Origin of the sequence: Cypionkella sinensis, from assembly GCF_042646385.1 — a bacterium.
Classification (GTDB): domain Bacteria; phylum Pseudomonadota; class Alphaproteobacteria; order Rhodobacterales; family Rhodobacteraceae; genus Cypionkella; species Cypionkella sinensis.
Genome location: NZ_JBHRTO010000001.1, coordinates 676,355 through 788,137, shown reverse-complemented (window position 1 = coordinate 788,137; position 111,783 = coordinate 676,355). Strand labels below are relative to the sequence as shown.

Annotated in this window: 112 protein-coding genes, 2 tRNA genes and 1 pseudogene (2 of these 115 only partly in view); 49 read left to right on the top strand and 66 right to left on the bottom strand. The window is 61.0% G+C overall.

The window, feature by feature from the left end; genetic code table 11:
• Together ppk2 and ACFOGH_RS03930 are read left to right on the top strand one after the other, a co-directional pair.
• Positions 1-827, top strand: partial view of a polyphosphate kinase 2 gene (gene ppk2 / locus ACFOGH_RS03935; RefSeq protein ID WP_380071765.1) — the 3' portion only. Its footprint begins 46 nt before the window's first position; only the last 827 of its 873 coding nucleotides appear in the window; the start codon falls outside the window, past its left edge; its stop codon occupies positions 825-827.
• Positions 824-1,438, top strand: a complete 615-nt coding sequence (locus ACFOGH_RS03930) for a TetR/AcrR family transcriptional regulator (protein WP_380071764.1) — start codon at positions 824-826, stop codon at positions 1,436-1,438. The genes ppk2 and ACFOGH_RS03930 overlap by 4 nt, the downstream gene beginning before the upstream one ends.
• 3 nt (positions 1,439-1,441) lie before the next feature.
• Here ACFOGH_RS03930 and ACFOGH_RS03925 read toward each other — a convergent pair whose 3' ends face one another.
• The 6 genes from ACFOGH_RS03925 to ACFOGH_RS03900 form a co-directional block, all read right to left on the bottom strand.
• Positions 1,442-2,467 (bottom strand): capsular polysaccharide export protein, LipB/KpsS family, encoded by a 1,026-nt coding sequence (locus ACFOGH_RS03925; RefSeq protein WP_380071763.1) that lies wholly within the window; start codon positions 2,465-2,467, stop codon positions 1,442-1,444.
• The gene (locus ACFOGH_RS03920; protein ID WP_380071762.1) at positions 2,434-3,510 is read right to left on the bottom strand and encodes an ABC transporter ATP-binding protein; all 1,077 of its coding nucleotides are present in this window, start codon (positions 3,508-3,510) and stop codon (positions 2,434-2,436) included. The genes ACFOGH_RS03925 and ACFOGH_RS03920 overlap by 34 nt, the downstream gene beginning before the upstream one ends.
• Positions 3,511-3,527: 17 nt before the next feature.
• Positions 3,528-4,334: an ABC transporter permease gene (locus tag ACFOGH_RS03915; protein WP_380071761.1), complete on the bottom strand. Its 807-nt coding sequence runs from the start codon at positions 4,332-4,334 to the stop codon at positions 3,528-3,530.
• Positions 4,331-5,278 (bottom strand): ABC transporter permease, encoded by a 948-nt coding sequence (locus ACFOGH_RS03910; protein ID WP_380071760.1) that lies wholly within the window; start codon positions 5,276-5,278, stop codon positions 4,331-4,333. Before ACFOGH_RS03910 ends, ACFOGH_RS03915 begins: the two co-directional genes overlap by 4 nt.
• 152 nt (positions 5,279-5,430) lie before the next feature.
• Positions 5,431-5,682 (bottom strand): hypothetical protein, encoded by a 252-nt coding sequence (locus tag ACFOGH_RS03905; protein ID WP_380071759.1) that lies wholly within the window; start codon positions 5,680-5,682, stop codon positions 5,431-5,433.
• 269 nt (positions 5,683-5,951) lie between these two features.
• Positions 5,952-7,352: an aminotransferase-like domain-containing protein gene (locus ACFOGH_RS03900; protein ID WP_380071758.1), complete on the bottom strand. Its 1,401-nt coding sequence runs from the start codon at positions 7,350-7,352 to the stop codon at positions 5,952-5,954.
• 89 nt (positions 7,353-7,441) lie between these two features.
• Between ACFOGH_RS03900 and ACFOGH_RS03895 the strand changes: the two genes are divergently transcribed.
• Positions 7,442-7,654, top strand: a complete 213-nt coding sequence (locus tag ACFOGH_RS03895) for a DUF1127 domain-containing protein (RefSeq protein ID WP_380071757.1) — start codon at positions 7,442-7,444, stop codon at positions 7,652-7,654.
• A 215-nt stretch (positions 7,655-7,869) separates the two neighbouring features.
• Here the strand turns inward: ACFOGH_RS03895 and rpsI are convergent, their stop codons facing one another.
• The 3 genes from rpsI to ACFOGH_RS03880 form a co-directional block, all read right to left on the bottom strand.
• Positions 7,870-8,352, bottom strand: coding sequence for a 30S ribosomal protein S9 (gene rpsI, locus ACFOGH_RS03890; RefSeq protein ID WP_380071756.1), 483 nt, complete (start codon positions 8,350-8,352; stop codon positions 7,870-7,872).
• Positions 8,353-8,354: 2 nt separating this feature from the next.
• The gene (rplM, locus tag ACFOGH_RS03885; RefSeq protein WP_380071755.1) at positions 8,355-8,819 is read right to left on the bottom strand and encodes a 50S ribosomal protein L13; all 465 of its coding nucleotides are present in this window, start codon (positions 8,817-8,819) and stop codon (positions 8,355-8,357) included.
• A 238-nt stretch (positions 8,820-9,057) separates the two neighbouring features.
• The gene (locus tag ACFOGH_RS03880) at positions 9,058-9,834 is read right to left on the bottom strand and encodes an SseB family protein (protein WP_380071754.1); all 777 of its coding nucleotides are present in this window, start codon (positions 9,832-9,834) and stop codon (positions 9,058-9,060) included.
• Between the two features lie 131 nt (positions 9,835-9,965).
• Here ACFOGH_RS03880 and ACFOGH_RS03875 point away from each other — a divergent pair, with 131 nt between their 5' ends.
• The 4 genes from ACFOGH_RS03875 (at position 9,966) to kdsA (ending at position 14,557) form a co-directional block, all read left to right on the top strand.
• On the top strand, positions 9,966-11,207 hold the full coding sequence (locus tag ACFOGH_RS03875; RefSeq protein WP_380071753.1) for a Na+/H+ antiporter NhaA: 1,242 nt from the start codon (positions 9,966-9,968) through the stop codon (positions 11,205-11,207).
• Positions 11,208-11,413: 206 nt separating this feature from the next.
• On the top strand, positions 11,414-12,067 hold the full coding sequence (locus ACFOGH_RS03870; protein ID WP_380071752.1) for an ABC transporter ATP-binding protein: 654 nt from the start codon (positions 11,414-11,416) through the stop codon (positions 12,065-12,067).
• Positions 12,051-13,730: a capsule biosynthesis protein gene (locus ACFOGH_RS03865; RefSeq protein ID WP_380071751.1), complete on the top strand. Its 1,680-nt coding sequence runs from the start codon at positions 12,051-12,053 to the stop codon at positions 13,728-13,730. Before ACFOGH_RS03870 ends, ACFOGH_RS03865 begins: the two co-directional genes overlap by 17 nt.
• Positions 13,727-14,557 (top strand): 3-deoxy-8-phosphooctulonate synthase, encoded by an 831-nt coding sequence (kdsA, locus tag ACFOGH_RS03860; protein WP_380071750.1) that lies wholly within the window; start codon positions 13,727-13,729, stop codon positions 14,555-14,557. Before ACFOGH_RS03865 ends, kdsA begins: the two co-directional genes overlap by 4 nt.
• Positions 14,558-14,744: 187 nt before the next feature.
• Here the strand turns inward: kdsA and ACFOGH_RS03855 are convergent, their stop codons facing one another.
• On the bottom strand, positions 14,745-15,923 hold the full coding sequence (locus tag ACFOGH_RS03855; protein WP_380071749.1) for a BaiN/RdsA family NAD(P)/FAD-dependent oxidoreductase: 1,179 nt from the start codon (positions 15,921-15,923) through the stop codon (positions 14,745-14,747).
• Positions 15,924-16,025: 102 nt separating this feature from the next.
• Between ACFOGH_RS03855 and ACFOGH_RS03850 the strand changes: the two genes are divergently transcribed.
• Positions 16,026-16,100 (top strand) — tRNA-Gln (locus ACFOGH_RS03850).
• A gap of 656 nt (positions 16,101-16,756) precedes the next feature.
• Here the strand turns inward: ACFOGH_RS03850 and ACFOGH_RS03845 are convergent.
• From ACFOGH_RS03845 to ACFOGH_RS03835, 3 genes are all read right to left on the bottom strand, one after another.
• Positions 16,757-17,263, bottom strand: a complete 507-nt coding sequence (locus tag ACFOGH_RS03845) for an ImmA/IrrE family metallo-endopeptidase (protein ID WP_380071748.1) — start codon at positions 17,261-17,263, stop codon at positions 16,757-16,759.
• Between the two features lie 116 nt (positions 17,264-17,379).
• The gene (locus ACFOGH_RS03840; RefSeq protein WP_380071747.1) at positions 17,380-21,072 is read right to left on the bottom strand and encodes a vitamin B12-dependent ribonucleotide reductase; all 3,693 of its coding nucleotides are present in this window, start codon (positions 21,070-21,072) and stop codon (positions 17,380-17,382) included.
• A 442-nt stretch (positions 21,073-21,514) separates the two neighbouring features.
• Positions 21,515-22,390 carry a DMT family transporter gene (locus ACFOGH_RS03835; protein WP_380071746.1) on the bottom strand — a complete coding sequence of 292 codons (876 nt, stop codon included), beginning with the start codon at positions 22,388-22,390 and terminating at the stop codon, positions 21,515-21,517.
• 128 nt (positions 22,391-22,518) lie between these two features.
• Here ACFOGH_RS03835 and ACFOGH_RS03830 point away from each other — a divergent pair, with 128 nt between their 5' ends.
• Genes ACFOGH_RS03830 through eno form a run of 3 tightly spaced genes read left to right on the top strand, consistent with a single transcriptional unit; the run spans position 22,519 to position 25,147 of the window.
• On the top strand, positions 22,519-22,929 hold the full coding sequence (locus ACFOGH_RS03830) for a Fur family transcriptional regulator (RefSeq protein ID WP_380071745.1): 411 nt from the start codon (positions 22,519-22,521) through the stop codon (positions 22,927-22,929).
• Between the two features lie 3 nt (positions 22,930-22,932).
• Positions 22,933-23,826, top strand: a complete 894-nt coding sequence (locus tag ACFOGH_RS03825) for a DMT family transporter (RefSeq protein ID WP_380071744.1) — start codon at positions 22,933-22,935, stop codon at positions 23,824-23,826.
• A gap of 43 nt (positions 23,827-23,869) precedes the next feature.
• Complete coding sequence (gene eno, locus ACFOGH_RS03820; RefSeq protein WP_380071743.1) at positions 23,870-25,147, top strand: phosphopyruvate hydratase; 1,278 nt, start codon at positions 23,870-23,872, stop codon at positions 25,145-25,147.
• A gap of 157 nt (positions 25,148-25,304) precedes the next feature.
• Here the strand turns inward: eno and ACFOGH_RS03815 are convergent, their stop codons facing one another.
• Complete coding sequence (locus ACFOGH_RS03815; protein ID WP_380071742.1) at positions 25,305-26,375, bottom strand: NAD(P)/FAD-dependent oxidoreductase; 1,071 nt, start codon at positions 26,373-26,375, stop codon at positions 25,305-25,307.
• A 102-nt stretch (positions 26,376-26,477) separates the two neighbouring features.
• On the opposite strand from ACFOGH_RS03815, the gene ACFOGH_RS03810 reads away from it, so the two are divergent.
• Both ACFOGH_RS03810 and rarD read left to right on the top strand, forming a co-directional pair.
• The gene (locus ACFOGH_RS03810; RefSeq protein ID WP_380071741.1) at positions 26,478-27,362 is read left to right on the top strand and encodes a fatty acid desaturase; all 885 of its coding nucleotides are present in this window, start codon (positions 26,478-26,480) and stop codon (positions 27,360-27,362) included.
• Between the two features lie 60 nt (positions 27,363-27,422).
• The gene (gene rarD, locus ACFOGH_RS03805) at positions 27,423-28,319 is read left to right on the top strand and encodes an EamA family transporter RarD (protein ID WP_380071740.1); all 897 of its coding nucleotides are present in this window, start codon (positions 27,423-27,425) and stop codon (positions 28,317-28,319) included.
• A 62-nt stretch (positions 28,320-28,381) separates the two neighbouring features.
• On the opposite strand, the gene ACFOGH_RS03800 is transcribed toward rarD, so the two are convergent.
• Complete coding sequence (locus tag ACFOGH_RS03800) at positions 28,382-29,476, bottom strand: anhydro-N-acetylmuramic acid kinase (protein WP_380071739.1); 1,095 nt, start codon at positions 29,474-29,476, stop codon at positions 28,382-28,384.
• A gap of 57 nt (positions 29,477-29,533) precedes the next feature.
• On the opposite strand from ACFOGH_RS03800, the gene tyrS reads away from it, so the two are divergent.
• Positions 29,534-30,784: a tyrosine--tRNA ligase gene (tyrS, locus tag ACFOGH_RS03795; RefSeq protein WP_380071738.1), complete on the top strand. Its 1,251-nt coding sequence runs from the start codon at positions 29,534-29,536 to the stop codon at positions 30,782-30,784.
• A gap of 82 nt (positions 30,785-30,866) precedes the next feature.
• Here tyrS and ACFOGH_RS03790 read toward each other — a convergent pair whose 3' ends face one another.
• Positions 30,867-31,418 carry a peptidylprolyl isomerase gene (locus ACFOGH_RS03790; RefSeq protein WP_380071737.1) on the bottom strand — a complete coding sequence of 184 codons (552 nt, stop codon included), beginning with the start codon at positions 31,416-31,418 and terminating at the stop codon, positions 30,867-30,869.
• A complete protein-coding gene (locus ACFOGH_RS03785; protein ID WP_380071736.1) occupies positions 31,408-31,917 on the bottom strand; it encodes a peptidylprolyl isomerase in 510 nt (169 codons plus the stop codon). The genes ACFOGH_RS03790 and ACFOGH_RS03785 overlap by 11 nt, the downstream gene beginning before the upstream one ends.
• 139 nt (positions 31,918-32,056) lie before the next feature.
• Here ACFOGH_RS03785 and ACFOGH_RS03780 point away from each other — a divergent pair, with 139 nt between their 5' ends.
• From ACFOGH_RS03780 to ACFOGH_RS03745, 8 genes are all read left to right on the top strand, one after another.
• Positions 32,057-33,244, top strand: coding sequence for a phosphoglycerate kinase (locus ACFOGH_RS03780; RefSeq protein ID WP_380071735.1), 1,188 nt, complete (start codon positions 32,057-32,059; stop codon positions 33,242-33,244).
• Between the two features lie 133 nt (positions 33,245-33,377).
• Positions 33,378-34,160 carry an SDR family NAD(P)-dependent oxidoreductase gene (locus tag ACFOGH_RS03775; RefSeq protein ID WP_380071734.1) on the top strand — a complete coding sequence of 261 codons (783 nt, stop codon included), beginning with the start codon at positions 33,378-33,380 and terminating at the stop codon, positions 34,158-34,160.
• 81 nt (positions 34,161-34,241) lie between these two features.
• Complete coding sequence (locus ACFOGH_RS03770; protein WP_380071733.1) at positions 34,242-35,171, top strand: class I fructose-bisphosphate aldolase; 930 nt, start codon at positions 34,242-34,244, stop codon at positions 35,169-35,171.
• Positions 35,171-35,749, top strand: coding sequence for a hypothetical protein (locus ACFOGH_RS03765; protein ID WP_380071732.1), 579 nt, complete (start codon positions 35,171-35,173; stop codon positions 35,747-35,749). Before ACFOGH_RS03770 ends, ACFOGH_RS03765 begins: the two co-directional genes overlap by 1 nt.
• A 96-nt stretch (positions 35,750-35,845) precedes the next feature.
• A complete protein-coding gene (locus ACFOGH_RS03760) occupies positions 35,846-36,148 on the top strand; it encodes an FtsB family cell division protein (RefSeq protein WP_380071731.1) in 303 nt (100 codons plus the stop codon).
• A 226-nt stretch (positions 36,149-36,374) separates the two neighbouring features.
• Entirely contained in the window at positions 36,375-37,364 is a 990-nt protein-coding gene (gene pdhA, locus ACFOGH_RS03755) for a pyruvate dehydrogenase (acetyl-transferring) E1 component subunit alpha (protein ID WP_380071730.1), read from the top strand.
• 12 nt (positions 37,365-37,376) lie between these two features.
• The gene (locus ACFOGH_RS03750) at positions 37,377-38,738 is read left to right on the top strand and encodes a pyruvate dehydrogenase complex E1 component subunit beta (RefSeq protein ID WP_380071729.1); all 1,362 of its coding nucleotides are present in this window, start codon (positions 37,377-37,379) and stop codon (positions 38,736-38,738) included.
• A gap of 10 nt (positions 38,739-38,748) precedes the next feature.
• Positions 38,749-40,035: a pyruvate dehydrogenase complex dihydrolipoamide acetyltransferase gene (locus ACFOGH_RS03745; RefSeq protein ID WP_380071728.1), complete on the top strand. Its 1,287-nt coding sequence runs from the start codon at positions 38,749-38,751 to the stop codon at positions 40,033-40,035.
• Between the two features lie 165 nt (positions 40,036-40,200).
• Here the strand turns inward: ACFOGH_RS03745 and cysE are convergent, their stop codons facing one another.
• From cysE to ACFOGH_RS03635, 22 genes and pseudogenes are all read right to left on the bottom strand, one after another.
• Positions 40,201-41,010 (bottom strand): serine O-acetyltransferase, encoded by an 810-nt coding sequence (gene cysE, locus ACFOGH_RS03740; protein ID WP_380071727.1) that lies wholly within the window; start codon positions 41,008-41,010, stop codon positions 40,201-40,203.
• Between the two features lie 70 nt (positions 41,011-41,080).
• On the bottom strand, positions 41,081-41,371 hold the full coding sequence (locus ACFOGH_RS03735) for a DUF7742 family protein (protein WP_380071726.1): 291 nt from the start codon (positions 41,369-41,371) through the stop codon (positions 41,081-41,083).
• Positions 41,372-41,373: 2 nt separating this feature from the next.
• On the bottom strand, positions 41,374-45,270 hold the full coding sequence (locus ACFOGH_RS03730) for a baseplate multidomain protein megatron (RefSeq protein WP_380071725.1): 3,897 nt from the start codon (positions 45,268-45,270) through the stop codon (positions 41,374-41,376).
• Between the two features lie 2 nt (positions 45,271-45,272).
• Complete coding sequence (locus ACFOGH_RS03725; RefSeq protein WP_380071724.1) at positions 45,273-45,710, bottom strand: NlpC/P60 family protein; 438 nt, start codon at positions 45,708-45,710, stop codon at positions 45,273-45,275.
• Complete coding sequence (locus ACFOGH_RS03720) at positions 45,707-46,594, bottom strand: DUF2163 domain-containing protein (protein WP_380071723.1); 888 nt, start codon at positions 46,592-46,594, stop codon at positions 45,707-45,709. The genes ACFOGH_RS03725 and ACFOGH_RS03720 overlap by 4 nt, the downstream gene beginning before the upstream one ends.
• Positions 46,591-47,223 carry a phage distal tail protein, Rcc01695 family gene (locus ACFOGH_RS03715; protein WP_380071722.1) on the bottom strand — a complete coding sequence of 211 codons (633 nt, stop codon included), beginning with the start codon at positions 47,221-47,223 and terminating at the stop codon, positions 46,591-46,593. Before ACFOGH_RS03715 ends, ACFOGH_RS03720 begins: the two co-directional genes overlap by 4 nt.
• Positions 47,224-47,232: 9 nt before the next feature.
• A complete protein-coding gene (locus ACFOGH_RS03710; RefSeq protein WP_380071721.1) occupies positions 47,233-47,886 on the bottom strand; it encodes a phage tail tape measure protein in 654 nt (217 codons plus the stop codon).
• Entirely contained in the window at positions 47,843-48,091 is a 249-nt protein-coding gene (locus ACFOGH_RS03705; RefSeq protein ID WP_380071720.1) for a rcc01693 family protein, read from the bottom strand. The genes ACFOGH_RS03710 and ACFOGH_RS03705 overlap by 44 nt, the downstream gene beginning before the upstream one ends.
• Positions 48,088-48,408 (bottom strand): gene transfer agent family protein, encoded by a 321-nt coding sequence (locus ACFOGH_RS03700; protein WP_380071719.1) that lies wholly within the window; start codon positions 48,406-48,408, stop codon positions 48,088-48,090. Before ACFOGH_RS03700 ends, ACFOGH_RS03705 begins: the two co-directional genes overlap by 4 nt.
• A complete protein-coding gene (locus tag ACFOGH_RS03695; protein ID WP_380071718.1) occupies positions 48,408-48,821 on the bottom strand; it encodes a phage major tail protein, TP901-1 family in 414 nt (137 codons plus the stop codon). The genes ACFOGH_RS03700 and ACFOGH_RS03695 overlap by 1 nt, the downstream gene beginning before the upstream one ends.
• A 33-nt stretch (positions 48,822-48,854) precedes the next feature.
• Positions 48,855-49,253 carry a DUF3168 domain-containing protein gene (locus ACFOGH_RS03690; protein WP_380071717.1) on the bottom strand — a complete coding sequence of 133 codons (399 nt, stop codon included), beginning with the start codon at positions 49,251-49,253 and terminating at the stop codon, positions 48,855-48,857.
• Positions 49,250-49,588, bottom strand: coding sequence for a head-tail adaptor protein (locus tag ACFOGH_RS03685; protein WP_380071716.1), 339 nt, complete (start codon positions 49,586-49,588; stop codon positions 49,250-49,252). The genes ACFOGH_RS03690 and ACFOGH_RS03685 overlap by 4 nt, the downstream gene beginning before the upstream one ends.
• Positions 49,585-50,184 (bottom strand): head-tail connector protein, encoded by a 600-nt coding sequence (locus ACFOGH_RS03680; protein ID WP_380071715.1) that lies wholly within the window; start codon positions 50,182-50,184, stop codon positions 49,585-49,587. Before ACFOGH_RS03680 ends, ACFOGH_RS03685 begins: the two co-directional genes overlap by 4 nt.
• A gap of 150 nt (positions 50,185-50,334) precedes the next feature.
• A complete protein-coding gene (locus tag ACFOGH_RS03675; RefSeq protein ID WP_380071714.1) occupies positions 50,335-51,567 on the bottom strand; it encodes a phage major capsid protein in 1,233 nt (410 codons plus the stop codon).
• Positions 51,568-51,600: 33 nt separating this feature from the next.
• Positions 51,601-52,164 carry an HK97 family phage prohead protease gene (locus ACFOGH_RS03670; protein WP_380071713.1) on the bottom strand — a complete coding sequence of 188 codons (564 nt, stop codon included), beginning with the start codon at positions 52,162-52,164 and terminating at the stop codon, positions 51,601-51,603.
• 27 nt (positions 52,165-52,191) lie between these two features.
• A complete protein-coding gene (locus ACFOGH_RS03665) occupies positions 52,192-52,440 on the bottom strand; it encodes a GTA head formation protein, RCAP_rcc01685 family (RefSeq protein WP_380071712.1) in 249 nt (82 codons plus the stop codon).
• Positions 52,437-53,609, bottom strand: a complete 1,173-nt coding sequence (locus ACFOGH_RS03660) for a phage portal protein (RefSeq protein WP_380071711.1) — start codon at positions 53,607-53,609, stop codon at positions 52,437-52,439. The genes ACFOGH_RS03665 and ACFOGH_RS03660 overlap by 4 nt, the downstream gene beginning before the upstream one ends.
• A 132-nt stretch (positions 53,610-53,741) precedes the next feature.
• A pseudogene (locus ACFOGH_RS03655) lies at positions 53,742-55,084 on the bottom strand (DNA-packaging protein).
• Positions 55,035-55,358, bottom strand: coding sequence for a hypothetical protein (locus ACFOGH_RS03650; RefSeq protein WP_380071710.1), 324 nt, complete (start codon positions 55,356-55,358; stop codon positions 55,035-55,037). The pseudogene ACFOGH_RS03655 and the gene ACFOGH_RS03650 overlap by 50 nt, the downstream one beginning before the upstream one ends.
• Before the next feature lie 645 nt (positions 55,359-56,003).
• A complete protein-coding gene (locus tag ACFOGH_RS03645; protein WP_380071709.1) occupies positions 56,004-56,621 on the bottom strand; it encodes a hypothetical protein in 618 nt (205 codons plus the stop codon).
• Positions 56,622-57,494, bottom strand: a complete 873-nt coding sequence (locus ACFOGH_RS03640; protein ID WP_380071708.1) for a M91 family zinc metallopeptidase — start codon at positions 57,492-57,494, stop codon at positions 56,622-56,624. It abuts the gene before it with no gap.
• Positions 57,495-57,648: 154 nt separating this feature from the next.
• A complete protein-coding gene (locus ACFOGH_RS03635; protein ID WP_380071707.1) occupies positions 57,649-58,299 on the bottom strand; it encodes a GntR family transcriptional regulator in 651 nt (216 codons plus the stop codon).
• Positions 58,300-58,408: 109 nt separating this feature from the next.
• Between ACFOGH_RS03635 and ACFOGH_RS03630 the strand changes: the two genes are divergently transcribed.
• Together ACFOGH_RS03630 and ACFOGH_RS03625 are read left to right on the top strand one after the other, a co-directional pair.
• Entirely contained in the window at positions 58,409-59,062 is a 654-nt protein-coding gene (locus ACFOGH_RS03630) for a flavin reductase family protein (protein ID WP_380071705.1), read from the top strand.
• Positions 59,063-59,369: 307 nt separating this feature from the next.
• The gene (locus ACFOGH_RS03625) at positions 59,370-60,443 is read left to right on the top strand and encodes an acyltransferase family protein (protein WP_380071703.1); all 1,074 of its coding nucleotides are present in this window, start codon (positions 59,370-59,372) and stop codon (positions 60,441-60,443) included.
• Positions 60,444-60,500: 57 nt separating this feature from the next.
• Here the strand turns inward: ACFOGH_RS03625 and mltG are convergent, their stop codons facing one another.
• Both mltG and fabF read right to left on the bottom strand, forming a co-directional pair.
• Positions 60,501-61,676: an endolytic transglycosylase MltG gene (mltG, locus tag ACFOGH_RS03620; protein WP_380071702.1), complete on the bottom strand. Its 1,176-nt coding sequence runs from the start codon at positions 61,674-61,676 to the stop codon at positions 60,501-60,503.
• Positions 61,676-62,938, bottom strand: a complete 1,263-nt coding sequence (gene fabF, locus ACFOGH_RS03615; protein ID WP_380071701.1) for a beta-ketoacyl-ACP synthase II — start codon at positions 62,936-62,938, stop codon at positions 61,676-61,678. The genes mltG and fabF overlap by 1 nt, the downstream gene beginning before the upstream one ends.
• Positions 62,939-63,117: 179 nt before the next feature.
• Between fabF and ACFOGH_RS03610 the strand changes: the two genes are divergently transcribed.
• Genes ACFOGH_RS03610 through ACFOGH_RS03600 form a run of 3 tightly spaced genes read left to right on the top strand, consistent with a single transcriptional unit; the run spans position 63,118 to position 68,293 of the window.
• Positions 63,118-63,759 (top strand): TetR/AcrR family transcriptional regulator, encoded by a 642-nt coding sequence (locus ACFOGH_RS03610; protein ID WP_380071700.1) that lies wholly within the window; start codon positions 63,118-63,120, stop codon positions 63,757-63,759.
• 9 nt (positions 63,760-63,768) lie between these two features.
• Positions 63,769-64,968 carry an efflux RND transporter periplasmic adaptor subunit gene (locus ACFOGH_RS03605; protein WP_380071699.1) on the top strand — a complete coding sequence of 400 codons (1,200 nt, stop codon included), beginning with the start codon at positions 63,769-63,771 and terminating at the stop codon, positions 64,966-64,968.
• Positions 64,969-64,978: 10 nt separating this feature from the next.
• Positions 64,979-68,293, top strand: a complete 3,315-nt coding sequence (locus ACFOGH_RS03600) for an efflux RND transporter permease subunit (RefSeq protein WP_380071698.1) — start codon at positions 64,979-64,981, stop codon at positions 68,291-68,293.
• Between the two features lie 285 nt (positions 68,294-68,578).
• Here ACFOGH_RS03600 and ACFOGH_RS03595 read toward each other — a convergent pair whose 3' ends face one another.
• From ACFOGH_RS03595 to fabD, 3 genes are all read right to left on the bottom strand, one after another.
• On the bottom strand, positions 68,579-68,812 hold the full coding sequence (locus tag ACFOGH_RS03595) for an acyl carrier protein (protein WP_054008607.1): 234 nt from the start codon (positions 68,810-68,812) through the stop codon (positions 68,579-68,581).
• A gap of 157 nt (positions 68,813-68,969) precedes the next feature.
• Entirely contained in the window at positions 68,970-69,707 is a 738-nt protein-coding gene (gene fabG, locus ACFOGH_RS03590; protein ID WP_380071697.1) for a 3-oxoacyl-[acyl-carrier-protein] reductase, read from the bottom strand.
• 103 nt (positions 69,708-69,810) lie between these two features.
• Complete coding sequence (gene fabD / locus ACFOGH_RS03585; RefSeq protein ID WP_380071696.1) at positions 69,811-70,740, bottom strand: ACP S-malonyltransferase; 930 nt, start codon at positions 70,738-70,740, stop codon at positions 69,811-69,813.
• 102 nt (positions 70,741-70,842) lie between these two features.
• Here fabD and ACFOGH_RS03580 point away from each other — a divergent pair, with 102 nt between their 5' ends.
• From ACFOGH_RS03580 to ACFOGH_RS03555, 6 genes are all read left to right on the top strand, one after another.
• Positions 70,843-71,262 carry a PACE efflux transporter gene (locus ACFOGH_RS03580; protein WP_380071695.1) on the top strand — a complete coding sequence of 140 codons (420 nt, stop codon included), beginning with the start codon at positions 70,843-70,845 and terminating at the stop codon, positions 71,260-71,262.
• Between the two features lie 356 nt (positions 71,263-71,618).
• Complete coding sequence (rpsF, locus tag ACFOGH_RS03575) at positions 71,619-72,062, top strand: 30S ribosomal protein S6 (RefSeq protein ID WP_284325533.1); 444 nt, start codon at positions 71,619-71,621, stop codon at positions 72,060-72,062.
• Between the two features lie 29 nt (positions 72,063-72,091).
• The gene (gene rpsR / locus ACFOGH_RS03570; protein WP_054008603.1) at positions 72,092-72,319 is read left to right on the top strand and encodes a 30S ribosomal protein S18; all 228 of its coding nucleotides are present in this window, start codon (positions 72,092-72,094) and stop codon (positions 72,317-72,319) included.
• A gap of 12 nt (positions 72,320-72,331) precedes the next feature.
• On the top strand, positions 72,332-72,916 hold the full coding sequence (gene rplI, locus ACFOGH_RS03565) for a 50S ribosomal protein L9 (RefSeq protein ID WP_380071692.1): 585 nt from the start codon (positions 72,332-72,334) through the stop codon (positions 72,914-72,916).
• A gap of 215 nt (positions 72,917-73,131) precedes the next feature.
• Positions 73,132-74,514 (top strand): calcium-binding protein, encoded by a 1,383-nt coding sequence (locus ACFOGH_RS03560; RefSeq protein WP_380071691.1) that lies wholly within the window; start codon positions 73,132-73,134, stop codon positions 74,512-74,514.
• A 128-nt stretch (positions 74,515-74,642) separates the two neighbouring features.
• A complete protein-coding gene (locus ACFOGH_RS03555) occupies positions 74,643-75,584 on the top strand; it encodes a DMT family transporter (RefSeq protein WP_380071690.1) in 942 nt (313 codons plus the stop codon).
• Here the strand turns inward: ACFOGH_RS03555 and ACFOGH_RS03550 are convergent.
• From ACFOGH_RS03550 to ACFOGH_RS03540, 3 genes are all read right to left on the bottom strand, one after another.
• Positions 75,555-76,301, bottom strand: a complete 747-nt coding sequence (locus ACFOGH_RS03550; protein WP_380071689.1) for a hypothetical protein — start codon at positions 76,299-76,301, stop codon at positions 75,555-75,557. The two genes, ACFOGH_RS03555 and ACFOGH_RS03550, sit on opposite strands and share 30 nt — an antisense overlap.
• A 73-nt stretch (positions 76,302-76,374) precedes the next feature.
• The gene (gene tig / locus ACFOGH_RS03545) at positions 76,375-77,709 is read right to left on the bottom strand and encodes a trigger factor (protein ID WP_380071687.1); all 1,335 of its coding nucleotides are present in this window, start codon (positions 77,707-77,709) and stop codon (positions 76,375-76,377) included.
• A gap of 23 nt (positions 77,710-77,732) precedes the next feature.
• A tRNA-Leu gene (locus ACFOGH_RS03540) sits at positions 77,733-77,817 on the bottom strand.
• Positions 77,818-78,023: 206 nt separating this feature from the next.
• Here ACFOGH_RS03540 and ACFOGH_RS03535 point away from each other — a divergent pair.
• Entirely contained in the window at positions 78,024-78,497 is a 474-nt protein-coding gene (locus ACFOGH_RS03535; protein WP_380071685.1) for a Hint domain-containing protein, read from the top strand.
• 49 nt (positions 78,498-78,546) lie between these two features.
• On the opposite strand, the gene ACFOGH_RS03530 is transcribed toward ACFOGH_RS03535, so the two are convergent.
• Complete coding sequence (locus tag ACFOGH_RS03530; protein WP_380071683.1) at positions 78,547-80,199, bottom strand: NAD(P)H-hydrate dehydratase; 1,653 nt, start codon at positions 80,197-80,199, stop codon at positions 78,547-78,549.
• Between the two features lie 198 nt (positions 80,200-80,397).
• Here ACFOGH_RS03530 and ACFOGH_RS03525 point away from each other — a divergent pair, with 198 nt between their 5' ends.
• The 3 genes from ACFOGH_RS03525 (at position 80,398) to ACFOGH_RS03515 (ending at position 83,256) form a co-directional block, all read left to right on the top strand.
• On the top strand, positions 80,398-80,736 hold the full coding sequence (locus ACFOGH_RS03525) for a P-II family nitrogen regulator (RefSeq protein ID WP_380071681.1): 339 nt from the start codon (positions 80,398-80,400) through the stop codon (positions 80,734-80,736).
• A gap of 66 nt (positions 80,737-80,802) precedes the next feature.
• Entirely contained in the window at positions 80,803-82,212 is a 1,410-nt protein-coding gene (gene glnA, locus ACFOGH_RS03520; RefSeq protein WP_380071679.1) for a type I glutamate--ammonia ligase, read from the top strand.
• A gap of 213 nt (positions 82,213-82,425) precedes the next feature.
• On the top strand, positions 82,426-83,256 hold the full coding sequence (locus ACFOGH_RS03515) for a hypothetical protein (RefSeq protein ID WP_380071678.1): 831 nt from the start codon (positions 82,426-82,428) through the stop codon (positions 83,254-83,256).
• Here ACFOGH_RS03515 and ACFOGH_RS03510 read toward each other — a convergent pair.
• On the bottom strand, positions 83,253-84,044 hold the full coding sequence (locus ACFOGH_RS03510) for a heme-dependent oxidative N-demethylase family protein (RefSeq protein ID WP_380071677.1): 792 nt from the start codon (positions 84,042-84,044) through the stop codon (positions 83,253-83,255). The genes ACFOGH_RS03515 and ACFOGH_RS03510 overlap by 4 nt on opposite strands.
• 133 nt (positions 84,045-84,177) lie before the next feature.
• On the opposite strand from ACFOGH_RS03510, the gene dddP reads away from it, so the two are divergent.
• Complete coding sequence (gene dddP / locus ACFOGH_RS03505; protein WP_380071676.1) at positions 84,178-85,518, top strand: dimethylsulfonioproprionate lyase DddP; 1,341 nt, start codon at positions 84,178-84,180, stop codon at positions 85,516-85,518.
• 148 nt (positions 85,519-85,666) lie between these two features.
• Here dddP and ACFOGH_RS03500 read toward each other — a convergent pair whose 3' ends face one another.
• On the bottom strand, positions 85,667-86,305 hold the full coding sequence (locus ACFOGH_RS03500; RefSeq protein ID WP_380071675.1) for a CDGSH iron-sulfur domain-containing protein: 639 nt from the start codon (positions 86,303-86,305) through the stop codon (positions 85,667-85,669).
• Between the two features lie 56 nt (positions 86,306-86,361).
• A complete protein-coding gene (locus ACFOGH_RS03495; protein ID WP_380071674.1) occupies positions 86,362-86,694 on the bottom strand; it encodes a hypothetical protein in 333 nt (110 codons plus the stop codon).
• A gap of 142 nt (positions 86,695-86,836) precedes the next feature.
• Here ACFOGH_RS03495 and purB point away from each other — a divergent pair, with 142 nt between their 5' ends.
• The 4 genes from purB to ACFOGH_RS03475 all read left to right on the top strand — a co-directional run bounded on the left by purB (position 86,837) and on the right by ACFOGH_RS03475 (position 91,057).
• Positions 86,837-88,141 carry an adenylosuccinate lyase gene (gene purB, locus ACFOGH_RS03490; RefSeq protein ID WP_380071673.1) on the top strand — a complete coding sequence of 435 codons (1,305 nt, stop codon included), beginning with the start codon at positions 86,837-86,839 and terminating at the stop codon, positions 88,139-88,141.
• 62 nt (positions 88,142-88,203) lie between these two features.
• Positions 88,204-89,262, top strand: a complete 1,059-nt coding sequence (locus ACFOGH_RS03485; RefSeq protein ID WP_380071672.1) for a flagellar motor switch protein FliG — start codon at positions 88,204-88,206, stop codon at positions 89,260-89,262.
• 46 nt (positions 89,263-89,308) lie between these two features.
• Positions 89,309-90,190 (top strand): DMT family transporter, encoded by an 882-nt coding sequence (locus ACFOGH_RS03480; protein WP_380071670.1) that lies wholly within the window; start codon positions 89,309-89,311, stop codon positions 90,188-90,190.
• 3 nt (positions 90,191-90,193) lie between these two features.
• Complete coding sequence (locus ACFOGH_RS03475) at positions 90,194-91,057, top strand: lysophospholipid acyltransferase family protein (protein WP_380071669.1); 864 nt, start codon at positions 90,194-90,196, stop codon at positions 91,055-91,057.
• Here ACFOGH_RS03475 and ACFOGH_RS03470 read toward each other — a convergent pair whose 3' ends face one another.
• Entirely contained in the window at positions 91,058-91,780 is a 723-nt protein-coding gene (locus ACFOGH_RS03470) for a DUF1223 domain-containing protein (protein WP_380071668.1), read from the bottom strand.
• 266 nt (positions 91,781-92,046) lie between these two features.
• On the opposite strand from ACFOGH_RS03470, the gene acnA reads away from it, so the two are divergent.
• Positions 92,047-94,731 (top strand): aconitate hydratase AcnA, encoded by a 2,685-nt coding sequence (gene acnA, locus ACFOGH_RS03465; RefSeq protein ID WP_380071666.1) that lies wholly within the window; start codon positions 92,047-92,049, stop codon positions 94,729-94,731.
• Positions 94,732-95,421: 690 nt separating this feature from the next.
• Positions 95,422-95,559: a hypothetical protein gene (locus ACFOGH_RS03460; RefSeq protein WP_380071665.1), complete on the top strand. Its 138-nt coding sequence runs from the start codon at positions 95,422-95,424 to the stop codon at positions 95,557-95,559.
• Here the strand turns inward: ACFOGH_RS03460 and ACFOGH_RS03455 are convergent, their stop codons facing one another.
• Genes ACFOGH_RS03455 through ccmA form a run of 6 tightly spaced genes read right to left on the bottom strand, consistent with a single transcriptional unit; the run spans position 95,560 to position 98,691 of the window.
• A complete protein-coding gene (locus tag ACFOGH_RS03455; protein ID WP_380071664.1) occupies positions 95,560-95,949 on the bottom strand; it encodes a hypothetical protein in 390 nt (129 codons plus the stop codon).
• Complete coding sequence (locus ACFOGH_RS03450; protein WP_380071663.1) at positions 95,946-96,479, bottom strand: DsbE family thiol:disulfide interchange protein; 534 nt, start codon at positions 96,477-96,479, stop codon at positions 95,946-95,948. Before ACFOGH_RS03450 ends, ACFOGH_RS03455 begins: the two co-directional genes overlap by 4 nt.
• Complete coding sequence (ccmD, locus tag ACFOGH_RS03445) at positions 96,479-96,658, bottom strand: heme exporter protein CcmD (protein ID WP_380071662.1); 180 nt, start codon at positions 96,656-96,658, stop codon at positions 96,479-96,481. The genes ACFOGH_RS03450 and ccmD overlap by 1 nt, the downstream gene beginning before the upstream one ends.
• Positions 96,655-97,383 (bottom strand): heme ABC transporter permease, encoded by a 729-nt coding sequence (locus ACFOGH_RS03440; RefSeq protein WP_380071660.1) that lies wholly within the window; start codon positions 97,381-97,383, stop codon positions 96,655-96,657. The genes ccmD and ACFOGH_RS03440 overlap by 4 nt, the downstream gene beginning before the upstream one ends.
• A 19-nt stretch (positions 97,384-97,402) precedes the next feature.
• Positions 97,403-98,059, bottom strand: a complete 657-nt coding sequence (gene ccmB, locus ACFOGH_RS03435; RefSeq protein WP_380071658.1) for a heme exporter protein CcmB — start codon at positions 98,057-98,059, stop codon at positions 97,403-97,405.
• The gene (ccmA, locus tag ACFOGH_RS03430; RefSeq protein ID WP_380071656.1) at positions 98,056-98,691 is read right to left on the bottom strand and encodes a heme ABC exporter ATP-binding protein CcmA; all 636 of its coding nucleotides are present in this window, start codon (positions 98,689-98,691) and stop codon (positions 98,056-98,058) included. The genes ccmB and ccmA overlap by 4 nt, the downstream gene beginning before the upstream one ends.
• A gap of 99 nt (positions 98,692-98,790) precedes the next feature.
• Between ccmA and ACFOGH_RS03425 the strand changes: the two genes are divergently transcribed.
• Complete coding sequence (locus ACFOGH_RS03425; RefSeq protein ID WP_380071655.1) at positions 98,791-99,783, top strand: aldo/keto reductase; 993 nt, start codon at positions 98,791-98,793, stop codon at positions 99,781-99,783.
• 39 nt (positions 99,784-99,822) lie between these two features.
• Here ACFOGH_RS03425 and ACFOGH_RS03420 read toward each other — a convergent pair whose 3' ends face one another.
• From ACFOGH_RS03420 to yajC, 4 genes are read right to left on the bottom strand one after another with little or no spacing between them, the layout of a single operon-like run.
• Positions 99,823-100,176: an Mth938-like domain-containing protein gene (locus ACFOGH_RS03420; RefSeq protein ID WP_380073961.1), complete on the bottom strand. Its 354-nt coding sequence runs from the start codon at positions 100,174-100,176 to the stop codon at positions 99,823-99,825.
• A gap of 1 nt (position 100,177) precedes the next feature.
• Entirely contained in the window at positions 100,178-101,155 is a 978-nt protein-coding gene (secF, locus tag ACFOGH_RS03415; RefSeq protein WP_380071653.1) for a protein translocase subunit SecF, read from the bottom strand.
• An 11-nt stretch (positions 101,156-101,166) separates the two neighbouring features.
• Positions 101,167-102,834, bottom strand: coding sequence for a protein translocase subunit SecD (secD, locus tag ACFOGH_RS03410; RefSeq protein WP_380071652.1), 1,668 nt, complete (start codon positions 102,832-102,834; stop codon positions 101,167-101,169).
• Between the two features lie 57 nt (positions 102,835-102,891).
• The gene (gene yajC, locus ACFOGH_RS03405) at positions 102,892-103,224 is read right to left on the bottom strand and encodes a preprotein translocase subunit YajC (RefSeq protein ID WP_380071651.1); all 333 of its coding nucleotides are present in this window, start codon (positions 103,222-103,224) and stop codon (positions 102,892-102,894) included.
• Between the two features lie 215 nt (positions 103,225-103,439).
• Here yajC and ACFOGH_RS03400 point away from each other — a divergent pair, with 215 nt between their 5' ends.
• A complete protein-coding gene (locus tag ACFOGH_RS03400; protein WP_380071650.1) occupies positions 103,440-103,679 on the top strand; it encodes a tautomerase family protein in 240 nt (79 codons plus the stop codon).
• On the opposite strand, the gene ACFOGH_RS03395 is transcribed toward ACFOGH_RS03400, so the two are convergent.
• Positions 103,663-104,583, bottom strand: coding sequence for an acyltransferase family protein (locus tag ACFOGH_RS03395; protein WP_380071649.1), 921 nt, complete (start codon positions 104,581-104,583; stop codon positions 103,663-103,665). The genes ACFOGH_RS03400 and ACFOGH_RS03395 overlap by 17 nt on opposite strands.
• Positions 104,584-104,876: 293 nt before the next feature.
• Between ACFOGH_RS03395 and serS the strand changes: the two genes are divergently transcribed.
• Positions 104,877-106,166 carry a serine--tRNA ligase gene (gene serS / locus ACFOGH_RS03390; RefSeq protein ID WP_380071648.1) on the top strand — a complete coding sequence of 430 codons (1,290 nt, stop codon included), beginning with the start codon at positions 104,877-104,879 and terminating at the stop codon, positions 106,164-106,166.
• A 30-nt stretch (positions 106,167-106,196) separates the two neighbouring features.
• Positions 106,197-106,910, top strand: coding sequence for a hypothetical protein (locus ACFOGH_RS03385; protein ID WP_380071647.1), 714 nt, complete (start codon positions 106,197-106,199; stop codon positions 106,908-106,910).
• 215 nt (positions 106,911-107,125) lie between these two features.
• Here ACFOGH_RS03385 and der read toward each other — a convergent pair whose 3' ends face one another.
• The 3 genes from der to ACFOGH_RS03370 are packed head-to-tail and all read right to left on the bottom strand — an operon-like array spanning position 107,126 to position 110,717.
• Positions 107,126-108,595 (bottom strand): ribosome biogenesis GTPase Der, encoded by a 1,470-nt coding sequence (gene der, locus ACFOGH_RS03380; RefSeq protein ID WP_380071646.1) that lies wholly within the window; start codon positions 108,593-108,595, stop codon positions 107,126-107,128.
• A gap of 48 nt (positions 108,596-108,643) precedes the next feature.
• Positions 108,644-109,990 carry an outer membrane protein assembly factor BamB family protein gene (locus ACFOGH_RS03375; protein WP_380071645.1) on the bottom strand — a complete coding sequence of 449 codons (1,347 nt, stop codon included), beginning with the start codon at positions 109,988-109,990 and terminating at the stop codon, positions 108,644-108,646.
• A 46-nt stretch (positions 109,991-110,036) separates the two neighbouring features.
• Positions 110,037-110,717 (bottom strand): hypothetical protein, encoded by a 681-nt coding sequence (locus tag ACFOGH_RS03370; RefSeq protein WP_380071644.1) that lies wholly within the window; start codon positions 110,715-110,717, stop codon positions 110,037-110,039.
• 263 nt (positions 110,718-110,980) lie between these two features.
• Here ACFOGH_RS03370 and ACFOGH_RS03365 point away from each other — a divergent pair, with 263 nt between their 5' ends.
• Positions 110,981-111,783, top strand: partial view of a calcium-binding protein gene (locus tag ACFOGH_RS03365; protein ID WP_380071643.1) — the 5' end (the start) only. 880 nt of this gene lie beyond the right edge of the window; the window shows 803 of its 1,683 coding nt (coding positions 1-803); the start codon lies at positions 110,981-110,983; its stop codon lies beyond the right edge, outside the window.

The window sequence follows — 111,783 nt, the reverse complement described above, 5'->3', positions numbered from 1 at the left end:
CCGCCCCGAAAGAGGTGCGCAAGACCATCGAAAAGGCCAGCAAGGACGAAATCCTGTGGAAGGAATATCCCTACCGCGAGGAAATGAAGAAATCCGACTACAAGACGCATATGGAGGCGCTTCAGGTGCAACTCGCGCGCATGGCCGCCGACATCAAGGCCACCGGCAAGCGCATGGTGGTGGTGTTCGAAGGCCGAGACGCCGCAGGCAAGGGCGGTGCGATTTCTGCCGCACACGAAAACCTCAACCCCCGCGTCGCCAGCATCGTCGCCCTGTCAAAACCGACCGAGCGCGAGGCCGCGCAATGGTATTTCCAGCGCTATGTCGATTGGCTGCCCGCCGCAGGCGAAATCGCCTTCTTCGACCGTTCGTGGTATAACCGCGGCATTGTCGAGCATGTGTTCGGCTTTTGCACCCCCGAACAGCGCGCGAAGTTCTTCCGGCAACTGCCTGAATTTGAACGCATGTTGGTGGATGAGGGCATCGTCCTTGTCAAACTTTGGCTTGAGGTTGGCCAGGCCGAACAATTGCAGCGGTTTCTCGACCGCGAGCAAGACCCGCTGAAGCAATGGAAGCTGTCCCAGATCGACATTGATGGCTTGGCGAAATGGCAGGAATATTGCGCGGCGATAGATGAAACTTTCGCGCAAAGCCATTTCAAATACGCGCCTTGGACGGTGATCTTGTCGGACGACAAACTGCGCACCCGCATCTGCGCCATCCAGAACATCCTGCTGTCGGTCGATTACAAGGGCAAGGATATGGCGGTGATCGGCGAGATTGACAAGAACATCTGCGGCGGCCCCAAAATCCGGCCAAAAGGGTGAAACGTGGCTACCATCACGGCAATCTGCGGCAAGCCTTGGTCGAAGCAGCCCTGACGCTGATCGCAGACCAAGGCCCGAACGGCTTTACCCTGTCCGAAGCCGCCAAGGCCGCCGATGTCACCCCCGCCGCCGTCTATCGCCATTTCGCCGGCCGCGATGATCTGATCGCCGAGGTAGCGCGGCAGGGCTACGACATTTTCGCAGCCCTGATGGAGTTCGCCTATAACAACGGCCAGCCCACCGCTTTGGCGGCGTTTGAGGCCACGGGCCGCGCCTATCTGGCATTCGCGCGCAAATACCCCGGTCATTACATGGCGATGTTCGAATCCGGCCTTAGCCTGCAAGCCCACCCCGACCTGGCCATCGTGGCACAAAAAGCCCGCGCGGTGCTGGAACAGGCTGCCGAGAAACTCTCGCAACACCTGCCTGCCGACAAACGCCCGCCCTCCAGCATGTTCTCGGCGCATATCTGGGCGATGAGCCACGGCGTGGTGGAGCTTTACATGCGCGGCGCCCCCGGTGCCAAAAGCCCGTTTCCGCCGGAAGACTTGCTTGAGGCTGGCATCGGCATCTACCTGCGCGGCCTTGGCCTGCTGCGCCCCGACGCCTGAGCGCTAGAAATACCCCCGCCCCGCAGCATCGCCCAACGCATAGCCACGCTGATGCAGACGGGCGAGCAAGCGCGGCAAATCCTCGGGCTTATCCTCAAGACACATCTGCTGCAAATACCAGTGCAGAAACCCGGCATAGGGCCAATCCCGCGCCATCGCCGTAGCTATCGCACCCGCCATCTGCGCAGGCTCGGTCAGCGTGATCGCGTTCTGCCAAAAATCCACCTGACCGCCCAGCACCACGGGTTTGCGGTGCAAGAACGCCTCAAACCCCACCGCCGAACTCAGCGTCAACGCGCAATCGCACGCCGCCAGCAAATCGTGGATCGAGGCCGTCACCACATGCACCCCGGCTTCGGGCGCATGATACCGGCTTAAGATTTCCAATTCGTCAAAACTCTGGTTCGGATGCGGCTTGATATACAAAGCCCGCCGCCCCTTGGCCGCAATCGCCGCCTCGATCATCTGCGGCACGGTCAGATAATGCGCGTGATGCTTCGGCGGTTTGAAATCCTGTGCGAAAAACGCCAGACACCCCGGCGCAATCGCCTCGGCCCCGCGCGGCATCTGCTCGAACTTGCTGCGGTTCTGGCCAACAAACTCGGCCTCCAGCTTGGCCAGAAACCGCTCGGCCTTGCGGCGCGGCACGGCTTCGGCATCAAACAGCGCCAATCTTGCCAGACTGTTGTTGCGGGTGCCGATCTGATCGAAAAACCAATAGCCGCGCAAATAGCTGGGCACGCAATGAAACAGATTGCGCGCGTAAAACGGACGGTCTTCCATGAACACATGCAGATGCTGCGGATAAGCCGCTGCAACCTCGTGCTGGCCCGCAGCACCGTCCAACACCTCCACCCGCCAACCCTGCCCGCGCGCGTGATCGGCAAAAGCGGTCAGCAGTTTGAAATGCCGCTTTTCCAGCGCCTGCGCCAGTTTGGCGCGGGCGTGAAAGAACAGCGTCGGCGGCAAATCTGCCAGCCGCTCGGATGTCAGCATCAGCGGAACAGCACCAGCGCCCCCGGAGACCATGCCACCCGTGTCTGCGTGCCAATGTCCAGCACCGGCCGCCCGAACACGTTGCGCATCGACAGCCGCATCGGCTCAGTCGTGCCTTCCAGCCGGATGTCGTAATAGGTCATGTCGCCGTAGTAGACGACCTCAACCACCTCAGCGCGGCTTTCGCGGTCCGTCGCGGTCTGACCATCAAACAGAATGGTTAGCGTCTCGGGCCGGAAGCCAATCGACGCGCTTGAGCTGCCCGGTGCCACCGAAACCTGATCGGCATCCAGCGTCAGGCGGCCAAAGCCCTTGGCATCAACCTCAACCTTGCCGTCAATCTCGGACAGAATCTCGGCGGGCAGGAAGTTCATCGTGCCGATGAAATCCGCCACCTTGCGGCTGTTGGGGCGGCGATACAACGTCTCGGGGTCGGCCAGTTGCGCGATCTCACCTTCAAACATCACCGCAATCCGGTCAGACATCACCAAGGCTTCTTCCTGATCGTGTGTGACCAGAATGAAGGTGATGCCAACCTGCCGTTGCAGCTTGATCAACTCCATCTGCATCTGCTCGCGCATCTTCTTGTCCAGCGCTGACAAGGGTTCATCCAGCAACAGAACCTTCGGCTTCAGGATCAGCGCCCGCGCCAGCGCCACCCGCTGCCGCTGCCCGCCTGAAAGCGCGTGCGCCGCGCGCGCGCCGTAACCCTTTAGCCCGACCATCTCCAACGCCTCGGCCACTGCCGCGTCCTTCTCTGCCTTGGAGCGCGGGTCTTTGCGCAAGCCAAAGCCGACATTCTGCGCCACCGTCAGATGCGGAAAGATCGCATAGGATTGGAACACCATATTGGTCGGCCGCACATTGGCAGGCACATTCGCCATATCCTTGCCGTCGATCATCACCACGCCCGAGGAAATCCCCTCAAACCCGGCAATGGTGCGGAGCAGCGTGGTCTTGCCACAGCCCGACGGCCCCAGCAGGCTGAAAAACTCGCCCGCCTTGATCGTGGCGGTGATCCCGCGCAGGGCGTGGTAATCGCCATAATACTTATGAACGTCCTTGAACTCGATCATTGTGGGTTTTTCAGACGTCACAGGAAGCCTCCAGTATCCTTACCACCGGTTTTGGCGATGCCACGGCGGCGGAAATATTCTGCGGTTGCGAGAAGCGCGATGGACAGACAGACCAGAATCGTCCCCAGCGCCAGAATGACAGGCACGTTCTGCGGAAAGCGGAACTGGCCAAAGATATAGACCGGCAGGGTGTTTTCATTGCCCGCCAGAAAGAACGCCATGATGAATTCATCAAGGCTGATGGTGAAGGTGATCAACAGGCTGGAAATGATCCCCGGCAGCACCAGCGGCAAAATCACCAGCCGGAACGCCGAAATCGGCGTCTCACCCAGATCATAGGCCGCCTCTTCCAGCGACTGATCCAAGCTTTGAAACGCCGCCGACAGAATCGCAATCGAGAACGGCGTGCAGACCAGCACATGCCCCAGGATCACCGTGAACAGGCTCAGCGGCACCCCGATGCCCAAAAGCACCGTCAGCAGCGCCACCGCGAGGATGATATCCGGCATCACCAACGGCAGCATGATCAGCCCCATCAGCGGAGTCTTGAACGGGAACGCATAGCGGCTGGACGCACGCGAGGCGAAAATTCCCAAACAGGTCGAGATCACCGCCGCACTGCACCCGATGATCAGCGAGTTTTTCAGCGCATGATGCAGCGCCGGATCATCCCACAGCTTGCCAAACCACGCCGTCGTAAAGCCGTTCAGCGGAAACGCCACCGTTGTGGCATTGTTGAAGGCAAACACCGGCAGCAACACGATGGGGGCGTAAAGGAAGATCAGATAAAAGATCGTATAGCCCCGAAACCAACCGCCCTTCATCGCTTATTCCCCTTCAAGAACCGCCGGTTCATAAACAAAAACAACAGACTGACCGCCATCACCAAGGCCATCGACGACACCGCAAGTGCCGATCCCAATGGGTAATTGTCCAGCTTTTTGTAGTTCAACTCGACAAGGTTCGCGACCATCTTGCCCTCAGGCCCGCCCACCAGACTGGGCGTCACATAATCGCCAATCGTCGGAATGAACACGATCAGCACCGAGGAAATCACCCCCGGCATCGCCAAGGGCAGCGTCACCCGCCAGAACGTCATCAACGGGCTTTCCCCCAGATCGCGCCCGGCCTCAAGGAACGACCGGTCGATCTTTTCCAGACTGACGAAAATCGGCAAGATCGCAAACGGCGCATAGGCATGCGCCAGCGTGATCACCACCGAATTGACGTTATACAAAAGCCAAGTGATCGGTTCCTGAATAAGCCCCAGTTCCAGCAGACCAAAGTTGATCGGCCCGCCGGTGCCCAAAATCACCTTCCACAAAAACACCCGGATCAGATAGCTGGTCCAGAACGGAATGGTGATCAGAAACAGCCACAGCGACTTTTTCGACGGGCTGACATAAAAGCTGACGTAGTAAGCCACCGGAAACGCCAGCAGCACCGTCACCGCCGTCACCACCATCGAGATCAGCAACGACCGCCACATCAGCGTCAGCGCCAGCGGGTCCGACCACACGCCCTTGTAGGCTTGCGACTCTGTCATCACCCCGTTGACGTCTTTATACGAGTGACACTCGCCAATGTAGTTACACAACTGAAAATGCGGGATAATCTTCAGATATCCATCGGTCATGAAGCTATAGGCAAGGATCATCGCCAGCGGAGCCGCAAGCAGCAGTATCGCATAAATCGCGGTGGGGCTGATCATAAACAGCCCGTTGGCGGCTTCTGATCCCCAGAAGCGCACCTTTGGTTTCGATTGCATCCCGTTCCCCCTGTTGCGCCTTGGCTGGCACAGCTTTGCGTCTTTTGATCAAATTAAGCCGATCCCGCAAAATCGCGCAAGCTTTATGTGATCCCACATCTTCTCTGATCATCACCGCCAAGGGTCAGGCGCGCAAGCGAAACAGGCAGCCGTCAGATGCGTTCGATCTGAATCGCCCGCTTTTTAAGCTCGTCATACAGGCTTGCCAGCACCCGCTGCGCACCGACCGCCGCCTGCAGCGCGTCCGAGATCACCTCATCGCCCGCGCCATCGGCAACCCGCCAGATCAGCCGCTGCTTTGCACCGTCGTCATAAACGATCTCGGTCGAGCCTGCGCGCGATTTGCGCATACCCAGAAAATCGGCGCCTGCACCCGGCGCATGAAACGTGGTTTGAAGTCCCATTGTTCGGGCCTTTCTGATCTGCTCTGACCCTTTTCGCGGGCCTTAAGCGGAATCTTGCGCGTGAGGCGGCCTTCGGTCAATTCGCCAGCGCAAGATTGTGTCGCACAGAGTCCAGAAAGCCACACATTCAGACAGTCATAGCGAACAAAGGCAACCTTGAGCGTCCATTATAGCGGTGATACCAAGGGCCTGCCCGGTCACGTCAGGAATGCACGATGACGTGCTTGGAGATGGCTCGTTCGAAATCCGCATCTGCCGGGTAAGATTGATTACACCGCCATATCATTCGGCGGGCGCGGCAGCATATAGCCCATCGCCGCCAATCCGGCATCAAGCTGCTGGCGCGGAATCCCCCCCGCAATCGCCAGCCGCACGGCATTCGGCGCGCGGCCATTGCTCATTGCATATTGGTCGGCGGCGCGCAGCAAAACGCCTTGTTCTTCGGCCATGCGGGTAAACGTATAGGCCCGCCACCCCTGCGGCAGCCGCAGCCAGGCAAAGGGAATCCCCTTCTGCCACGCCAGATCAAATGCACCCAGACGGTTGACAACCATTTGCAAACGATCCGAAAATTCCGCCTCGACCAGACGGCGGATCTCGGTCGCAGCCCCCGAGTTGAACAACTCCAGCGCAAATTCCGCCAAGGGTTTCGACAGCGCAAAGAACGCATGTTGCGCCGCCAGCCGCCCGGTTGGCCCCATGCCGGTCGGGCAGATCACATAGCCAAAGCGCAGCGCCGCCGAGACCGATTTTGACAGACTGCCCGCATACCACACCCGCTCTGGTGCCAGTGCCCGCAACGCAGGGTCCGGCGCGCCCGAGTAGAAATAGCACTCATCCTCGATGATCTGCAGATCGTAACGCCGCGCGATGGATACAATCTGTGCCTGTCGTTCCGGGCTCATCCGCGCCGTGGTCGGGTTTTGTGCGCTTGGGGTCAGACACAATACCTGCGCGCCATAGCGTTTGCAGGCGACCTCCAACGCATCGGGGCGGATGCCTTCATCGTCCAACTCGATGCTCACCACCTCGGCCCGCGCCGCGCGCGCGGCATAGCGAAAGCCCGGATAGGCCAGATCTTCGATCAGCACCACCGGGCGATCGCCGCGCAAACAGCAATCCAGCACCAGACCAATGCCGCTTTGCCCGCCGTGGGTCAGCATCACATCATCCTCGCTGATCGGCCCCAACACCCGGCCGCTCAGCCAGCCCACCACCGCCTCGCGCAGTGGGCGTTCACCACTTTGATGTGTGTAATCAAGCCATTCCGCACCAATGTTCAGCGATGCTTTGCGCAGAATATCGCCAAAAACCGTCACTTGCCCGACATCAGGCAGTTGCGGCGACCGCAGATCAACCCGACCTTCATCGACGCCGGCATCGCGGTCGGTGAACAGGCTTTGCGTGGGGCCCAGCCGCGGCTTGCGCGCCGCCACAAAGGTGCCGCGCCCCACCGTGGCCTCTAGCAGACCCTCTTGCGTCGCAATCTGATAGGCCCGGCTGACTGTGCCCGGCGTCACCGCCAACCGATAAGCCAGGTCGCGCACCGTCGGTAATTGTGTGCCTTGCGGCAGCGTCGCCGTGCGGATTGCCTCGCGCAAGGCGCGTGCCAGCGATAAATACTTCGGCCCCTCGTCGCCAGACAGGTCCGGCACCCAGATTGTATTCATGACAATGTTCCTCTGGCGATTCGCTGGCGGGGATTGTATCAATACTAGCAGAATATTGCATCTTGTATCAATACAATCGGATGAAGCTCATGTCGTATAACCAAGCCCTCGCTCTGAACGCCCAACCCTTGCCGCCGATTTCGCGCGTGCTGGTGTCGCTGGCGCTGACCGTCGCGGCATGGGAGCTGCGCCATCGCACCCGAAAGCAGTTGGCACAGATGCCCAAGCACATGCTGCGCGACATCGGCCTTTCGGAAAGCCATGCCGAGCATGAGGCCGAAAAGCCGTTCTGGCGCGCCTGATTACCTCCCGCTGTTCCCCAACCTCGGGCCGGTTTTCCGGCCCGTTTTTTTTATGGCGAGGCTTAAGAAGCGCCCACGACCCACAACATATTGTGGAAATCTGCCTGAAACAGATCAGAAAACACAAGTGCATCCCAGATGGGAAGACCGCCGGAACCAAAACAAAAGGCCCGTGGAACACCACGGGCCTTTTGCCGAAATCCAGATGGTAAAGCTTAGCGCTTCGAGAACTGGAACGATTTACGGGCTTTCGCCTTGCCGTATTTCTTCCGTTCCACCACACGGCTGTCGCGGGTCAGGAAGCCAGCGGCTTTCAGCGCCCCACGCAGACCGGGTTCATAAAGCTGCAGCGCTTTCGACACGCCATGCTTCACAGCACCGGCTTGGCCCGAAAGACCGCCGCCAGCAACCGTTGCCATCACGTCGAACTGGCCTTCAACGCCAGCAACGGTGAACGGCTGACGCAGGATCATTTGCAGCACCGGACGCGCGAAATAAACCGCCATCTCTTTGCCGTTCACAACCACTTTGCCCGAGCCCGGTTTGATCCAGACGCGTGCAACGGCGTTCTTGCGCTTGCCGGTTGCATAAGCCCGGCCCAGCTTGTCACGCACCGGGGTGCGCACAACAGCCGCCGGAGCCGGAGCAGCCGCGCCAACGGCCGATTTCAGATCGTCGAGAGATTTGATATCGGACATGATTACGCGCTCCGGGTGTTTTTCGGGTTCAGGGCCGCAAGGTCCAGAACGGTGGGCTGCTGTGCCTCATGCGGATGCTCAGCCGAGGCGTAAACGCGCAGGTTGGTCATCTGAACGCGGCCCAGACGGTTGCGGGTGATCATACGCTCAACAGCCTTGATCACGACGCGCTCGGGATGTGCGCCTTCCAGAACTTGCTTGGCAGTGCGCTGCTTGATGCCGCCCGGATGGCCAGTGTGCCAGTAATAGACTTTGTCGTTGCGCTTGTTGCCGGTCATCTGCACCTTGTCGGCGTTGATGACGATCACGTTGTCACCCATATCCATGTGGGGGGTGAAGGTCGGCTTGTTCTTGCCGCGCAGGATGTTTGCCACGATCGTTGCAAGACGGCCCAGAACGATGCCTTCGGCGTCGATCAGGATCCATTTCTTGTCAATATCCGCAGGCGTAGCGGAGAAGGTTTTCATCTTGAACCCATAAAGCAGGGGCGAGAGTCACCCCTCGCATTTCGGATGGCGGCTTATCGCGCAAGGCGGATGCAGCGTCAAGCGCTAGACCAAAGATAATACCAAGTGATTTCATATGGTTGAAATATACGGTATCATGATACCCCAAGGAAATTCCAAACAACGCGACTAAAGTTGCCATCCCCTGCGCGCAAATATCCCACAGGGGTCTGGGGGTGTGAAACCCCGAGCTTCAACCTTACCGCAAACGCGGCGGCTGATCGCCCATCCCCGGCGCCGCCCGCTCTGCCTTCGCCTCGGCCACCCGTTCGGGCACCTCAAACACCACCGCGACCCGAGCAAGTTCCGCCACCGCGGCATCGCCTGCCGCCAAGAAAGTCACATCCAACTCGCCCGCCTCCAGCCCCGAGAACACCAAAGCCTCGCCCAACGCCCGCGCAAGCGCCTCCTCGGCTCCCGATACCGCGTCAATCACCGCCAGCATATGCCCCAACCGCCCGTCGCTGTAACGCACCCCCGCCAGCAGCGCGGCGCGCGCCAGCCCCGCAGCTCCGCCCAGTGTAAAGGTCAGCGCATCGCTCAGCGCATCCGGCAAACCCTGCGGCGCGAAGAACTGCGACGGCACCGCCTCGACTTCGGCAGGCGTGGCATCAAGCATCTCGCAAAGCCAACGCAAAGCCTCGGGCGGCAGCAACACCTCGGACGCAGCACCCGTGCCAAGGTTCAGCCCCAAAGACAGCCCCTGCCCCAGCATCTGCTGCGCAATTAACCGCCCCGGCAGGGCGGCATAAGGCAAGGGGCCATCGCCCATCACCGCCAGCCGATCTTCGGAATCAAACGCCAGCAGCACCGGCCCCTCGGCCAGATCAAACACCCGTGGATCAACCCGGCTGCCCTCGGCCTCGCGCTCCAGCAGCAGAAATAGCGTCGCATCCGCCAGCAGTCGGTAGAACCGCAGCCCCGCCGCTTCATCCCCCGCCTGCATCGCCGCATAAGCCTGATCGAGATCGCGCATGGCATCCTCCGTTTGCCCCATCGCTACCCCGATCACGACAGCGCTGCAACACTTGCACAGTTCCGGCAAATCCAGATTGTGAGCCGACTGCCCCCCATATATTGAAAGATCATCGCCGCCTTCCCCGGATTATGACTATGTATCGTGTCTCGCCTTTCATGCGCCATTTTGCCCTCGCCTTGGGGCTTGGCATCCTGTGTGCGACGCTTTGGCTTAATCTGGATGCGGCGGGTTACTATGATTTCATCGAATGGCGGCTGGCCGATCTGCACGCTCCCGAGTTCCTGCCCGCAGGCTTGACTCAATGGGTGGCGCAAAGCCCGGCGTTGACCCCGGCCTCGCTGACCTCGCATGGCTTGATGGCCTTGTTCATGTTCTTTGTTGGCAAAGAGTTGTGGGAAGCCGTGGTGCTGGAGCGTGGCGCGCTGTCTGGCCCGCAATCGCTGGTGCCTTTGGGCGGGGTGATCGGCGCGGCCCTTGGCGGCGCGCTGATCTGGATCATCACCGGCGCACTGATTGAGACAGCGCAGGAAGCCAGCTTTGCGATCGGCTGGCAGGTGCCGATGGGCTCGGATGTGGTGCTGGGCTACGTGCTGGGCCGCCGGGTGTTCGGACCCAACCATCCGGCGCTGCATGTGCTGCTGCTTGTCACCATCGCCTGCGATTTCTTGGGGTTGCTGGTGCTGGGCCTTTCCTATCCCAGCGGTGGACTATTCCGTTTGGGCTGGCTGGCACTGCCACTGATCGCCAGTGTTGGCGTCTGGGCGCTTTACGGCCGCCGCCAGCGCCTGCACGCGTCCGAGGCCGCGCGCCGCCAAGGCCTGATGCTCTGGCCCTATGTGCTTGCCGGAGCGATCTCGTTCATCGGCGTCGCCGCCGCAGGCCTGCCGCCCGCTTTGGGTCTACTGCCCGTTATCCCCGCAATCCCCCATGCCGAGCGGTCTTTCGGCTTCTTTGCCGAGGCCGAGAATTTCCTGCATGATCCGCTGAACCGCTTGGCGCATCTGCTGGTGCGCCCCTTGGCGCTTGTGCTGTTCCTGTTCGGCCTCACCCGTGGCGGCATTGATCTGGCGGCCTTCGCCCCCACCACCTTCACCACGCTGGCCGCGTTCTGGGTCGGCAAGCCGCTGGGCTTCCTTCTGGGCTGCATGATCGCCGCCCAAATCACCGGACGCAGCCTGCCACAAGGCATTCGCCTGCGCGAACTGCTGTTGATCGCCCTGCTGCTCGGCGTCGGCTTCACCGTCCCGGTGCTTGCCCTCGACACGGCCTTGCCCGGCGGCGGCATGGCCGAAGCCGCAAGGCTGGGTCTCGCACTGTCGCTGCTGGCCGGAGCGGCCGCGCTACTGCTGGCGCGCGCAACCCGGCGCTGATCGCTCACATCCGCGTGTGCAGACAATTTCCCGCGCCACCTTGCGCCATTGTCCATGGATGCGACATAATGATGCCTCAAAGCCGGGATAGGTCCGCTTATGGCTCTTGTGGTCTGACAGGAACCAAGCGTTAACACTTTCTCGGTTAGGCTGGCATCCCTGGCCACACCGTTTGCACAGGCAGGAGGCAGGCCCACCGGGCAGCCATGATCGCGTTTGAGAATGTCAGTAAGTCCTTCTGGACAGGTAAGTCGCGCAAGGTGATCCTTGACCGCGCGTCGTTCAGCGTTGAAGTCGGCAATTCGTTGGGCATCCTCGCCAAGAACGGCACCGGCAAGACCACGATCATCAACATGATGGCAGGTCTGGAAAAACCGGATGAGGGCAAGATCACCCGCACCTCGCGCATCTCGTTTCCGCTGGGGTTCATGGGCGGCATCCTGTCGAAACACACCGCCACCGAAAACGCCCGCTACATCGCGCGGCTCTATGGGCTGGACCCGGACTATATCGAAAGCTTCTGCCGCTGGCTGGCCAATATCGACGAATACTTCGACCAGCCGGTTGGCAAATACTCCTCAGGCATGCGCTCGCGGTTTTCCTTTGCGCTGATGCTGGCGCTGGAGTTTGATATTTACCTCATCGACGAAGGCATGCCGTCTTCGACCGATGTGGAATTCAACCGCAAGGCGGGGCAAGTGCTGCGCCAGCGGCTGAAGAACGCCACCGTGGTGGTGGTGTCGCACCAGCCCTCGACGCTGGAAAAGTTCTGCCGTTCCGCCGCCGTGTTGCGCAATGGTCAGTTGTATATGTTTGAAACTCTTGAAGAGGCGAAGCGGCTTTATGACTACCAAACTTAGCGTTCAACGCTTCCGCACCCGCCGCCCCGACCCGATTGAGGCGCCTGCGCCGCTGCCTGAAACCAGGGCCGCCGCCAAGGCACCCCCAGCCACGCCCCCCGCCCAACCGCAACTCGGCGACCGCGCCTTCTTCCCGACCGAGGCTGAAGACGGCTTTGCTGGCATGACCTTTCCGGGCGCCGAAAAACCCGGCCCCAACTCTGCCCCCGCCGATATTGACACCATCCGGCAAGAGGGGTTGACGGGCCGCCAGTTGCGCATGGCCCGCCGCTTGGCGCAAAAGCACGGCCTGCCCGCGACTTCCGATTTCGACGCCGTGCGCCTGCTGCGCAACGCCGGGATTGATCCGTTCCAAGCCAATTCCGTGCTGGAGCTGGTCTCCTCTGGCGATGGCCCGCCGATGCCGCCCACAGGCTCGCGCGCGCTGACGGTCACGCCCGGCGGCGATGGCGTGCAACTGCCGCAAACCATCAAACCAATTCAACTGCCCTCGACCGAAGAGCAGATTGAACGCGCGCATCTGGCCGAGGTTGGCAAGATCCAGCGCGATATCGTCGCCCGCCGCCGCAAGAAATCCCTGCTGCTGGCCGCGCGCCTGTTCGTGTTCGTCGGCCTGCCGACGCTGCTGGCGGCGATCTACTATTACACCATCGCCACGCCACTCTATTCCAGCCGTACCGAATTCGTCATCCAGCAGAACGATGCCGCACCTTCGGGCCTCAGCTCGATGCTGAAAGGCTCGGCGATGGCGACATCGCAGGATTCGATCACCGTGCAGGGCTACCTGCAAAGCCAGGACGCGATGGAACGCCTTGACCATGATCTTGGCTTTCGCGCGCATTTCTCTGGCCCAAACATCGACCCGCTGCAACGTTTGGCCCCCGATGCCACACAAGGCGCGGCCTACAAGCTTTACCATAAATTCGTGAAAATCTCCTACGACCCCACCGAAGGCGTCGTGAAGATGGAGGTGATTGCCGCCGATCCGCAAACGGCAGTGAAATTCTCGCAAGCCTTGCTGGGCTATGCGGAAGAGCGCGTCGATATGATGACAGCGCGGGTGCGCGACGATCAGATGCAGGGCGCGCGTGAAAGCTATGATGACGCCGAAGCCAAGCTGAAAGAAGCCAATGAGCGTGTGGTCTCCTTGCAGGAGAAGACCAAGGTGCTGTCGTCAGAGGTCGAAATTTCGCTTGTCACCGCGCAAATCGGCCAGTTGGACACGCAACTGACCACAGAAAAGCTGTCGCTGGCGCAGATGGAGGCAAACTCCAATCCCAATCAGGCCCGGATGGAACCTGTCAAACGCCGCATCGCCACGCTGGAAGAACAAATTGCGCAACTGCGCGCCAAACTGACCGAGAATGACATGAACGGTCAGTCACTGGCGCGCGTGCAGTCCGAGCTTTTGGTAGCGCAGGCCGAGGTGCAGACCCGGCAGTTGATGCTGGCGCAATCGTTGCAAGCCACCGAACTCGCCCGGAATGAGGCGAACCGTCAGACCCGTTATCTATCGGTGTCGGTCAACCCGGTTGCCGCCGATGAGGCCGCCTATCCGCGCGCCTTCGAATCCACGCTGGTGGTGATGCTGATCCTGATCGGCATCTATCTGATGATCACCATGACCATCGCCATCCTTTATGAACAGGTCACGTCCGGATGAAACAGGTTCCTATTGGCGGCCTGCGCGTTGGCAACGATCAGCCCCTGCTGGTGATCGCAGGCCCCTGCCAGTTGGAAAGCCTCGACCACGCCCAGATGATCGCTGGGGTGATGGCAGAGGCTTGTGCGGCGGCGGGGGCGCAATATGTATTCAAGGCCAGCTATGACAAGGCCAACCGCACCTCGCTCTCGGGTCGGCGTGGCATGGGCATGGAAGCTGGCCTAAAAGTGCTAGAGACTGTGCGCGCCAGCGGCATCCCCGTGCTGACCGATGTGCATGATATTGCGCAAGCGCGCGAAGCCGCAAAGGTGGTCGATGTCATCCAGATCCCGGCCTTCCTGTGCCGCCAGACCGACCTTTTGCTGGCTGCGGGCGAAACCGGCGCGGTGGTCAACATCAAGAAGGGCCAGTTTCTCGCCCCTTGGGATATGGCCAATGTCGCCGAAAAGGTCGCCTCAACCGGCAACGAGAACATCCTGCTGACCGAGCGTGGCGCAAGTTTCGGCTACAACACGCTTGTCACCGATATGCGCAGCCTGCCGATCATGGCGCGCACCGGCTATCCGGTGATCATGGACGCGACGCATTCCGTGCAACAACCCGGCGGCCTTGGCGGATCAAGCGGTGGTCAGCGCGAATTCGCCCCAGTGATGGCCCGCGCTGCAGTATCTTTGGGCATTGCAGGGGTGTTCATAGAAACCCACGAGGCCCCTGACACCGCCCCCTCCGACGGCCCCAACATGATTCCGCTCGACAAAATGGCGGCGTTGATCGCCAGTCTGATGGCGTTTGACCGTCTTGCCAAAGCCGACCCGCTGCACGTGTGACACCGTCAAAACCCGAACAATTTGCCTAAAATTGTCATCCTCTGCGCCTAAATATCCTGGGGGTGCGGGGGCGAGTCCCCGCTCCGCCCGAAGGCAAAAAAAGCCGAAAGTATTAAAAATTCGTTAAATCCGCCACTCTAAGATATTGATAATAAACTACATTAAAAGGTCCCGAGTTGGGACCGTGTCAGGCAACCTGCCCTGCTGCCCATCCCGACGACCACGCCCATTGGAAATTGTATCCCCCAAGCCAGCCCGTCACATCCACCACCTCGCCGACAAAGAACAACCCCGGCACCCCCCGCGCCATCATCGTCCGCCCATCCAACCCATCGGTATCAACGCCCCCCAGCGTCACCTCGGCGGTCCTGTATCCCTCCGACCCCACCGGCCGCAGCCGCCAATCCCGCAGTGCTTGCGCCACCCGCTCTAGGTCGCCGCGCCCCAGTTCCGCCATCGGCGCGGTGATGCCCAAGCTGGTCTCAATATGCCGCGCCAGCTTCTCCGGCAGACTGCGCCCCAGCACCGTCCGTAGCGCCAGCTTCCCCTGCCCCCGCTTCGCCTCAGAAAGTTCCGCCGCGACATCCCGCCCCGGCGCCAGATTGACCGCGATCTCCTCCCCCTCACGCCAGTAACTCGACGCCTGCAGCACCGCAGGCCCCGACAGCCCGCGATGGGTGAACAACACCGCCTCATCAAACCCGGTTTTACCCACCGATACCCGCCCCTGCACCGCCACCCCGGCCAGCGGCACCATCCAGTCCAACTCCTGCGCGGCGAAGGTCAGCGGCACCAGCCCTGGCCGTGTCTCGACCACGGCCAGCCCGAACTGTTCAGCCACCTGATAGCCAAACCCGCTGGCCCCCATCTTCGGGATAGACTTGCCGCCCGTCGCCACGATCACCGACTCGGCCCGCACCGCACCCCGAGCAGTCTCAACCACGAAACCCTGGCCATCGCGCGTTATCGCGCCAACCGTGCAGCCCAACCACAGCCCCACGCCAGCCCGCGCTATATCGCCCAGCAGCAGATCCACCACCTGTTTGGCCGAGCCATCACAAAACAACTGTCCCAAGGTCTTTTCGTGCCAGCCGATCCCAGCCGCATCCATCCGCGCAATGAAATCCCATTGCGTGAACCGCTTCAAAGCCGACAGGGCGAACCGTGGATTGCGCGAGATAAAGCGATCCAGCGCGATTCCCAGATTGGTGAAATTGCAGCGCCCCCCGCCCGAGATGCGAATCTTCTCGCCAGCCGCCTTGGCGTGATCGACGACGAATACCCGCCGCCCGCGCCGCCCGGCCTCGATTGCCGCAAACATCCCCGCCGCACCGGCGCCTAAAACGATGACATCAACTTGTTCCATGCCCCCTCTTACGCCGCCAAACACAAGTCTGACAACCACATGAAGATTTTCGCGAAATCCCCCTTGCACCCCCCGAACGCCTTCGCTAAACACCGCCGCAGTTGGGGCGTCGCCAAGCGGTAAGGCATCGGTTTTTGGTACCGACATACGGAGGTTCGATCCCTCCCGCCCCAGCCAACTCTCTCAGATGAGATATCCCAGATTGCAGGCGATTGCTGTGACATTGCCGGTTCTGCTTTGCGGCCAAAGGCTTATCGGCAGTTCCGCCGCCACGCCCACCTCTACGTTTCAAGCCGACCATGGGGCAGTAGTTTGCGGAACCGCCCCAAGCGCTGCCCCAGTCCGGGTAGAACGGGCGGCGAGGTTTGGTGTCGGCGGGGGCCAGTGGAACGGCTGTCATAGCAGACTGAAATCCACCCCATTCACCGCGAACTCCCGCTCATCGTGAAGGTTATCCCCCCGCGACCCAGGCCCCAGATGGTCAGGATTTATGCAACGGCGATTTTTGCAGCGATGGCGGGCCACATCATCATAACCCGCCGAGACCCCATTCAGGATTCAGAAGACGAAGCGATAGGCCGCCATCTGCCGCCCCTTAAACCGCACCTTTCGGGCATCGAGCGTTGGTGTCCCAATGCAGCCCGCCTCCGTCTTCGTGTCTTCCGCGATTAAAGAAAAGGCCCGTGAACGGGCATCCTCCAAGTCAGTTGGCATCACAGCCTAGAACCGACTGCGCTTCATTTCCGTCTCGTTCATTGAAGAACAGACTATCCTCAAAGTGTGGACATTTCAGGGGAGCGCGTCACCATCTGCAAGATACATCTATCAATCATCTACAGCACAACCCGTCCACGGCTGGCACTCGGCTTGTGCAACGCTCTTTGAAAAACCTCTAGCCGGACAATGGCTTGCGCCTTCGTCACATACAGCAAATCAGAACAGGCACGCTCTGCGAGCCGACTAGCCGACCAGAGTATATCTTCAAGCAAAATCCCGCATTGAAAGAAGACTGCGGCATAGTTCGCCTCCAGTTCTTCCAAGGTTGGGGGAATGTTTGCCATCATACCATTCGGCCCACTGAAAAGCTGAAAATTTTTCGTCACTAGATTTCGTGCGTGATGGTCAAGAGCTACATGACCTAACTCATGAGCCAGAATGAAGTTGGAGAACTTACAGCCTTCGCTGGCTTTTTCTAACAAACCGTTGTCTACCGTGAGCGTCACCTTTTCACCAAAGGCAATTACACCAGCCTTTCGCTTATATGCTTCAATCTGGTTGGCCGGGTAGCGTTTGATGGTCCATCGCTCCCCGTCACAAAGTTCTTCCCAAACATCGGGCATTTTGAAGAATTCGTCGTCTGCGAAATACTCGCGCCGACAACTAACCATTTCACGCTATATCTGAGCAGCCCGAGACGTCGTAAGAAACGCAGCCTTCTTCATATACCCCCCCTCTCTCAGCTACAGCCACTCGTTCCGCCACAAGTGTTGCACTTCATGCAGGTGCCGTTGCGCACCAGCGTGTAGTTGCCGCATTCGCCGCAGGGATCGCCCTCGTAGCCCTGCATCTTGGCTTTGACGCGGGCGTCCATCGTCACCGTGCCAGAGACCAAGGCGGTAGCCCCGGCCACGGAAGCGCCCATCGCGCGGGCCGTCTCGGGGATCAGCATGTTCAGTGCCGAAACTGGATCGGTGCCCGTCAGCGCAGTGGCACCCATCCCACCTTGCAGCACCACCAGTTCTGACGGTAGACGCTTGCGCAGATAGCCGGTCGAGCTGATCTGCTTCAGCACCTCAAGGCTGCGCGAGGCCGCTTGCTCGGAGATTTCCGAGATGTTGCGTTTTCCTTCTTCTTCGCCACGCCCCAGATCATCAAACGATGCGCCGGTGGGTTTGACATGCGCCAGATCGGTGCGGTCCAGATAGGAAATCGCCAGTTCGCGGAAAATATAGTCAAGGATCGAAGTGGCGTTTTTCACGCTGTCATTGCCCTGCACCATTCCGGCCGGTTCAAACTTGGTGAAGGTAAAGGCTTCGACGAATTCCTCCAGCGGCACGCCATATTGCAGGCCAACCGAGACTGCGATGGCGAAATTGTTCATCATCGCGCGGAAGCCCGCGCCTTCCTTGTGCATGTCGATGAAGATCTCGCCCAAGGTGCCGTCGCTGTATTCGCCGGTGCGCAGATAGACCTTGTGGCCACCGACGATGGCTTTCTGGGTGTAGCCTTTGCGACGTTCCGGCAGCTTTTCGCGGTTGGTGCGGATGACTTCCTTGTAGATGATCTTCTCGACGATCTTTTCGGCCAGCACAGCGGCCTTTTCCTGTGCCGAGCCGGATGCGAGGATTTCTTCGGCCTCTTCATCATCCTCGACCAAGGCCGAAGCCAAGGGTTGCGACAGTTTTGAGCCGTCGCGATAAAGTGCGTTGGCCTTGATGCCAAGCGAATGGCTCAGTTCATAGGCGGCCAAGGTCTCGGCAATTGTGGCCGAGTTCGGCATGTTGATGGTCTTGGAAATCGCGCCTGAAATGAACGACTGCGCGGCGGCCATCATGTGAATGTGGCTGTCCACCGACAGATAGCGTTTGCCAGTTTTGCCGCAGGGGTTGGCGCAATCGAACACGCTGTAGTGCGCAGGCTTCAGGAACGGCGCGCCTTCCAGCGTCATCGTGCCGCAAACATGGTCATTTGCGGCGTCGATCTGTGCCTTGGTAAAGCCAAGGTGGCGCAGCAAGTCAAAGCCGGGGTCGGCCAGCTTGTCGGCGGGAATGCCAAGCGTGCCTTTGCAGAAATCCTCGCCCAAGGTCCATTGGTTGAACACAAAGCGGATGTCAAAAGCCGAAGGCAGTACTGCCTCGATTTTCTCCAGCTCGCGGGCGCCAAAGCCGTGGCCGACAAGCGCCGTGGTGTTGATACCGGGGCAGTTACCGATCGAGCCGTGTCCGACCGCATAGGCCACGATTTCAGCGGCTTGCGAGGTGGAATAGCCTAGCTTCTCCAACGCCGCCGGAACCGATTGGTTGATGATCTTGAAATAACCACCACCGGCCAGCTTCTTGAACTTCACCAGCGCGAAATCCGGCTCGATGCCGGTGGTGTCGCAATCCATCACCAGGCCAATGGTGCCTGTGGGTGCGATCACCGTGGTTTGCGCGTTGCGGAAACCATGGGCTTGACCCAAGGTCAGCGCCTCGTCCCAAGCCGATTTTGCAAGGGTGACAAGGGTTTGGTCAGGGCAATTGGCCGCGTCCAGCGCAACCGGGTTGACGTTCAGGCCCTCGTAGCCGTCGGTCTTGCCATAGGCTGCCGCACGATGGTTGCGGATGACGCGCAGCATGTGCTGGGCGTTGCGGGCATAGCCCGAGAATGCACCAAGCTCTGACGCCATCTCGGCCGAGGTGGCATAAGACACGCCGGTCATCAGCGCCGTCAGCGCACCGCAGAACGCCCGGCCTTCGACCGAGTCATAGCCCAAGCCCATGTTCATCAGCAGACCGCCGATGTTGGCATAACCCAGACCAAGCGTGCGGAAGTCATAGGACAGTTGCGCGATTTCCTGGCTGGGGAATTGCGCCATCATCACCGAGATTTCCAGCGTCACCGTCCACAGACGGGTGGCATGAATATAGGCATTGCTGTCAAACTGGCCGTCCTTGAAGAAGGTCAGCAGGTTCATCGACGCCAAGTTGCAAGCGGTATCGTCGAGGAACATATACTCCGAACAGGGGTTAGAGCCCCGGATCGCGCCATCTTCCGGGCAGGTGTGCCAAGCGTTGACAGTATCGTGGAACTGGATGCCAGGATCAGCACAGGCCCAAGCGGCATGGCCAACCTGATCCCACAAATCGCGGGCTTTCAAGGTCTTGGCGGTCTTGCCATCGGTGCGGCGGATCAGCGCCCAATCGGCATCATTCTTCACCGCGGTCAGGAAAGCATCGGTGACACGCACCGAGTTGTTCGAGTTTTGCCCCGAGACGGTGATGTAGGCTTCGGAATCCCAATCCACGTCATAGGTGGGGAATTCTATGCTGGTGAAACCCTGACGCGCATATTGCAGGATGCGGTTGGTGTAGGTGTCGGGGATCATCGCCTTTTTGGCCGAACGGATCGCGGCTTTCAGCGCAGGGTTTTTCGCCGGATCAACCGAATCTTCTGCCGAGCCATCCCATTGCCGGATCGCAGTGAAAATCTCGTTCAGTTTCAGCTCGTGCGCCTTGGAACCTGCCACCAGCGAGGCAACCTTTTGCTCTTCGATCACCTTCCAGTTCACGAAAGCTTCGACATCGGGGTGATCCATATCGCAGATCACCATCTTGGCCGCGCGGCGCGTGGTGCCGCCTGATTTGATCGCGCCAGCCGCACGGTCGCCGATCTTCAGGAACCCCATCAGGCCCGAGGATTTTCCGCCGCCCGACAGCTTTTCACCCTCCCCGCGCAAGCTGGAGAAGTTGGTGCCAGTGCCAGAGCCGTATTTGAACAGCCGCGCCTCGCGCACCCACAGATCCATGATGCCGCCGTCACCAACCAGATCATCTTTCACCGATTGGATGAAGCAGGCATGCGGCTGCGGGTGCTCATAGGCGCTGGTGGATTTGGTCAACACGCCAGTTGCATGATCGACGTAATAGTGCCCTTGCGACGGGCCGTCGATGCCATAGGCCCAATGCAGGCCGGTGTTGAACCATTGCGGCGAGTTCGGCGCAGCCATCTGCCGCGCCAGCATGAACCGCATCTCGTCATAGTAGGCTTTCGCATCGGCCTCGGTGCTGAAATAGCCACCCTTCCAGCCCCAGTAGGTCCATGCACCTGCCAGACGGTCGAACACTTGCTTGGCCGAGGTTTCGCCAACAATGCGCTGATCTGCAGGCAGTGCCGCCAAAGCATCTTCATCCGGGATCGAGCGCCACAGGAACTTCGGCACGTCTTTTTCGCGCACACGTTTCAGGACCGCCGGAATCCCCGCCTTGCGGAAGTATTTCTGCGCCAGCACGTCAGAGGCAACCTGGCTCCAGCCCTGTGGCACTTCCACCGCGTCATTGCGGAACACAACGGTGCCGTCGGGATTGCGAATCTCCGACACCGTGGTCGAAAACGCCATGGCACCATAGGCACCGGTTGCTTCGGTGGTAAACTTACGCTCGATCTTCATCTGCCCGTCCCATGTTTTTGCGCGGTTTGTGATCTGCCGCGTGCTATTGCTGTCTTCGCCCGATCCCTTTGACAGCGCGCCACATGCCCCCGAGGGCGGGCGCAAACAGGCTTCCCAAGGCCTGTCGACTGTCTTCAGAATATTAAACTGGCACACTACATCTTGTGGCCTTGATTGGCGCGTCGTCAAATTGTCGTAAAGCTCGGGGGGTATCAACGGATTTTTTACACTTACCCCCCAGATTTTGTGCTTGACGTTATCGCCATATCTAGCCGTGCCATCACGGCCCTGTGAGTAAAAATTCTCTGGTCGTGCTTGGCGCCCGTTAAAGTGTCGTCGCAACTGCTGCAAAAACCTAAGCATCACGGCATATTTGGCAGCTTCGGCTCAGGCGCCGTGAGAGCGGGCCGATTCCTCCACAAGCTGTGGATAAACCGGCGCGCTATCGGCGATTGATCAGAACGATTCCCGCCGCGACGAATCCCGCCGCCATCATGAGGCCAAAAGACAACGCTTCACCAAAAATCAGATAGCCCAAAATGATGGCAAACAGCGGTGTCAGGAACGAAAAGCTGGCTACGGTCGAGGTGGGATAGATCGACAGCAACCACAGCCAGGTGATGAACACCCCGGCCACGATCACCCCGGCCTGAAACACCAGCCAGACCCAATGCACAGGTTGAATATCGCGGATCAGCGGGCCAAAAAACGGGCTGGCGGCCAGCAAAATTGGGCCTGAAATCAACACCATCCAAAACAGTTGCGCCTCTGGCCCCGCCTCACGCAGGCGGGTTTTGCGCGCCAGAAATGCGGTGCCCGCCCAGCCCCATGCGCCGACCAGCGCCAGCATATCGCCCAAGATACTGGCATGACCCGACGGACTTTTCGACAGAATCGCCCAAGCCGTGCCGATAAAGGCCAAGCTCAGCCCGATTCCCCGCTTCGGCGTAATCCGCTCATTCGGCAGCCAGAAATGCGCCGCCACCGCCAGCCACAGCGGCATCGAATAGAAAATCACCGAAGCCCGCCCCACCGCCGTCAGATCAAGCGCCATGAACAGGCACAAGAACTCGGCTGCAAAGACGCTGCCGATGGCCAGACCGGGGCCGAGATCGGACCAGCGCACCCTGCCCCACAATCCGCGAAACTTCAGCCAGCCAAACACAAACACAACTGCCAAGGCCGAGCGCAAACCTGCGAAGAACACAGGCTGCAAGCCGTGGTTGACCTCTTTCACCACGATCTGATTGACCGCCAACAAAAATGTCACCGCGATCAGCGCCGCCAGCCCCACCCCATCCAATCGTTCTTTGCGCATCATGCCCCCGCGTTCGCGCCACCCTTTCGGGGCGGCATGGTGAAGTCAAGGCCAGCAAAAGCGCTGGCAGCACCGCGTGGTTTGCCGTAAACGCGCGCTATCACCGGGGGAATGGAGGAGGCCTTGCCATGTCGGATCTGATTTCGCGCGGCGTCGCCAAGGGCCTTCGGATGACCGACCAGCGCCGTGTGGTGGCGCGCGTGATCACCGCAGCCGATGATCACCCCGATGTCGAAGAGCTTTATGCCCGCGCGGCGCAAGTGGACCCGCGGATCTCGCTGGCCACTGTCTACCGCACCGTGAAGATCTTCGAGGAGGCCGGCCTGCTTGAACGGCTGGAGTTCGGCGATGGCCGCGCGCGCTATGAAGATGCCGAACGCGATCACCACGACCATCTGATTGATGTGAACACCGGGCAAGTGATTGAATTCGTGGACCCAGAGATTGAAGCCCTGCAAGAGCGTATTGCGGCACGACTTGGCTATCGGTTGATCGGGCATCGGCTGGAACTGCTCGGCGTGCCGATAAAGAAGGGATAGAACTTGGCCTCGGATAACCTGCGCGGCATCCTGTTGATGGTGGTGTCGATGGCCATGTTCGGGCTGGAGGACATGTTCCTGAAATGGGCAGCCGCCAGCCTGCCCGTGGGCGAAGTGGTGTTCATCTCAGGCGTGTTCGGCGTAGTGATCTTTGCCGCGATGGCGTGGCGCGAAGGCCGCCCGGTGCTGAACCGCGCAGCACTGCATCCGGCTGTTCTGGCACGCGGTCTGGGTGAGATGGTGGGCACCTTTGCCTATATCACCGCGCTGGCAACCGTGCCGCTTTCAACCGTATCGGCGGTACTGCAGGCGCTGCCTTTGTCAGTGACGATGGCGGCGGCGCTGTTCATGCAGGAAAAGGTTGGCTGGCGGCGTTGGTCAGCGATTGCGGTGGGGTTTGCCGGGGTCATTCTGGTGATCCGTCCCGGGCTTGACGGCTTTCGCCCCGAAGCCTTGTGGGTGCTGATCACTGTGCTTGGCCTGACCCTGCGCGATCTGATGGCGCGCCGTATCCCGGCGGATTGCTCGACCGCGCAGATTTCCACTTGGGGGCTGATGGCCGTGGCCTTGTTGGGCGCGCTGATGATGGCAGGCTCTGGCGAGGTGGCGGTGCCGAACCTGTGGGAAAGCTATGCGCTGATCGGCGCGTTGGTGTTCGGCACCGCGGGCTATTGGGCGATTATTGGCGCGACCCGCACAGGCGAAGTTTCGGTTGTGGCTCCGTTCCGCTATGTGCGGCTGGTGTTTGCCGTGTTGATCGGGGCCTTTGTGTTTGCCGAATGGCCCGATGTCATCACTTTGTGCGGATCGGGACTTATCGTGGCTTCGGGGCTGTATTCATTCGCGCGCGAACGCCGCCGCAAACACGCGCTTTCCTTGAACGCACCCTTGGGCTAAGACGCCCAAGAGAGCACCATTTCCGCCCATTTGGAGGCCAGACATGAGCACGATCATTGATATCCACGCCCGCGAGATTCTCGACAGCCGCGGCAATCCCACCGTTGAAGTTGATGTGCTGCTGGAAAGCGGCGCGATGGGCCGCGCCGCGGTGCCCTCGGGTGCCTCGACCGGCGCACATGAGGCGAACGAGCGCCGCGATGGCGACAAATCGCGCTACATGGGCAAGGGCGTGCTTGAGGCTGTGGCCGCCGTTAACGGCGAGTTGGCCGAAGAAATCGTCGGCTTTGATGCGACCGAACAAGTCGGCATCGACCGCACCATGATCGAGTTGGACGGCACCCCGAACAAATCGCGTCTGGGGGCAAATGCGATCCTCGGCGTGTCTTTGGCTGTGGCCAAGGCTGCGGCAGAGTTCACCGGCCAGCCATTGTTCCGCTATGTCGGCGGCACCTCGGCGCGGATGCTTCCGGTGCCGATGATGAACATCATCAACGGCGGCGAACATGCCGATAACCCGATTGATATCCAGGAATTCATGATCATGCCGGTCGGGGCATCGAACGTGAAAGAGGCCATTCGGATGGGCTCGGAAGTGTTCCACACCCTGAAGAAAGAGCTGTCGGCGGCGGGCCACAATACAAATGTCGGAGATGAGGGCGGCTTTGCGCCCGGCCTGAACTCGGCCCGCGATGCGCTGGATTTCATTCTGAAGTCGATTGAAAAGGCGGGCTATCGTCCCGGCGAGGATATGTTCCTAGCCCTCGATTGTGCCGCGACCGAATACTTCAAAGGCGGTCGGTATGAGATGAAGGGCGAGGGCAAATCTTTGTCCATCGAGGAAAACGTCGATTTCCTGGCCGGTCTGGCTGCGGATTACCCGATCATCTCGATCGAAGACGGTTGTTCGGAAGATGACTGGGCGGGTTGGAAACTGCTGACCGACAAACTGGGCGGCAAGATCCAACTGGTCGGCGACGATCTGTTCGTGACCAACCCGCGCCGTCTGGCCGAAGGGATCAAGCAAGGCGTGGCGAACTCGATGCTGGTGAAGGTCAACCAGATCGGCACCCTGACCGAAACGCTGCAAGCCGTCGATATGGCGCATCGCGCGCGCTATACCAACGTGATGTCGCACCGCTCGGGCGAGACCGAAGACAACACCATCGCCGATCTGGCAGTGGCCACCAACTGCGGCCAGATCAAGACCGGCTCGCTGTCGCGCTCGGACCGGATGGCCAAGTATAACCAACTGATCCGTATTGAGGAGATGCTGGGCGAGACGGCGGAATTCGCTGGCCGTTCAATCCTGCGCGGATAAGGTTTCCGCAAGCGATCCTGAACCACGCAGAGCGCAGGCTTTGCGTGGTTTTTTCATACTGTGTGGCACGCAATCCGAAGCCGCCCTGGACCTGATCCGGGGCCTCGTGGTGTGAGGCGAGGCCCCGGATCAAGTCCGGGGCGGCTTGGGAAGGGTGTTAAAGGGCGCGCAACAGGCGCGCGGGGCGGAAATCGGCGAGCAGAGGATGATCGCCCTGCCCTGCGATTTCTGCGGCCAAAGCCTCGCCCGCCAAGGCCGAGAGCGTCACGCCAGAATGCATCACGGCCAAGCTTAGCCCCGGCTGCACGGCTCCGATCAGCGGCAGACCATCGGCGGGCACCGGGCGGAAGCCAAGCGCGAAACGATCCAACACCAGATCGGGCGCGTTGAAGCGGGCACGCAGGCGGTGCAGCGTGGCCTCGGCCATCGCGGCGGGGTCGGTGATGGTTTCAGAAGCATCCGCCTGATGGTTGACGATACCGGGGGCAAGGATCGCGCCGCTGGCATCCTGGCGGATTTCCTGATCCGGCGTCACAAGGATATGGTTGATGCGCCATGCCACAGGTTTGGTGTAGACCATGATGCCGGGGCGGGTCAGCATCGGCAGATCAAGGCCCAAAGCTGCCAAGAGCGCAGGCGAAGCCACACCCGCCGCAAGGATGGTATGATCGGCGGTGAACGGGCCGATCGGGGCGCGCGCGCCGGTGATCTGCCCGCCAGAGTCGATCAGGCTTTTCGCGGCAATCCCAGTCAGCACCTTTGCGCCCGAGGCTGCCAGTAAAACACGGGTCAGCGCTGCCGGATCAACGGCACCTTCGCTGGCGATATGCAGGGCTTGCGCCGGAGGGTTTGCCAGATGCGGCTCTAACCGGGCGATTTCGGCGCGGGTGATCGGCGTGGCGGGGTAGCCAAGTGCCGCCAATTCAGCCGCTTTCCGGTCAAAGCCCGCGCCTTGCTCTTCAAACCACAGCGTGCCTTGCCAGTTGGGGGCAGCTTCGGGCAGCAGGGTGGCAAGGCGGTGGTGGGCGGAGATCGCTTCAACCCGCAGATGGTGATGCGCCGGGTTTTCGTAAAAGCTGGCGTTGATCCAGCCAAAGCTGCGGCCCGACGCCGCGCTGGCCGGGGCTGTCGCCTCGAGCACGGTGACGCGCGCGCCTTGGCGGCTCAGGTGAAAGGCAAGGCTGGCACCGATGATGCCTGCGCCGATGATCAGGACAGATTGCGGCATGGATGATCTCCTTTCTCGCAGGGTGTCATTTCTGGCGCAGCGGCGAAAGGGGCAGGTTTACCGGGGCTTGCGGCACGCTTTGTGCTACGGCAAGCTGAGGCCATGGATCACAAAAGCTTTGTTTCAAACCTTGACCCCAACCTGCGCGCGCGATTGATCGCGCGATCCGATGCGGCGGGGCTTTGGCATCTGGCGGGCCATCTGGGCGCTATCCTTGGCGTGGGGGCGTTGATTGCGGCTGCGGTGCCGGGGTGGTGGGTGCTGCTGCCGGTTCAGGGCGTGCTGATCGTGTTTCTGTTCACGCTGGAACATGAGGCGACGCATAAGACCCCGTTTGCTTCCGAACGGCTGAATGAGGTCGTTGGGTATTTCTGCGGCTTTGCCCTGCTGCTGCCGTTTCAGTGGTTTCGCTACTTTCACCTCGCGCATCACCGCTGGACCAACCTGCCCGGCAAAGATCCGGAGCTTGCCTCGGAAAAGCCGCGTGGTATCGGGGCTTGGGCATGGCATGTCTCTGGCCTGCCGTATTGGATTGCCGAGGCGCGGTTGATCGTTGATCTGGCGCGCGGGCGGGCCGAGGGGGAATATTTGCCCGCCAGCGCCCTGCCCCGCATTGTGGCCGAGGCACGCTGGATGCTTGCGGGCTATGTGCTGGTTCTGGCCAGTTTGCTGGTCAACCCGCTGCTGTTCTGGGTCTGGCTGTTGCCGGTTTTGCTGGGCCAGCCGGCGCTACGGCTGTATCTGCTGGCCGAGCATAGCGATTGCCCGCAGGTGGTGAATATGTTCGAAAACACCCGCACCACCTTTACCACCGCGCTGATGCGGTTTCTTGCGTGGAACATGCCGTATCATGTTGAGCATCACGTCTATCCGGCGGTGCCGTTTCATCAACTGCCCGCGCTTCATCGACTGATGAAGGATGAATTGCGGGTGACGGCCGATGGCTATGCGGCCTTCACCAAGGGTTATCTCGCGCGGAGAATGTAACGGTTACAAGTTAGCCGTGGCGCGGGGCCTGGTGTGGCGGTAGCTAGAGCCATGGAAAACATGCCCCCCAAGAATGAAGACTCGCTGCGTGGATTTGGTTTTGCGCTGACTGCTTATCTGCTGTGGGGGTTCTTGCCGATCTTCATGAAGGCGGTCGGACATATCTCGCCCGCCGAGGTGATCGCGCATCGGGTGATCTGGTCGCTGCCGATTGCGGGGGCGGTGCTGTGGGCGACGGGGCGGACGGCGGATCTGTGGCTGGCGCTGCGCACGCCACGGATGTTGATGATGGGGTTTGCCACGGCGGCGCTGATCTCGGTCAATTGGGGGATTTACGTCTGGTCGATTGGCGCGGGTCATGCGCTGGATGCGGCGTTGGGCTATTACATCAACCCGCTGTTTTCGGTGTTTTTGGGCGCGATGCTGCTGGGCGAGCGGTTAAGCCGCGCGCAGAAATGGGCGATTGCGCTGGCGGCTTTGGCCGTGCTGGTGCTGACGGTTGAGGCAGGGCGTCTGCCCGTGGTGGCGCTGGGGCTGACGGTGACTTGGGGGATTTACGCTTACTTGAAGAAATCGCTGCCGATTGGGCCGAACCAAGGGTTTTTCCTTGAGGTGTTGATACTGCTGCCCTTCGCGCTCGCCTACGTGATCTGGGCACAAGTGACGGGGCACAGCCATTTCTTTGCCGGGGTCACGTCGGATACCGTGCTGCTGCTGTCTTGCGGTTTGGTGACGGCGGTGCCGCTGATGGTCTATGCCAATGGCGCGAAGCTGTTGCGGCTATCGACCATTGGCATCATGCAATACATCGCCCCCACGATGATCTTCCTCACCGCAGTGTTCCTGTTTGGTGAGCCATTCGGGCGCGGCAAGATGATTGCGTTTCCGATGATCTGGGCAGCCCTGGTGATTTACACCGTGTCGATGGTGCGGCAGGCGCGGGCTGCGGGGAAGTAGACAGGCTTTTGCGGCTTTCCCAGCTGGGATGCGCTTGTGCTTAAAATGCCATTTACCACAAACTATGGGCGGCTGATTTGCCCACCGCCCACCGCTGCGGCAACGCCGGTGGTGCTGGGGCAAGAGGTTGGCAGGCCAAAGGCGACGCGGGCGGCAAGATAGGCGAAGGCCTGAGCCTCGAGCATATCCCCGTTTAACCCTGCTGTTTCAATGGGTTCCACGATGCAGTTCATGCGTTGCGATAGCTGCGCCATCATCGCTGCATTGTGCCGCCCGCCGCCCGCGACCAGAAGGCGGGTGATGGGCTGCGGAAAATGCTCGGCGGCTTTGGCGACTGCGGCTGCGGCGATGGCGGTCAGGGTCGCTGCGGCATCGGCATTGGAGAGCCGGTGGGTTTTCTTGAAGAACGGCTGGAAATCGTTGCGGTCGAGCGATTTCGGCGGGATCTTGTGGAAATAGGCTTGGGTCAGGAACGCCTGCACCAGCTTTTCATCGACGCGGCCCGAGGCTGCCAAAGCGCCGCCCGCATCTTGGGTCAGACCAAGCCGCACTTGCATCAGATCGTTGATAGGGGCATTGGCGGGGCCGGTGTCAAACGCCAGCAGCGCACCCGGAGCCTCGGGGCTGGGCTGGCTGGGGTCGATCCAGGTGATATTGCCGACGCCGCCGAGGTTCAGGATGGCGAGCGGTTCGGTCGCCTTGATCCATTTCGCGCAAGCAAAGTGGAAGAACGGCGCGAGTGGCGCGCCCTGCCCGCCCATCTGCACATCGGTTGAGCGGAAATCCCACACCACCGGCAGATCCAGCGCTTGCGCCAGCAATGCCCCGTTGCCCGCCTGATGCGTGCGGCCATGGGCGGGGTCGTGGGCAAGCGTCTGGCCGTGAAAGCCGATCATCTCGGCACCCGAAAACCGCGCAAGAATTTCGGCATGGGCGGTTTCCACCACTTCGGCGGCAGCAGCCACCTGCGGGTCCCCCGGCCATTGGCCAAAGGCGCGGCGGATGGTGGATTGTTCCCCGGGGCTATAGGGGCGATAGGCGTCGGGGCCAAATTCCAGAATGTCATGGCCATCGGTGCGCAGCATGGCGGCATCGACGCCATCCAGCGATGTGCCCGACATTGTGCCCAAAACCCAAAGCGCACGCTGTTTCGCCATCTTCCCCTTGGCCCCCACGCCCGTTATACCACCCGAACCTTAAAGCATGAGTGTGCCATGACCTACCATCCAAAATCTGATTTCATGCGCGTGATGATGACCCGCGGCTATCTGGCCGATTGCACGGATTATCAGGCGCTTGACGAAGCTTTGGCCAAGGGTGTGGTGCCGGGATATATCGGCTTTGATGCGACGGCGAAGTCGTTGCATGTCGGCAGCCTGATCCAGATCATGATGCTGCGCTGGTTGCAGAAATGCGGCGGCAAGCCGATTGTGCTGATGGGCGGCGGGACGACCAAGGTGGGCGATCCGTCGTTCCGCGCGGATGAGCGCCCGCTGCTGACCAACGCGCAGATTGATGACAACATTGCAGGCATCAAGCGGGCGTTTTCGCCCTATGTCAGCTTTGGCGACGGGCCGAATGACGCGGTGATGGTCAACAATGCCGAATGGCTGGACGATCTGAACTACCTCGGCTTTCTGCGCGACATCGGCAAGCATTTCTCGGTCAACCGGATGCTGTCGTTTGAGAGCGTGAAGTCGCGGTTGGACCGCGAGCAGAGTTTGAGCTTTCTTGAGTTCAACTACATGATCCTGCAGGCCTATGACTTTCTGGAACTGAACCGCCGCTATGGCTGCTTGGTGCAGATGGGCGGATCGGATCAATGGGGCAATATCGTCAACGGCGTCGATCTGACGCGGCGGGTGATTGACCATGAGGTGTATGGTCTGACCTCACCGCTGCTGACCACCAGCGACGGCAAGAAGATGGGCAAGTCGCAGTCGGGGGCGGTCTGGCTGAACGCCGATATGTATGCGCCTTATGAGTTCTGGCAGTTCTGGCGCAACACCACCGATGCGGATGTCGGCAAGTTTTTGAAGCTTTATACCGAATTGCCGCTGGAGGAATGTGAACGTCTGGGCGCATTGCAGGGCTCGGCGATCAATGATGCCAAGATCATTCTTGCCAATGAAGTCACCACCCTGCTGCACGGTGCCGAGGCTGCGGCTGCGGCAGAGGCAACGGCGCGCGAGGTGTTTGAAAAAGGCGGCGTGGGCGATGATCTGCCCACCCTGAACGTCACCCCGGCGGAAGTGGCCGAAGGGCTTGGAATCGTGCAGCTTTTCGTCCGTGCAGGGTTGGCTGCGACCGGCAAGGATGCCAAGCGGCTTATTCAGGATGGTGGCGCGCGGATGAACGACGAGGTTGTCACCGATGCCGGTTTGCGGATTGGTGCGGGTATGCTGGCCGAGCCGCTGAAGCTGACGGCGGGCAAGAAGCGTCACGCCTTGGTGGTGCTGGACTGATCGCAAGCAAGAAAAAAGGGGGCCGTTCTGGCCCCCTTTTGTATTTCTGAACATCCATTCATCAAAACATGAACGGGCGGTCTTATTCCTGAACGGTGACTTTCGTCATCACATCCGGGTTTGACGGCGGCTCGCCGCGCTGGATCGCATCCACCACATCCATGCCTTTGATCACCTTGCCGACGACCGTATATTGGCCGTTCAGGAAATCACCCGGCGCGAACATGATGAAGAATTGGCTGTTGGCAGAATCGGGGTCTTGTGCCCGCGCCATGCCGACGATGCCCCGCGCGAACGGCACGTCGGAAAACTCGGCCGGAATGTTCGGCATATCCGAGCCACCCATGCCCGCCATCGAAGTGTCGCCGGATTTCTTGCCGTATTGCACGTCGCCGGTTTGCGCCATGAAACCGTCGATCACGCGGTGAAACACCACGCCATCATAGGCGCCAGCCTTTGCCAGTGCGACGATCTGGGCCACATGCTTCGGCGCGTCTTTGGTATCAAGATCAATCACGATCTCGCCCTTCGCCGCACCATCGACTTCGATCACAAGATTCGGTCCGGGGCCGTCGCCTTCGGCGAAAGCGGGGGCAGCGGTCAGCAGCAATGCTGCAAGGATATTACGCAACATCAGCAGCCACCCGCACGGTGATCATACGGTCGGGGTTTGCCGGCGGCTCACCACGGGTGATCTTGTCAACATGCTCCATGCCTTTGATCACGCGGCCATAAACCGTGTATTGCCGGTTCAGGAAGTGGTTGTCCGAGAAGTTGATGAAGAACTGGCTGTTGGCCGAGTTCGGGTTCGACGAACGGGCCGCACCAATGGTGCCGCGGTCATGCGGGATGCCCGAAAATTCTGCCGGAAGATCGGGATGCTCGGACCCGCCCGTGCCCGCGCGGCGCAGGTTGAAATCCTGCTCCATGTTGCCGTTGGCCACGTCGCCGGTCTGCGCCATGAAGCCGTCAATCACGCGGTGGAAGCAGACGTTGTCATAGGCCTTGGCGCGGGCCAGGGTTTTCATCCGCTCGACATGTTTCGGGGCGATCTCGGGAAGCATTTCCAGCACGACCTCGCCATCCTTCAGGGTGATGATGATGGTGTTTTCGGGGTCTTTGATCTCGGCCATGGGGCACATCCTTATTTTTGATCGGGCTTATTTTGATCTGGGCCGGAAAGTAACCATCCAAGCGCAGAAGGGGAAGGGCTTTAGGTTGACGAATGCGTCAGATCGGCGGAAACAGTTGCAAACACTCATGGAGGCATCAATGGCCTGGAAGACGATCGACGATATGGGGCTTGCGGGCAAAACCGTGCTGACCCGTGTGGATATCAACGTGCCGATGGAAAACGGCGTGGTGACGGACGGCACGCGGATTGAGAAGATCGTGCCGACGGTCGAGGATTTGATCGCGCGCGGGGCGAAGGTGGTGTTGCTGGCGCATTATGATCGGCCCAAGGGCAAGGTGGTGCCGGAGATGAGCCTTTCCCATGTGAAGGCAGCGCTGGAGGCGGCCTTGGGGCGCAAGGTGGTGTTCGCAGAGGATTGCGTGGGCGACGCGGCGAAGGCTGCGATCTCGGCGGCGTCGCAAGGCGATGTGGTGCTGCTGGAGAATACGCGCTTTCACGCGGGCGAGGAAAAGAACGATCCCAAGCTGGCGGCAGAGATGGCGGCTTTGGGCGATGTGTTCGTGAATGACGCGTTTTCGGCGGCGCACCGCGCGCATGCCTCGACCGCTGGGATTGCGGCTTTGCTGCCCTCGGCGGCGGGGCGGTTGATGGAGGCGGAGTTGAAGGCGCTGGAAGCGGCGTTGGGCAATCCGGTGCGGCCTGTGGTGGCGGTTGTGGGCGGGGCGAAGGTTTCGACCAAGCTGGAACTGCTGGGCAATCTGGTCGGCAAGGTGGATCATCTGGTGATCGGTGGCGGCATGGCCAACACCTTCCTTGTCGCGCAGGGTGTTGAGGTTGGCAAATCCTTGGCCGAGCGGGACATGGCTGCGACGGCGCTGGAGATTCTGGGCAAGGCCAAGGCTTCGGGTTGCACCATTCATCTGCCGGTCGATGTGGTGGTGGCGCGGGAATTCAAGGCCAATGCAGCCCATGACACGGTGCCTGTGGCCGCCTGCCCTGCCGATGCGATGATTCTGGATGCTGGGCCAAAGACGGTGGCTGAGCTGACCAAGGTGTTCGAGGGCTGCCGCACGCTGATCTGGAACGGCCCGCTGGGCGCGTTTGAACTGGAGCCGTTCAATGCTGCCACCAATGCGGCGGCGCGGGCGGCGGCGAGCCTGACCAAGGCGGGCAATCTCGTCTCGGTCGCGGGGGGTGGTGATACGGTGGCGGCGCTTAATCAGGCGGGCGCTGCGAAGGATTTTACCTTCATCTCGACCGCAGGCGGGGCGTTTCTGGAGTGGATGGAAGGCAAGACTTTGCCGGGGGTTGCGGCGCTGGGTTAGCTGGTCCCAACTCGGGACCAAAAACATTCCTTGTTTATCAAAGGCTTGACCTTGCCGATTTAAGGTTTTGTTAAGATTTGGCTGCCTGAACCTGTGTTGGGTTTGGGCAGCCGTGCACAAAGGGTGAGAGTTTATGGCGATCTGGGCTTTGGTAACGGGGGCCTCGGAAGGGCTGGGGCGCGAGTTTGCCACGCTGGCCGCCAAGGATGGCTTTGACGTGATCCTGACGGCGCGGCAGGTTGATAAGCTGGAGGTTCATGCCAACAGCCTGCGGCGCGCCTATAACGTGCAGGTCGAGGTGATCCCCGCTGATCTGACCGACCCGGTGGCGGTGGAGCGGTTGTGGGATGCGGCCTCGGACGGGCGGCAGATCGGTGTGCTGGTCAATAATGCGGGGCTTGGCAGCAATGGGGCCTTCAGCGATCCGGCGGGCTGGCCGCGTGAGGCCGACAGCATCGCGGTCAATATCATTGCCGCCACGATTCTGATGCGACGCGCGGCGGCACATATGAAGGCGCATAACTCGGGCGGTATCCTGAACGTCGCCTCGACCGCAGGCTTCATGCCGGGGCCGCATATGGCGGTGTATCACGCAACCAAGGCCTATCTGCTGAGCCTGTCCGAAGCGGTGTCCGAGGAATTGCGCGGCACGGCGGTGACGGTGACAGCACTTTGCCCCGGTCCGACCGCGACGCAGTTTTTCGCCAGCGATGATGCCGAGAAAAAGACGCTGATCACGCGGTTGCCGCTGGCCTCGGCCGAAAGCGTAGCGGCGGCGGGTTGGGCTGCGATGATCAAGCGGCGGCGCGTCAAGGTGGCGGGCGGCTTGAACAAGGTGGCGGCCTTTGCGCCGCGCCTGCTGCCGCGCCGGGTGATCAGCTTTATCGCCGGTCAACTGCTGAAAAAACGCTGGTAAAGCGTTGTTAGCGTAACCAATATTGCGCCAAGGCCAGAACCTTTCTACCACGAAACTGACCTTTCCCGGATGGAGCATAAGATGCGCGCGACCAAGGCTGTTCAGAAGATCCTTGCCAATTACGAAGGCGAAACCCCCGGCGTGAAGGCCAATCTGTGCCGGATGCTGATGGAGGGCAAGCTGGGCGGCACCGGCAAGATGATCATTCTGCCAGTGGATCAGGGCTTTGAACATGGGCCTGCGCGCAATTTTGCGGTCAATCCGGCGGGCTATGATCCGCATTACCACTACCAACTGGCGATCGATGCGGGCTTGAACGCCTTTGCCTCGCCTTTGGGGATGCTGGAAGCGGGGGCCGATACCTTTGCCGGGCAGATCCCGACGATTCTGAAGGTGAACTCGGCCAACAGCCTGATGTCTGACACGGCGGGGAAGAATCAGGCGGTGACGGCGAGCGTGGATGATGCGTTGCGGCTGGGCTGTGCGGCGATTGGATTTACGATCTATCCGGGGTCGGATGCGCAGTTGGATATGTATGAAGAAATCGTCGAAATGCGCCGCGAGGCGGCGGCCAAGGGCGTGGCGACGGTGATCTGGTCTTATCCGCGCGGTGAGGCGATTTCCAAGGATGGCGAAACGGCGATTGACGTGGCGGCCTATGCGGCGCAGATCGCGGCACTGCTGGGCGCGCATATCATCAAGATCAAGCTGTCGACCGACCATCTGATGCTGCCAGAGGCCAAGAAGGTCTATGAGAAAGAGCAGATCGACATTGCGACCCAAGCGGCACGGGTGAAGCATTGCATGGATGCGTCTTTCGCGGGGCGGCGGATCGTGGTGTTCTCGGGCGGGGCGGCCAAGGGGGCCGATGCGGTTTATGATGATGCGCGCGCGATCCGCGATGGCGGCGGCAATGGCTCGATCATCGGGCGCAACAGCTTCCAGCGCAAACGTGAGGATGCTTTGGCGATGCTGAGCAAGCTGGTCGATATCTACAAGGGCAAAGCCTGATGCGTCTGGCCCCTGCCCTTGCATTGATGGTCTGGGCGGGGGCCGCAGCCGCCCAAGAGGTTGGTATGACCGAGGCTGATCTGCCGCCGGGCTATCCGCCGAAACTGGGCGAAGCCTCGGGCAATCTGGGCGATAAGCCTGCGGCTTGGGAGTTTTTCGATTTCTCGGTCGGGGCGTTTGATGCCTCGGCCTGGGTTGACAGCGATTACGACAGCAAGGCGGTGCGGTTTCATCTGATTGGCTATGCGCCGGGAAAACCCGATGACATGCGCAAACGGCTGCGGGTGCAGGGCGATTTCGGCAAGGCGTTTCACACCGGGGCGGCAGAAGCACCGCTGGTTGAGGTATTGCGCGGCAAGGACATCGACGGGCCAAAGCTGACCTCGCAGGGGCAGCAAGCTGAGGTGGTGATCGAAAGCATCGGCCCTTTGCCCGAAAACAGCTATCTGCGCCATGTGACGGGGCGGCTGACGGCGCGGATCTGTCCGCAGGATTGGCCGTTCAAATCCTGTCAGGATATTGCGCTGCGGTTTGAAACCGATGTGCAGATGGGCAGCGATGTTGCGGTGAAGCCGTAACGCGCTGCGTTTTTTGATTTCATCGCCGTGGGTTATATGGCAAGATGAAAGAACGAACTGCCCCCGATCAGAGGGGCGGACGTTGAGGCGAGACAGATGATCCAGACCCAATCCCGGCCCGCGCTTGGCGGTATGCTGTTCTTCATGGCGACGTTTACGCTGGGCAGTTACTTTGCCTTTGCCGCCATTCAGGGCGATTACGGCGTGTTTCGCCGGGTCCAAATCAATGCTGAAGCTGCGGATTTGCGGGCGGAGCGCGACATGCTGGCGGCAGAACTGGCACGGACGCGCAATCTGACCAAGCGGCTGTCGGATGATTATCTCGACATTGACCTGCTGGACGAACAGTTGCGCGATGTTTTGGGCTATCTACGGGCGGATGAGGTTGTAATCCGTTGAGGCGCGCGGTGCGTAAGATCACGCACCCTCCGTTCGTGCTTGCAGCGCTGCGTCTGTTGTGCGGTTGAAGCCTCCGGCGGGGATATTTAAGCAGAGAGGATGACCAGAGCGCGGGCTTTTGCCTGCGCTTTTTGCGTTGTTATTTTCTGTTTTGCGTTATTTCTCCGATGCTGTATATATGGTTTAACACTAAACTACTTTAACACCGCCACGGGAGGACGCCGCTTTGGCCACAAAGAAAGCCCCTGAGAAATCAAACGTCTCGAAGGAGGAACTGCTGAAGTTCTACCGCGAGATGCTGTTGATCCGCCGATTCGAGGAAAAGGCGGGCCAGCTTTATGGCATGGGTCTGATTGGGGGCTTCTGCCATCTGTATATCGGGCAGGAAGCCGTGGTTGTGGGGCTTGAGGCCTGCACCAAGGAAGGCGACAAGCGCATCACCAGCTATCGTGACCACGGGCATATACTGGCTTGTGGCATGGAAGCCAATGGCGTGATGGCCGAGTTGACCGGGCGTGAGGGGGGATACTCCAAGGGCAAGGGCGGCTCGATGCACATGTTCAGCCGTGAGAAGCATTTCTACGGCGGCCATGGCATTGTCGGCGCGCAGGTGCCGTTGGGCGCGGGGCTGGCCTTTGCCGATAAATACAAGGGCAATGACAACGTGACCTTCGCCTATTTCGGCGACGGGGCGGCGAACCAGGGCCAGGTGTATGAGACTTATAACATGGCCGAGCTGTGGGCCTTGCCGGTGATTTTTGTGATTGAGAACAATCACTACGCCATGGGCACTTCTCAGGCACGGTCTACCAAGTCGGAAACGCTGTTCGGGCGCGGTCTGGCCTATGGCATTCCGGGCGAGCAGGTTGACGGCATGGATGTGCTGGCGGTGAAAGAGGCTGGGGCCAAGGCCGTGGCGCATTGCCGGGCGGGCAAGGGGCCGTATATCCTTGAAATGATGACCTATCGCTATCGTGGTCACTCGATGTCGGACCCGGCGAAATATCGCACCCGCGAAGAAGTCGAGAAGATGAAATCCGAAAAGGATGCCATCGAACATGTGCGCGATCTGCTGATCAACGCTGGCCTGTCGTCGGATGACGAGTTGAAGGCCATCGACAAGTCGATCAAGGAAGTTGTCAACGCCAGCGCGGAATTCGCCAAGGCCAGCCCGGAGCCGGCTTTGTCCGAACTCTGGACCGATATTTACGCTTAAGGGGGGAAGACCATGGCAACCGAAGTATTGATGCCCGCACTTTCTCCGACGATGGAAGAAGGCACCTTGGCGAAATGGCTGGTCAAGGAAGGCGATACGGTGAAATCCGGGCAGATCATTGCCGAGATTGAAACCGACAAGGCGACGATGGAATTCGAGGCGGTGGATGAAGGCACGGTTGGCCGGATTCTGGTGGCCGAGGGCACCAGCGGCGTCAAGGTGAACACCGCGATCATGGTGCTGGTGGAGGCGGGCGAATCTGCGGATGCGGCCCCCGCCCCAGTGGCGGCTCCGGCGGCGGCGGCACCTGTTGCGGCAGCGCCTGCGGTGGCGGCGGCGGCTCCTGTGGCGGTGGTCTCGAAGGCCAGCGCCGATTGGCCCGAAGGCACGCCGATGAAAACCATGACCGTGCGCGAGGCTTTGCGCGAGGCGATGGCGGAAGAAATGCGCGGCAATCCCAACGTCATGCTGATGGGCGAAGAGGTGGGCGAGTATCAGGGCGCTTACAAGATTTCCCAAGGCCTGCTGGATGAGTTTGGCCCGAAGCGCGTGGTGGATACGCCGATCACCGAAATTGGCTTTACCGGCATTGCGGTGGGCGCGGCCTGGGGTGGTCTGAACCCGATCGTGGAGTTCATGACCTTTAACTTCGCGATGCAAGCCATTGACCACATTCTCAATTCTGCCGCCAAGACCAACTATATGTCAGGCGGACAGTTGGGTTGCCCGATTGTGTTCCGTGGCGCCAATGGGGCTGCGGCACGGGTTGGCGCGCAGCACAGCCAGGATTTCGCGGCATGGTATGCGGCGATCCCCGGTCTGCGCGTGGTGATGCCCTATTCGGCCTCGGACGCCAAAGGTCTGTTGAAGCAGGCGATCCGTGATCCGAACCCGGTGGTGTTTTTGGAAAACGAGATCCTTTACGGCCAATCGTTTGAAGTGCCGGATCTGCCTGATTTCACCATTCCGTTCGGCAAGGCACGGGTTTGGCGCGAAGGCTCGGACGTGACCATCGTCTCGTTCGGGATCGGGATGCGTTATGCGTTGGAAGCGGCGGATTTGCTGGCAAAAGACGGCATCTCGGCTGAGGTGATTGATCTGCGCACCCTGCGCCCGATTGATTACGACACGGTTCTGGCATCGGTGCAGAAAACCAACCGTTGTGTGACGGTGGAAGAAGGCTTCCCGGTGGGCTCGATCGGCGACCATCTGGCCAGCACGATCATGCAGCGCGCGTTTGATTATCTGGATGCGCCGGTGGTGACCTGCACCGGCAAGGACGTGCCGATGCCTTATGCGGCAAACCTTGAAAAGCTGGCTTTGGTGACGACCGCGGAAGTGGTCGCTGCTGTGAAATCCGTTTGCTACCGTTAAGGAGGGGATGATGGCGATTGAAATTCTGATGCCCGCGCTTTCTCCGACGATGGAGGAAGGCACACTGGCGAAATGGCTGGTGAAAGAGGGCGATGTGGTGAAATCGGGTCAGATTCTGGCCGAGATTGAAACCGACAAGGCGACGATGGAATTCGAGGCGGTGGATGAAGGCACGATTGGCCGGATTCTGGTGGCCGAGGGGACTGCGGGCGTCAAGGTGAACACGGCGATTGCAGTGTTGGTCGAAGATGGCGAAAGCGCGGATGCGGCCCCTGCCCCGGCGAAGGCTGCGGCGGCTCCGGCTGCGGTTGCGGCGGCTCCGGCTGCGGTTGCGGCGGCACCTGCTGCTGCGCCGAAAGCGGCGGGGGTGCGGGTGTTTGCCTCGCCCTTGGCGCGGCGGATTGCGGCGGAGAAGGGGCTTGATCTGAGCAAGGTCGCAGGCTCTGGCCCGCATGGCCGCATCGTGCGCGCCGATGTTGAAGGCGCGCAGGCGGTGAAGGCTGTGGCGGCTCCGGTTGCAGCAGCAGCAGCGGCCCCGGTGGCTGCGGCTGCCCCTGCGATGGCCTCTGGGCCGTCGACCGATGTCGTGCTGAAAACCTATGCGGATCGTCCGTTTACCGAGGTGAAGCTGGACGGGATGCGCAAGACCATTGCCGCGCGTTTGACCGAAGCCAAGCAGACCGTGCCGCATTTCTATCTGCGCCGCGATATCGAACTGGATGCGCTGATGGCGTTCCGGGCCGAGTTGAACGCCAAGCTGGAAGGCCGGGGCGTCAAGCTTTCGGTCAATGACTTTGTGATCAAGGCCTGTGCGCTGGCATTGCTGCAGGTGCCGGCGGCGAATGCGGTCTGGGCGGGCGACCGGGTGTTGCAGTTCAAGAAGTCTGACGTTGCCGTGGCTGTCGCGATTGAGGGCGGGCTCTTCACGCCGGTGTTGAAGGATGCCGAGGCGAAATCCTTGTCGGCCTTGTCAGCCGAGATGAAGGATCTGGCCAAGCGCGCACGCGATCGCAAGCTGGCCCCGCATGAATATCAGGGCGGCAGTTTTGCGATCTCCAATCTGGGGATGTTTGGCATTGATAACTTCGACGCGATCATCAACCCGCCTCATGCGGCCATTCTGGCGGTGGGTGCAGGTGTGACCAAGCCGATTGTGAAGAACGGCGCGGTGGTGATTGGCACGGTGATGTCGGTGACGCTGTCTGTGGATCACCGGGTGATCGACGGCGCTTTGGGCGCGCAACTGGTGAATGCGATCAAGGACAATCTGGAAAACCCGCTGGCGATGCTGGCGTAAGGCTTTGGCCTTGTAGAACTAGGCCCCGCAGAGCGATCTGCGGGGCTTTTTTGCTGGCTGGCGGGGGTGTGCTGCAACACTGTTCGCGGGGTTTCACACCCCGCACCCCGTGGGATATTTAGGAACAGGTGAAACAATTTTAGTTAAGTTTTATAGGTTTAGCTGTCAGATTTCGCCGTTGATCAACTGATCCATCGTAACCGAGGGCTGCGCGCAGCCCGCCTCGCCCACCACACGGGCCGGAACGCCCGCCACGGTGGTGTTGTGCGGCACATCATGCAGCACCACGGAACCGGCGGCGATGCGCGAGCAATGGCCGACGTGGATGTTGCCCAGCACCTTGGCCCCTGCCCCGATCATCACGCCATCGCCGATCTTCGGATGCCGGTCGCCGTCTTCCTTGCCGGTGCCGCCTAAGGTTACGGAATGCAGCATCGAGACATTGTCGCCGACCACGGCGGTTTCGCCGATAACGATGGAATGAGCGTGGTCGATCATGATACCTTTGCCGATCTTGGCATTGGGGTGGATATCGACGCCGAATACTTCCGAGACGCGCATTTGTACGAAATAAGCCATGTCGCGGCGGCCATTCGTCCACAACCAATGCCCGATGCGATAGGCTTGGATCGCCTGATAGCCCTTGAAGAACAGGATAGGCTGGATGAAGCGCAGGCAGGCGGGGTCACGATCAAACACCGCTGTCACATCGGCGCGTGCGGACTGGCCAAGCTCGGGGTCGGACGAATAGGCCTCGTCCGCGATTTCGCGCAGGATTTGTTCAGACATCTCGCCGCTCGCCAGTTTCAGCGAAAAGCGGTAGGCGAGCGCGCGTTCCAGGCTGGGGTGATGCAGCAGGCTGGAATGGATCAGGCCGCCGAGCAGCGGTTCTGAGCGCACCATGTCGAATGCTTCTTCACGCACACGCTGCCAGACGGGATCCAGAGGGGTGATTTTTGCGCTGGTTTCGGCCATGATATATCTCCTGCTGGCAGAGAGAATAGCATATGGCGCTGGTTTGCGACAAGGCCAAGGGCAAATTCTGCTATTTCGCCGCTGATGCACGTTTGCGGCTGGCTAGCTGATCGGCCAACAGCGCAAGCGCTGACAGAAATTGTGCGGAATGGGTTTGCGGATGGCGTGGCCCGGCCTCGGCCAAGGCGCGCGCCATCAGGCTGCCATTGCCCCAAACAGGATGGGCACGGCCAAAATGTTTGGCATAGCGGTGGGCTGCATCGGCTTGGTCCAGAAGCTGCGTCAGCAGAGTTTGCGGTGTGGCCGAGGCTGCGAGCAATGCCGCAGCCTCGATCAGATCTCCGGGCAGGCAGCGGCGCATGATCAGAGCGTGGCGCTGACGGTTTGGGCCGGGCCATTGCCATAACGCTGCGAGACTTGCGCCACTGCCACGGTCAGGCTGCCGCTGGCAGTATCGGCGACTTGCATCGCGGGCGTATAGCTGAAAGCGGGCGTTGCGGTTGTGGTTTCGCGCAGCACTGTGGCGCCTTGACGGATGGTGATGCTGTAAAGCTCGCTGTCTTCGCCCAAGGGCACCTCGAGTGATTGCCAGCTATCGCCGTCTATCCTTGTGCGCCGACGCCATGTCACATCCAGCGCGCCGCTGTTTTGGCGCTGGGTGGTCAGGTGAGACACTCGATAGGGCCGCAATCCTGCGCCGTCGAAACTTTCGGTCACAAGCACAGTGTTGCTGCTGTCATATCCCTTGTTGGCCGCGCCGAAGCGGTAGTAGCGCGGCAATCCGCGCGCCGAGAGCGGCAGGTTGATCTGCTGCACGGCATCGTTCAGCAGAACGAAGGTGCTGCCGATGGGCCAGATCGGCGGCATCAGACCGTCGCTGCCAGCCTGCCCCCGAAGGCGCAAAGTAAGCTCAAAGGTATTCGGGCCGACGAGGCTGGCGTTTGCGAATTGAAACACCTCCCAGTTTTCCGGGCTGCCGTCGCCAATCGCGGCGACGTTGGCGCCCGACAGCACCGAAAGCGCGCTGACCGAAGCGAGGGCACCAGATTCGATGCGCACCCGCAGCGCTGCCCCGCGATCCCACAGGCCGGGTTCGGCTGCGGAAAGCACGGTTTCGGTGGTGCCGATGATGGCAGGCTGGGTCAGCGTCGTGTTCAGGCTGTAACTGTCGTCCGAAATCGAACTCCACACAGCAACATCGCCGGGCCAGGGTGCGGCTGCGACGCAGACATGCGGGGCGTATTCCACCTCGGTGCCTTTCAGTAGCGGCAGATCGAGAAACAGCGGATAAACCGGAACAGAGGCTTGGAATGGCACCCAGCCGCGCGAAGGCACCGAGACCTCGGCAGGTTCATAGACGTTGGGATCAATCCGCACGGCCTCGATGGATTGCAACTCGGAAAGTTCCGCGCGGTCGATGCGATAAAGCGCACCTGCGATGCTGACGGTATCACCGACACCAATGGCAAGCTGCGATTTTGGCAAGGCAAAGCGCGCAGAATCGCGCGAGACGCGGGTTTCTGCCATCCAGCGCTCGGCAATCGTCGTGGCTTCGGCTGCGGTCAGGGTCAGCGGCAACTCAGATTGTGACACGACATCACCGCTGCGATCCGGGAAAGCGGCCGAGGCGGTGGAGACCGTGAAATCGGTTTCGGCCTCGCTGAAGGTCAGTCGGATATGTTCGGGTGTTTCAATATCAGCGGCACGGCTGCGCTCGATGCTGCCGTCAATGTCACCCGAGATGGCAAATGTTTCGGGCGACAGGACCTGCGGCGCGCGAGCGGTGCGGGCCTGAAAGCGCAAGGTCCCCTCGCGCTCGACCACATCGGTCGGAAACGCCAGCGTCAGCGGTTGCAGCGCGGCCCGGGCCGAAGCCACATCGGAGATCACATAGCCGCGCACGATGCCGCGCGCTTGAGACAGATCGACGTCGAGCATCCCCGCCAGATCGCAGATATCGGCGATCACGCCAGCCAGCGACTCATTCGAGGCACGGCCATTCAGCCAATGGCCCTTGTCGTAGTTTGGGGCATCCGACCACAGGGTCTTGTTGCCCGGAAAGGTCGGGAAAGGTCGCGCATCCCATGCCCAAGCCAGCGAATTGGCGAAATCGACCATTTTACCTGTGTAAAGAAAGGCCGCGGGGTTGTTTTGCGGATCGTTCCAGAAGCTGTGCATGGCCTGATAATAGGACAGTTGCAGCAGGTCATCGCGCAGCCCGTTCGAGAACTGCGGCAGTGCGGATTCCGACGATTTCGGATCGAGAAACACGTTGGGCTGGTTAGAGCCCTTGTCCACGGCAGCGCAGCCGAATTCGGTAAAGCGGATCGGCTTTGATCCGGCCACCCAAGCGGTTGGCGTGGCATTGCGCAGCCCGGCGATACGCTCGTGGTGTGAGCTGGACCACCAACTGCGCAGATCCTTGTGGCGGTAAATCCATGGCTCGCCATAGGCACCGTCGGTAATCGCAGTGCGGATTTGCGCAGCACGGTCGGCAGGGCTAGCGTAATACCACGAAAAACCTTCGCCGCCCGCGATATTGCTTTTCAGGTAATTCACATTGTGAATATCGCCCCAAGCGGCATCAAGATGGCTGTCGCCATCGCGCCAGTCGGACAATGGCATGTAATTGTCGATGCCGATGAAGTCGATGGCCGGATCGGCCCACAGCGGATCAAGGTGGAAGTAGACGTTGTTGTCGCTGTGATAGCCGAAGTATTCCGACCAATCGGCGGCATAGGTGATCTGGGTGGTGGGGCCAAGGATGGCTTTCACCTCGGCAGCAAGCTGGCGCAGGGCGGTGACGGTGGGGAAAGTGTCGCCCGCGCCGCGAATTTGCGTCAGGCTACGCAATTCGGTGCCGACGCAGAAAGCGGCGACACCGCCCGCGGCTTTGCACAGATGCGCGTAGTGAAGAATGAAGCGGCGATAGGACCACTCCGCAGGGCCGGAATAGCTGACGTTTTGGCCGCTGATCGCGAAATGCGCAGGTGCGGCGGTGCCGAAAAACGACGCAACCTCGGCAGCGGCAGCAGCGGTGCGGTCGGTGGTGCCAGATTGCCCCGGTGCGCGGTTCAGCGTGATCCGTCCCCGCCATGGCAGCACGGGTTGCGACGCAGCATCGCTCCACGGATCAGGCAAGCTGTTGTCCGGCAGTTGATCCATCAGAATGAAAGGGTAAAACGTTATGGCTTTGCCCGCCGCGTTCATGGCCTCAACAGCTTCAACGACCGACTGATCCGCAGGCGTGCCGCCATAAACGGTGGTTCCGTCCAGTTTCGGCAACTCTGCTGCCGCGGCCCGCGCCAGACCCGAAACCTTCCAGGCCATCGGCTGACCGTCATATTGCTTTTGCTCGACCTTGGGCTGCACTTGGCAGGCCCCGCAGCGCAGGTCATTGCCAAACCACGACACCACAAGCGAAGCTCCCGTCGCGGTTGGCAGTTCTTCGGACAACTGCTCCAGCGAGGCGGCAAAATCGGTCTTGCCGGTGGCCGAGTTCACATTGGCCGAGCGGTTGCTGCCGCGACCATAGGTGTAATGCACAGGGGTTGTTGCCAAAGCATATTCACCGGTGCCGGGGATCAGGCAAACGCCGGGGATAATCTTGGAAAGCCCCGCATGGGGGGCAGATGCCGCACTTTGCGCCGCACGCACGACTTCGAAAGAAAATTGCGGCACGCGGTTGCCAAACTGCGAAAGATCGAGATTCTCGATCACCACATAGGCTGTGCCGCGATAGCTGGGAGCATTGCCGGCACCTTCGACCGCTTCAATCTTGGGATCAGGCAGTTGCGCCTCATCGCCCATATAGATGCGCAGGTTCAGGCTTTCTGGCGCGATCTCGTTGCCATCGGCCCAAATGCGGCCAATGCGGGTGATCTCGCCTTCGCAAAGCGCGACGGCCAAACTGACCGAATAACTGAAACTATTGCTTGAGGGCCTTGGCGTGCCCTTGCCGCCGCCGGAATGGGTGACGTTTTCCTGAAAGCGGCTGGCCCAGATCACCTGCCCCGATACCCGCACCCTGCCCCAAATCCGCGGAATGGCGGCACCTTCGCTGGCACCCATCACGCGGAAACGATCCACTCGCCCGACATCGACCGCTTCGGACCCGGCACCCAGCAGTTTCTGGTCGATCACCCGGCCCACGGTGGCACCAATCGCCCGCCCGATGACCGCCCCGGACAGGCCAAGCACCGTGCCGCCAAACCCGGCACCAAGCGATGCGCCAACCGCAGAGAGAAGGATCGTGGCCATGTTCAGCCTCCTGAAGGAAATTCAAATCGGGCGGCGATCTTGCGCCGCCACGGCGCGCTGAGCGGCGTTTCGACAACGCCGTGCCCAGTGTAGGCATGGATGAAACTGGCGTTTTCACCGATCTCGGCTGCGATGCCCAAATGCTTGGCCACCGCGCCGTCCCGCATCCGAAACAGCAGCACATCGCCCACCGCCTCGGCAGCCATCGGCTTGGCGATCAGCCAGCGCTGGGCGGCGGCCAGCAGATCCTCGCGCCCCGAGGCTTCGGACCAATCCGGCGCGTAGGCCGGGATGCGTTCTGGCTCCTCGCTCACAACTTCGCGCCACACACCCCGGATCAGGCCAAGACAGTCCGCTCCCGCCGCCCGCACACTGGCCTGATGCAGATAGGGCGTGCCGATCCAGCCGCGTGCGGCCTCTACGATCAGAGCACGGCTCATCGCCCCAAGCTCCCGCCATCATTGGCACGGCTGCTGACCGGGTAAGACGCCAACCAGTCCTCGCCCGGAATATGCGGAAAGCCGCGGAAGTTGGCGAAGTTGGCAAATTTCGCGCGGCAGGTCGATGACATCCGATCACAACCCACTTCCAGCCGCACCTGATCGCCAATCGCGATCTGCGCACCAAGGTCATGCCACAGATCAACAATGCGCTGGCCATCCGCCAAGCGATCAAACTTGATCACGCCGACCAGACCCGCCGCTGCCCCCGAGATCACCACAAAGCGTCCGCGTTCGAACCAGCGGTCGGCAAAAGCGCCTAATCCCTCGAACACCACCCGGTTCAGCGCATCAAACCCGACGATGGCGCTTTGGGCAAAATGCCCCGGCGCAGTCAGATCGACCTTGCAGCGTGCATCCCCCAGAACCGCTGTGCAGTTGCGCTGAAAGATACGCCCCTGCGGTTGGTTCAACCGATCGGTCAGCCCGCGCAACTCGGCCTTGAATGCGCCACCGGCGCGGCTGATCTCGCCCAGATTGCCGCGGAACTGCTCGATGCGCTGGGCGGGATCGGCCCAATTCACCAACCAGGCGCGCACCTCGGCGCCATCAAAGCGCCCGGCGATCAGATCGGCCTCATCGACGGCCGCATCTGACAGTGCCCCAACGGTTTCCGAGTTATCAACCGACAAACCCGTGGTCTGCTGCAAGGTGCGCGCCGTCATGCCAGAGCTGGCCTTGAACACATGCGCCTCAAAGCCCAAATCGCCATCGTGATCGGTAAAGCCGAACTGCACGCCATCGCGGCGTGTCACCAGCCAGGCGCGACACACCGTCGTCACCCCCTGACCCAAGTGATCGAGCAAATCCTGCCGCGCACTCATATCCGCACCTCGACAATCGGCACATTCGGCACGTCACCCGCCCGGAACGAGGCGACCGAGGTTTGAATCACATCGGCATCAAACCGCACCGGCACGTCAAATTCATACCCGGCGGTGATCAATGCGCCGATGTCAGGCGGCGTGGTAAAGCTGACGATCCCGGTTGCAGCATCGACGCTGAACTCCAGCCCCTCGACCTTCGGATCATTGGCAATCGCCACGATCACCGTGCCCGCCACGGGCTTTGCAATCGGGCGGATGTAGCTGGCCGTGCCAGAAAGATAGGCCTTTTTCAGCGCAAAAGCCGTCGTCACCCCGTCGCCGACCCCGATCAACTGATCGGTGGCCGCAATCGCCTGATTGCCGCCGCAGGATTTGAAGTCCGACCAATCCTTCCAGCGAAACGCATGCAGCCGCGCCCGACGCGCCTCAAAAAACGCCAGCAGCGCATCGACATCCTCAAGACTGCGCAGCCCAAAGCCCGCGTCATAGCGCCTGCGCGAATGTTCCCACGGCGTGTTGCGTTCTTCAAAGCCGTTTGCCAGCGTGACAATCTCGGTCAACCGCTCGGGCCCGCCCTGGCTGCCAAAGCTGACATTGGCCGGAAATCTGATCTCGTGAAAAGCCATGTCTTCCCCTCACCGATTGCGTTGGCCGCGCGCCAGCATCCGCTGAGCCTGCGCGGCAATCTGCGTCTGGCTGCGTTGAAAGCCCTGCACATCGGGTGTGGTGATGTTCATCACCACCGTCACCGCGCGCGCGCCGCCCGTGGTCTGCACGCCGAGGCGGCCATCCGCGCCACGCGCCAGCGGCATGATCGCCTCTGGCCCCGCCTCGCCCATCAGCCCCTGACCGCCGCGCATCGCAAATGGCGTGGCTTGGCTAACAACCCCACCCTTGGCGAAGGGCATCACCCGGCCTTGGGCAAAGCTACCGCCCTTCTCGAACGGCATGATGCCGCTCATCAAACCACCCAAACCCGAGGCAATCGCGCCACCCAAAGCGTTCTGCACGGGCCGCATCGCGATGCTGTAGACGGTATCCGCCAAAGATTTCGCCACAGATTTCAACGCATCCGAAAGCTTGGCACCGTCAAACACCAGCCCGTCAAAAGCCCTGCGCAAACCGCCACCGATGCCGCTGGACAGCACATTCACCTCGCGCCCCGTGAACACCATGGTTTCGCGCATCCGCGACAGCTCGCCCTCGAAGGCACCCACCATGCCGGTGGTGCCGGAAAGCGTGGCCTCAAGCGCCGCAATCTGGTCCTGCAACTCCTCTACCGTCGCCATCGCCCGCCCCTTTGCTGAAATCTGTCCCGAAATCGGGATAGGCTGCGGCCAATTCCTCCAGCCGCGCCCGCGTCAGGGGCGGCACCACAGCCTCCGCCCCCAACATGATCCTCAACTCAATCGGCGACAGCGCCCAGAATACCGCAGGCGGCAGCCGCAGTTCGCCCATTCCGGCGCGCATCAGCCCCGGCCAGTCGATCTTCATGCCTCGCCCGGCAGCGCGAACGCCCGCGCCAGCAATTCCGCTGCGGCCCGTGCGGCCTCAACCGGGCCACCGCCGATTTCCACCGTGCGCAGATGTTCCGCCGTGCCCTGCCAGCCGCCACCCCGCAGGCCCGCGACGATCAGCGCCAGCACATCGCGGGTCGAGACCTTGCCGGATTCGAACCGTTCGACCAGATCGACCAAGGAGTCCGCGCCAAGCGCCGTCTCCAACTCGGCGAGCGCGCCCAAAGTCAGCTTGGCGACATGCGCCACGCCATCCAGCACAACCGCCACTTCGCCCGCATAAGGATTGGCCATCAGAGCGCCGTAAACGTCAGGGCCCCTGCCGAGGCGAGCGTCATCTCATAGGTCGCCTCGCCGTTGTGGCTGCCGGCATATTCGATGGCGGTGATCTGGAACGCACCTTCGACCACGCCAAAGCTGGGGATCACCACCTGAAACAGCGGCATTTCGGCATCAAAGAAGATCTGCCGCGCCCGCGCATCGGTGGTCTCGTCCCGAAACACACCCGAGCCTGAGATCGACGCAGTTTTCACCCCCGCCCCCGCCAGCAATTCGCGCCAACCGCCCGCACTTTCCAGGCTGGTCACATCCACGGTTTCGGCGTTGAAACTGATCCGTGTCGCCCGCAGCCCCGCCACCGTGACGAAAGTGCCGTCGCCCACCATATCGACCTTGATCAGCAGGTCTTTGCCGTTCTGCACTGCCATAGTCATCTCCTCATTGCCCCGCAGGGCGCTATTTCAAAGCTCGATCCGCGCCCGGAACGTCATGTCGATCCGCCGCGTATCGCCCGCCTCCAGCCGCCGCGCGCTGGCCCGCAGGAACTGGATCGACACCAGCCGCCCCGTCGCCAGCGTCAAAGCGGCCCCCACCAAAGCCTGCGAGACCGCACCCGCCACCTGCTTGGCGGTCAGAAAGCCGCTGGCATCGCTGATCACCGCAATCTCCAGCCGGTGTTCTGCCCCGCCGCCGGATTTGTCGGATTGATCAATCACCTGCTCGGGGCCGATCAGCACAAACGTGCCCAAAGCCGCCCCCGCAGGCATCGCATCCACGATGCTGACACCCGCTAAACCTGCAAATCCGGCAAGGCGCGCGTAAATTGCCGCCTGAAGCGCTGCCGCCGCGTGATAGCTCATGTCGGCACCTCCTCGCGGGCAAAGCAGGTCAGATAGCGCGCGTCTTGATCATGCTCGGTGACGGCCAGAATGGTGAAAACCCGCGCGCCATCGCGCAAACGTTGCTCGGGCTTTGGGCGGCGGGGCGAGCCGACAGCCGCGCCCCGCACGGTGATCTTGTAAGGCACCGCGGCCAGGACCACCTCAACCCCCGCAGCCTCACGTCCAGATCCGGGCTGCACATCGCCCCACAGCGTGCCCAGAACGCTCCAGGCGCGCACAAACCCGCCCGCGCCATCGGCCACATTCTGCGGCGCCTCCAGCACCAGCTTGCGGTTCAGCTGAACCGCACTCATGCCGCACCTCCGCCCAGCACGCGCACCGTGCGCCAGCGCTCAATCAGCGCCTGCACCGCCAGCGGCACGCCCGCCACGCGCTGCCCCATGTCATGCCGGTTCTCGTAAAACTCCGCCGCCAGCAACAACACCGCCTGCGCCAGATCGACCGGCACCGCACCCCATGCCGCGCCAAAGCCTGCGTCAAACACCACCTCAACCCGGCCATCCACCGGCACCGTCGGCAGCAGCACCCCCGCCGCGATCAACTTCGGCCGATGCGTGTCCTGCACCAGCCGGTAGCGATCAACCCCCACCACCGTGCTAACCGCGTTCACATCGACCAGCGTCACCGACACCAGCGCCGTGACCGGAGCCACCGGCAAAGGCTGCTCGCCCCGCGCGCGCCAATCCTGCAGCGTCAACTGAAACCGCCGCGCCAACAGCACCTTGCCGATCCGCCCTTCAATCGCCGCCATCGCCGCGCGCAGATAGCTTTCGATCAAGCCATCCTGCATCCCGTCATCGGCAAAGCCCGACCCCAGCCGCAAATGATCCTTCAGCGCCTGCACGGGCAGACTGGCCGCCGCCACGCTGGTGATTTCCGTCAACATCATCGCCAAACCCCTCTTGCCCCAAAACAAGCCCACCAAAGGCCATGGACGCGCACCCCGCACCGCTCGAACGGAGGGGAGCAGCCAGACGGCGCGGCCCTTTGGCACGCGTCCATTGCCCGGCCCAAATCGGGCCGGGCAGTCGTTACAGCGTCAGGAAACCGCGATTTTCAGCAGTTTGATCGCGGCAAAGTCGGTCACATCGCCGCCCACGCGCTTGGATGCATAGAACAGCACGTTCGGCTTGGCCGAGAACGGGTCGCGCAGGATGCGCAGGTCAGGCCGCTCGGCAATCGTGTAGGCCGATTTGAAATCGCCAAACGCAATCGCATAGGCGTTGGCGGCAATGTCCGGCATGTCCTCGCAGATCAGCACCGGATAGCCCATCAGGCGCGACGGATCGGCAGCGGCCAAGCCATCCGACCACATGAAGCGGCCATCGGCATCCTTCATCTTGCGCACCGCCCCTGCGGTTTTCGAGTTCATGATAAAGCTGGCGTTGGCGCGGTAATCAGCGGTCAGCGCATAGACCAGGCTGATGATGCAATCGACCGAGTTGGTCGGCGCGAAATCCGCCGCAGCCCCGGTCGGGATGTAGCCGATATTGCCCCAGGTCCAGGACGCATTGGCGACCTTGGTCGGCAGCAGAATGCCCTTCGGCTGATCCACGCCCGTGCCGTTGATGAACGCCGCAGCCTCGGCGCGGATGAAACGCGTGGCGATCTTGCCAGCCAGCCAGCCTTCCACATCAAACGCACTGTCATCCAGCAAGCGCTGGCTGGCCTTCGGCATCGCCGACAGCTCATGCAGCTTGATCGAAATACGCTCGATAGTCGGCGTTGCGGTTTCCGTGGTCGCCGCCACTTCCGTCGCCCAGCCCGAGCCCACTTCCGAACGGTCGATCAGCACGTCGAACGAGGTCGCATCAATCTGCACCACATTCGCAATCGCCCGCAGGCTTGAGGTGGATACCAGCATCGAGCGGATGCTGTCCGCGGTTTGGGGGTCCACCAGATAGCCACCATCAGCGGCAACGGCGCTGGACATTGCCTTGCCTTCCAGCACCAGCCCGCGCAGGCCATCATCATCGCCACTGCGCAGGTAAGCGCCAAACGCCTTCTTGTGCGGCACTTCCACCTCGGCATGGGCCGACAAAGCGGGGCGGGCATACGTCATCTGTTTGCGATCAAGCATGGTCAATCTTTCGTCCTGTTGTTGAAGCGATTGTTTCACGTCGTCCTGAAAGCCTTTGAAGGCACTCAGAAAACCTGTCATGGCGGCTTTCATCTCCGCCGCCGGATAAGCAGCCGTCGTCTGGCCAGAGTTCTGGCCGAAATTCTGGGCGGCAGGCAAAGCCTCACCGGCCCGAGCCTTCGTCTCGGTCATCTTGATTTCCCCGTAATTGCTCGTGAAAGGCCGCTAGTTGCGCTCGGCCAGAGATCGGCGCGCGTCGTCAAACAACTGCACCATGCTGCGCCAGAGATCGGCGTCAGGCGCATCGCCCTTGGCCGAAACCCGCGCTTCGGGAAGCATCGGGAAGGTCACAAGAGACACCTCCCAAAGCTCCAGCTCGGACAAAAGGCGTTGCCCCTTGCCGTCGCGTTCTGCTCGGACAGTGCGGTAGCCAATCGACAATCCGTCAATCGCCCCCGCCGCCAGCAGGGCCGCCGCCTCGCGCCCCTTTTCGACTTCGGGCAGAATGCGGCCTTTGACCCACAGGCCCACGCCGTCCTCGCGCACCTCATCCCAGATGCCAATCGGCTGGCTCGGGTCATGCTGCCACAGCATTTTCACGGCACGGCCCTGCGTGGTCAGCCGCGAAAGGCTGGCCGCATAGGCCCCCTTCTGCACCACATCGCCGCCCTGGTCGCGCTTGCCGAACAGGCTGGCATAGCCTTCGATCTGCGTGCCATCCGTCACCACCAGCCGCGCTTCGGGCTGCTGAAACTTGCACTCTGGTGCGCCTTGCATCTTCCAATTCATCGCATCCCCCATCATTTCGCCGCAGCCTTACTTGGTTGCCGCCTGCATCACGGCCTCGGCCATCTGGGCCAGCAAGAACGCCGCCACCCCGTAGACGCCCACCCAGATGCGCTTCTCCAACCGCTCCAGCACCGCATCAATCTGGCCCAGCCGGTAATCCAGCGCCGCCCAACGCTCTTCGGCCACACGCTCATTCGCCTCGATCCGCGCGGCGGCGGCATCGAAACTGTCGTAGAGATAGCGCGAGCCGTCAGACGCCTTGCGCGGCGGCGTCATGCGCCCTCCTGGATGCGCGGCAGGCCCAGCAGGATGCGCTTTTCGACTTCGGTCAGGAACTCTGCCGTGCCTACCCGCGCCCAAAGCTGATCGCGCTCCACCGCCAGCGCCGGGATCTGGTCCAGATCGGGGCGCAATTCGACCAATTCGCCGGTGAAGGTGGAAAGCCAATGCGAAATTCCCGCCGTCACCCGCGCCACCAATGGCAGCACGGTCAGACGGTAAAACGCGCGGTTGGCCTCTTGGTAATTGGCATAGGTCGCATCGCCCGGTATCCCCATCAGCATCGGCGGCACGCCGAACGCTGTGGCAATCTCGCGCCCCGCAGCCTCTTTGGTCTGCTGAAACTCCATATCCGAAGGCGAGAATCCCATCGGCTTCCAATCCAAGCCCCCTTCCAGCAGCATCGGTCGCCCGGCATTGCGCGCGCCCTGATGGTGCATCTCCATCTCGGACACCAGCCGGTCATACTGATCGGTGGAAAGCTGCGCTTGCCCATCGGCACCCTTGTAGACAATCGCCCCCGAAGGCCGCGCCGCATTATCCAACAGCGCCTTTGACCAGGCACTTGCCGAACTATGCACGTCAATCGCCACCGCCGCCGCCTGCAATGGGCTGAAGCCATAGTGATCATCCGACGGATGGAAGGTCTTGATATGGCAGATCGGCTGGCACTCCTGCGTCATCGCAAACCGATGCGTGCGCCCGCCGACCGAATAGTCATACGCCACCGGCCAGCCATCCGCCCCCGGCACCAGCGCCATCCGGTCCGAGCGCAGCACATGCAACTCCCCCGGCACCGACCCCGCACCCGGCACCGCCTCGATATAGGCATTGCCCGACAGCAAAAGATGGCCGTAAACCGCCTCCAGAAACTCCGCCCGCCCCTGCGCGCCATTCGGGCGACGCATCAGATCCAGCACCGGATGGCTGTCAAACCGCCGCGTGTCGTCCTGCAACACCAGCGGCATCGCGCTTGCGGCTTCCGAGATCAGCTTGACCGCCCGAAACCCCATCGGATTGCCCTGAAACCCGGATTTCGCCAGCGAGACCAGATCGCGCGGGCTCCACGCCACGCGGCCCGAACTCCCCCAAGCCACCACCCGCCCGGTGGCCGAAGCCTTGGTTTCCACCACCGGGCGCGTGCGTTTCAGAAAATCGAACACCATGCGTCAAAGCTCCTCTATCCCTGCACCTACCGCCGTCATGGTCTGCGCTTGTCTGAAATCCGTTCTAGACCCGAAAGGTTTAAACCCCGCCAACCCAGCGCGCGCTGCACCGGGCAGGCACGCAACACAGCCTCAAACCCCCCGCACCTGTGGCCGCCGATAGGTCTCGGCAGGCTCCACGATCAGATCGGTCAGCGCCCAGACCAGCGCATCCAGCCGGTCGGGCGAGCCTTTGCCGAGATAGCCCTGCGCCGTCATCTGCAGCATCTGCGCCTCCAGCGCCGCAAGGCCGCGCATGTGGCTCACCCGACCCTGCTCATACAGCGCCGACACCGGCTCGGCGCGGATGCCCTTGCCCTTGCTGGCCCGCACCGCCCGGAACGGCACCAGAGGGTCCACCTGCCGGATCACCCCCTCCACCAGATCGCCGCCCTGATTGACCTCGGCCACCAGCCGATCCGCGCCAAACCGCTCCATCGCGGCAATAGCCGCGCGCGCCCATTGGTCAGGCGACGCCCCCTTCACCGAGCAATCGGCCAGCACCACCGCCTGCCAGTTCTGCGTCGGCCCTTCGGTGATCGCCCCCACCACCACGATGCCGCATTCATCCGATTTGCCATGCCCCGTCACGGGTGGGTCCACCGCCACCACAATGCGCTGCAACCGCGGGGCTTCGGTGATCCGGCCCTTCTCCAGCATCACCGTGGTCCAGAGCGCGCCTTCGACATCCTCGATCAACAGCCCGTCCAACTCTTGCGCGCCGCGCGTCGTGCCCGCATAGCGGTCGCGCACCTCTTCAAGGAAAGAGGCCGCCAGATACGCCCGGTTGGCCTCGGTCGGCGCATGGGTCATCACCGTCGCGGGTTTTGCAGGATGTTTTTCAGCACGCCCACATTCTGCGGCGTTGTCGTCACCACCTGACGCGGGTTTTCCCCCAAGCGCAGCGCAAACTGCAACTGATCCCAGGCCTCTTCGGCCTTCGGCCATTTCGCCAACTCGTCAACCCAAGCCGCATCAAACTGCGGCCCACGCAGGCTGTCCGGGTCATGTGCCGAATAGACCTGCGCCACCGCGCCATTCGGCCAGAGCAGTTGCTTTTTCGTCGCCTGCCATTCCGGCCGCCGGTCGGGCGGTGACGATTTCAGGATACCGCTTTCCCCCTCGATCATCACGGCGATCACCTGATCCACGGTCTCGCCCACCAGCGCCACGCGGCGCGAGCGGCCGGGGTCCAACGGACCCGCCCCCTCGACCTCGGATCGCACCCATTCAGACCCGGCGCGGGTTTTGCCCGCCCCACGCCCGCCCATGATCACCTAGGTTTTCCACGCGCCCGCAGGCGGCAGTTGATGCGGCAGCGCCCAGAACTCGAACATCCACGGCAGTGCCAAAAGCGCATTCTCGCTCAGGCCATCAAGGAATTCGTCAACCTGCGCTTGCGTTGCGGAGGCGAGCCAGTCGGCTCCCGATCTCATCGCGTGCGTCGTGTAAGTCGAGTGTGCCGGTTCCGACAGCCCCGGCAACCTGTTTGCGAAGTTTTTCAAGACGTCCCCTTTCACTATGGACCAAATCCAGCGCCAGCCGCAAATCCCGCACCGTCTGCGGCACAGCCTTTGCAGCCTCGTATTCGCCCGCTTTCAGTGCGTTGACCGCGCGCAGCAAATCCAAGACCGTGGATTCATAAAATTGCTCTGCATCCGCCAGCAGATCGCCTGGCGATGGTTCTCCGATGGAGAAATTTACTGTCATGCCCGTTATGCCCGCCTCTCATGCTGCCCCCGCACGAGTGAAATGAAAAAACGGCCGAAGGGGCTTGCGCCCCTGGCCGTTCCGTCACCTCATCCAGCATGTCAAAATCTATAGATCAGAGCGCGCGCAGAGTCAAGTTAAACCGTTTTATATCAAATGGTTAGCGCACGTTCGTTTAATCTTTCGTTCATTTTTTCTCAAGGCAACGGCCACCGCCTCAAGCGGCAAACCGATGAAATCCTGCGCCCGGAAAATCGGCTACAACCCCGAACTTTCTCGCATAACCACAACATGTTGTGCAAACTGCCAAGAAATGCCGCTCAAACCACAAGTCATTCCCAGATGGGAAGCCGATCACCAGCCCTCCCGCAGCAAGCAGTCACATCACCATGGGCCCGCCTGTTTTCGGGCGGAGACAGGAAACGCATTGCGTTTCCCCGCCCGCGTGTGCGGTTTCACCCTGTAGTCAGTTCAGCAACAAACCCACTGAGTCCAGCGCCCGACCCGGCGGGCGAGAAGCGCCCGCCGAGGGCGGGGCGGGCGCTGGCCGGGCCTTTGGGGCCCGGCGGTTTCAGCGGCACCTGCACCGCATGGCGAAGGCGATGGCCTTCGCCACTCAGCCCAAGATTAAGGTCAATCCCCCCCCTATGGCAGCATTGGCACCGCCGCCGCGAACGGCTCTGCACTGACAATCCGTTGATGCGTGATCAGCCAGTCAAACGGCAATGACAGCACCACTTCATCCCCTGCCTTGATCGGATTGGCCTCAATCTGCGGGTCCACCTCGGCATAGCCAACCGAGAACACCAGTGCCTTGACGGTCGCCACAGCCGGCAGCGTCGGGGCCACGCCGTAAGGCAAGTCCTGATCCAACCGCCCCGACAGCAGCACCCTTCCCTCCAGCACCGCCCCCGCCGCCAGCACGCGGGCATAGGCCACCTCGGGGCTTTCCACCTTCTTGCCAGCAGGCACCTGCGGCACAAACTTCGCCACCCGCAGAACCCCCTCAGGCTCCAGCCAGTGCCAGGCATAATCGGGGTCAACGCTGCGAAATCCTGTCACAGCGGTGCGGTAAAGCCGGTCAAACACATAGACCTGCGCCGCCCCTGCATTGCTGACCCGGTAAACTCCCACCACGCCCGACGGGTTCACATCCCACGTCACGCTGACACTGACATCGCCGTCTTTCAGCACACCCATAGCTTGCTCCTGTGCCTCGGCACTCATTGCGGCCAACCCGATGATCAGGGCCAGCGCGCGCATCTAGTATTTGGTCCGGGGCGGCTGGCCCAGGTCTTTGCGGATATTGTTTTCGGAATGCGGGTTGTTCTGATAGGGCGGCAGCCCCACCGCCTCGAGTTCATTGTTGTTCGTCCCGCCGGTGCTGTCATTGGTCCAGGTGCCATTCTGCGCCTGCTCGCAATGATTCAACTCATGCCCCAAGGCCACCGCGGGCGGACGGGTCATATAGGGTTGCGAGCCATCGCCGATCTGGGTCTTGTCCGGGTTGTAATGCAGCGTGCTACCCGACCCCGCCCCCGGCGTGCCATCCGGGTTGCGATTAGCCCCCGCCCCCGTGCCATCCACCTCATTCCCGCCTGTCGTGGCGACAATCGTCACCGGCCCCTTGCCCGGCGCGTTCAGGCTGGTCAGCAACGCCTGCCCCGACGGCGTTGAATCCAGCCGCTGCAAATCCTGCACCACGGCATCCCGAAATGCCTTGGTGCCCTTGATAGTGATATTGGGGCCAACATGGGTGACGGTAGAGCCATCGGGCAGCACCTCCTCCCATATATTCAGCGCACCGGGTTCTCCGGGTGCAGGAGTCGCCACGATGCCGATCAGAACCGTCGGCAAACCAAGAATGATCGCGCCACCTTTCATCGTCGGATCAAACTGCCGCGCCGCCGGTTGCCCGCCGATCAGCACGGTTGGTGAGCCGAAGGCAATCGGATCGACCGAGGGGATCGGCACCAAAGCGGGGATCAGACAGGCGCAGAGGTCGGTCAACCGCGCGGCGGGCAAGCCCCCGATCATCACAGTTGGAAAGGCGGGCGGCATGATGGGGAAAGGTGCCCCCATACACATGGGGCAGGTGTGCATGTCCGTCATGCGGGCTGCGGGAAATCCAACCATGGCAAAGCCTTTGAAAATATAATGCGGAAAGGCTAGGCCCCTGCCCGCCTTGAGTCAAGAAATCGCTGGGGGTGGCAGGCGTTCCGAGGCCGGTCCAAGGATTTGTTAAGGTTTGCCCTAACATGACCCCCCTCTTGCAAGCCCTGGGCGCAGTTTAATCGGCAGACGTCGGCGCAGCGCGGCGGGCTATGACGGCTACGGCGTGGGCTACAAGATAATCATTCAGCGCCAGCGACGCAGCGCGTGCTGCCACCTTATCGCCTGAGGCGATCGCCGATAACATCTGACGGTGCAACGCACCCCCGCGCGCGATCTCGGCCACTTCATCACGCAGATAAGTGATCCAGAACCGCCGCGACAGCGCCTGTAACGGCAGCATTGCCGCGCTGAGATATGGGTTTTGCGCCGCCTCGATAATCATTGCATGGGTTCTGCGCACCGTTTCTGTGTAATCGCGAAGCCCAAACCTGCCAGCCAGCCTGGCCGCGAGCTCTTGCATCGCTGCGCGCTGTGGAGCGCCCGCGCGGGCGGCAGCAAGTTCGACGGCCAGAACCTCTATAGGACGGCGCAATTCTAAGGCGCTAAGTTGATCCTCGACCGATATCGCGGGAATTTCCAAGCCTTTACTGGGATGGACCCGGATCATGCGCGCGGTGGCAAGGCGCTGGATCGCCTCGCGGATCGGGGTGCGGCCAAAGCCCGTGATCTCGACCAACTGGCTTTCAGACACCATGGAGCCCGGCTTCAGATCGCCATGTTCGATCATGCGCTGCAACTGGTCGATGGCTTGATCGGTCTTGGTCATATCGCGCCCTGTCTGGCCTTGTCGGCGACAATGCTACAAACATCCTGCTTGACACACTACCGATATATCGGATGTATATTTTAAGAGCCCGCCCTGAAAGGTCGATGACATGAAGTATGCCCCGCATCTAGAGCCCTGCCCCCTGCCCTATTCGCCGTTCAAGAGCTGCACGGTGCCGCGCCCGATTGGTTGGCTTTCCAGCGTCAGCGCGGCGGGGATCGAGAATATCGCGCCCTATAGCCAATGGCAGAACCTGACGTTTGACCCGCCAATGGTAATGTTTGCGGCCAACCGCTACCCGGACGGGCGGCGCAAGGATACGGTGCTGAATGCCGAGGAAACCGGCTGGTTTGTCTGGAACATGGCGACCTATGCGCTGCGCGACGCGGTGAACATCAGCGCGATGGCGCTGCCGCCCGAGGAAAGCGAGTTCGATCATCTGAATGTGACGAAGGTTTATGCCGATAACTACCGGGTGCCGATGGTGGCCGAAAGCCCCTGCAAGTTTGAGTGCCGCTATCTGAACACCCATACCCAGCGCGGCGCATCGGCGGTGGGCACGGTCGATATCGTGTTTGCGCAGGTTGAAATGATCCATATCAACGATCAGGTGATCCGCCCGAATGGCCGGCTGGACATTGCCGCGATCGAACCCATCGCCCGGATGGGGTATTTCGACTATGCGGTGATCCGCGACACCTTCGAGATGCGGGTGCCGGGGGCGGATGGCGCGGCGCGGGCGGGCCTTGAGGGGCGGAGTTGAGGTAGTGGGACGTTTGGGGCTTGAGACGAGCGCCGATGCGAGGCCGTCTTTATGTGCGGGATATTAAGGCGACTGGTGATGGCGTTGAGCGGGCATTAAGGTGTCAGCTGCGGCCCGAACAGTGGATCTAAAGCACCATCATCTCATGGTCGGATGAGGACGGGAATTTCAATATTGCGAAGCAAGTTTGGCAGAGAGAGCACTAAAGCAGCTTGATTGTGATCCATTCTTGCGGCAAAATTGATGTATATGCTGAGTAATTTTGGGGCGGACGATTAGAAATGTCAACCAGACCTGGGACATTCTGTTGATTGCCTCTGAATCACAGGGCAGATATAGATCGCTCCAGATTCTGCGGGCTGTGGCGGCATGGATGGTATTTTATCACCACTTCATGCAAATGTATTATAATTTCGAATTCGAGACTGTCACAGGATATTTCTTTGCGACCTTTGGTGGTTTCGGCGTTGATTTATTTTTTGTGCTTAGTGGTTTTGTTATGTACTTCTCGGCAAAAAACCCGCATCAAACAGCGAGGGACTTTATTGCCGATCGTATCCTTCGCATCACCCCGGCCTATTGGCTTTACACCATTGCAACAATCATTTGCATTTATCTATTTCCAATAGAATTTCAATTCACTGGCGCCAATATCGCCTCAGTTCTGTATTCAATGTTCTTCATACCGCATAGCAATCCTTCCGGTATCGGCGTGTTCCCAACCCTGACCGTGGGCTGGACATTGAACTATGAGATGTTTTTCTACGCAATCCTGGCACTAAGCCTTCTGATTTCCAAGAAATTTGCACTGACTATATGTGCTGCGATATTGCTGCTGCTGCCTGCTGTCTACCCGAAGGACATTGCATTCTCGGAGATTGCGTCAAGCCATCGTCTGCACGCCTTCTTAATGGGACTAATTATTGCAAGTCTTATTTCGGCGGGGAGAAGATTTGGAGAAATGTCATGTAAATCTCGAATAGCGCTTGTCTTGATAACGGGATCTACGGCAACGGCTATTGCCTTTATTGCACAGGATGGCAGCGCCAAGCGCACCGCCCTTGCCGGTCTTCTTGTCTGTCTGACTTTACTGACTGAGCCGATTGCGAGGCTCCGCTTTTTTGTCATTGAGTTTCTTATAAAACTGGGCGATGCGTCTTATTCAACCTATCTTGTTCACACTTTGGTAATAGGAATCATCCTGCATTTTTCAGGCGCACCATCGGATCAATTCAGCATATGGCTGACAATCGCAGCCATTTCATTATGCATTTATTTGGTATCAAATGCCAGCTACACTTGGATTGAGCGAAACAAGTATCTTTCAAGGCGCAAACGGCCATACAATTCTCGGCGACATCTGACAGAAAAAGTGCTTTAAGCGGTTAACACCCTATCATAGAGAAAATACAGTGTTTCGCCTGTTAGCAACTGCCGCCTACTCCTGCACCCCAACCGCCGCTTCTTCGCCCTTGGCGGCTTCAATCGCCCGCCATTTGGTGACGTTCTCATTATGCTGCGCCAAAGTCTCGGCGAAGGCGTGGCCGCCGGAGCCATCCGCTACGAAGTAAAGGAACGGCGTGGTATCCGGGTTTAGGGCGGCTTCGATGCTCAGGCGGCCGGGGTTGGCGATGGGGGTCGGCGGCAGGCCGTTGATGACATAGGTGTTCCACGGCGTTTCGCGTTTCAGTTCGGACTGGCGCAGGCCACGGCCCAGCACGCCCTCGCCTTTGGTCACGCCATAGATCACGGTCGGGTCGGTTTGCAGTTTCATGCCCTTGGCTAGACGGTTGATGAACACGCTTGCCACTTGCTTGCGTTCGGTCGGGATCCCGGTCTCCTTCTCGACAATCGAGGCCATCACCAGCGCTTCTTCCGGGGTCTTGTAGGGCAGGCCCTCGGCGCGGGTGGCCCAGAGTTCGGCGAGGGTTTTGGCTTGGCGGGCTTCCATGTCGGCGACCAGCGTGGCGCGGTCAAAGCCCTTGTCGACCTCGTAACTGTCGGGCGAGAGCGTGCCTTCGGCGGGCAGTTTGTCGATCTTGCCTTCGAGGAAATCGGCGCGTTTCAGGGCATCGACGACCTGCCACGAGGTGACACCCTCGGCCAAAGTGATGCGCCAGCGGATGTCGGGGGCTTGGGCGGCGTCAAGGTAGGCGGTGGGGGCAGCATCCTTGGCGGGGTCGAATTTGGCGACCTCGACATAGCGGTTGGTGGCGGGGTCAAGCTCGCGCAGCACGACCTCGGCGCTGGCGACCGAGATGCGGAAGTTCACCTCACGCCCACAGGTGGACTGACCGCCCGCGGTTAGGGCTGTCAGAACTTCACCCATCGAGGAAGCGGGCTGGATCAGGTAGCTGCCGAATTTCAGATCTTTGGCGGCTTGGGAGTAGTCCGCGCCGATGCGGAAGACGCGGGCGTCAGAGATTGCGCCCTCGGCCTCCAGCCCGCGGCTGATTTGCGCGAGGCTGGCGCCTTTATCGACCTTGAAGCAGATGGCTTGCGCCAAGGGCCCCGGCCCGGTGAAGGCTTGTCGCCCCCAAGCGATCAGGCCAAAGGCCAGGATCAGCGCGACGATGAACAGCGTCAGCGCGTTGGAGGCGATGGAGCGCCACATCAGTTGGCGACCTTGCCCAGCACGAGGCTGGCATTGGTGCCGCCAAAGCCGAACGAGTTCGACAAAGCGATGTTGATCGGGCGCTTCACCGCCTTGTTTGGCGCAAGGTCGAGTTTCGGTTCGACCGCCGGGGTGTCGAGGTTGATGGTGGGCGGGGCGATCTGGTCGCGGATGGCGAGGACGCAGAAGATTGCCTCGACGGCACCAGCGGCACCGAGCAGGTGGCCGATGGAGGATTTGGTCGACGACATCGTGGCTTTGGCTGCCGCATCGCCCATCATGCGTTCGACAGCACCGAGTTCGATGGTGTCGGCCATGGTCGAGGTGCCGTGGGCGTTGATGTAGTCGATGGCGACAGGGTCGATATTGGCGCGTTTCAGCGCCATTTTCATGCTGCGGAAGCCGCCGTCGCCATCCTCGGCTGGGGCGGTGATGTGGTGGGCGTCGCCGGTCAGGCCATAGCCTAGGACTTCGGCGTAGATTTTCGCGCCGCGTGCCTTGGCGTGTTCGTATTCCTCCAGCACCACCACGCCTGCGCCCTCGCCCATCACGAAGCCATCGCGGTCGGCGTCATAGGGGCGGCTGGCTTTGGTCGGATCGTCGCCGCGTTTGGTCGACAGCGCCTTGCAAGCGTTGAAGCCTGCGATGCCGATTTCCGAAATCGGCGCTTCGGCACCGCCTGCCAGCATCACATCGGCGTCGCCCCACTGGATCAGTCGCGCCGCATCGCCAATGGCATGCGCGCCGGTCGAGCAAGCGGTCACAACGGCGTGGTTCGGGCCTTTGAAGCCGAAACGGATCGAGACCTGGCCCGAGATCAGGTTGATCAGCGAACCGGGGATGAAGAACGGAGAGACGCGCTTGGGGCCTTTTTCCTTGATCAGCACGGCGGTTTCGGCGATCGAGGTCAACCCGCCGATGCCAGAACCGATCATCACGCCGGTGCGCTCACGGTCTTCTTCGGTCGCAGGCTCCCAGCCGCTGTCGCGCACCGCTTGCACGGCTGCTGCCATGCCATACAGGATGAAATCATCGACCTTGCGGCGGTCTTTCGGCTCCATCCAATCGTCGGGATTGAAGGTGCCGTCGCTGCCATCGCCGAAGGGAATTTCGCAGGCGTATTGCGTTACCACATTAGAGGCATCAAAGCGGGTGATCGGCCCCGCCCCGGATTGCCCGGCCAAAAGGCGGCTCCAGGTTTCTTCGACGCCACAAGCCAGCGGCGTGACCATTCCCAGACCCGTAATGACAACCCGACGCATCTATATCCCCCGCAGTGGTTTTCCGCGTGATACACGCCCCCGCTGTGCTGCGCAACTGAGCGGCCCGCAAACAGCAATGCGCCGCCGTTTATCGCCGAGGCAGTTACCGGCGGAATTTTGCTTGACCGTGCAAGTGCAGCAATGGTAATGAATGAACGTTCATTCTGTGAGGATGCATCGTGCCTTCTGCCGATACCGTCAGCCTACCCCACCCCGCACCTGACAGCCCTGCCGATGCGCGGGTGTCCGAAATTCTGGTGGCCGCGCGGCAAGCCTTTGCCGAAAAGGGTTTTGACGGCGCATCCATGCAAGACCTTGCGCGCGCCGCGGGCATGAGCGTGGGCAATTTCTATCGCTATTTTGCGTCGAAGGCTGCCATCGTGCAGGCGCTAATTGCGCTGGATATTGAGGACATGGCCCGCGACTTCCTGCCGATCTTCGCCTCGGATGACCCGATTGCAACGATGCGGCAACAAGTACGGATCAAGCTGGTTGAGCATCAATGCAACAAAGATGGCGCGTTGTGGGCCGAAATCACCGCAACCGCCCTTCGCAAACCCGAAATCGGTGTTGCCTGCGGCCTGATGGAAACCACGATTGTTGACTACTTGTTGCAGGCTTTTGCCAAAGCCTGTGGTGTTAGCCTCGAGCAATCCCGCACGCAGTTTGCCGCTCATGCGGCACTGATCGTGATGCTGGTGAAATCCTCGGCGATGATGCCGCAGAAAGACGAGACGGTGCGCAATGATCTGAACGCGATGATTTTGCGTATTATTGACCAAACCTTAGACGAAGTTGGCGCCAGCAGCGTGAAAGGCTGATTTATGAATATGTCCCGTTTTGTGTTCGCTGTTGTGGCTCTGCAATTCTCCGCTGCCACACCCAGCCTTGCCCAGACCGCCGAAGCCGCAACATCTGAGGGTGCAGCGGCAGAAGCCAGTGTGCAGGTGCTGCCGGCCATCACCGTGTCGAAGGTCGAGACCCGGCATCTGCGCGATGTGGTGCTGGCCTCGGGGCTGGTGGCACCGCAGGAAACCATTCAGGTGGCACCACTGATCGAGGGGCAACCAATCGAGGCCTTGCTGGCGGATGTCGGCGACAGGGTCGTGGCGGGGCAAGTGCTGGCGCGACTGTCCAGTTCGACCCTTGATCTGCAAAAGGCGCAGTTGGGGGCATCGCTGGCGGCGGCCAAGGCGCAGATTGCACAGGCGCAGGCGCAGGTGATTGCGGCGACATCGTCTGCTGCCGAAGCGCAGCGCACTGCCGACCGCACAACAAAGCTGAAGGCGCAAGGCTCGGCCAGTCAGGCAGCGGCGGATTCGGCGCTGGCCGGGGCGGTATCGGCACAGGCGCAGGTCTCGGTGGCGACGCAATCGCTGGAGGCTGCCAAGGCACAGCAAACGCTGGTCGAGGCGCAACTGGCCAATGTCGATCTGCAACTGTCGCGGACCGAAGTCACCGCGCCCTTTGCGGGCGAGATCACTGCGCGCAATGCGCAACTGGGGGCGATTGCCTCGGCAGCAGGTCAGCCGATGTTCACGCTGATCCGTGATGGCGCGCTGGAGTTGCGTGCCGATGTGGCTGAGGCCGATTTGACACGGCTTGAGGTTGGCCAAACTGCTACCTTGCGGCTGGTGGGGCTGGACAAGCCTTTGGGCGGCAAGATCGCGCTGGTGGAGCCGAGCATTGATGCCGTGACCCGCCTGGGCCGTGTGCGTATCGCGATTGACGATGCCAGTGCGGTGCGCCCCGGTATGTATGTGGAAGCCAGCGTTCTGGTGCATGAGGGTGATGCGGCGGCTGTGCCGATCACGGCGGTGAAATCTTCGGGCGGCAAGACCTCGGTGATGGTGGTCGAGGGGGCATTGGTCTCGCAACGCGATATCACTGCAGGTGTGCGCGATGGCGGCTGGGTCGAGGTGCTGGACGGGCTGAAGGTGGGCGACGAGGTTGTCACCAAGGCGGGCGCTTTCGTGCGCGACGGCGATCATATCAATCCGGTCGTGGCCGCTGCCACTGACAGCAATTAAGGGCGCGGCCATGAACATTTCTGCCTGGGCGATCCGTAATCCGCTGGCCCCGATCCTAGCCTTTTTCATCCTGATGGTGCTGGGCTGGCAGTCGTTCAACGCGCTGCCGATCACCCGTTTTCCCAATATCGACGTGCCGGTGATCGCGGTCACTGTGACGCAAGCAGGCACGGCGCCTGCCGAGATGGAAACCCAAGTCACCAAGATCGTCGAAGATGCGGTGGCGGGGATTACCGGCGTGAAAAACATCACCTCGACGGTGGTGGATGGCCAATCCTCGACCGCGGTGGAGTTCCGCATCGAAGTGCCGACCGACAAGGCCTTGCAGGATGTGAAAGACGCGGTGGACCGGGTGCGCAGCAAGTTGCCTGCGGCTGTGGATACGCCGAAAGTCACCAAGATCGACGTTGAGGGCAACGCGATCATGACATTCGCGGTGTCTGCGCCGGATATGACGATTGAGGAAGTTTCGTGGTTTGTCGATGACGTGGTGGTGCGGGGCTTGCAGGGTCGCCCCGGTGTTGGCCGGATTGACCGCTTTGGCGGCGCAGATCGCGAGATTCTGGTGGCGCTGGACCCGGTGAAGCTGAACAGCTTTGGCATCTCGGCTGCCGCTGTGAACGGGCAGTTGCGCGCGACCAACACCAACCTTGGCTCGGGCCGGTCGGAAATCGGCTCGGGTGAGCAGGCGATCCGCACGCTAGGAGATGCGGGCACCGTGCAGGGTCTGGCCAGCACCACGATTGCACTGCCCTCGGGGCGGCATGTACGTTTGTCCGACTTGGGCGATGTGCAGGACAGCTACAAAGAGTTGCGCAGCTTTTCGCGGTTGAATGGTGAGCAGGTTGTGACCTTCTCGGTGTTCCGCGCCAAGGGGGCGTCCGAGGTCTCGGTGGCCGAAACCGTCAACCAGACGCTGGATCAGATCCGCAACGATCACCCGAATGTCGGCATCAAGCTGGTCGATGAGACGGTGTTCTACACCTATGGCAACTACGAATCCGCGCTGCATACACTGATGGAGGGTGCGCTTCTGGCGGTGCTGGTGGTTATGGCGTTCCTGCGCAACTGGCGCGCGACGCTGATTACCGCCGTCGCCCTGCCCCTGTCGGCGGTGCCGACATTCTGGGCGATGGATATGCTGGGGTTCTCGCTGAACCTCGTATCGTTCCTCGCGGTGACGCTGGCGACGGGGATTCTGGTCGACGATGCGATCGTGGAGATCGAGAACATTGCCCGCCACATCCGCATGGGCAAGACCCCCTACCGCGCCGCGATTGAAGCGGCGGATGAGATTGGTCTGGCCGTGATGGCCACCACCGCCACCATCATCGCAGTGTTCATGCCGGTGTCGTTCATGGGCGGGATTCCGGGGCAGTATTTCCGCCAGTTCGGTCTGACGGTGGCGATTGCGGTGGCGTTCTCGCTGTTGGTCGCGCGCCTGATCACGCCGATGATGGCGGCGTATCTGATGAGCGCCAAGGACGCCAATGTCGGACACCATGAAGGCGGGCAAGACGGCTGGTTCATGCGCAACTATCTGCGGCTGGTCAAAATCACTACACAAGGTGGTCTGCCGCTGCCGTTCTTGCCGAAGGCCAAATCTGGCAAATTCCGCCGTTTTCCGGCTTACTACTTCACGCTGCTGACGGCGATTGGCGTGCTGATCGTTTCGATCTTCTACATGCTGAAAGTGCCAGGCTCATTCCTGCCGCCCGAGGACGTCAGCCGGATCTCGATCTCGGTCGAACTGCCACCCGGATCGACGTTGGCGGAAACCGACCGCACAACGGCAGAAATCCGCGATCACATCAAGGACGTGCCATGGGTCGAAAATGTGTTTGTGATTGGCGGCGCCTCGCCAAAAGGCGATCTCGACGTGCGCCGCGCATCGGTGACGGTAACTTTGGTCAAGCTGGATCAAAGCCTGCTGTTGAAACTGTCGCAGCTTGGCCGCAAAATCCCGCTGCTGGGCGCGCTGGTGCCCGAGGTGGAAAACCACGGCCGCACGGTGCAGCAGAACGTGATCGAAGCTGAAATCTTCAACAGCATTGCCACGGTGCCCGATATCCGTGCCTTCAAGCTGAACGACCGGGGTGAGCGTGACATCGCCTATTCGATCCTCGCAAGTTCCGAGGCCGACCTGAACACCGCAACGGCGGCGCTGGAATCGGCGCTGCGGGTGGAACCGCTGCTGGCTGATGTCAGCTCGGAAGGCGCATTGCCGCGCCCTGAAGTGCAGATCACCCCGCGCGCCGAAGAAGCCGCACGGCTGGGGATTACCACGCAAGACATCGCAACCACGGTGCGGGTGGCAACGATTGGCGATCTGGATGTGTCCTTGGCCAATCTGTCCATCGACAACCGGCTGATCCCGATCCGGGTGCAACTGGCCAATGCCTCACGCGAGGATATGAACCGCATCGCGGCAACCAAGCTTACCACGAATACCGGGGCGACGGTGCCGCTGTCTGCCGTGGCCGATATCGTGATCGGTGAAGGGCCTTCGGTGGTGAAGCGGCTGAACCGCCAGCGGCAGGCCACGATTGGCGCATCCTTGCCGGTGGGTGTGGCACTTGGCACCGCCAGTACGCGGTTGGCCGAGATCGTCAAGGCGACCAAGCTGCCCGCAGGCGTGGTGGTCAAGGAATCCGCCGATGCCGAGGTGCAGACCGAATTGTTCGCAAGCTTTGGCAAGGCCATGCTGATGGGGCTGATGCTGGTGCTGACCGTGCTGATCCTGCTGTTCAAATCGGCAATCCAGCCGTTTACCATCCTGCTGTCGCTGCCGCTGGCGATTGGCGGTGTGGCGGCGGCGCTGATCCTGACCAATTCGGCGCTGTCGATGCCGGTGCTGATAGGGATTCTGATGCTGATGGGGATTGTGACCAAGAATGCCATCCTGCTGGTGGATTTCGTGATCGAGATGCGCCGGCATGGCATGGGCCGGTTGGAGGCGATCATCGAGGCCGGCCACAAGCGCGCGCAGCCGATCGTGATGACCTCGATTGCGATGTCGGCAGGGATGCTGCCCTCGGCTTTGGGGGTGGGCGAAGGCGGTGCGTTCCGCGCGCCGATGGCGACGGCGGTGATCGGCGGGATTATCGTCTCGACCGTGCTGAGCCTTGTGGTGGTGCCGTCGTTCTATCTGATCATGGACGACCTCTCGCGCCTTATCGCCCGGTTGTTCCGCGGCGTGATTGGCCCGAAAGAGGCGGAATTCGAACCCGCCTCGCCCGAAGTTCTGGAAGCCCGGATTGCGGCGCTTGAAGCAGAGCAAGCCCAAAAACCGGCGCCGCGCCTGTCCGGTTTGGCGGCAGAGTGACCCAGAACCAGCGGCGGGCTGGCAGGGCATCGAGCCCCGCCCGCCCGCTGCTGCCGCAGCACAGTCCGGCGAGCGCGGGCACGGTTTGAAAGCGTGCGATAATGCTTGGTATTTCAACTGTCTTTTAAATATCCCCGCCGGAGGCTCCTGACGCCTATGCCGGATGCCTCCGGCGGGGATACTTAAGAACAGGTGAAAACAACAAGACCGGATATCCGCAAAACAAAAAAGCACCCCGTGGGGTGCTTTATTGCGCCGTGATCGGAAGGATCAGGCTAAAAGTTATCAGGCTGCGGAAGAGATGAATTTCACCGCATCGCCGAAGGTCTGGATGGTTTCGGCGGCGTCATCCGGGATCTCGATGCCGAATTCTTCTTCGAACGCCATAACCAGCTCGACAGTGTCGAGGCTGTCTGCGCCCAGATCATCAATGAACGAGGCGGTCTCGGTCACTTTTTCGGCTTCGACGCCCAGATGCTCGACGACGATCTTTTTCACACGATCAGCGATGTCGCTCATGTTCTTTCCTTATAGCGTTTAGGGGTCGCCCCCGGTCTTTGTCCCTGCCCGTTTCGGGGCGCTCGGCACCAAGGGCATTGGCCGCTGGCGTATTCTTGCGCGCCTATAGCAAGGGCACGCGCATTAGGCAAACGGTTTCAAACCGCTTCTGGTTGCCTTATGACATATCGCCGCCGCCGTTGATATGCAGTGTTGTGCCGGTGATATACGCAGCTTCTTGTGATGCCAAATACAGCACACCTGCGGCGACTTCTTGCGGCTGGCCCATGCGGCCTGCGGGTACGCCGACCAGAATCTTGGCGCGTTGCTCGTCGTTCAGCTTTTCGGTCATCGCGGTTTCGATCAGGCCGGGGGCGACACAGTTCACCGTAATGTTGCGGCTGGCGACCTCTTGCGCCAAGGATTTCGACATCGCCAGCACCCCGGCTTTGGCGGCGGCATAGTTGCCCTGCCCCGGATTGCCGGAATGACCGACCACCGAGGTGATGTTGATGATGCGGCCCCAGCGCGCCTTCATCATGCCACGCAGAGCGCCGCGCGCGAGGCGGAAGGTGGCGGTCAGGTTAACATCGATCACCGCTTGCCATTCATCATCCGACATTCGCATGAACAGATTGTCGCGGGTGATGCCTGCGTTGTTCACCAGAATATCAACGCTGCCCATCGCGGCGTTCGCCTGTTTGATCAGATCATCCACCGCCGCAAGGTCAGACAGGTTGCAGGGCAGCACATGCGCACGGTCGCCCAGTTCGGCGGCGAGCGCCTGAAGCGGCTCGATCCGCGTGCCGGAAAGGCCGACCGTTGCCCCTGCCGCATAAAGCGTGCGGGCGATCTCGCCGCCGATGCCGCCCGATGCACCTGTCACCAGAGCGGTTTTTCCTGTCAGATCAAACATGTTCTGTCCTTTTGCAAGCGACACCCAAAGGCCGCTGTTGACCGGATCGCGGCGGGTTGGCACCCGAATGGCACTGGGCCGCGATGTTGCTGAAACCGGGCGCTTAGCCCTTGGCCGCCATCACGTCATCGGGCGTGCCGACCGCGCGGGTAGTGGCACCCGAGGCGATGCGCTTGATCATGCCGGAGAGGGCCTTGCCCGCGCCGATCTCCCAGAATTCACTTACCCCTGCGCCCTCCATCCACAGCACGGATTCGCGCCAGCGCACCGAGCCTGTGACTTGTGCCACCAGAAGCGCGCGGATGCGGTCGGGTTCGGTCACGGCTTCGGCGCGGACGTTGACCACTACGGGTAGTTTCGGCGTATGGATCACCACGCCTGCCAAAGCCTCGGACATCACGGCGGCGGCGGGCTGCATCAGGCTGCAATGGAACGGCGCGCTGACCGGCAGCAGCAGCGCGCGTTTGGCGCCTTTGGCCTTGGCGATGTCGAGCGCGCGTTCCACGGCGGCCTTGTGGCCCGAGACCACCACTTGCGCGGGATCATTATCGTTGGCGGCCTGGCAGACTTCACCCTGAGCGGCCTCTGCGGCAACTTCGGTGGCGGTTGCGAAATCGAGGCCGAGCAGGGCCGCCATGGCACCTACGCCCACCGGCACAGCCTCTTGCATGGCCTGGCCTCTGATCCGCAAAAGCCGCGCGGTGTCGGACAGATCAAGTGCGCCCACGGCACAGAGGGCCGAGTATTCGCCCAGGCTGTGACCCGCCACGAAAGCCGCCGTTTCAATGCCGATGCCTTCGCTTTCCAGCGCGCGCAGGGCGGCAATCGAGGTGGCCATCAGCGCGGGCTGGGCATTTTTCGTCAGGGTCAGATCTTCAATGCTGCCTTCCCAGATCAGGCTGGACAGCTTTTCGCCCAAGGCGGCATCCACCTCATCGAACACGGCTTTTGCCGCCGGATAGGCCTCGGCCAAGGCGCGGCCCATGCCGATGGTCTGGGCGCCCTGCCCCGGAAATACAAATGCGCGGCTCATCTGGCCCTCCCTTTTCTTTCCTATGGCTTACCTTGCGAAATCCGTTCGTGCAACGCCCCGCCCGATCTTGACTTGGGCTGCGGCGGAATCCACACCTGCGCCATGACACCAACCACTCGCAAAATCCTTTATGCGGTCAGCTTTGAGACCCTTGGCATCGCGGTGGCGACGCTGGGGTTGCTTGCGATGTCGGATGCGGATGCGGGGCAATCGCTGATCCTGTCGGCGATCACCGCGACGATCGCGATGACCTGGAGCATGGCGTTCAACTGGCTGTTCGAGGCATGGGAGACGCGGCAGTCGGTGAAGGGGCGGTCCTTGGCGCGGCGCGCGGCGCATGCGCTGCTGTTCGAGGGCGGCCTGGTGTTGTTGGTATTGCCGATCATGGCGTGGTGGTTGGGCGTCGATCTGTGGACGGCGCTGCAATATGAGGCCGGGCTGATCGTGCTGTTCATCATCTACACATACATTTTCACATGGAGCTTTGACCGGATTTTCGGTTTGCCCGCCTCGGCACGGTAGCGCAAGGTCGGCCATTCTTGCCCGATTTGTCCCGCGACAAATCGGGCCGCGCCTGCCTGCCCCCGGCAGGCGCGTTTCGCGCCCGCCAGTCAGGCGCGCCCCGATTTCCCAAGCGTCGGGTTGCTGCACCGCGCCCCTTGCGCAACGGCGTTCCGCCTTACGCGCAACAAGCCGACAAACTCTGCCCCGCAGAGTTTGTTTTCGGCTTGAAGCCCACGCTTGCATCCCCAGCACTTTCCTCTATAAGCCCCCAATCTTTCCGCATTTCCACGTAACGGCGCAGCCTCTCGTGGACGGGCCGCGGAAAGTGTTTGCCCGTCCTATGAAATGCGCCACATAGACAGATCGGAGCACACATGCCGCTTTACGAGCATGTTATGATCGCGCGTCAGGATCTTTCCAACGCGCAGGCTGAAAGCCTCATTGAGCACTTCTCCACGGTTCTGGCCGACAACGGCGGTAAAGTTGTCGAGCACGAATACTGGGGCGTCAAGACGATGGCCTACAAGATCAACAAAAACCGCAAGGGCCACTACGCCTTGCTGAAAACCGATGCACCCGCTTCGGCAGTTCTGGAAATGGAACGCCTGATGCGCCTGCACGATGACGTCATGCGCGTGTTGACCATCAAGGTTGACGTTCATGCAGACGGCCCGTCGGTTCAGATGCAAAAGCGTGACGAGCGTGAGCGCGGTGATCGCCCCGAGGGTGGTTTCGGCGGCGAGCGTCGTGAGCGTCCGTCCTTCGGCGACCGTCCCGACCGTGGCGAGCGTCCGTCGTTCGGCGGCCCGCGTCGTTGATCCTCAGCCTTTGGAAAGGAGCCTAAACCATGGCGAACAAACCGTTTTTCCGCCGCCGCAAGGTCTGCCCGTTCTCGGGCGACAATGCTCCGGCAATCGACTACAAAGACACGCGCCTGCTGCAACGCTATGTATCCGAGCGTGGCAAGATCGTGCCGTCCCGTATCACCGCAGTCTCGGCCAAGAAGCAACGTGAACTGGCGCAAGCCATCAAGCGCGCCCGCTTCCTCGCCCTGCTGCCCTATGCTGTGAAATAAGGAGCACCAGATATGCAAGTGATCCTGCTTCAACGCGTGGCCAAACTTGGCCAGATGGGCGAAGTCGTCAACGTCAAGGACGGCTACGCCCGCAACTTCCTGCTGCCGCAAGGCAAGGCGCTGCGCGCCAATGCCGGCAACATCGCTTCGTTCGAAGTGAAGAAAGCCCAGCTGGAAGCCACCAACCTGGAAACCCGCAAAGAAGCCGAAGCTGTCGGCGAAAAGCTGGACGGTCAGGTTTTCATCATCATCCGTTCGGCTTCCGATTCGGGTGCTTTGTATGGTTCGGTCACCACCCGCGACGCAGCCGATGCGGCAACTGCCGAAGGCTTCACCGTAAACCGTGGTCAGGTCGTTCTCGACCGTCCGATCAAGGAGCTGGGCGTGCACACCGTTTCGGTGATTCTGCACCCGGAAGTCACCGTGAAATTCAGCCTGAACGTCGCACGTTCGGTTGAAGAAGCGGCGCTGCAAGCTTCCGGCAAGTCGATCCAGGAACTCGCCGCCGAGGCAGAAGCCGAAGCCGATTTCGAGATCGCCAACCTGTTCTCGGAAATGGGCGCTGCTCAAGAAGGCGAAGACCTGACCCGCGACTAAGCCAATTTGGCTGGTTCGGGACATATTCCGATAAAACAATAAAACCGCGCACGGGCAACCGCGCGCGGTTTTTTCTTGACCCATTTTGATATTCCGCCACATTTTAAGGCAGTAATCGTCGGCAGAGCCACCGGGATCGGGCGCATATCGGCCCAACAAGTCTCGCAGCAAAGATAAAATCCTGCCCATTCACCGCATTTTCAGGAGTTTTCAGCATGGCAACCACAGGCGACGACGACATCTACGGCGGCACCGGCAATGACACCATTAATGCGCTGGCCGGTAATGATCTGATCTACAGCTTTCAGAACGACGACCTTGTCTATGGCGGGCTGGGCGACGATGCGATTGAGACCGGCGCAGGCGATGACACCGCTTATGGCGGCGCGGGCAATGATGCGCTGGTCAATGACGGCGGCAATGATGTGCTTTACGGTGGCGGTGGCGATGATCTGATCGTTTTGGGCGATCTGGTATACGGCAGTGCCGGCACAGCCCACGGCGGCGCGGGCGATGATGTGGTGCTGGTTACGCAAACGCAGAATGCGGCGGTGTTTGGTGGCAGCGGAATCGACACGCTGCTTCTTTCTTGGCCTTCGGTATTTACCAATGATGCGGTTTCGATTGATTTCCGCACTGGCTTTGCCTCGGCGACCGATGGGTCGTATTTGAACTTTGTCGGGATGGAGGAGTTGTTCCTGCTGGCGGGCGATGGCAACGACACAGTGATCGGCAGCAGGTACGACGATTTTCTATCGGTCGCGGGCGGAGCGAACCGGGTCAACGCGCTTGGGGGCGACGATACAGTTGCCTATATCATCACCGGCGTTGCCAATACGCTGAACGGCGGTATCGGCGATGATGTGCTGTTAGCGCAGAGCGATAGCTCTCCGCTGTATTTCATCGTTGATGGCTCGAATGGCCGGGTTGATGACGGCAGCTTGTCCGTGATCACCGGCTTCGAGCGCTATGATGCCCGCGGCGGATCGCTGAACGATATTGCCAGTCTCGGTGCCGGGAATGACAGCTTTTACGGTGGTGACGGTGACGATACGGCGTTTGGTGCATCAGGCGATGACCTGCTGTACGGCGGCTGGCAGGCGGATGAGATCTTTGGCGGCGACGGCAATGATCGGCTGTTCGGTCAAAGACATGACGATCAAGTCTTCGGCGATGCGGGCAACGATCACTTATACGGCGGGCGGGAAAGTGACGAACTGTATGGTGGCGATGGCCGAGACACTCTACGCGGCGACCAAGGCTCTGACATATTGACCGGTGGCGCGGGTTCGGATGTGTTTCTGTTTAGTGTGGCGGAGGATGGGCTAGATACCATCACCGATTTCACAAGCGGCGAGGATCGCATCCGCTATTCCAGCGCATCATTGGGCGTGCTGTCGCCCGGTCCTGGCAGGCTTGACCCAACCGAGTTCCAGATTGGTGGCAGCCTGTCCAATCCGGGCAGATTTGTGCTGAATTATGACTCAACAACAGACATGAGTCAGTTGCTGTGGACGGACAACGGCTTTGGTGCATTCCTGCTGATGCAGTTTGAGGGCAATGTCAGCATGGTTGCGTCGGATATCATCCTGTATTGACACAACACTTTCGCTGGCATGCGGGGCTGCCAACGGATCACAGGTTGCGATTGTCAAGCTAGCGCTTTTGATCAAACCATGTCGTAAACCGACCAGCCCCGCGCGGGCGGGGGGCTTAGCTTGCCCAAATGCGCAGCACAGCCACCAGTTTGGGTATCCTCTATCTGATCGCCGGGATCAGTGTGTTTTCGGTGCAGGATCTTATCCTGAAGCTGATCTCGGGCGGCTATCCGCTGTATCAGGCGATGATCATTCGCGGCCTGACCTCGATTCCGTTCCTGCTGGCCTTCGCGCATTTTGACGGCGGTTTGCGCACTTTGTTCAGCGCGGGCGTGGGCAAGATGCTGCTTCGCGGGCTGGTGATGTTCGTGGCCTATTTCAGCTTTTACATCGCACTTGCCGGTCTGCCGCTGCCGACCACGGTGGCGCTTTACTACTCGGGCCCGCTGTTCATCACCGTGCTATCGGTGCTGTTTCTGGCCGAGAAGGTCAGCGCCGTGTCGTGGATCGCGGTACTGACCGGGTTTCTGGGCGTGATCATCATGGTGCGGCCGGGATCTGATCTGTTCGACTGGGCGGCGCTGCTGCCGATCCTGTCGGGGCTGACCTATGCGATGTCGATGATCGCCGCGCGCAAGATGGGCGGGACAGAGACCGCTGCCGCCCTAGCCTTCTGGTCAACGGTGATTTTCCTGAGCGGTGCCGCGCTGATGGCGTTTTACTACCACGACGGCAGCCACACCAATACCAGCCACGCGAGCCTTGCCTTCCTCACCCGTGGCTGGATCACGCCAACGACCCGCGATCTGGGGCTGATGATGGCCTGTGGCGTTGTCGCCTCGATGGGGCTGTGGCTGCTGACGCAAGCCTACCGCATTGCGGCGGCCTCGGTGGTGGCGCCGTTCGAATATCTGGGGCTGATCTGGTCGGTGCTGTGGGGCTGGCTGTTCTGGCGTGACTGGCCGGATATGCAAGGCTGGATCGGCATAGGCATTATCGCAGGCGCGGGGCTATTCGTGCTGATGAACGAGCGCCGCAAATCACCCCAACGCGCCGAAGCGTTGCCGTAGCGCTGCCGCGTGGCTGGCCAACCGGGGCGAGCCTGCCCATTGGTCCAGCACATCCTCCCAACGCAGGGCCACGAAGCTGACAGTGTCGCCCGCTACCCGTTTGGCAAACTGTGCCACGTCGCGCCGGTGCAGCGCCAGACGTTTCGGGTCCACCGGCTTGCCAGAGGCCCAGGTCGCAGGCTCGGCATAAAGATAGACCAGCACGCCGCCCAAGGCACGCTTTTCGGCACGCGTCAGGATCGCGTAGGCTGATTTGATCAACTGCACCGCGTCCAACGTCTGAAACCCGGCCTCGCCTGCGACCATTTCATCGCGCAGCTTGGTAAAGCCCGGCAGCTTTTCGCCCCAAACCGGGCGGTCGATGATCTCGGCAAAACCATGCGCTTTCAGCGGGCGAAACGGCTCATAGCGCCGCGCCTCAATGCCGATCAGCGTGGTATGGGTTTCAATCGCCACATCCAGCCAAGGATGCCGCCCCTCAGCCCAAGGATATCGCATCTCGGCTTCAAGCGTGACACTGGCCACTTGCCCCGCTGGCACGCCCGGCAAGGGTGGCAGTGCGTCGGCCCGGTTGAGAAACCAGCCAAAGGCATTTGCGGTCAATGCAGCGGAACTTTCCGGGCCATCCATCTTGCCCGAACGCACTTCGTGCCCCGGCGAGCGTTTGAGGCATTCCATGATGCCATCAACGGGCAGATCGGTCAGGAAATCGGGCATAACAGTCTCCGGGTGCGATAGAAAAAGGGCCGCCCCAATGAGGCGGCCCCGGATCAGTAACAGAAAGCTGAGATTACATCTCGTCCAAAGCTTCAATGAACTTTTGCAGCTCTTCTTTGGAAACTTCCTTCTCGGTCACTTTGGCACCAGCCACGATGTGATCGACAACCTTGTCTTCAAAGATCGGCGCGCGCAGTTGCTGTTGCATCTGCGGGTTCTTCTGCACGAACTCAAAATACTGACGCTCTTGGCCCGGGTATTGACGCGCTTGCGCCAGCACCGCTTGGGTCATTTCAGCATCCGACACGGTGACTTCGGCTTTGCGGCCGATTTCAGCCAGAACCAGACCCAGACGCACGCGACGCTCGGCCAGTTTCTTGTGCTCGTCGGTGGTCTCAACCGAACCGTGGTTGTGATCATGCACATCCGGGTTTTCTTCATGCCACAGTTGATGCGCTATTTGGGCTGCTTCGGCATCGACCAGCGCGGGCGGCAGGTCGAACTTCACCAGACCGTCGAGTTGATCGAGCAGCGAGCGCTTCAGCACAGCGCGCGACGCGCCCTTGTATTCGGCTTCCAGACGTTCCGAGATTTGACCTTTGAGCGCCGCCAGATCTTCCGCGCCGAATTTCTTCGCCAGCTCGTCATCCAGTGCCGCCGCAACCGGCTTTTTCACCGCCTTGACCGTGCAGGCGAACACCGCCGCTTTGCCAGCCAGATGGGCCGCACCATAGGCTTCCGGGAAGGTCACATTGACCGAAACTTCGTCGCCAGCAGCGGCGCCAACCAGTTGATCCTCAAAACCCGGAATGAACGAGTTCGAGCCCAGCACCAGCGGGTAATCTTCGCCCGAGCCGCCTTCGAATTCCACGCCATCCACCGAGCCTTTGAAGTCGATGGTGACTTGATCGCCGCTCTTGGCTTTGACGCCAGCTTTGCGGTCCTTGAAATCCTGCGCGGTGGCTGCGAGGTTTTTCAGCGCTTCTTCGACCGAAGCCTCATCGGCCTTCACCGACAGACGGTCCAGCTTGATCTTGCTGGCGTCGAGTTCCGGGATCGGCGGCAGGGCTTCGTAGGCCATCTCGACCACAACGTCCTGACCTTCTTTCCAGGTCTCGCCACCGATCATCTTCACGTCGGGCTGCAAGGCCGGACGGTCGCCAGTTTTCTCGAAATGCTCTTTCATCGCGCCGTCGATGGCGTCCTGCATGGCATCGCCCATCAGGCGCTGGCCGAATTGCTTTTTCAGAATCGCCAGCGGCACCTTGCCCTTGCGGAAGCCCTTGATCTCGACCTCGGGCTGCGCCTCGAGCAATTTTTCCTGAACTTTGGCTTCCAACTCTGCGGCGGACACCGTGATGGTGTAGGCGCGCTTCAAGCCGTCTTTCAGGGTTTCAGTGACCTGCATGTGTCCGTCCTTTTCTCAATCTTTGGTGCGGGTAGAGGGACTTGAACCCCCACGCCTTGCGGCGCCAGAACCTAAATCTGGTGCGTCTGCCAATTTCGCCATACCCGCATATGTCAACAAGCCACATTCCTGCCGGAAGGCAGGAGATGCGCCTTGAAATCCGCGCCCTTCTAACAAAGCCCCGCGCGGGAAGCGAGAGGAAAAGTGAGCGCAGGCGTTGTCGGGAAATTCCTGCAAAAAAACCGAAGCGGCACCGTAATCTCGCCCCATTTCGCGGCAAGTCTGGCAGCAGAGATCACGCAAAGGGTTTGCCAATGACCATCCATACCAAAGTGACCGCCGCCAAAGCGCAGATCGGGCTGGGTCATGGTCTGGCGCTGGCAACCCCGGTGCTGAGTCTGGATGGCTTGATGCCGGTCGAATACCTGACGGTCGGCGAGCGGATCATTACCCGGTTGGGTGCTTTGCGGCTGCGCGCGATCGAGACTCAGGTGGTGCAGAATGCCCGCGTGGTGCGGATCGCGCAGGGAGTGTTGGGCGTGGACCGCCCCGAAGCCGATATGATCGTGACGCCGGATCAGCCGATCCTGATCCGCGACTGGCGCGCCAAGGCGTTGACCGGGCAAGCGGTGGCGCTGATCCCGGCGCAGCGCCTGGTCGATGGCAGCTATATCTGCGCCGAAGTTCTGGCCGAGGTGCGGCTGTTCACCCTGCGCTTTGACGAAGATGCGGTGATCTATGCAGGCGGGCTGGAACTGGCCTGCACGGGCCTGTCCGTGGCCGCCTAAGCGGAATTTGCACAAATTCCGGCGCCGATTTTTGCAAAAATCGACTTCCCTACACACCCAAAGCGCGGAACACTTTTGGCAATTCTTCGGGCAAATCCTCAGCGATCAAACCGGGGCCAAAGCTGCGGGCACACTCCACATGCAGCCAGGCCGCTGTTTCTGCCGCCTGCATCGGGTCAAATCCCCGCGCCATTAGCCCGGTGATGAACCCCGCCAACACATCGCCTGACCCTGCTGTCGCCAGCCAAGGTGCCGCGCGGTCATACACCGCCGTGTTGATCGCGCAGCGTCCCGTCGGATCGGCAATCACCGTATCCGCGCCCTTATACAGCACCACACATCCCGCCCGCTTGGCCGCCTCGCGCGTGGCATCGACCTTGGAATAGGCCGGACCCTTCATCGCAGGCTCTGCCAGATTCGCCGCAATATCCGGGAACAGTCGCGCGAATTCACCGCCATGTGGGGTCAGCACGCAGCGGTCATGCAGCAGTGCAAACAGCCCACGATCTTGCGCAAGAGCCGTCAACGCATCAGCATCCAATACCGTAGGGCGGGGTTCTACCCCGCCGCGCAACACCACCGCCAGCAATTCCGCCGCCCGCGCCACCCCCAACCCCGGCCCGATGCAAAGCGCATTGATCCGCATATCGGAGAGAACCTCAGCCAACCCCGCCGCATCTGCCACGGGCCGCAGCATCACCGCATCCAACCGCGCCGCATTCTCGGCCATCGCCCCCAGCGGCGAGGCCACCGTCACCAACCCCGCCCCGATCCGCAAAGCCCCCCGCGCCGCCATCCGAGCCGCCCCGGCATGACCGTGATCACCCGAGACGATCAGGGCGTGGCCGTGGGAGAATTTGTTCGCAGGTCGAGCGTGTTCCTCAGCCCCATCCGCCCGCTTGAACAGATCGTTCCCATTGATGGCAGTGAGGTGAATGCTTACAGATTTTTGCGCCCTTTGCCGCTCAAGATCAGTGGCATAAACTTGAAGCGCCTGCTGCACGTGGTGTGCTTCATTGACATGCCCCATGACCTTGATGATCGGGCTTAAAGTGGCGATGGGCAAACCGATATCAACAACAACAATCTTGCCGCACATTGATGGACCTGATGCCAAAAACTGTCCAACCTTCGCCCGATGAAATGTAACGGTAAGCGCTGCTTTTCCACTTAAGCCCAAGGGCCGACCACTATCCGAGCAAAGCCCCGAAGGCATATCAATCGCGACACGTCGCTCCGTGCCGCTTGTTTTCTGCTGATAGGAAAATGCCGCGCGAGTATCTGCGGGGATAGGACGCTTCAGCCCTATGCCAAACAAGGCATCGACAACGACCTCCGCATTTGGCGGCCAAAAGCCACGCATGAGAAATCGCTTCACCTCCCCCACCTCACACCACCGCTCGTAATTCACCCGCGCATCCGGCGGCAGCTTTCCTGCATCGCCATAGAGATACACCTCCACCGCCCACCCACGCGCCGCCAGCAGCCGCGCCACCACAAACCCATCGCCGCCATTGTTCCCCGGCCCGCACAGCACCACCGCCCGCTGCGAGGTCAGCGCCATCTCCGGCCATTCCTCCAGCACCGCAGCGACCACCCCTGCCCCGGCGCGCTCCATCAGCTCCAGCCCGGTGACTGCCCCCGAAGCAATCGCCGCCGCCTCAATCGCCCGCATCTGCGCCGCCGTCAGCACTTCGCTCATTTCATAACCTTTTTGTTCACAAACCGCCCACACATCACGCAGTTTGCCTAAAATTTCATCACGCCACAGAATTTCCACCGCCTTCACGCGCTTCTAAAACCCTACAGAATTGAAGCCCCCGCAGGGAAGTGGTCACTACCTTCAGGACCAAATTTTGCGCGTAGACAGACTGCGTATGATCAGACTGGGGAGCAGGCGATGAAGAAAATTGAGGCGATCATCAAACCGTTCAAACTGGACGAGGTGAAGGAAGCCCTTCAGGAAGCCGGAATTCAGGGCCTGTCTGTCACCGAAGTCAAAGGCTTTGGCCGTCAGAAGGGCCATACCGAACTGTATCGCGGCGCGGAATATGTCGTCGATTTCCTGCCGAAAGTAAAAATCGAAGTCGTGCTTTCGGATGATATGGTTGAAACCGCCATCGAAGCCATCATCGCGGCTGCCCGCACCGACAAGATCGGTGATGGCAAGATTTTCGTCAGCCCGGTGGAACAAGCCATCCGCATCCGCACCGGCGAGACCGGCGACGACGCCATTTAACCCATTCCCAACAACGGCAGGCCCGCCCTGCCCCATCTTCAACCCGAAACCCCGAAAGGCAGCATGATGAGCGCAGTTGCGAAAGCTCTCAAACTGATCAAAGACGAGGAAATCGAGTATCTCGATATCCGCTTCACCGATCCCAAAGGCAAACTTCAGCACGTGACGCTTGTCACCGATCTGGTGGACGAAGACTTCTTTGAAGAAGGCTTCATGTTCGACGGCTCGTCGATTGCCGGCTGGAAGTCGATCGATCAATCCGACATGAAACTGATGCCGGATGCGTCCTCGGTCTACATGGACCCGTTCTACGCCGAGAAAACCCTCTGCGTACATTGCGACGTGGTCGAGCCCGACACCAACGAAGCCTATGATCGTTGCCCGCGCCAGATCGCCAAGAAAGCCGAAGCTTTCATGAAGTCGTCCGGCATCGGCGAGACCGCTTACTTTGGCCCCGAAGCTGAATTCTTTATCTTCGACGACGTGCGATATTCGATCACCCCGCGCAAAGTCTCGTATGAGATCGACGCCGAAGCCGCAGCTTGGAACACCGACACCGTGACCGAAGGCGGCAACTATGGCCACCGCGCGGCGCACAAGGGCGGCTATTTCCCGGTGAACCCGGTGGACGAAGCGCAAGACCTGCGCGGCGAGATGTTGTCGACCATGAAGCGCATCGGCATTCGTGTGGACAAGCACCACCACGAAGTGGCGACCTGCCAGCACGAACTCGGCATGATCTTCGGTGGTCTGGTCGAGCAAGCCGACAACATCCAGAAATACAAATACGTGATCCACAACGTGGCGCACGCCTACGGCAAGACCGTAACCTTCATGCCGAAACCGATGAAGGGTGACAACGGCAGCGGTATGCACGTGAACATGTCGATCTGGAAAGACGGCAAGCCCTTGTTCGCGGGCGACAAATACGCTGACCTTAGCCAAGAGGCGCTGTATTTCATCGGCGGCATCATCAAACATGCCAAAGCCCTGAACGCGCTGACCAACCCCGGCACCAACAGCTACAAACGCCTTATCCCGGGCTTTGAAGCACCGGTTCTGCTGGCTTACTCGGCCCGTAACCGCTCGGGTGCTGTGCGTATTCCGTGGACCGAATCGCCGAAAGCCAAACGTGTTGAGGCTCGCTTCCCCGATCCGTCGGCAAACCCCTACCTGGCCTTCGCAGGCCTGCTGATGGCTGGTCTGGACGGCATCCGCAACAAGATCGACCCGGGCCCGGCTTCGGACAAAGACCTCTACGATCTGCCGCCCGAAGAACTGGCCGAAATCCCGACCGTTTGCGGCTCGCTCCGCGAGGCGCTGGAAGCTTTGGACAAGGACATGGACTTCCTACTGGCAGGCGACGTGTTCACCCGTCCGATGCTGGAAGCCTATATGGCGCTGAAGTGGGAAGAGGTTTACGCCTACGAACACACTCCGCATCCGATCGAGTATCAGATGTATTACTCCTGCTAAGTGCAGAGCAATCGCATGCAAAGGCCGCCCCATCTGGGCGGCCTTTCGCATTTCAGCCGTTGCCGTGGACAATGCAGCGGATTCGTCATGATAGTGAATTAAGGCGGAAACAGCACTCAACTTCCGGTTAATAACTTGTAAACGCCGCAATACCTTCCAGATGCAGGCACAATCAGGGGGCAAAACGATACAACCACTGATGGAGGTCTCGCGATGAAGGTTCATCCCGATATACAGTTCAGTACGATTGCCGAGTTGTTGTTTCTACAATCGCCCAACTTGAACTTTGCCCGTCTTGTGGCCGATCTGGATGCTGTTCTGGCGCGCTTCCACGACAAGGATCGCCAACTCACCTGGGATTGCGAGGATTTGGCAAGCTTTGATATGCCGGGCACAAGGATTGTCCTTGCAACGGCAGAAAAACCCCGCCCCGGCATCTCTGCTTCGCTGACGCTTTCGGTCGGGCCGTCGCATCTGCCGCCGCGGCTGAACGCCAGCCCAAGACGCCGTCACCCAGCGGTGCGGCATGAAGCTTTGTGTTCCAAGCTGGTAGAGCGGGTGCAGGCGCGGCTGAACCCGGATGCGGTGTTCTGGCACGAATGGGCGCATCCCGTCACCTCTGAGGTGATCGATTCGCTCGCCTATGCCAAGCCAAAATCCAGCCAGCGCGCCGACCCGGATCATCCGATCTTTTCGCTGCTGAACGAGCGCAATGTTGATGCGGTCTACGCGCGCGGTTTCCACGCCAGCAATGACACCCCGGATATTCCGCCGCCGCGCGACCCGGAGCTCGCCCGCCTGCGCGAAGCACTCTACCCGGTCGAGGATGCACCGCCGCCGCATCTGGTCTCGCCACAAATGCGGCTTGCGGCGCATACAATGAATGCCACGCTGATCATGGTGGCGCTGCCGGTGGGAGCTGCGATGCTGACCTATTCGGTGCTGCGCGGCGAGAATATGCGGCTGACCTCGGCGGCACTGGTGGCAACCGGATTTGCATCGACCTTGCTGCAAGGGCCGGTGGCCTCGGCGTTGATCGGCTAATTGGTCTTTTGCATCACGCCCAAGTCGCTCAGGATCGCAAGATCACTGGGCGCAAGGCTGTGCAGCGGCACCTGATAGCTGTGGATGCTGAACAAGACCGCATCCGCCTGTGGCAGGCGCAGCAGGCATTGCCGCTCGGCCCGCATATAGGCACCTGCGCGCGCCTTCGGATGCGGATCGCCCTCGCGACGGGGGTGAAACAGCGCGGGGTTTTCGTAGATATGAAAATTCATTCGCCACAACGGCTGTTCTGGGCGGATCGCATCAAACAACCGCTGCACCCGTCGCGCCAGATCGGGCGTATAGCTTTCGACTGGCAGATGAATCCCGACCATCGAGCGACCGAGTTTTTCACTTAGCGTCCAGCTTGCCGGAAAACACAGCACCGCCGCTGTCAGCGCATGTTCGTAGCCCACCCGCTGCATCAGACACAGATCTTCCTGCACCAGCCGCCCGAGGGTCAGCAGCGGCTGATCGCAGTCCAAAGCAACCCGCACCCCATCCGGGCGCTGTACGCTATCCGCGTCCACCACAAACCCCGCCATTCCATGAAGCTTGTCCAGCACCCGATCATACAACTCCAAAGCCGCAGGCATCGCGGTGACGGGCAGCGCGTGGACCAGTTCGGGCGTCTCGGCGATCAACCGATCGCGCTCGGCCATCTGGGCGGCATAGGCGTCGCAAACCGTGATCCAACTGTCATCGGCAATCGGCTGGATGCCCGGCAGACGTGCGGTGCGCGGATCGGCCCAAGGGTGCAGCGGCAGCTTTGTGTTCAGGATCGGCATTATGACAGCGTAACGGAGCGGCGGCGATAAACGCAAGCCCCGGCCATTTGCGACAAACCGCGTCGCCGCCAGCAAAGCCCGCAAGGCTGCACCTGCCACCTTCGCCGCAGTCCTGCCAGATCGGAGTCAGCCCATGTCCTACGCCGAAACCCGTCGCAAGATCGACCCCGCACGCGGCGACCGCTTGGGCGATGGCACCCCGAATGACAATGACCGGGTCGAAATCGGCCCAACTCAACTGGCCTTTGCCGAGTGGGCGGCGGCGGGGCTGGCCTTGCCGAACCTGGAGCGGATGCGCAGCTTCCGCTGGCAACGCATCGTCGCCAGCCTGCAAGCCCGCGATTACGGCGCGATCCTGATGTTTGATCCGTTGAACATCCGCTACGCCACCGACACCACCAACATGCAGCTTTGGAACAGCCACAACCCGTTCCGCGCCTGCATGGTCTGCGCCGATGGCCATATGGTGGTCTGGGAATACAAACAGGCGCCGTTTCTGGTGAATTTCAATCCGCTGGTAAAGGAACTGCGCTCTGGCGCCTCGTTCTTCTACAATGTATGCGGTGATAAAGTGGCAGACGATGCCTCCAGCTTTGCCGCGCAAGTGGATGAGGTAATGCGCGCGCATGCGGGCAGCAACCGCCGTCTTGCGGTGGACAAGATCATGATCAACGGTCTGCGCGCGCTGGAACGCGCCGGGTTTGAGGTGATGGAGGGTGAAGAAGTCACCGAGCGCACCCGCGCGATCAAAGGCCCGGATGAGATACTTGCGATGAAATGCGCGCATCACGCCTGCGAGGCCGCGATTGCCGAGATGGAGATTGCCACCCGCGCAGGTGTGCCTCTGGCACATATGTCCGAGGATGATATCTGGGCTGAACTGCACAAGGGCAACATCCGCCGCGGGGGTGAATGGATCGAAACCCGGCTGCTGGCATCCGGGCCGCGCACCAATCCGTGGTTTCAGGAATGTGGCCCGCGTCTGGTCTCGAACAACGAAATCGTCGCCTTTGATACCGATCTGATCGGCGCTTATGGCATCTGCACCGACATTTCGCGGACTTGGTGGGTAGGCGACCGCGCCCCGCGCCCGGATATGATCTCGGCGATGGGGCATGCGATGGACCATATCAAGCAGAATATGGCGATGCTGAAACCGGGTGTGACCATCCGCGAGCTGACCCATGGCGGACATCAACTGGCGGATAAATACTGGAAGCAGAAATATTCCTGCAAAATGCACGGCGTTGGCCTTTGCGATGAATGGCCCTTCGTGCCCTACCCCGACGCCCATGTCGATGGCGCATTCGATGTGGCGTTGCAGCCCGGCATGACGCTGTGTGTCGAAGCTTTGGTCTCGCCCGAGGGCGGTGATTTCTCGATCAAGCTGGAAGACCAGGTACTGATCACCGAGACGGGGTTTGAAAACCTGACGAAATATCCGTTTGACGCGGCGCTGCTGGGCCAAGCCTGAAACGCTGCTTTGGTTGATCTGCCGAAGCCTCCGGCGGGGATATTTAAGAACAGGTGAAATCCTTACCGCTGGGCTAGTTTCATCTGTCTTCTGAATATCCCCGCCGGAGGCTTCTACAGCGCAGACCGGCACAGCCTTTGACAAAAAGCTACTCTGCCACAAACCCCGCTGCTTTATGGCTGCCATCGCAATAGGGCTTGTTCGCCGAATGCCCACAACGGCACAAAAACGCCTGCGTCACCCGGTTCACCGTGCGGCCGGTGCCTGACACCAACTCCAAGTTGCCCGCCAGTTTCAGCGGCCCATTCGGCAGGGGCTGCACCGCCACCGCGCCATCGCGGAGGGCCAAAGCCTCAGATTCCTTCACCGCAGGCTCGCCCGAGGCGGTAAAGCCCGCCGACGTGTGGCTGCCGTCACAATAGGGTTTGTTGGCCGATGCCCCGCAGCGGCACAGCGTCGCGCGCGGCGCGTCCAGCACCACCCCGCCCAGCAGGATCGGTGCTTCCAGCGCCAGCGGACCATTCTCGCGCACCCGCAGCGTATTCACCACCGGCGGCACATCTGAGCCTAGCGCTCCATCGTTCCACAGCACCCGGATCGCGCCCGAGGGGCAATTCTGCCCGATCCGCACCACCTCGGCAGCCGGGGCCGCATCGGGGTAAATCCACTCCCCCTTCACATTCGGCACAAACACTTCTGGATGGCTTAACACGCAGTTGCGCGAATGCACGCAGCGTTTGCCATCGAACACGATCGTCACTTCGCGGCCTTGAACGGTTTCGACCATCATTCCCTCCATTTTGGCACGTCAGCTTGAAAGAATTTGTCTGTAGTGTGGCGCGTTCAGGGGGCCAGCACCCCCTCGGTTGCGCTGCCCTCGCCCGCGATGAACTTCACCTGCGCGCCTTGCACGGCGACGCCATAGCAGGCCCAGATATCCGAAGGCGGCCAGACCGAGCAATAAAGATCACCGCGCAGCGCCCAATGGCCCAGACTGTCGCGGCCATTGTTATAGATAGTCTGGCCATCCGGCTTGAAGCTTTGCTGCGTGCCATCGGTGTAATGCACCACATGCCCGCTTAACGCCGCTGTGATCGCCGCGCCATCCAGCGTCTGCCACTCCTCGGCCAAAGCTGGTCCCGCCAGCATCGCCACCACCAAAGCCAAAGCGCGCATTTGACCCTCTATGCAACTGCTTGAAACCAAGCCTAGCGCATTCGCTTGCAGCAAACCACTGCCGCGACAGCCCCTATACTTGCCCTTTGCCCCGCCCCGGTCTAAAGCGCCCTATCCCTGCCACGCCCACCCGGAGGCCTTGATGATCCCACGTTACTCCCGCCCCGACATGGTTGCCATCTGGTCGCCCGAAGCCAAATTCCGCATCTGGTTTGAAATCGAAGCCCATGCCTGCGACGCGCTTGCCGCCATCGGGGTGATCCCAAAAGAAAGCGCCGCCGCCGTCTGGAAAGCCAAAGACGTGACCTTCGATGTGGCCCGCATTGATGAAATCGAGGCTGTCACCAAACATGACGTGATCGCGTTTCTGACCCACCTCGCCGAACATATCGGTGCCGAGGAAGCCCGCTTTGTCCACCAAGGCATGACCTCGTCTGACGTGCTGGACACCACGTTCAATCTGCAACTCGTCCGCGCCTCTGATCTGCTGCTGGCGGGGATGGACCGGGTTCTGGCAGCGCTGAAAACGCGCGCCTTCGAGCATAAAAACACCGTCCGCATTGGCCGCAGCCATGGCATCCATGCCGAACCCACCACGATGGGCCTGACCTTCGCGCGGTTCTACGCCGAAATGGCGCGGGGCCGCGCCCGCCTGCAAGCCGCCCGCACCGAAATCGCCACCGGGGCGATTTCCGGCGCTGTCGGCACTTTCGCCAATATCGACCCGTCGGTGGAAGAACATGTCTGCGCCCAGCTTGGCCTGACGCCCGAGCCGATCTCCACCCAAGTCATCCCGCGCGACCGCCACGCGATGTTCTTCGCCACCTTGGGTGTGATCGCCTCCAGCATCGAAAACGTCGCGATCGAGATCCGCCACATGCAGCGCACCGAGGTGCTGGAGGCGGAGGAATTCTTCAGCCCCGGCCAAAAGGGCTCGTCCGCCATGCCGCACAAACGCAACCCGGTGCTGTCGGAAAACCTCACCGGCCTTGCGCGCTTGGTGCGCATGTCGGTAACGCCCGCGCTGGAGAATGTGGCGCTGTGGCATGAGCGTGACATCAGCCATTCCAGCGTGGAGCGCGCCATCGGCCCCGATACCACCATCACGCTGGATTTCGCGCTGCACCGTCTGGCGGGGCTGGTCGAAAAGCTGGTGGTCTACCCGGAAAACTGCCTGAAGAACATGAACCAGTTCAAAGGCTTGGTGATGAGCCAGCGCGTGCTGCTGGCGCTAACCCAAGCCGGCGTTTCCCGCGAAGACAGCTACCGTCTGGTGCAGCGCAACGCGATGAAGGTCTGGGAGCATGGCGCGGATTTCAAGACCGAGCTGCTCGCTGATCCCGAAGTAACCGCCGCCCTCACCCCGGCGCAGATCGAGGAAAAGTTCGACATCGGCTATCACACCAAACATGTCGATACGATTTTCAAGCGGGTGTTTGGGGCTTAAACCCCGCTTTAACCGGTGACTGTCATTCTAACCCCTGAACCAGAATGGATCAGGGGATTTCCATGACAAACGAACCAACAGTTCTGGCACGGATCACGCCAGCGCAGCGGGCGGTTGTCGCGCGCGGACCCAGCGCGCGCCAGAAAGCTGCGATCATCGTGCAGTTTCTGCTGACCGAGGGCGGCAGCTTGCCCTTGGCGAAACTACCCGAACCGATGCAGGCGGATTTGGCCGAACAGATGGCGCAGATGCGCACGGTGGATCGGCGCACTCTGGCGGCGGTGATCGAAGAATTCATGGCCGAGCTGGATCAGGTCGGCTTGTCCTTTCCCGGCGGGATCGAGGCCGCGCTTGCGATGATGGATGGTCATATCTCGGCCAATGCCGCCAGCCGCCTGCGCCGCTTGGCCGCCAGCAGCGCCTCGAGTGACCCGTGGGAGCGGCTGACGGCGATGCCGGTGCCAACCCTGCTGCCGGTGCTGGAGGAGGAAAGCATCGAGGTCGGGGCGGTGATGCTCTCGAAGCTGCCAGTTGCCAAGGCTGCGGAATTATTGGGCAAACTCCCCGGCGACAAGGCGCGGCGGGTGGCCTATGCGGTGTCACAAACCAGCAATGTCGATCCCGAAACAGTGCGGCGCATCGGCATTTCGCTGGCGAGCCAGTTGGAAGCACAGCCCCTGCGCGCGTTTCAGGCCAATCCGGTGGAACGGGTCGGCGCTATTCTGAACGTCTCGCCAGCGCTGACGCGCGAAGACGTGCTGAAAGGTCTGGATGAGACGGATGCAGGCTTTGCCCAGCAGGTGCGCCGGGCGATTTTCACCTATGTGCATCTGCCCAAGCGGATGCTGGGGCGCGATGTGCCCAAGCTGATCCGGGTTGTCGATCAGGCGCAACTGGTCAGCGCGCTTGCCGCCAGCGGCGAAGACCCGGAAAAGCAGGCGGCAGCCGAATTTCTGCTGGCCAACATGTCGCAACGCATGGCGCAGGGGCTCCGAGAGGAAGTCACCGCACGTGGCCGGGTGAAGGAAAAAGACGCCGAAGATGCGATGAACCAGATCATCGCTGCTGTCCGCCAGTTGGAAGCCGCCGGGGAACTGGCACTTATTCAGGATGAGGAATAGCCAGCGGCTCTTGTCGCAGCGCGGCAGCCCGCATAGGGTTCGCCGCATGTCCGCTCTTAAAGCCCTGCCCACCGCCGCCGCCACCCGCAAGGGCATCCTGACGCTGATGCTGGGGGTGGCGATGTTTAGCACCATGGATGCCGTGGCGAAGGGATTGCTGCAAAGCTATCCCACAGCACAGGTAGTTTGGGCGCGCTTTATCGGCCAAGCAATGCTGGTGCTGGCGATTCTGGGACCCAAACGCATTGGCCCCACCCTACGCACGCCTTACCCTTGGCTGCATTTGGCGCGATCCAGCTTTCAACTAGCAACCACTGGGCTGTTTTTCCTGAGCCTTGGCTATATCGGTCTGGCAGAAGCCACCGCGCTTGCGGATATGAGCCCGCTGCTGATCACGCTGGGCGCCGCGCTGTTTCTGGGCGAAAAGCTGGGGCCGCGCCGTATAGCGGGCGTGGTGGTGGCTATGATCGGTGCGCTGATGATCATCCGGCCCGGTGCAGGGCTGTTCACCCCGGCGGCGCTGCTGCCCTTGGCTTGCGCGATGTGCTATGCGGCTTCGGCCCTGCTGACCCGCCTTGTCGGACAAAAGGAAGGCCCCGCCACGTCGATGCTGCACGCGGCCTTGTTCGGCGCGGTGGCGACCAGCATTGCGGTTTGCTTTGTCTGGCAACCAATCGCGCTGGCAGATCTGCCGCGCTTTGCAGTCTTGGGCTGCCTTGGCACCGCCGCGCAATTCTGCCTGATCCGGGCCTTTTCGATGGCCGAAGCCTCGGCGATTGCGCCGTTTTCCTATCTGGGCATCCTGTACGCCACCTTGTTCGGCATCGCGTTTTATGGCGAATACCCCGACATGTGGACGATGATCGGCGCGCTTGTGATCGCGGGGTCCGGGCTTTATGTCTGGCACCGCGAAACCATCAAGCGTTGACCGATGTCTGACCCCGCCTTTCAACCTCTTGCCTATGCGCAAAACCTTGTGGTGCGCGGCCTGATTGGCTTGGGCCTTGCCTTGCCGTATCGGCTGCGGGTGCCACTGCTGGGCTGGGTGCTGCGCGGCCCGGTTGGGCGCATCGCAGGCTATAGGCAACGCGCGATGCAGAATCTGGCGCTGATCTGGCCGGATATACCGTTAAATCAACGCAAGAAGATCGCCTCGGAATCGCTTGATAACGCAGGAAGAACGCTGATCGAGAACTATTCGACAGCCGGATTTCTGGCCCGCCAGTCAAAACTGACCCCACAGGGGCCGGGGGTGGCGGCACTGGACAAGGCAAAGGCGGAAAAGCGTGCGGTAATTCTGGTCTCGGGGCATTTCGGCAACTACGAGGCCGCCCGCGCCTGCCTTGTAGCGCAGGGTTACACCATTGGCGGCCTGTATCGCCCGATGTCGAACCGTTATTTTAACGCGCATTATGTGCAGACGATGGAGGCGTTCGGCGGCCCGATCTTTCCGCAGGGGCGCGCGGGCACCACCGGATTCGTCAAACATCTGAAGGCCGGGGGCCTGCTGGTTTTGCTGTTCGATCAGCGCGCGGGCAGCGATTACATTGACTTTCTGGGCGAGCCTGCGCGCACCGCGCTGTCAGCCGCCGAACTTAGCCTGCGCTACAAGGCTGATCTGATCCCGTTCTATGCCACCCGCCAGCCCGATGGCCTCAGCTTTGCCGTCGAACTTGAGGCCCCGATCCCGCACAGCACGCCGCTGGAGATGACCACCGCCCTGACCCGTAGCCTGGAGGCCCGCGTTAAAGCCCATCCCGGTCAGTGGTTCTGGATTCATCGCCGCTGGCGCTGATCACTTCAACCGCGCGGCGGCGATAATCTGTGCTGGGCCAACGCCGTCTGATGCGCGCGATTGCAGGATCACCACCACCGGGCCACTGCCTGCGGGCGTCACCATCTGCAGCGGCTCTACTCCAGACCAATCGCCGACCTTCTGCCACGCGGTGACGATGTTGTTATAGGCCACCTTCAGCCCCGAGTTTTCGCCGCGCTCAATTTCAACTTCGGCGCGGTCCGTGTAATGCACCAATTGCACCGCCACCGGATTGGCCAAAGCCTGCGTTGCCGTGGCAGTTATCAAAAGATCAGTGCCTTTGCGGTTCAGCGAAAGCACGACCGGGCTGGGCTGCACCGCCGCCAAGGCTTGTGCTACCGCGCGTGGTTGATTGCCCGCCACCCGCGCATTGCCCGCCACGATCATTTGCGGCGTGTAGATCATCTTTTCACCGGCTGCGTGGGCATAGGCCTTTTGCCGCTCGGTAAAGCCGGGTTGGCCAAATGTATCGGTCCAGCCGATGTAATCCCAATAGTCGACATGCAGCGACAACCCGATCACCCCCGGCGTCTGCGCCAGTTTTGCCATCAGCTCATCCGCAGGCGGGCAAGACGAACACCCTTGCGAGGTGTAAAGCTCTACCACCACACCCTGCTCCGACTCAGCCATCGCCGCCGATGCGCACAGCACAAGACCGCCGATCACACCAAGACGGGCCGTGCTGAACAAATGATGCGACATGGGGGTTTTCCGATCTTTAAGCCGTGTTTTTTGTTCTACATGAAGCAAGGCCGCCGCCGCCAATCAAGGTTTTGCGAGCCTTGCTGACAGAAATTTCACACAACCGTTCCAGAGTTACCGTTCAACTGCGCCGCAACAACCCAATTCGACACTGGATTTTCGGCATACCATTGCATACAATAGCCACAATACCAAAGATGATTCCCTTGCTTCGCGCTCGTCCTTAGGGCAAAGCCAAAGCAATCCGTCAACAGCAGGAGCGCCACATGACCGTCACCGTTGGACACGACAGCAGCAAAACCCGCAAGACTTTGACCGCCGGCGGACAAAGCGTTTCGTATTACTCGATCCCCGCCGCCGAGGCTGCGGGCTTGGGCGAATTTTCGCGCCTGCCCGCCGCGCTGAAAGTGGTGCTGGAGAATATGTTGCGCTTTGAAGACGGCAAGACCGTCTCGGTCGATGACATCCGCGCGTTTTCCGATTGGGGCAAACTGGCGGGCAAAAACCCGCGCGAAATCGCGTACCGCCCTGCCCGCGTGCTGATGCAGGATTTCACCGGGGTTCCGGCGGTGGTCGATCTGGCGGCGATGCGCGACGGCATCAAGGGCTTGGGCGGCGATGCGCAGCGCATCAACCCGCTGGCACCCGTTGACCTTGTGATCGACCACTCGGTGATGATCGACGAATTCGGCACCCCGCGTGCATTCCAAGCCAACGTGGATCGCGAGTATGAGCGGAATATGGAGCGGTATGTCTTCCTGAAATGGGGACAAAACGCCTTCAACAACTTCCGCGTCGTGCCTCCAGGCACCGGGATTTGCCATCAGGTGAACCTGGAATATCTGGCGCAAACCGTCTGGACCGATACCGATCAGACCGGCCAAATGGTCGCCTATCCTGACACGCTCGTTGGCACCGACAGCCACACCACCATGGTCAACGGTCTGGCCGTTCTGGGCTGGGGCGTCGGCGGGATCGAGGCCGAGGCCGCGATGCTGGGCCAGCCGGTTTCCATGTTGATCCCCGAGGTTGTCGGCTTCAAACTGACCGGCCAAATGGTTGAAGGCACGACCGCCACGGATCTGGTGCTGAAAGTCGTGCAGATGCTGCGCAAGCATGGCGTGGTCAACAAATTCGTCGAATTCTATGGCGAGGGGTTGGATCGCCTGCCGCTGGCCGACCGTGCCACCATCGCCAACATGGCACCGGAATATGGCGCAACCTGCGGCTTCTTCCCGATTGATGGCGAGACGATCCGCTACCTGCGAAATACCGGGCGCGAGGAAAGCCGCATCGCCTTGGTCGAGGCTTACGCCAAGGCCAACGGCATGTGGCGCGATGAAGCCTACGATCCGATCTACACCAGCACCCTGCACCTTGATATGGGCACCATCGTGCCCGCCATTTCCGGCCCGAAACGCCCGCAGGATTATCTCCCACTGACCGATGCCAAGGCCTCTTTCGCGAAAGAAATGAACGACAGCTTCAAGCGCGCCTTGGGCAATGAAGTCGCGGTGAAGGGCCATGATTTCACCATGTCGTCGGGCAAAGTGGTGATCGCTTCGATCACCTCTTGCACCAACACCTCGAACCCCTATGTGATGATCGGCGCTGGTCTGGTCGCACGCAAAGCCCGCCAACTTGGCCTGAAATCAAAGCCTTGGGTGAAAACCTCGCTGGCACCGGGGTCTCAGGTGGTCAGCGAGTATCTCAACGCCGCCAACCTGCAAGACGATCTGGATGCGGTCGGCTTCAATCTGGTCGGCTACGGCTGCACCACCTGCATCGGCAACTCTGGCCCGTTGGACCCGGCGATTTCGGCAGCGATTGCCGAGGGCGATCTGGTCGCCACTGCAGTCCTCTCCGGCAACCGCAACTTTGAAGGCCGCATTTCCCCCGATGTGCGCGCCAACTATCTCGCCTCGCCGCCCTTGGTCGTGGCCTATGCGCTGGCTGGCGATATGAACATCGACCTGACCAAGGAACCCTTGGGCATGGGCACCAATGGCCCGGTTTACCTGAAAGACGTGTGGCCGACCAATCAAGAGATCGCCGATCTGGTCGAATCCACCGTCACCCGTGCCGCTTTCCAGAAGAAATACGCCGATGTGTTCAAAGGCGATGAGAAATGGCAGGCGGTGAAGGTGACGGATTCGGAAACCTACGACTGGCCGCCGACCTCGACCTACATCCAGAACCCGCCCTATTTCAAAGGCATGGCGAAAACGCCGGGGGTGATCAGCGATATCCATGGCGCGCGTGTTCTCGCACTGCTGGGCGACATGATCACCACCGACCACATCAGCCCGGCTGGTTCGTTCAAAGCTGCAACACCGGCTGGTAAGTATCTGACCGAACGGCAAGTTCCGGTTTCCGAGTTCAACTCTTACGGTGCCCGTCGTGGCAACCATGAGGTGATGATGCGCGGCACTTTCGCCAATATCCGCATCAAGAACGAGATGCTGGATGGCGTCGAAGGCGGCTACACCAAGGGCCCGGATGGCGTGCAGACCTCGATCTTTGATGCCTCGATGGCTTACCAAGCGGCAGGCACGCCATTGGTGATCTTCGGCGGCATCGAATACGGCGCAGGTTCCAGCCGTGACTGGGCGGCAAAGGGCACGGCGCTGCTGGGTGTAAAGGCCGTGATCGCCGAATCGTTCGAGCGTATCCACCGTTCCAACCTCGTCGGCATGGGGGTGATCCCGTTCGAGTTCACCGGTGGGGCGACCCGCAAGACCCTTGGCCTCAAGGGTGATGAAGTGGTCAGCATCGATGGCCTCTCCGGCGATCTGAAACCTCTGTCAACCGTGCCCTGCACCATCACCTATGGCGACGGTTCGGTGAAAGTGATCGACATCAAGTGCCGCATCGACACCGAGATCGAGATTGAATACGTCGAACACGGTGGCGTGCTGCATTACGTGCTGCGCGATCTGGCCTCGCGTTAAGCGACGCTCGGCTTTGAAATGATGACAAGCACGCCTCGGGGTGCTTGTCATCTTCGCCACATCTGCCTGCGCCGATTGAACCCGATTTGGAAACTCAATGTTTCCAATATCGCGCGCCGCCCAATGTGGCCAAGGCGATGGGATTCAGCAAGATAATGATTTCATTTATATTTCCCCCATACTGCCGCATTGCCATACATGCGCTTCGCCGCAAAGATCAGCAGGGCTGATCGCCATGCCTTCCCCGCCCCCGGCAGAAAAAACTCCACCTGGTTGCATTTGCGATAACATTGATACACCTTAGGTTGTAAAAAGGATCGACAGTTCAATTCTGGGACGATCCCGCATGTTGTGCCAAGCCGACTCACAATCTCAACCGGCACCGGCTCAACCGCCACGGGCCCCAAAGCCATCCCATCAAGCGTCAGGCCAAGGCCACGCAGAGTTGCCGCACCCCCGACCTGCCCCGGATGACCCCGCAAACGACGGCCCGGACGGCACCGCGAGTTGGTGGATTCTGCCCACCATCCTCGGTGGCACCGCATTCTGGGCGGCGCTCCTTTACAGCCTGTTCACCTGACCGCAGCGCGATACCGCTCGGTTTCACAGCAATCATTTTGGCAGGATCGCTTATGTTCTCGTTAAGTTCTTGCAGATATCCTTGCGGCATATCATCAAAAGGTGCCCCCGATGCCGCAACGCTTTCCCCCGCTGACACCGCCCGAAGCCACCACGGCAACCCGCCTCGCCACAGATCAGCTGCAAGCCCTGCCGCTGACAGAATGTCTGCTGCTGGGCCTGATCGGTCTGGCGCTGCTGCTGGCCTGATCACTCGCAGGCAGCGCTGCCCGCAGGCAAGGGCCACAGCGTAAACGCGCCACCATCGGTCAGCCGACAGGTCAGGATCGGGCGGTTGTAGCCGTTGTTGTGAAACAGGCAGTCCACCGCAATCCCGGCCCGCGTGCCAGTCATCAGATTGACCACCTCGAACGCCGGGCCAAAGCTCATCTGCGCGACCGGACCAGAACATCCGGCAATCGCCACGCCCTGCCCCTCTGGCGCAATCGTCACCCGGTCATTCAGCAACAGCGGATTGGCGCCCCCGCTGCGCCCCACCCGATCATAGCTGCCGGTGAAATAGGCAGGCCCCGGCGTGCCGGGTTTGGCCAGCGCAGGCGCGGCCATCATAATCAGCGCCAGCGCCAGACGCGCGCTCATTCCGCCAAGGCCTTGTCCAATTCAGGCCGGAAGCGTTGCAGGTAATCATCGCCCACCATCGGCCCGATGAACTTGTAGGCCACCGTGCCATCACCGCGCAGGATGAAGGTTTCGGGCGGCGCGGTTACACCCCAATCCAGCCGGGTCTTGCCCTTCGGGTCAAAGGCTATGGCCGCAAATGGATTGCCATCATCCGCCAGAAACGCCGCCGCATCATCGGGGCGGTCCATCATATTGACGCCCACCACATGAATACCCTCGGCAGCCAGTGCCTTGAGCGTGCCATTCTCGGCGCGGCACGGCGGACACCAACTGGCCCAGAAATTCACCACCGTCACCTTGCCCGTGCGTAATTCCGCGTCGGTCAGCGCCGGAAATCCCGGCAGCGCACCCGCATTCAGCGCCGGGGCCTGCTTGTCGATGAACACCGAGGGAAGGTTTTGCGGATCATCCCGCTGCATGCCAACGTAAAACGTCGCAGCCAAGCCGACAAACAGCAGCGGCGGCAGATACATCAACCATTTGGCCATCATTTTTCTCCGCCAGATTGCACTTGCACGGGCCGCGCCGCCCGCGCTTCGACCTCTGCCAGCGCCCGCTTTACCCGCGCCGATTTCCATATCGATAACGCAACCAGAACCACGATCAGCGCCACCGAAGCCGCATAAGACCCGATCACCGCGCCTGCATATTTGCCCAGATCGATCATGCCAACCTCTCCCGCGACAACAGTGCCTGCACGCGGCGGGCGCGGATTTCGGTCCGGGTGCGGATCAGCACCAAGGTTACGAACAACAGGATAAAGCCCGCGATGCAGACGTAAAGCGGGGTGGAATAGACATCCGCCACGTGCTCTTCGCGGTCCAGCGACAGGCTCGCGCCCTGATGCAGCCCTTGGTTCCAGAACAGCACCGCATAGCGCGACAGAAATGCAAATACCGAACCGACAATGCACAAAACGCTGGTCAAATCGGCGGCGGTGTCGGGGTCTTCAACCGCCTCCCACAGCGCAATATAGCCCAGATAGAACAGCGCGAGGATCAGGAACGAGGTCAGCCGCGGATCCCAAGCCCACCACGTCCCCCACATCGGCTGCCCCCAGATCGCCCCCGTCACCAGCCCGATCAACGTAAAGGTCAACCCCACAGGCGCCGCCGCCTTGGCCGACAAGGCGCTGACATGGTGCCGCCGGATCAGCCATATCAGCGAGGCCACCAGCATCATCATCCAAGCCGAAATCGCCATCATCGCAGCCGGCACATGCAGATAGATGATCTTCACCGTTGATCCGAACTTGTCGGCATCCGGCGTGAAAAACGCTCCCCAGATCAGCCCAACCACAAGGCACAGCACCGCCGCCGCCGTCACCCAAGGCAACAGCAGGCCCGAGGTCTGCATGAACCGCTTGGGGTTCGCATATTCCCAGATCGACATCCTCATCCTCATTCTCGCCCTACCGCAGATTGACGCGGATCGCCGCAGCCGAGGCGAACGGCAACAGCGCCACCGCCCCCGCCGTGATCCCCGCCAGCAGCGCCAAAGGTGTGCCTACCGCCAAACCCAGCGCGCCGCGCTTCACAACTTCGGCACCGAAAATCAGCGTCGGCATGTAAAGCGGCAGCACCAGCAGGCTCATCAACAAGCCACCGCGCTTGACCGCCACCGTCAAGGCCGCGCCAAACGCCCCGATCACCGACAGCGCAGGCGTTCCCAGCGCCAAAGACACCACCAGCCACAGATAGCCCGAAACCGGCAGGTTCAACAGCAGCCCCAGCACGGGCGACACCGCCACCAAGGGCAGCCCCGTCACCAGCCAATGCGCGCCGGATTTCACCGCCACCACCGCCTCCAGCGGCATTGGCGAGGTCGCCAGCAGATCAAGGCTGCCATCCTCGTAATCCAGCGCGAAAATACGGTCGAGCGACAACAGACAGGCCAGCAGCGCGCCCACCCATAGGATCCCCGGTGCGATCTTGGCCAGCACCGCAGGCTCTGGCCCGACACCCAAAGGCACGATCACCGCGACCAGCAGAAAGAACGCCAGCGCCAGACCAAAGCCGCCACCCGCCCGCATCGCAAGCCGCAGATCGCGCAGCAAAAGCGCGATCATTCGAGGGCCTCATCAAACGCACCGGCCAAAGCCTTGCCCGCCAGCGCGTGACCCGGCTGCGCCTTGAACGGGGTCAGATCCAGCACCTCGGCCTCTAGCCCCAGATCAATATGGCTGGCGATCAGCGCCGATCCGCCCGCGCTGAGATGCCGCGCCACCACACCCGCGAACAGCGCGACCGAGGCGGTATCCAGCGACACCGTCGGCTCGTCCAGCAGCCAGATCGGCCGCCCCGTCACCAACAGCCGCGCCAGACCCAGCCGCCGCTTTTGCCCTGCCGACAGATGCGCCGCCCGCCGATGGACCAAGCCTTGCAAATTCATCGCATCCATCGCCGCCGCCACCTGATGCGTGCCGTAGGCTGCTGCCCAAAACGCCAGATTCTCGGCCACCGTCAGCACCGCCTTGACGCCATCGGCATGCGCGCCATAAGCCACAGCCTCGGACGGCACCGTCACTGCGCCCGCGACAGGTGGCTGCAACCCTGCCAAAGTGCGCAGCAGCGTGGTCTTGCCGATGCCATTCGGGCCGCGCAGCACCAAGGCCCGCCCCGGAGCCAGCCGAAACGTCACCCCTTGCAACACCGTCACACCACCACGCGCCACGGCAAGATCACGCACCTGCATCTCCATGACTTACCCCTAACCCATCGCAGCGGATGCGAAAAGGCCCTGCGACAGCATGGCCTTTCCCGCGCACCCACCTATATTGCCCGCAAACAGGAGACTTCTATGACCCTTTCCACCACCACATTCGGCCGCACCGGCAAAACCACCACCCGACTTGGCTTTGGTGCTTGGGCCATCGGCGGCACCTGGGGCGAGGTCTCGCTGCAGGATGCCAAGGCCGCGCTGCACGCCAGCCTTGATGCCGGCGTCAGCTTTATCGACACCGCCGATGTCTATGGCGATGGCCGTTCGGAACGGATCATCCGCGAGGTTCTGGCCGAACGCGGCGGCGCGCGCCCGTTTGTCGCCACCAAAGCCGGGCGGCGGCTGAACCCGCATGTGGCCGAAGCCTATACCGGCGCGGCGATCGAGGCGTTTATCGACCGTTCCTTGCAGAACCTTGGCGTCGAGTGTCTCGACCTTGTGCAATTGCACTGCCCGCCGACCCCGGTTTATGCCAACCCCGAGATGTTTGCGGCACTGGAAGCGATCAAGGCCAAGGGCAAGATTGCCGCCTATGGTGTGTCGGTGGAAACCATTGCCGAGGCGATGACGGCGATCAAGAACCCCGGCGTGGTCTCGGTGCAGATCATCTACAACCTGTTCCGCCAGCGCCCCGCCGAGGCATTTTTTCAGGCGGCCAAGGCGCAGAACGTCGCCGTCATCGTGCGGGTGCCGCTGGCCTCGGGCCTGCTGACCGGGAAAATGACCGCGCAAAGCCAGTTTGCCGCCGATGATCACCGCGCCTTCAACCGCAATGGCGAGGCGTTCGACAAGGGCGAGACTTTCTCAGGCGTGCCCTATGACATCGCTTTGCAGGCGGTTGAGGAATTGCGCCCGCTGGTGCCGCAAGGGGCCAGCATGGCCGAATTCGCGCTGCGCTGGATTCTGATGGAAGACGCGGTGACGGTGGTGATCCCCGGCGCGAAATCGCCCGCGCAGGCCGCGGCCAATGCCAAGGCAGATGCACTCGCCCCGCTGCCCGCCGCCACGATGGCGAAAGCGCGCGAGATTTACACGCGCTTGATCGCGCCCGAAGTGCATCATCTGTGGTGATCGCAACGCCGCCCCGGAGTTGATCTGGGGCGGCTGCGCTTAAACCGGCAGGACTGCCGCCGCGATCCGCCGCCCCTCGCCCAGCAGCACGTTATAAGTGCGGCAGGCGGCGGGGGTGTTCATCGGCTCAACACCAATGCCCTGCGCCTCAAGCGCTTCGCGAAAGGCGCGCGGCACCACGGCGATATCCGCGCCCAGCCCCAACAGCAAAACGTCGATCTTGCCCGCCAGCGACAATGGCGCGGCGGTGTCGGCAATGCCGCCCCAAGCCCCGGCATCCCAAGGCGTGATCAGGCTTGGCCCGCGCAGGATATGGGTGCCGACGCGGAAAAACCCCGGCCCATAGCCCTCTATCGCCAAAGCCGCGCCATAGGTGATCTCGGTCAGGCGCATGTCAGGCGTCGATATTGGCGAATTCATGGTCCGAAGGCTTGCCATTCTTCGGCTTTTCGCTGCGGTCCAAGCCGATCATCAGCACGATGTTCTTGGCGACATAAACCGAGGAATAGGTCCCCAGCAGCACGCCCATGAAGATCGCAAACGAAAAGCCCCGGATCACATCGCCGCCAAACACCATCATCGACCCCACCGCAATCAAGGTGGTGATCGAGGTCATCAGCGTCCGGCTGAGGGTTTCGTTCACCGACAGGTTCATCACATCGCGCAGCGGCATGGTCTTGTATTTCACAAGGTTTTCCCGAAGTCGGTCAAACACCACCACTGTATCGTTGATCGAATAGCCCAAAATGGTCAGCAAGGCCGCCACGATGGTAAGGTCAAACTTGATCTGGAAGAACGCGAAAATGCCGACCGTGATGAACACGTCGTGCAGCAGCGCCAGCACGCCGCCCAAGGCAAACTGCCATTCGAACCGCATCCAGATATACAGCATGATGCCAATCGAGGTCACGGTCATCGCGAGGATCGAAGTGTAAACCAATTCGCCCGAGACCTTCGGCCCAACGGTTTCTTCCGAGACAAACTTGATGCCGGGGTCCAGCTTGGTCAGAGCCGATTTTACTGACGCAAGTTCGGATTCGCTAACCGCTTGGTCCGATTCCACGGATGACAGCCGGATCATCGCCACATGCTGATCGGCGCGAAACGAGGGGTCAAACACCTCTGTGATCACCACATCCCCCACCGGCTGACCCTCCAGCGCCGTTCGGTAGGCGCCGACATCAATCGGCTGCGTCGAGTCTGTGCGCAAGGTGGTGCCGCCCTTGAAGTCGATGCCGTAGTTCAGCCCCTCGGTGCCCCAGAACAGGAACGCCGCCAGCATCAGCACCACAGAGCCGCCGAAGGTCAGCCATTGATGGCGGAAAAAGTCAAAATTGGTTTTCTCGGGTGCAAGTCGCAAACGCCAAGCCATGAGTTTTCTCCTTACACCACGATTTCTTTGGGCTTACGCCAGTTGAACCAGATCGAGATGATCAAACGCGTCACCCACAATGCCGTGAATACCGAGGTGATGATCCCGATGCCCAAAGTGACTGCAAATCCTCGCACAGGGCCTGCACCAAGGAAGAACAGCACGGCCGCGGTGATCAGCGTGGTGATGTTGGCATCGACAATCGCCGACATTGCACGTTCGTAGCCAATCTCGATCGCCCGCGCTGTGGTCTTGTGTATCCGCAATTCCTCGCGGATGCGTTCATAGACCAGCACGTTGGCATCCACCGCCATACCAATGGTCAGCACGATCCCGGCGATACCTGGCAGGGTCAGCGTGCCGCCAATCGCCGACAGCACCGCGAAAATCAGCGCCATGTTGATCATCAGCGCAATATTGGCGAACAGTCCGAATAGGCCATAGGACGCCAACATGAACAGCGACACCGCCACGATGCCGATGATCGCGGCGGTTTTGCCGGCATCAATGCTGTCCTGACCCAGTTCCGGGCCAATCGTGCGCTCTTCCAGGAAGTTCATCTTGGCGGGCAAGGCGCCTGCCCGCAGCAAAACTGCCAGATTGGTTGACTCGTCGAGCGTGAAATTGCCGGTGATGATGCCCGAGCCACCCTGAATGGCGCTCTGGATCGTCGGGGCCGAGATCACCTTGTCATCCAGCACGATGGCAAACGGCTGGCCAATGTTGGCCGAGGTGTATTCGCCGAACTTCCGCGCGCCCGAGACGTTGAATTTGAAACTGACCGCAGGCCGCCCGTTCTGATCGAACGACGGCTGTGCATCGGTCAACTCCTCGCCCGACACCACCGGCTCATCGGCGACGATGTAATAGACATCCTTTTCATCGGCAGCAGCCAGCAGCGAATTGCGCGGCCCCGGATCGGTTGCAGGATTGGTCGTGCGCCCCACCACGGTGTTGAAGGTCAGCTTTGCGGTGGTGCCGATGATCGCCTTCAACTCGGCGGCCGATCCCAAACCCGGCACCTGGATCAAAATCCGGTCGGTGCCTTCGCGCTGAATCGTCGGCTCGCGCGTGCCCACTGCATCGACGCGGCGGCGGATGATCTCGAGGCTTTGCTGCATGGTGCGGGTATCAGTCGCCACCCGCTCGGGCTCGGACAGTTGCACGACAATTTCTTGCCCCTCGGCGCTGACTTCCAGATCCTTCTGGCCCACCCCGGTCAGGCTGGCCACCGGCGAGGCCAAGGCCTGCACCTTGGCCACCGCAGCCGCCATGCCATCGGCATTGCCCACCGACACCCGCAGCACACCCGGCACCGAAGGCATCCGCCGCACCGCACCCACCTGATCGCGCACATCACGCAAGGCGTCGCGCACTTCCGGCCACAGGCTGTCGATGCGTTGGGCATAGACATCCGCCACCTGCACCTCGGCCAGCAGATGCGCGCCGCCGCGCAAATCCAGACCCAGATTGACCAGATTGCTCGGCAAGAACGACGGCCATTCCGCCAAGGCCGCCGTTTGCTCGGGCGTCGCAGCCCCGGCGCTGGCCTCTATCGCGGTGGCCGCGTCATTATGCGCCTCGACTTGTGTGTAGAACAGGTTGGGAAGCGCGCCAACGATACCCCAAGCGCACAGCGCAAGGATCAGAAGGCGCTTCCACAGCGGCGAATAAAGCATGATGTGTGTCTCAGTTTGGGGTCGGGATCATCGAAAACTGGCCGATGGGCCAGAACATCACGCGGTTTTTGCAGGCTCGGTCTTGTTCATCACCTGCGCGATGGTGTGGCGCGGCATTTTCACCTTCACACCTTCGGCGATTTCCACTTCAAGGATACCATCATCGCCCACTTTGCTGACTTTGCCAATGATGCCGCCTTGGGTCAGCACCTGATCGCCACGGCGCAAGCCATCAACCATCGCCTTGAGGTCTTTCATTTTCTTTTGCTGCGGACGGATCAGCAGAAAATACATGATCGCGAAGATCAGAACCAGCGGCAGGAACGAAGCGAAAGCCGAGCCTGCACCAGCAGCACCAGCGGTTTGCGCGAAAGCGGGGGTCACGAACATGGAAGTCCTCTCATTTGGGGGTTTTCCCCCGGATTTGTCGGCGGGCACCCTATCTGCGGTTGGCTAGATAGGCAAGCCAACGCCGATCTAAGCGCTTTGGCGTGGCAAACCAGTCTGGTGCGCGCTTTTCGCGTGAAATTTCCGCAGGATCATCCCAAATCGTGTTCTATGCGAGAATGTCGCGCGCCCCTTTTCGGGTCAAAACGGAGGCCATCATGCCATATGTCAAAGTTGAAATCGCCAAAGGCATTGCCACGGTCGAACAGAAACGCGCAGTGATCCGCGGCATGACCGAGGTTTTGGTCAAAGAACTCGGCCGCAATCCTGAATATATCTTCGTGGTGATTGACGAGATCGACACCGACAACTGGGGACGCAAGGGCCAGTCACTGACCGAGCTTTGGCAAGCCGCCAATCGGGATGCCGCCGTCGCCCCGGCTACAGAAACCGATTGATCCCCGGCACCCGCTGAAAGGCCGCCGTCAGCGCCCAAGCCAGCGCAAAGGCGAAGAGTGCGGCAAAACTGCGGTCCACTGTATCGGAAAACAGCTTGAACGCCACCAGCATCGTCGCTGGGTGCAAAAGGTAGATGCCAAAGGCGAAACCAGCCAGCCAAGTCGTCCAGGTTCCCTTGATATTTACCCGCCATATCGCTTCGAAAATCACCGCCACAAGGATCATCTGAACCGAGGCAAATTCCGGGCTGCGCTGATACAAGACCACACTGACCACAGCCGCCGCCGCAAGCGCAGGCCAAACCAGCCCCATGCGCTTGCCCGCCGCCAGAACGGCGCCAAACCAGAACAGCGGCAGCGAAAAGAACCATTGCGGCAGCGGTTGCGGAAAACCTTCCGGGTTGATGAACCAAGCCGCCGGGGCCAGTTTGGCGTGCATCAATCCCAGCGGGATCGACACCAGCACCAGCAGCGTGGCCGCGATATACATCCGCACGGGGCTGTTGATAAACCGCGACACCCACGGAATTGTGACCAGAAAGATCATCACGAACGGCAGGAACCACAGATGAATGGAAGGGCCGATCAGCAATGTCCATGGGTCTGACAGCAGCTGAAACGGCTCGTCCGACACCACATGATAGACCACCCAGTAAAACGCGCACCAGAACAGCCACGGCAGGGCGATACGCTGTGCCCGCGACAGCCAAAAGCCTTTGCCATCTGACCGCTCAAACGAACCGACTGCCAGAAATGAAGTCAGCACCAGAAACAGCGCAAGGGCGGTATAGCCGATGTCAGCATACGGCGCGCGGGCATGATCCCACACGATGCCAAAGGCGGCCACGAACCGCGCAAGGTCCACCGACCGCCTGTAACCTGCTTTTACTGTCGTTTCTGCCACAACCTGCTCCGCTTCCCTGCCCCGCTTAACGCATTCTGTCCGACACACCTAGAGCAACTTCGGCAACTCTGCGTTTACAAATCGCGCTACAAGGTCAGCCTAAGCGTTACGCCGGCATAGATGCGGAAGTTGCAGGCGCGGGCGCAGATTTTTGCGGCAACGGGCAAGCCAGAACCGCTGATAACCCGTTGAAGTTGCGCCAGCCGCGATGTTTGACGACCATGGCCGCCCGCCCTTCCCCTAAGCATCCAAATCGGGCATAACCTGCCCATTCTGATTGCAAGAGGCCAGCCATGCACGATATCCGCGCCATCCGCGACAACCCCGCCGCTTTTGAAGCCGCTCTGGAACGCCGTGGTCTGTCGGGTATCTCGGCAACCATCCTGAAACTGGACGAAGCGCGGCGCGGCAAGATCCTTGCCTCGGAAACTGCGCAGGCCGCGCAGAACGCCGCCTCGAAAGAGGCTGGTGCCGCCAAAGCGCGCGGCGATGAGGCCGAGTTCAACCGCCTGCGCACGCTGGTGGCCGAGAAGAAATCCGAAGTGGCGGCATTGGGGGCCGAGGCCGAGCAGTTCGACCGCGAGTTGCGCGATCTGTTGATGGGCCTGCCGAACCTGCCACTGGCCGAGGTGCCCGATGGCGCGGATGAGGATGACAACGTCGAAATTCGCCGCTGGGGCAATCCGCGCAATTTCGATTTCACCCCGCGCGAGCATTTCGACATCGCGGGCGTCAAGCCGGGCATGGATTTCGAGACCGCAGCCAAACTTTCGGGCGCGCGGTTTGTGGTGCTGAAAGGCGCGGTGATCCGCGTGCATCGGGCGCTGTCGCAGATGATGCTCGACACCCATATCGAGGAACACGGGCTGACCGAGACCTGGACTCCGGTTCTGGTCAAGGAAGATGCGATGTATGGCACCAATCAGTTGCCGAAATTCGCGGAAGACAGCTATCAGACCACCAACGGCTGGTGGCTGATCCCGACCTCGGAAGTCACGCTGACCAACTCGGTTGCGGGCGATGTGCTGGAGGAATCGGCGCTGCCGATCCGCATGACGGCGCATACCCAATGCTTCCGCTCGGAAGCCGGGTCAGCGGGCAAGGACACCAGCGGTATGTTGCGCCAGCACCAGTTTGAAAAGGTCGAGATGGTGACGATCTGCACGCCCGACACCGCGCTTGCCGAGCATGAGCGGATGACGAATTGCGCGCAGGCGATCCTGGAAAAGCTGGAAATCCCCTATCGCACGATCGTGCTGTGCACCGGCGACATGGGGTTTGGCGCGCAGAAAACCCATGACCTTGAGGCTTGGTTGCCGGGGCAGAACAAATATCGCGAGATCTCTTCCGTTTCCACCTGCGGCCAGTTTCAGGCGCGCCGGATGAATGCGCGCTTCAAAGTGCCGGGTGGCAAGCCCGAGTTTGTCGCCACGCTGAATGGCTCGGGCCTTGCGGTGGGGCGCTGCCTGATCGCGGTGCTGGAAAACGGCCAGCAGGCCGATGGCTCGGTCGATCTGCCAAAAGCGCTGCATCCCTATCTGCGCGGCAAGACGCGAATTTCGGCAGCAGGCGTTTTGGAGTGAACCAAACCGCGTTTCAGACGTAATCAGAGTATGAAACGCATCATCCAACCCGCCCTGTTCATCGCGACGCTGGCTTTTGCCGCAGCGCCTGCTTTCACGCCGTCATTCCGGGGTTATGACCCGGCGACATTTCCGGTGCAGATCGCGCATCCAAGTGTGCAGCCTGCGGGCTATGCCTTTGCGATCTGGGGGCTGATTTATCTGTGGCTGATCGCCCATGCCGGGTTTGGCTTGATCAAGCGGCGCGGGGATGCGGCGTTCTTGCGGCCTGCCCCGGCGCTGACGGCTTCGGTTTTGCTGGGCACGGTTTGGCTGGCGATTGCGGTGGCAGCGCCGATCCCTGCGGCGGTGGCGATTGTGGTGATGGCGGCCACAGCGGTGTATGCCTATCTGGTGGCGGACCCCGCGCAGGATCAATGGCTGTTGGCTGCCCCGCTTGCGATTTACGCAGGCTGGTTGACTGCGGCTTCGGCAGTGTCAACCGGGGTGATTCTGGCGGGCTATGGCATTTTGCCGGACACGGGCGCAGCGCTTGCGATGCTGGCCGTTGTGTTGGTGGTGGCCATTGCGGTGCAGATCATGCGGCCCAGGATGCCGATTTACGGCGCGACAATCGTTTGGGCGATTGTGGGCATCGTCGTCAAAAGCTGGAGCAACAACCCGACGGTGGCCTATGCCGCGCTGGCCGGTGCGGTGGTGATGGCGGCGGTGACGCTGATGCAATGGCGAGGTCGGGCTGGTTGAACAGACGGCGCAAAATCATTCCCATCTGGGAATGACTTGTGCTTTTCGCCCGGTTTTTTGACGCTTTCCACAAGATGTGGTGTAGCTTACCTGACGAGACAGAAAAAAGCTGAGGAGCCCCAGGCCGGTCTGCGCTTTCCTAATATCGACACGCCGCCCCGGAAACGCAGAGGCCCCGGATCAAGTCCGGGGCGGCGTAGTTAAAAAAGCCAACGCTATTGCCCGGTGTTCTTTTCCTTGTGCTTCCGCAGGCGGCTTGGCGTGTGGAACTTGGGGTTCTTGAACGGGTTGCGGTCGCCCTGACCGCGGAAGGTCAGGCGGATCGGGGTGCCGGGCATGTCGAAATGCTCACGCAGGCCGTTGACCAGATAGCGGCGATAGGTGTCGGGCATGTCATCGGGATGCGAACACATCGCCACAAACCCCGGCGGGCGCTGTTTGACCTGCGTCATATAGCGCACCTTGATGCGCCGCCCGCCCGGTGCCGGTGGCGGATGCGATTCGATCATCGCCCCCAGCCAGGTGTTCAGCCGCGCGGTCGGGATACGGCGGTTCCAGACTTCGTGCGCTTTCAGGATGGCGTCGTGCAGACGATCCAAGCCGCGCCCGGTTTTGCCCGAGACAGTGATCATCGGCGCGCCGCGCAACTGCGGCAGCAGACGCTCGAACATCTCTTTCAACTCAGCCAGCTTTTCCTGCTTTTCGTCCTCGAGATCCCATTTGTTGATGGCGATCACCACGGCGCGGCCTTCGGTTTCGGCGAAATCGGCGATGCGCAGGTCTTGCACTTCGAACGGGATTTCCACGTCAAGCAGCACCACCACCACTTCGGCAAAGCGCACGGCACGGATGCCATCCGAGACCGACAGCTTTTCCAGCTTTTCGTTGATCCGCGCCTTTTTGCGCATCCCCGCCGTGTCAAAAATCTTGATCGGCGTGCCCATCCACTCGGCGCGGACCGAGATCGCATCGCGGGTGATGCCAGCTTCGGGCCCGGTCAGCAGACGGTCATAGCCAAGGATCTTGTTGATCAGCGTCGATTTTCCGGCATTCGGCCGCCCGATCACCGCGATTTGCAGCGGTTTCTTGGCGGTGGGGCGGAAGGCTTCGACATCCTGCTCCAGTTCCGCATCTTCTTCCGACACATCGACTTCGGTGTCGGGGGTATTCTCGGCCTCACGCTCGGCAAATTCGCCCTGAAGCGGCAGCAGCATGTGGTAGAGATCGTCCATGCCCTCGCCGTGTTCGGCGGAAATCCGCAACGGCTCGCCCAGACCCAGCGACCAGCCTTCCAAGGCCCCCGCGTCACCAGCTTTGCCCTCGGCCTTGTTTACGGCGAGGATCACCCGCGCGCCTTTTTTGCGCAGGATATCGGCGAAGGTTTCATCCGACGGTGTGACACCAACGCGGCCATCAATCACGAACAGGCTGACATCGGCCATATCCACCGCGCGTTCGGTCAGGCGGCGCATGCGGCCTTGCAAGCTGTCGTCGGTGATTTCCTCCAGACCGGCGGTGTCGATCACGGTAAAGCGCAGGTCGAACAGCTTGGCATCGCCCTCGCGCAGGTCGCGCGTCACACCGGGCTGGTCATCGACCAGCGCCAGTTTGCGCCCGACAAGGCGGTTGAATAGCGTCGATTTGCCCACATTGGGGCGGCCGACGATGGCAAGGGTAAAGCTCATTTCAGGCGTCCGGGTATAACTAAGCTGCCCCCATACACGCCAAAGGCCTTAACGGAAAGCGTGAAGTTGCCCATTGCCGCCGACAACGAACAGCATTCCCTGTGCAAGCGCCGGGGCCGAGGCCGCACCGCCAGGGATTTCGACGTTGAACACCAGATTGCCATTGGTCGGATCAAAGCCGCGCAGGCTGCCATCGCTGGAGGCGACAACGATGCGCCCGCCTGCCAGAACCGGGCCATAATGCGCATAGATCGCCTGACGTTTCTTCGGCTTGTCCTTGACGAAATACGGCATCTCGATCGACCAGATCACCTCACCCGTCGCGGCATCCAGCCGCACCAGACGCGCCTCGTCGTTGACCACGAACACCGAGCCGCCCACCACCAGCGGCGGGTTCAGCGCGCCCTCGTTGGCGGTCCAGATCCGCGCGCCTGTGGTTTGGTTGATCGCCACGGTGCGGCCTGCGGCAGTGCCGAGATACACAGTGTTGCCGACCATCACCGGGTCGCCCGTCACATCGCCCATGCCGCCATAGCTGCGGCCCAAGCGCTGACCCGAGACGCCTGCGTTCCAGATCGGATCGCCGCTGCCTGCCTGCACGGCAGAAATCTGGCCACTGGCGAAGGGCAGCACCACGGTATCGCCATCCACCCCAACCGAGGCCGTGCCGATCATGCCGCTGGCGTTGGGCGCGCCCGCCTGTTGCCAGATCTGCTTGCCGTTATCGGCAGTGACCGCAACCGCCGAACCGTCGCGGCCCAGTGCATAGACCACATTGCCAACAACCGTCGGTGCGCCGGTGATCGGGCTGTCAAAGCGTTGCCGCCAAGCAATGCCGCCTGTGCTGGCATCCAGCGCCACCAGCTCGCCATAGCCCGAGGTCGCGTAAATCCGGTTGCCGCTGGCCGCCAGACCACCGCCCACGACATTGCTGGCGTCGCCCGACTCGGGCGCGATGCTGACCTGCCAAAGTGCCGCCCCCCCGGTTGAGGTTGCCGCCACGCGCGAGGTCGCATCCATGGTGAACACCCGCCCGCCCGAGACGATGGGCGACGAGGCGATGCGTGCGCGTTTGCTGTCGCCTGCGCCGATGTTCACGCTGAACACCCGCTGCGGATTGGCCGACAGCGCGCCATTGCTCGAGGCATGGTGGGCATTGCCGCCGCGATGGCTCCAATCGGCATTGGCCGAGGCGCGCGGCAGTGAGATCGGCACCGCGGTATTGGCGGGTTGCGCCGGCGGCGCAACCGGTGCGGGCTGGCCTTCGACTTGCAGCGAATCCTCAAGCGGGGTGCGCACCGGAAAACGCTCTCCCTCCAGGATCACGTCTTTCTCGCATCCGGCCAAGCCGATGCAGAGCATCAGACCCGCCATCCCGATTTTGCCGCTGGTCATCACGCGAAACACCCCCACATTCCTTCCTTCACGCCGCAACGGCGGTTCAGCCCGCATCTGCGCTTGGTTCAGCCGCAGCACTCGGCTCGGGCGGCGTGCCGCCCAAAGCCGTGATCATCTGGGACGCGCGCTGGCGCAAGCCACCCGGAGCCTCTTGATCCTGCATCAGCGCCGCAAGGGCGGCAATCGCTTCGTCTTTCTTGCCGTCTTCAATCAGCAGATAGGCCAGTTGCTCTGCCGCAAGCGTGCGAAACGCCCGCCCCGGCACGGCAATCGCCTCGAGTGCTGCACGGCGGTCTGCGATAGGCTGATCCTTGCCCACCAGCATCACCCGGCGCAAGCTGGCGAGATCACGGTAAACCTGCGGCTGGGTCTGATCGGCGATCAGCTTATCCAGGGCTGCCAGTGCTGCGGCCTTGTCACTGCCCGCGTCAGTTGCCAGCATCAGATCTTTCAGCGCGACCTGCCCGCCATCCGCCGGGATTGCCGCCATGGCCTGCGCGCGGTCTTCCGGTGCGCCCAGATCGACGGCATCCAGCATCGCATCGCCAAAGCTTTGCGCCCGTGCGGCGTCACGCGCCTTGGTCCATTCGGTATAGGCAGCACCGCCGACGACACCGACCACGACCAGCACGCCGATCCAGCCATATTTGCGGAACATCGCATAAAGCCTGTCGCGACGGACCTCTTCTGTGACCTCGCTGATAAAGCTGTCTGGATTGCTCACGCCGGCCTCTCTTTCGCACCAAGGCCATTGCGCGCCCCGGATCATGCTTGGCCCCGCCGTCTGATGCGGGGTCACTTGGCCCCTGTCTTACAGGCAAAGCCCGCAACTTGCCAAGCCCCGCAACAGGATATGCCCCGCACGTGAACAAGTGCTGCGCGTATCATCGGCGACAATTATCTGACAAAGCGCCGCCTTTAGGACGAATTGTTAACATATTTGCATGAAATGTTGCGCAAACCTGTCTCTCTTGCCCGAGTTGCCCGATGGAACCTGCAATCCTAGCCAATCTTTTCCTGTTTCTGGGCGCTTTGGGCCTGAATGTGGGTCTGGGTGGGTCTGACGATAACAGCGACGACTCTGCATCGCAGGATGATCCGCTGTATAATGCGCAGAACTATGCCCATTCACATGAGGGCACCGACGGCAACGATACCGTCACCGCCGATTCCGACAATCAGGCGTGGTTTCTGCATGACGGCAACGATGATCTGACGGCCTCGTCGGGCAGCGACTATGCAAATATGGGCGATGGCGATGACCATGCCGTGATGGGCTCGGGCAATGATATAGCCTTGGGTGGTGCGGGCAATGACAGCCTTGCGGGCGGGGTCGGTGCGGATTCGCTTTATGGCGGCACGGGCAATGACCAGCTCGAAGGCAATCTGGGCGATGACGGCCTTGCGGGCGGTGATGGCAATGACGCGCTTTGGGGCGGCTTGGGCGGCGATGTGCTGAACGGCGGCGCGGGCGATGATACGCTGTCAGGCTTTGTCAGCGGGGCCGCGGGTGCGGGCGGCATGAATGGGGCCGAGGGCAGCGACCAGTTGGTTGGCGGTGACGGCAATGATTTGCTGGTGCTGGGCCATGGCGATATCGGTCAGGGCGGTGCGGGCAACGACATCTTCAACCTGGACACTCGCTGGAACGACGGCACCGGCATTGCCCATATCACCGATTACAACGCCGAGCAGGATGCACTGCACATCAGCTATATCCCGCATTATTCGTCAAGCTCTTCGATCGAAGTGCCGCCGGTAATGACGCTGACCCATACGCCCGATGGCAG

Coding starts and splice junctions, on each gene's coding strand:
- ACFOGH_RS03925 (WP_380071763.1), bottom strand. CDS start 2,467: ATGGTCTCCGGGGGCGCTGGTGCTGTTCCGCTGATGCTGACATCCGAG.
- ACFOGH_RS03920 (WP_380071762.1), bottom strand. CDS start 3,510: ATGATCGAGTTCAAGGACGTTCATAAGTATTATGGCGATTACCACGCC.
- ACFOGH_RS03915 (WP_380071761.1), bottom strand. CDS start 4,334: ATGAAGGGCGGTTGGTTTCGGGGCTATACGATCTTTTATCTGATCTTC.
- ACFOGH_RS03910 (WP_380071760.1), bottom strand. CDS start 5,278: ATGCAATCGAAACCAAAGGTGCGCTTCTGGGGATCAGAAGCCGCCAAC.
- ACFOGH_RS03905 (WP_380071759.1), bottom strand. CDS start 5,682: ATGGGACTTCAAACCACGTTTCATGCGCCGGGTGCAGGCGCCGATTTT.
- ACFOGH_RS03900 (WP_380071758.1), bottom strand. CDS start 7,352: ATGAATACAATCTGGGTGCCGGACCTGTCTGGCGACGAGGGGCCGAAG.
- ACFOGH_RS03895 (WP_380071757.1), top strand. CDS start 7,442: ATGTCGTATAACCAAGCCCTCGCTCTGAACGCCCAACCCTTGCCGCCG.
- rpsI (WP_380071756.1), bottom strand. CDS start 8,352: ATGTCCGATATCAAATCTCTCGACGATCTGAAATCGGCCGTTGGCGCG.
- rplM (WP_380071755.1), bottom strand. CDS start 8,819: ATGAAAACCTTCTCCGCTACGCCTGCGGATATTGACAAGAAATGGATC.
- ACFOGH_RS03880 (WP_380071754.1), bottom strand. CDS start 9,834: ATGCGCGATCTCGATCAGGCTTATGCGGCGATGCAGGCGGGGGATGAA.
- ACFOGH_RS03875 (WP_380071753.1), top strand. CDS start 9,966: ATGACTATGTATCGTGTCTCGCCTTTCATGCGCCATTTTGCCCTCGCC.
- ACFOGH_RS03870 (WP_380071752.1), top strand. CDS start 11,414: ATGATCGCGTTTGAGAATGTCAGTAAGTCCTTCTGGACAGGTAAGTCG.
- ACFOGH_RS03865 (WP_380071751.1), top strand. CDS start 12,051: ATGACTACCAAACTTAGCGTTCAACGCTTCCGCACCCGCCGCCCCGAC.
- kdsA (WP_380071750.1), top strand. CDS start 13,727: ATGAAACAGGTTCCTATTGGCGGCCTGCGCGTTGGCAACGATCAGCCC.
- ACFOGH_RS03855 (WP_380071749.1), bottom strand. CDS start 15,923: ATGGAACAAGTTGATGTCATCGTTTTAGGCGCCGGTGCGGCGGGGATG.
- ACFOGH_RS03845 (WP_380071748.1), bottom strand. CDS start 17,263: ATGCCCGATGTTTGGGAAGAACTTTGTGACGGGGAGCGATGGACCATC.
- ACFOGH_RS03840 (WP_380071747.1), bottom strand. CDS start 21,072: ATGAAGATCGAGCGTAAGTTTACCACCGAAGCAACCGGTGCCTATGGT.
- ACFOGH_RS03835 (WP_380071746.1), bottom strand. CDS start 22,390: ATGCGCAAAGAACGATTGGATGGGGTGGGGCTGGCGGCGCTGATCGCG.
- ACFOGH_RS03830 (WP_380071745.1), top strand. CDS start 22,519: ATGTCGGATCTGATTTCGCGCGGCGTCGCCAAGGGCCTTCGGATGACC.
- eno (WP_380071743.1), top strand. CDS start 23,870: ATGAGCACGATCATTGATATCCACGCCCGCGAGATTCTCGACAGCCGC.
- ACFOGH_RS03815 (WP_380071742.1), bottom strand. CDS start 26,375: ATGCCGCAATCTGTCCTGATCATCGGCGCAGGCATCATCGGTGCCAGC.
- ACFOGH_RS03810 (WP_380071741.1), top strand. CDS start 26,478: ATGGATCACAAAAGCTTTGTTTCAAACCTTGACCCCAACCTGCGCGCG.
- rarD (WP_380071740.1), top strand. CDS start 27,423: ATGCCCCCCAAGAATGAAGACTCGCTGCGTGGATTTGGTTTTGCGCTG.
- ACFOGH_RS03800 (WP_380071739.1), bottom strand. CDS start 29,476: ATGGCGAAACAGCGTGCGCTTTGGGTTTTGGGCACAATGTCGGGCACA.
- tyrS (WP_380071738.1), top strand. CDS start 29,534: ATGACCTACCATCCAAAATCTGATTTCATGCGCGTGATGATGACCCGC.
- ACFOGH_RS03790 (WP_380071737.1), bottom strand. CDS start 31,418: ATGTTGCGTAATATCCTTGCAGCATTGCTGCTGACCGCTGCCCCCGCT.
- ACFOGH_RS03785 (WP_380071736.1), bottom strand. CDS start 31,917: ATGGCCGAGATCAAAGACCCCGAAAACACCATCATCATCACCCTGAAG.
- ACFOGH_RS03780 (WP_380071735.1), top strand. CDS start 32,057: ATGGCCTGGAAGACGATCGACGATATGGGGCTTGCGGGCAAAACCGTG.
- ACFOGH_RS03775 (WP_380071734.1), top strand. CDS start 33,378: ATGGCGATCTGGGCTTTGGTAACGGGGGCCTCGGAAGGGCTGGGGCGC.
- ACFOGH_RS03770 (WP_380071733.1), top strand. CDS start 34,242: ATGCGCGCGACCAAGGCTGTTCAGAAGATCCTTGCCAATTACGAAGGC.
- ACFOGH_RS03765 (WP_380071732.1), top strand. CDS start 35,171: ATGCGTCTGGCCCCTGCCCTTGCATTGATGGTCTGGGCGGGGGCCGCA.
- ACFOGH_RS03760 (WP_380071731.1), top strand. CDS start 35,846: ATGATCCAGACCCAATCCCGGCCCGCGCTTGGCGGTATGCTGTTCTTC.
- ACFOGH_RS03750 (WP_380071729.1), top strand. CDS start 37,377: ATGGCAACCGAAGTATTGATGCCCGCACTTTCTCCGACGATGGAAGAA.
- ACFOGH_RS03745 (WP_380071728.1), top strand. CDS start 38,749: ATGGCGATTGAAATTCTGATGCCCGCGCTTTCTCCGACGATGGAGGAA.
- cysE (WP_380071727.1), bottom strand. CDS start 41,010: ATGGCCGAAACCAGCGCAAAAATCACCCCTCTGGATCCCGTCTGGCAG.
- ACFOGH_RS03735 (WP_380071726.1), bottom strand. CDS start 41,371: ATGCGCCGCTGCCTGCCCGGAGATCTGATCGAGGCTGCGGCATTGCTC.
- ACFOGH_RS03730 (WP_380071725.1), bottom strand. CDS start 45,270: ATGGCCACGATCCTTCTCTCTGCGGTTGGCGCATCGCTTGGTGCCGGG.
- ACFOGH_RS03725 (WP_380071724.1), bottom strand. CDS start 45,710: ATGAGCCGTGCTCTGATCGTAGAGGCCGCACGCGGCTGGATCGGCACG.
- ACFOGH_RS03720 (WP_380071723.1), bottom strand. CDS start 46,594: ATGAGTGCGCGGCAGGATTTGCTCGATCACTTGGGTCAGGGGGTGACG.
- ACFOGH_RS03715 (WP_380071722.1), bottom strand. CDS start 47,223: ATGGCTTTTCACGAGATCAGATTTCCGGCCAATGTCAGCTTTGGCAGC.
- ACFOGH_RS03710 (WP_380071721.1), bottom strand. CDS start 47,886: ATGGCGACGGTAGAGGAGTTGCAGGACCAGATTGCGGCGCTTGAGGCC.
- ACFOGH_RS03705 (WP_380071720.1), bottom strand. CDS start 48,091: ATGAAGATCGACTGGCCGGGGCTGATGCGCGCCGGAATGGGCGAACTG.
- ACFOGH_RS03700 (WP_380071719.1), bottom strand. CDS start 48,408: ATGGCCAATCCTTATGCGGGCGAAGTGGCGGTTGTGCTGGATGGCGTG.
- ACFOGH_RS03695 (WP_380071718.1), bottom strand. CDS start 48,821: ATGGCAGTGCAGAACGGCAAAGACCTGCTGATCAAGGTCGATATGGTG.
- ACFOGH_RS03690 (WP_380071717.1), bottom strand. CDS start 49,253: ATGAGCTATCACGCGGCGGCAGCGCTTCAGGCGGCAATTTACGCGCGC.
- ACFOGH_RS03685 (WP_380071716.1), bottom strand. CDS start 49,588: ATGAGTGCGGTTCAGCTGAACCGCAAGCTGGTGCTGGAGGCGCCGCAG.
- ACFOGH_RS03680 (WP_380071715.1), bottom strand. CDS start 50,184: ATGATGTTGACGGAAATCACCAGCGTGGCGGCGGCCAGTCTGCCCGTG.
- ACFOGH_RS03675 (WP_380071714.1), bottom strand. CDS start 51,567: ATGACCGAGACGAAGGCTCGGGCCGGTGAGGCTTTGCCTGCCGCCCAG.
- ACFOGH_RS03670 (WP_380071713.1), bottom strand. CDS start 52,164: ATGAATTGGAAGATGCAAGGCGCACCAGAGTGCAAGTTTCAGCAGCCC.
- ACFOGH_RS03665 (WP_380071712.1), bottom strand. CDS start 52,440: ATGACGCCGCCGCGCAAGGCGTCTGACGGCTCGCGCTATCTCTACGAC.
- ACFOGH_RS03660 (WP_380071711.1), bottom strand. CDS start 53,609: ATGGTGTTCGATTTTCTGAAACGCACGCGCCCGGTGGTGGAAACCAAG.
- ACFOGH_RS03650 (WP_380071710.1), bottom strand. CDS start 55,358: ATGACAGTAAATTTCTCCATCGGAGAACCATCGCCAGGCGATCTGCTG.
- ACFOGH_RS03645 (WP_380071709.1), bottom strand. CDS start 56,621: ATGCGCGCGCTGGCCCTGATCATCGGGTTGGCCGCAATGAGTGCCGAG.
- ACFOGH_RS03640 (WP_380071708.1), bottom strand. CDS start 57,494: ATGGTTGGATTTCCCGCAGCCCGCATGACGGACATGCACACCTGCCCC.
- ACFOGH_RS03635 (WP_380071707.1), bottom strand. CDS start 58,299: ATGACCAAGACCGATCAAGCCATCGACCAGTTGCAGCGCATGATCGAA.
- ACFOGH_RS03630 (WP_380071705.1), top strand. CDS start 58,409: ATGAAGTATGCCCCGCATCTAGAGCCCTGCCCCCTGCCCTATTCGCCG.
- mltG (WP_380071702.1), bottom strand. CDS start 61,676: ATGTGGCGCTCCATCGCCTCCAACGCGCTGACGCTGTTCATCGTCGCG.
- fabF (WP_380071701.1), bottom strand. CDS start 62,938: ATGCGTCGGGTTGTCATTACGGGTCTGGGAATGGTCACGCCGCTGGCT.
- ACFOGH_RS03605 (WP_380071699.1), top strand. CDS start 63,769: ATGTCCCGTTTTGTGTTCGCTGTTGTGGCTCTGCAATTCTCCGCTGCC.
- ACFOGH_RS03600 (WP_380071698.1), top strand. CDS start 64,979: ATGAACATTTCTGCCTGGGCGATCCGTAATCCGCTGGCCCCGATCCTA.
- ACFOGH_RS03595 (WP_054008607.1), bottom strand. CDS start 68,812: ATGAGCGACATCGCTGATCGTGTGAAAAAGATCGTCGTCGAGCATCTG.
- fabG (WP_380071697.1), bottom strand. CDS start 69,707: ATGTTTGATCTGACAGGAAAAACCGCTCTGGTGACAGGTGCATCGGGC.
- fabD (WP_380071696.1), bottom strand. CDS start 70,740: ATGAGCCGCGCATTTGTATTTCCGGGGCAGGGCGCCCAGACCATCGGC.
- ACFOGH_RS03580 (WP_380071695.1), top strand. CDS start 70,843: ATGACACCAACCACTCGCAAAATCCTTTATGCGGTCAGCTTTGAGACC.
- rpsF (WP_284325533.1), top strand. CDS start 71,619: ATGCCGCTTTACGAGCATGTTATGATCGCGCGTCAGGATCTTTCCAAC.
- rpsR (WP_054008603.1), top strand. CDS start 72,092: ATGGCGAACAAACCGTTTTTCCGCCGCCGCAAGGTCTGCCCGTTCTCG.
- rplI (WP_380071692.1), top strand. CDS start 72,332: ATGCAAGTGATCCTGCTTCAACGCGTGGCCAAACTTGGCCAGATGGGC.
- ACFOGH_RS03560 (WP_380071691.1), top strand. CDS start 73,132: ATGGCAACCACAGGCGACGACGACATCTACGGCGGCACCGGCAATGAC.
- ACFOGH_RS03555 (WP_380071690.1), top strand. CDS start 74,643: ATGCGCAGCACAGCCACCAGTTTGGGTATCCTCTATCTGATCGCCGGG.
- ACFOGH_RS03550 (WP_380071689.1), bottom strand. CDS start 76,301: ATGCCCGATTTCCTGACCGATCTGCCCGTTGATGGCATCATGGAATGC.
- tig (WP_380071687.1), bottom strand. CDS start 77,709: ATGCAGGTCACTGAAACCCTGAAAGACGGCTTGAAGCGCGCCTACACC.
- ACFOGH_RS03535 (WP_380071685.1), top strand. CDS start 78,024: ATGACCATCCATACCAAAGTGACCGCCGCCAAAGCGCAGATCGGGCTG.
- ACFOGH_RS03530 (WP_380071683.1), bottom strand. CDS start 80,199: ATGAGCGAAGTGCTGACGGCGGCGCAGATGCGGGCGATTGAGGCGGCG.
- ACFOGH_RS03525 (WP_380071681.1), top strand. CDS start 80,398: ATGAAGAAAATTGAGGCGATCATCAAACCGTTCAAACTGGACGAGGTG.
- glnA (WP_380071679.1), top strand. CDS start 80,803: ATGAGCGCAGTTGCGAAAGCTCTCAAACTGATCAAAGACGAGGAAATC.
- ACFOGH_RS03515 (WP_380071678.1), top strand. CDS start 82,426: ATGAAGGTTCATCCCGATATACAGTTCAGTACGATTGCCGAGTTGTTG.
- ACFOGH_RS03510 (WP_380071677.1), bottom strand. CDS start 84,044: ATGCCGATCCTGAACACAAAGCTGCCGCTGCACCCTTGGGCCGATCCG.
- dddP (WP_380071676.1), top strand. CDS start 84,178: ATGTCCTACGCCGAAACCCGTCGCAAGATCGACCCCGCACGCGGCGAC.
- ACFOGH_RS03500 (WP_380071675.1), bottom strand. CDS start 86,305: ATGGTCGAAACCGTTCAAGGCCGCGAAGTGACGATCGTGTTCGATGGC.
- ACFOGH_RS03495 (WP_380071674.1), bottom strand. CDS start 86,694: ATGCGCGCTTTGGCTTTGGTGGTGGCGATGCTGGCGGGACCAGCTTTG.
- purB (WP_380071673.1), top strand. CDS start 86,837: ATGATCCCACGTTACTCCCGCCCCGACATGGTTGCCATCTGGTCGCCC.
- ACFOGH_RS03485 (WP_380071672.1), top strand. CDS start 88,204: ATGACAAACGAACCAACAGTTCTGGCACGGATCACGCCAGCGCAGCGG.
- ACFOGH_RS03480 (WP_380071670.1), top strand. CDS start 89,309: ATGTCCGCTCTTAAAGCCCTGCCCACCGCCGCCGCCACCCGCAAGGGC.
- ACFOGH_RS03475 (WP_380071669.1), top strand. CDS start 90,194: ATGTCTGACCCCGCCTTTCAACCTCTTGCCTATGCGCAAAACCTTGTG.
- ACFOGH_RS03470 (WP_380071668.1), bottom strand. CDS start 91,780: ATGTCGCATCATTTGTTCAGCACGGCCCGTCTTGGTGTGATCGGCGGT.
- acnA (WP_380071666.1), top strand. CDS start 92,047: ATGACCGTCACCGTTGGACACGACAGCAGCAAAACCCGCAAGACTTTG.
- ACFOGH_RS03460 (WP_380071665.1), top strand. CDS start 95,422: ATGCCGCAACGCTTTCCCCCGCTGACACCGCCCGAAGCCACCACGGCA.
- ACFOGH_RS03455 (WP_380071664.1), bottom strand. CDS start 95,949: ATGAGCGCGCGTCTGGCGCTGGCGCTGATTATGATGGCCGCGCCTGCG.
- ACFOGH_RS03450 (WP_380071663.1), bottom strand. CDS start 96,479: ATGGCCAAATGGTTGATGTATCTGCCGCCGCTGCTGTTTGTCGGCTTG.
- ccmD (WP_380071662.1), bottom strand. CDS start 96,658: ATGATCGATCTGGGCAAATATGCAGGCGCGGTGATCGGGTCTTATGCG.
- ACFOGH_RS03440 (WP_380071660.1), bottom strand. CDS start 97,383: ATGTCGATCTGGGAATATGCGAACCCCAAGCGGTTCATGCAGACCTCG.
- ccmB (WP_380071658.1), bottom strand. CDS start 98,059: ATGATCGCGCTTTTGCTGCGCGATCTGCGGCTTGCGATGCGGGCGGGT.
- ccmA (WP_380071656.1), bottom strand. CDS start 98,691: ATGGAGATGCAGGTGCGTGATCTTGCCGTGGCGCGTGGTGGTGTGACG.
- ACFOGH_RS03425 (WP_380071655.1), top strand. CDS start 98,791: ATGACCCTTTCCACCACCACATTCGGCCGCACCGGCAAAACCACCACC.
- ACFOGH_RS03420 (WP_380073961.1), bottom strand. CDS start 100,176: ATGCGCCTGACCGAGATCACCTATGGCGCGGCTTTGGCGATAGAGGGC.
- secF (WP_380071653.1), bottom strand. CDS start 101,155: ATGGCTTGGCGTTTGCGACTTGCACCCGAGAAAACCAATTTTGACTTT.
- secD (WP_380071652.1), bottom strand. CDS start 102,834: ATGCTTTATTCGCCGCTGTGGAAGCGCCTTCTGATCCTTGCGCTGTGC.
- yajC (WP_380071651.1), bottom strand. CDS start 103,224: ATGTTCGTGACCCCCGCTTTCGCGCAAACCGCTGGTGCTGCTGGTGCA.
- ACFOGH_RS03400 (WP_380071650.1), top strand. CDS start 103,440: ATGCCATATGTCAAAGTTGAAATCGCCAAAGGCATTGCCACGGTCGAA.
- serS (WP_380071648.1), top strand. CDS start 104,877: ATGCACGATATCCGCGCCATCCGCGACAACCCCGCCGCTTTTGAAGCC.
- ACFOGH_RS03385 (WP_380071647.1), top strand. CDS start 106,197: ATGAAACGCATCATCCAACCCGCCCTGTTCATCGCGACGCTGGCTTTT.
- der (WP_380071646.1), bottom strand. CDS start 108,595: ATGAGCTTTACCCTTGCCATCGTCGGCCGCCCCAATGTGGGCAAATCG.
- ACFOGH_RS03375 (WP_380071645.1), bottom strand. CDS start 109,990: ATGACCAGCGGCAAAATCGGGATGGCGGGTCTGATGCTCTGCATCGGC.